Source organism: Comamonas brasiliensis (assembly GCF_018292285.1).
GTDB classification, from domain to species: Bacteria; Pseudomonadota; Gammaproteobacteria; order Burkholderiales; family Burkholderiaceae_C; genus Comamonas; species Comamonas brasiliensis.
The window spans coordinates 1,362,087-1,473,253 of the sequence record NZ_JAANES010000001.1; the positions used below are offsets into that span (position 1 = coordinate 1,362,087).

The 111,167-nt window shown below is 58.2% G+C and carries 109 protein-coding genes (2 of these 109 cut by a window edge); 44 read left to right on the forward strand and 65 right to left on the reverse strand.

Features of this window, described 5'->3' with window-relative positions; genetic code table 11:
* On the reverse strand, window positions 1–237 hold the start of the coding sequence (locus DJFAAGMI_RS06090) for a SprT-like domain-containing protein (protein ID WP_211456343.1). Its footprint begins 570 nt before the window's first position; the window shows 237 of its 807 coding nt (coding positions 1–237); the start codon lies at window positions 235–237; its stop codon lies off the left edge, out of view.
* 84 nt (window positions 238–321) lie between these two features.
* Here DJFAAGMI_RS06090 and DJFAAGMI_RS06095 point away from each other — a divergent pair, with 84 nt between their 5' ends.
* Window positions 322–537 carry a type II toxin-antitoxin system VapB family antitoxin gene (locus tag DJFAAGMI_RS06095; RefSeq protein ID WP_211456344.1) on the forward strand — a complete coding sequence of 72 codons (216 nt, stop codon included), beginning with the start codon at window positions 322–324 and terminating at the stop codon, window positions 535–537.
* Window positions 537–923 (forward strand): type II toxin-antitoxin system VapC family toxin, encoded by a 387-nt coding sequence (locus DJFAAGMI_RS06100; RefSeq protein ID WP_211456345.1) that lies wholly within the window; start codon window positions 537–539, stop codon window positions 921–923. Before DJFAAGMI_RS06095 ends, DJFAAGMI_RS06100 begins: the two co-directional genes overlap by 1 nt.
* 451 nt (window positions 924–1,374) lie before the next feature.
* Here the strand turns inward: DJFAAGMI_RS06100 and DJFAAGMI_RS06105 are convergent, their stop codons facing one another.
* Window positions 1,375–2,364: a site-specific integrase gene (locus DJFAAGMI_RS06105; protein WP_211456754.1), complete on the reverse strand. Its 990-nt coding sequence runs from the start codon at window positions 2,362–2,364 to the stop codon at window positions 1,375–1,377.
* Window positions 2,365–2,717: 353 nt separating this feature from the next.
* Between DJFAAGMI_RS06105 and DJFAAGMI_RS06110 the strand changes: the two genes are divergently transcribed.
* Both DJFAAGMI_RS06110 and DJFAAGMI_RS06115 read left to right on the forward strand, forming a co-directional pair.
* The gene (locus tag DJFAAGMI_RS06110) at window positions 2,718–3,878 is read left to right on the forward strand and encodes a hypothetical protein (RefSeq protein ID WP_211456346.1); all 1,161 of its coding nucleotides are present in this window, start codon (window positions 2,718–2,720) and stop codon (window positions 3,876–3,878) included.
* 341 nt (window positions 3,879–4,219) lie between these two features.
* Window positions 4,220–4,528, forward strand: a complete 309-nt coding sequence (locus DJFAAGMI_RS06115) for an antibiotic biosynthesis monooxygenase family protein (protein WP_211456347.1) — start codon at window positions 4,220–4,222, stop codon at window positions 4,526–4,528.
* 92 nt (window positions 4,529–4,620) lie between these two features.
* On the opposite strand, the gene DJFAAGMI_RS06120 is transcribed toward DJFAAGMI_RS06115, so the two are convergent.
* The 4 genes from DJFAAGMI_RS06120 to DJFAAGMI_RS06135 all read right to left on the reverse strand — a co-directional run bounded on the left by DJFAAGMI_RS06120 (window position 4,621) and on the right by DJFAAGMI_RS06135 (window position 9,624).
* The gene (locus DJFAAGMI_RS06120; protein ID WP_211456348.1) at window positions 4,621–6,738 is read right to left on the reverse strand and encodes an alpha/beta hydrolase domain-containing protein; all 2,118 of its coding nucleotides are present in this window, start codon (window positions 6,736–6,738) and stop codon (window positions 4,621–4,623) included.
* 137 nt (window positions 6,739–6,875) lie between these two features.
* A complete protein-coding gene (locus tag DJFAAGMI_RS06125) occupies window positions 6,876–7,847 on the reverse strand; it encodes a Bug family tripartite tricarboxylate transporter substrate binding protein (RefSeq protein WP_211456755.1) in 972 nt (323 codons plus the stop codon).
* Window positions 7,848–7,878: 31 nt separating this feature from the next.
* A complete protein-coding gene (locus DJFAAGMI_RS06130) occupies window positions 7,879–8,241 on the reverse strand; it encodes an AtuA-related protein (RefSeq protein WP_167002032.1) in 363 nt (120 codons plus the stop codon).
* Between the two features lie 3 nt (window positions 8,242–8,244).
* A complete protein-coding gene (locus DJFAAGMI_RS06135) occupies window positions 8,245–9,624 on the reverse strand; it encodes an acyclic terpene utilization AtuA family protein (protein WP_211456349.1) in 1,380 nt (459 codons plus the stop codon).
* An 80-nt stretch (window positions 9,625–9,704) separates the two neighbouring features.
* Between DJFAAGMI_RS06135 and DJFAAGMI_RS06140 the strand changes: the two genes are divergently transcribed.
* On the forward strand, window positions 9,705–10,595 hold the full coding sequence (locus DJFAAGMI_RS06140) for a LysR family transcriptional regulator (protein WP_211456350.1): 891 nt from the start codon (window positions 9,705–9,707) through the stop codon (window positions 10,593–10,595).
* A gap of 344 nt (window positions 10,596–10,939) precedes the next feature.
* Window positions 10,940–12,508, forward strand: coding sequence for an argininosuccinate lyase (locus DJFAAGMI_RS06145; RefSeq protein ID WP_211456351.1), 1,569 nt, complete (start codon window positions 10,940–10,942; stop codon window positions 12,506–12,508).
* A 161-nt stretch (window positions 12,509–12,669) separates the two neighbouring features.
* On the opposite strand, the gene aspD is transcribed toward DJFAAGMI_RS06145, so the two are convergent.
* The 3 genes from aspD to DJFAAGMI_RS06160 form a co-directional block, all read right to left on the reverse strand.
* A complete protein-coding gene (aspD, locus tag DJFAAGMI_RS06150; protein WP_043004286.1) occupies window positions 12,670–14,271 on the reverse strand; it encodes an aspartate 4-decarboxylase in 1,602 nt (533 codons plus the stop codon).
* A gap of 43 nt (window positions 14,272–14,314) precedes the next feature.
* Window positions 14,315–16,000 carry an aspartate-alanine antiporter gene (aspT, locus tag DJFAAGMI_RS06155; protein WP_211456352.1) on the reverse strand — a complete coding sequence of 562 codons (1,686 nt, stop codon included), beginning with the start codon at window positions 15,998–16,000 and terminating at the stop codon, window positions 14,315–14,317.
* A 377-nt stretch (window positions 16,001–16,377) separates the two neighbouring features.
* Window positions 16,378–17,361 carry a DNA-binding protein gene (locus tag DJFAAGMI_RS06160; RefSeq protein ID WP_211456353.1) on the reverse strand — a complete coding sequence of 328 codons (984 nt, stop codon included), beginning with the start codon at window positions 17,359–17,361 and terminating at the stop codon, window positions 16,378–16,380.
* A gap of 458 nt (window positions 17,362–17,819) precedes the next feature.
* Between DJFAAGMI_RS06160 and DJFAAGMI_RS06165 the strand changes: the two genes are divergently transcribed.
* A complete protein-coding gene (locus tag DJFAAGMI_RS06165) occupies window positions 17,820–18,926 on the forward strand; it encodes a site-specific integrase (RefSeq protein ID WP_211456354.1) in 1,107 nt (368 codons plus the stop codon).
* Here DJFAAGMI_RS06165 and DJFAAGMI_RS06170 read toward each other — a convergent pair.
* Window positions 18,896–19,816, reverse strand: coding sequence for an alpha/beta hydrolase (locus DJFAAGMI_RS06170; RefSeq protein WP_211456355.1), 921 nt, complete (start codon window positions 19,814–19,816; stop codon window positions 18,896–18,898). The genes DJFAAGMI_RS06165 and DJFAAGMI_RS06170 overlap by 31 nt on opposite strands.
* A 288-nt stretch (window positions 19,817–20,104) precedes the next feature.
* On the opposite strand from DJFAAGMI_RS06170, the gene DJFAAGMI_RS06175 reads away from it, so the two are divergent.
* Entirely contained in the window at window positions 20,105–21,103 is a 999-nt protein-coding gene (locus DJFAAGMI_RS06175) for an OmpP1/FadL family transporter (protein WP_249333850.1), read from the forward strand.
* A 53-nt stretch (window positions 21,104–21,156) separates the two neighbouring features.
* Here DJFAAGMI_RS06175 and DJFAAGMI_RS06180 read toward each other — a convergent pair whose 3' ends face one another.
* The 6 genes from DJFAAGMI_RS06180 to scpA all read right to left on the reverse strand — a co-directional run bounded on the left by DJFAAGMI_RS06180 (window position 21,157) and on the right by scpA (window position 29,558).
* Window positions 21,157–21,621 (reverse strand): VOC family protein, encoded by a 465-nt coding sequence (locus DJFAAGMI_RS06180; RefSeq protein ID WP_003054918.1) that lies wholly within the window; start codon window positions 21,619–21,621, stop codon window positions 21,157–21,159.
* A gap of 69 nt (window positions 21,622–21,690) precedes the next feature.
* Window positions 21,691–22,503 carry a YdcF family protein gene (locus DJFAAGMI_RS06185; protein WP_211456356.1) on the reverse strand — a complete coding sequence of 271 codons (813 nt, stop codon included), beginning with the start codon at window positions 22,501–22,503 and terminating at the stop codon, window positions 21,691–21,693.
* Window positions 22,504–22,649: 146 nt separating this feature from the next.
* Window positions 22,650–24,698 carry an acetyl-CoA carboxylase biotin carboxylase subunit gene (locus DJFAAGMI_RS06190; RefSeq protein WP_211456357.1) on the reverse strand — a complete coding sequence of 683 codons (2,049 nt, stop codon included), beginning with the start codon at window positions 24,696–24,698 and terminating at the stop codon, window positions 22,650–22,652.
* Between the two features lie 27 nt (window positions 24,699–24,725).
* Window positions 24,726–26,261: an acyl-CoA carboxylase subunit beta gene (locus DJFAAGMI_RS06195; protein ID WP_050874463.1), complete on the reverse strand. Its 1,536-nt coding sequence runs from the start codon at window positions 26,259–26,261 to the stop codon at window positions 24,726–24,728.
* 80 nt (window positions 26,262–26,341) lie between these two features.
* Entirely contained in the window at window positions 26,342–27,346 is a 1,005-nt protein-coding gene (gene meaB / locus DJFAAGMI_RS06200) for a methylmalonyl Co-A mutase-associated GTPase MeaB (RefSeq protein WP_196250283.1), read from the reverse strand.
* Between the two features lie 37 nt (window positions 27,347–27,383).
* A complete protein-coding gene (scpA, locus tag DJFAAGMI_RS06205; protein ID WP_043004296.1) occupies window positions 27,384–29,558 on the reverse strand; it encodes a methylmalonyl-CoA mutase in 2,175 nt (724 codons plus the stop codon).
* Window positions 29,559–29,680: 122 nt separating this feature from the next.
* Between scpA and DJFAAGMI_RS06210 the strand changes: the two genes are divergently transcribed.
* The 3 genes from DJFAAGMI_RS06210 (at window position 29,681) to DJFAAGMI_RS06220 (ending at window position 34,008) form a co-directional block, all read left to right on the forward strand.
* Complete coding sequence (locus DJFAAGMI_RS06210; RefSeq protein ID WP_043373058.1) at window positions 29,681–30,316, forward strand: GntR family transcriptional regulator; 636 nt, start codon at window positions 29,681–29,683, stop codon at window positions 30,314–30,316.
* Between the two features lie 134 nt (window positions 30,317–30,450).
* The gene (locus DJFAAGMI_RS06215; RefSeq protein WP_211456358.1) at window positions 30,451–31,995 is read left to right on the forward strand and encodes an MHYT domain-containing protein; all 1,545 of its coding nucleotides are present in this window, start codon (window positions 30,451–30,453) and stop codon (window positions 31,993–31,995) included.
* A gap of 66 nt (window positions 31,996–32,061) precedes the next feature.
* Window positions 32,062–34,008, forward strand: coding sequence for an AMP-dependent synthetase/ligase (locus DJFAAGMI_RS06220; protein WP_211456359.1), 1,947 nt, complete (start codon window positions 32,062–32,064; stop codon window positions 34,006–34,008).
* A 612-nt stretch (window positions 34,009–34,620) separates the two neighbouring features.
* Here the strand turns inward: DJFAAGMI_RS06220 and DJFAAGMI_RS06225 are convergent.
* Together DJFAAGMI_RS06225 and DJFAAGMI_RS06230 are read right to left on the reverse strand one after the other, a co-directional pair.
* A complete protein-coding gene (locus DJFAAGMI_RS06225; RefSeq protein WP_349305218.1) occupies window positions 34,621–34,782 on the reverse strand; it encodes a hypothetical protein in 162 nt (53 codons plus the stop codon).
* A gap of 336 nt (window positions 34,783–35,118) precedes the next feature.
* Window positions 35,119–35,391 (reverse strand): hypothetical protein, encoded by a 273-nt coding sequence (locus DJFAAGMI_RS06230; RefSeq protein ID WP_211456360.1) that lies wholly within the window; start codon window positions 35,389–35,391, stop codon window positions 35,119–35,121.
* A gap of 184 nt (window positions 35,392–35,575) precedes the next feature.
* On the opposite strand from DJFAAGMI_RS06230, the gene DJFAAGMI_RS06235 reads away from it, so the two are divergent.
* The 3 genes from DJFAAGMI_RS06235 (at window position 35,576) to DJFAAGMI_RS25240 (ending at window position 36,489) form a co-directional block, all read left to right on the forward strand.
* Window positions 35,576–36,022 carry a universal stress protein gene (locus DJFAAGMI_RS06235; RefSeq protein ID WP_211456361.1) on the forward strand — a complete coding sequence of 149 codons (447 nt, stop codon included), beginning with the start codon at window positions 35,576–35,578 and terminating at the stop codon, window positions 36,020–36,022.
* Between the two features lie 65 nt (window positions 36,023–36,087).
* Entirely contained in the window at window positions 36,088–36,285 is a 198-nt protein-coding gene (locus DJFAAGMI_RS06240) for a methyltransferase domain-containing protein (RefSeq protein ID WP_249334043.1), read from the forward strand.
* A gap of 117 nt (window positions 36,286–36,402) precedes the next feature.
* Window positions 36,403–36,489 carry a hypothetical protein gene (locus DJFAAGMI_RS25240; protein ID WP_419095606.1) on the forward strand — a complete coding sequence of 29 codons (87 nt, stop codon included), beginning with the start codon at window positions 36,403–36,405 and terminating at the stop codon, window positions 36,487–36,489.
* A 102-nt stretch (window positions 36,490–36,591) separates the two neighbouring features.
* On the opposite strand, the gene DJFAAGMI_RS06250 is transcribed toward DJFAAGMI_RS25240, so the two are convergent.
* Entirely contained in the window at window positions 36,592–37,083 is a 492-nt protein-coding gene (locus DJFAAGMI_RS06250) for a DUF2938 family protein (protein ID WP_211456364.1), read from the reverse strand.
* A gap of 79 nt (window positions 37,084–37,162) precedes the next feature.
* Here DJFAAGMI_RS06250 and DJFAAGMI_RS06255 point away from each other — a divergent pair, with 79 nt between their 5' ends.
* On the forward strand, window positions 37,163–37,591 hold the full coding sequence (locus tag DJFAAGMI_RS06255) for a helix-turn-helix domain-containing protein (RefSeq protein WP_211456365.1): 429 nt from the start codon (window positions 37,163–37,165) through the stop codon (window positions 37,589–37,591).
* A gap of 278 nt (window positions 37,592–37,869) precedes the next feature.
* Here the strand turns inward: DJFAAGMI_RS06255 and DJFAAGMI_RS06260 are convergent, their stop codons facing one another.
* Both DJFAAGMI_RS06260 and DJFAAGMI_RS06265 read right to left on the reverse strand, forming a co-directional pair.
* Window positions 37,870–38,868 carry a tripartite tricarboxylate transporter substrate binding protein gene (locus DJFAAGMI_RS06260; protein ID WP_211456366.1) on the reverse strand — a complete coding sequence of 333 codons (999 nt, stop codon included), beginning with the start codon at window positions 38,866–38,868 and terminating at the stop codon, window positions 37,870–37,872.
* A gap of 2 nt (window positions 38,869–38,870) precedes the next feature.
* Window positions 38,871–40,091, reverse strand: a complete 1,221-nt coding sequence (locus DJFAAGMI_RS06265; protein ID WP_211456367.1) for a M20 aminoacylase family protein — start codon at window positions 40,089–40,091, stop codon at window positions 38,871–38,873.
* Window positions 40,092–40,185: 94 nt separating this feature from the next.
* Here DJFAAGMI_RS06265 and DJFAAGMI_RS06270 point away from each other — a divergent pair, with 94 nt between their 5' ends.
* The gene (locus DJFAAGMI_RS06270; RefSeq protein ID WP_211456368.1) at window positions 40,186–41,079 is read left to right on the forward strand and encodes a LysR substrate-binding domain-containing protein; all 894 of its coding nucleotides are present in this window, start codon (window positions 40,186–40,188) and stop codon (window positions 41,077–41,079) included.
* 125 nt (window positions 41,080–41,204) lie between these two features.
* Here DJFAAGMI_RS06270 and DJFAAGMI_RS06275 read toward each other — a convergent pair whose 3' ends face one another.
* Together DJFAAGMI_RS06275 and DJFAAGMI_RS06280 are read right to left on the reverse strand one after the other, a co-directional pair.
* A complete protein-coding gene (locus DJFAAGMI_RS06275) occupies window positions 41,205–42,539 on the reverse strand; it encodes an ATP-binding protein (protein ID WP_211456369.1) in 1,335 nt (444 codons plus the stop codon).
* 95 nt (window positions 42,540–42,634) lie between these two features.
* Window positions 42,635–43,429: a response regulator gene (locus DJFAAGMI_RS06280; RefSeq protein WP_211456370.1), complete on the reverse strand. Its 795-nt coding sequence runs from the start codon at window positions 43,427–43,429 to the stop codon at window positions 42,635–42,637.
* Window positions 43,430–43,535: 106 nt separating this feature from the next.
* On the opposite strand from DJFAAGMI_RS06280, the gene DJFAAGMI_RS06285 reads away from it, so the two are divergent.
* The 5 genes from DJFAAGMI_RS06285 to azu all read left to right on the forward strand — a co-directional run bounded on the left by DJFAAGMI_RS06285 (window position 43,536) and on the right by azu (window position 49,659).
* On the forward strand, window positions 43,536–45,902 hold the full coding sequence (locus tag DJFAAGMI_RS06285; protein ID WP_249333852.1) for a TonB-dependent receptor: 2,367 nt from the start codon (window positions 43,536–43,538) through the stop codon (window positions 45,900–45,902).
* Between the two features lie 124 nt (window positions 45,903–46,026).
* Window positions 46,027–47,223, forward strand: a complete 1,197-nt coding sequence (locus DJFAAGMI_RS06290; RefSeq protein WP_249333855.1) for an ABC transporter substrate-binding protein — start codon at window positions 46,027–46,029, stop codon at window positions 47,221–47,223.
* Between the two features lie 74 nt (window positions 47,224–47,297).
* The gene (locus DJFAAGMI_RS06295; protein WP_211456759.1) at window positions 47,298–48,332 is read left to right on the forward strand and encodes a FecCD family ABC transporter permease; all 1,035 of its coding nucleotides are present in this window, start codon (window positions 47,298–47,300) and stop codon (window positions 48,330–48,332) included.
* Entirely contained in the window at window positions 48,329–49,129 is an 801-nt protein-coding gene (locus DJFAAGMI_RS06300; RefSeq protein WP_211456371.1) for an ABC transporter ATP-binding protein, read from the forward strand. Before DJFAAGMI_RS06295 ends, DJFAAGMI_RS06300 begins: the two co-directional genes overlap by 4 nt.
* A gap of 50 nt (window positions 49,130–49,179) precedes the next feature.
* Window positions 49,180–49,659: an azurin gene (azu, locus tag DJFAAGMI_RS06305; RefSeq protein WP_211456372.1), complete on the forward strand. Its 480-nt coding sequence runs from the start codon at window positions 49,180–49,182 to the stop codon at window positions 49,657–49,659.
* A gap of 140 nt (window positions 49,660–49,799) precedes the next feature.
* Here azu and puuE read toward each other — a convergent pair whose 3' ends face one another.
* Together puuE and DJFAAGMI_RS06315 are read right to left on the reverse strand one after the other, a co-directional pair.
* Window positions 49,800–50,753, reverse strand: a complete 954-nt coding sequence (puuE, locus tag DJFAAGMI_RS06310; RefSeq protein ID WP_211456373.1) for an allantoinase PuuE — start codon at window positions 50,751–50,753, stop codon at window positions 49,800–49,802.
* Window positions 50,750–51,427, reverse strand: coding sequence for a GntR family transcriptional regulator (locus DJFAAGMI_RS06315; protein WP_211456374.1), 678 nt, complete (start codon window positions 51,425–51,427; stop codon window positions 50,750–50,752). The genes puuE and DJFAAGMI_RS06315 overlap by 4 nt, the downstream gene beginning before the upstream one ends.
* 283 nt (window positions 51,428–51,710) lie before the next feature.
* Between DJFAAGMI_RS06315 and DJFAAGMI_RS06320 the strand changes: the two genes are divergently transcribed.
* From DJFAAGMI_RS06320 to DJFAAGMI_RS06335, 4 genes are all read left to right on the forward strand, one after another.
* A complete protein-coding gene (locus tag DJFAAGMI_RS06320; RefSeq protein WP_043373081.1) occupies window positions 51,711–52,412 on the forward strand; it encodes a GntR family transcriptional regulator in 702 nt (233 codons plus the stop codon).
* A gap of 751 nt (window positions 52,413–53,163) precedes the next feature.
* Complete coding sequence (locus DJFAAGMI_RS06325; protein ID WP_211456375.1) at window positions 53,164–53,337, forward strand: hypothetical protein; 174 nt, start codon at window positions 53,164–53,166, stop codon at window positions 53,335–53,337.
* A gap of 47 nt (window positions 53,338–53,384) precedes the next feature.
* A complete protein-coding gene (locus DJFAAGMI_RS06330) occupies window positions 53,385–54,920 on the forward strand; it encodes an NCS1 family nucleobase:cation symporter-1 (protein ID WP_211456376.1) in 1,536 nt (511 codons plus the stop codon).
* Window positions 54,921–54,938: 18 nt separating this feature from the next.
* Complete coding sequence (locus tag DJFAAGMI_RS06335; protein WP_211456377.1) at window positions 54,939–55,733, forward strand: aspartate/glutamate racemase family protein; 795 nt, start codon at window positions 54,939–54,941, stop codon at window positions 55,731–55,733.
* Between the two features lie 387 nt (window positions 55,734–56,120).
* Here the strand turns inward: DJFAAGMI_RS06335 and DJFAAGMI_RS06340 are convergent, their stop codons facing one another.
* Entirely contained in the window at window positions 56,121–56,354 is a 234-nt protein-coding gene (locus DJFAAGMI_RS06340) for a BPTI domain-containing protein (protein WP_043004843.1), read from the reverse strand.
* 167 nt (window positions 56,355–56,521) lie between these two features.
* On the opposite strand from DJFAAGMI_RS06340, the gene DJFAAGMI_RS06345 reads away from it, so the two are divergent.
* The gene (locus DJFAAGMI_RS06345; protein WP_211456760.1) at window positions 56,522–57,913 is read left to right on the forward strand and encodes an aminotransferase-like domain-containing protein; all 1,392 of its coding nucleotides are present in this window, start codon (window positions 56,522–56,524) and stop codon (window positions 57,911–57,913) included.
* Between the two features lie 780 nt (window positions 57,914–58,693).
* Here the strand turns inward: DJFAAGMI_RS06345 and DJFAAGMI_RS06350 are convergent.
* Both DJFAAGMI_RS06350 and DJFAAGMI_RS06355 read right to left on the reverse strand, forming a co-directional pair.
* A complete protein-coding gene (locus tag DJFAAGMI_RS06350; RefSeq protein ID WP_211456378.1) occupies window positions 58,694–59,035 on the reverse strand; it encodes an HU family DNA-binding protein in 342 nt (113 codons plus the stop codon).
* Between the two features lie 562 nt (window positions 59,036–59,597).
* A complete protein-coding gene (locus DJFAAGMI_RS06355; RefSeq protein WP_211456379.1) occupies window positions 59,598–59,795 on the reverse strand; it encodes a hypothetical protein in 198 nt (65 codons plus the stop codon).
* A gap of 564 nt (window positions 59,796–60,359) precedes the next feature.
* Here DJFAAGMI_RS06355 and DJFAAGMI_RS06360 point away from each other — a divergent pair.
* From DJFAAGMI_RS06360 to DJFAAGMI_RS06370, 3 genes are all read left to right on the forward strand, one after another.
* On the forward strand, window positions 60,360–62,519 hold the full coding sequence (locus DJFAAGMI_RS06360; RefSeq protein WP_211456380.1) for a PAS domain-containing hybrid sensor histidine kinase/response regulator: 2,160 nt from the start codon (window positions 60,360–60,362) through the stop codon (window positions 62,517–62,519).
* 63 nt (window positions 62,520–62,582) lie between these two features.
* The gene (locus DJFAAGMI_RS06365; RefSeq protein ID WP_211456381.1) at window positions 62,583–62,837 is read left to right on the forward strand and encodes a hypothetical protein; all 255 of its coding nucleotides are present in this window, start codon (window positions 62,583–62,585) and stop codon (window positions 62,835–62,837) included.
* A 997-nt stretch (window positions 62,838–63,834) separates the two neighbouring features.
* Window positions 63,835–64,626, forward strand: coding sequence for a MipA/OmpV family protein (locus tag DJFAAGMI_RS06370; RefSeq protein WP_211456382.1), 792 nt, complete (start codon window positions 63,835–63,837; stop codon window positions 64,624–64,626).
* A 60-nt stretch (window positions 64,627–64,686) separates the two neighbouring features.
* On the opposite strand, the gene DJFAAGMI_RS06375 is transcribed toward DJFAAGMI_RS06370, so the two are convergent.
* The 10 genes from DJFAAGMI_RS06375 to DJFAAGMI_RS06420 are packed head-to-tail and all read right to left on the reverse strand — an operon-like array spanning window position 64,687 to window position 76,522.
* Window positions 64,687–65,202, reverse strand: coding sequence for a hypothetical protein (locus tag DJFAAGMI_RS06375; protein ID WP_211456383.1), 516 nt, complete (start codon window positions 65,200–65,202; stop codon window positions 64,687–64,689).
* The gene (locus DJFAAGMI_RS06380) at window positions 65,199–65,669 is read right to left on the reverse strand and encodes a lysozyme (protein WP_211456384.1); all 471 of its coding nucleotides are present in this window, start codon (window positions 65,667–65,669) and stop codon (window positions 65,199–65,201) included. The genes DJFAAGMI_RS06375 and DJFAAGMI_RS06380 overlap by 4 nt, the downstream gene beginning before the upstream one ends.
* A complete protein-coding gene (locus DJFAAGMI_RS06385) occupies window positions 65,666–65,983 on the reverse strand; it encodes a hypothetical protein (RefSeq protein WP_211456385.1) in 318 nt (105 codons plus the stop codon). The genes DJFAAGMI_RS06380 and DJFAAGMI_RS06385 overlap by 4 nt, the downstream gene beginning before the upstream one ends.
* 50 nt (window positions 65,984–66,033) lie before the next feature.
* Window positions 66,034–66,711, reverse strand: coding sequence for a hypothetical protein (locus DJFAAGMI_RS06390; protein WP_211456386.1), 678 nt, complete (start codon window positions 66,709–66,711; stop codon window positions 66,034–66,036).
* A complete protein-coding gene (locus DJFAAGMI_RS06395; RefSeq protein WP_211456387.1) occupies window positions 66,711–67,043 on the reverse strand; it encodes a hypothetical protein in 333 nt (110 codons plus the stop codon). The genes DJFAAGMI_RS06390 and DJFAAGMI_RS06395 overlap by 1 nt, the downstream gene beginning before the upstream one ends.
* Window positions 67,043–72,400 (reverse strand): host specificity factor TipJ family phage tail protein, encoded by a 5,358-nt coding sequence (locus tag DJFAAGMI_RS06400; protein ID WP_211456388.1) that lies wholly within the window; start codon window positions 72,398–72,400, stop codon window positions 67,043–67,045. Before DJFAAGMI_RS06400 ends, DJFAAGMI_RS06395 begins: the two co-directional genes overlap by 1 nt.
* On the reverse strand, window positions 72,391–72,795 hold the full coding sequence (locus DJFAAGMI_RS06405) for a hypothetical protein (protein WP_211456389.1): 405 nt from the start codon (window positions 72,793–72,795) through the stop codon (window positions 72,391–72,393). The genes DJFAAGMI_RS06400 and DJFAAGMI_RS06405 overlap by 10 nt, the downstream gene beginning before the upstream one ends.
* Window positions 72,795–73,256: a DUF1833 family protein gene (locus tag DJFAAGMI_RS06410; RefSeq protein WP_211456390.1), complete on the reverse strand. Its 462-nt coding sequence runs from the start codon at window positions 73,254–73,256 to the stop codon at window positions 72,795–72,797. Before DJFAAGMI_RS06410 ends, DJFAAGMI_RS06405 begins: the two co-directional genes overlap by 1 nt.
* Complete coding sequence (locus DJFAAGMI_RS06415; protein WP_249333856.1) at window positions 73,253–73,606, reverse strand: hypothetical protein; 354 nt, start codon at window positions 73,604–73,606, stop codon at window positions 73,253–73,255. The genes DJFAAGMI_RS06410 and DJFAAGMI_RS06415 overlap by 4 nt, the downstream gene beginning before the upstream one ends.
* 39 nt (window positions 73,607–73,645) lie before the next feature.
* Window positions 73,646–76,522: a tape measure protein gene (locus tag DJFAAGMI_RS06420; protein ID WP_249333858.1), complete on the reverse strand. Its 2,877-nt coding sequence runs from the start codon at window positions 76,520–76,522 to the stop codon at window positions 73,646–73,648.
* A gap of 186 nt (window positions 76,523–76,708) precedes the next feature.
* Between DJFAAGMI_RS06420 and DJFAAGMI_RS06425 the strand changes: the two genes are divergently transcribed.
* From DJFAAGMI_RS06425 to DJFAAGMI_RS06435, 3 genes are all read left to right on the forward strand, one after another.
* Window positions 76,709–77,002, forward strand: a complete 294-nt coding sequence (locus DJFAAGMI_RS06425) for a type II toxin-antitoxin system RelE/ParE family toxin (RefSeq protein ID WP_211456391.1) — start codon at window positions 76,709–76,711, stop codon at window positions 77,000–77,002.
* 2 nt (window positions 77,003–77,004) lie between these two features.
* Entirely contained in the window at window positions 77,005–77,352 is a 348-nt protein-coding gene (locus tag DJFAAGMI_RS06430; RefSeq protein WP_211456392.1) for a BrnA antitoxin family protein, read from the forward strand.
* Between the two features lie 339 nt (window positions 77,353–77,691).
* Window positions 77,692–77,877, forward strand: coding sequence for a hypothetical protein (locus DJFAAGMI_RS06435; protein ID WP_211456393.1), 186 nt, complete (start codon window positions 77,692–77,694; stop codon window positions 77,875–77,877).
* Window positions 77,878–77,966: 89 nt separating this feature from the next.
* Here the strand turns inward: DJFAAGMI_RS06435 and DJFAAGMI_RS06440 are convergent, their stop codons facing one another.
* The 20 genes from DJFAAGMI_RS06440 to DJFAAGMI_RS06535 form a co-directional block, all read right to left on the reverse strand.
* Window positions 77,967–78,527, reverse strand: a complete 561-nt coding sequence (locus DJFAAGMI_RS06440) for a DUF6246 family protein (RefSeq protein WP_211456394.1) — start codon at window positions 78,525–78,527, stop codon at window positions 77,967–77,969.
* A complete protein-coding gene (locus tag DJFAAGMI_RS06445) occupies window positions 78,527–78,991 on the reverse strand; it encodes a phage tail tube protein (protein WP_211456395.1) in 465 nt (154 codons plus the stop codon). Before DJFAAGMI_RS06445 ends, DJFAAGMI_RS06440 begins: the two co-directional genes overlap by 1 nt.
* A 12-nt stretch (window positions 78,992–79,003) precedes the next feature.
* Window positions 79,004–79,354 (reverse strand): phage tail termination protein, encoded by a 351-nt coding sequence (locus tag DJFAAGMI_RS06450; RefSeq protein ID WP_211456396.1) that lies wholly within the window; start codon window positions 79,352–79,354, stop codon window positions 79,004–79,006.
* On the reverse strand, window positions 79,351–79,701 hold the full coding sequence (locus DJFAAGMI_RS06455; protein ID WP_211456397.1) for a hypothetical protein: 351 nt from the start codon (window positions 79,699–79,701) through the stop codon (window positions 79,351–79,353). Before DJFAAGMI_RS06455 ends, DJFAAGMI_RS06450 begins: the two co-directional genes overlap by 4 nt.
* Window positions 79,701–80,060 carry a hypothetical protein gene (locus DJFAAGMI_RS06460; RefSeq protein WP_249333860.1) on the reverse strand — a complete coding sequence of 120 codons (360 nt, stop codon included), beginning with the start codon at window positions 80,058–80,060 and terminating at the stop codon, window positions 79,701–79,703. Before DJFAAGMI_RS06460 ends, DJFAAGMI_RS06455 begins: the two co-directional genes overlap by 1 nt.
* A gap of 396 nt (window positions 80,061–80,456) precedes the next feature.
* Window positions 80,457–80,828, reverse strand: a complete 372-nt coding sequence (locus DJFAAGMI_RS06465) for a DUF7370 family protein (protein ID WP_211456399.1) — start codon at window positions 80,826–80,828, stop codon at window positions 80,457–80,459.
* The gene (locus tag DJFAAGMI_RS06470) at window positions 80,825–81,274 is read right to left on the reverse strand and encodes a hypothetical protein (RefSeq protein WP_211456400.1); all 450 of its coding nucleotides are present in this window, start codon (window positions 81,272–81,274) and stop codon (window positions 80,825–80,827) included. The genes DJFAAGMI_RS06465 and DJFAAGMI_RS06470 overlap by 4 nt, the downstream gene beginning before the upstream one ends.
* A 2-nt stretch (window positions 81,275–81,276) precedes the next feature.
* Complete coding sequence (locus DJFAAGMI_RS06475; protein ID WP_211456401.1) at window positions 81,277–82,293, reverse strand: major capsid protein; 1,017 nt, start codon at window positions 82,291–82,293, stop codon at window positions 81,277–81,279.
* Between the two features lie 28 nt (window positions 82,294–82,321).
* Entirely contained in the window at window positions 82,322–82,786 is a 465-nt protein-coding gene (locus tag DJFAAGMI_RS06480) for a hypothetical protein (RefSeq protein WP_211456402.1), read from the reverse strand.
* Between the two features lie 3 nt (window positions 82,787–82,789).
* Entirely contained in the window at window positions 82,790–84,085 is a 1,296-nt protein-coding gene (locus tag DJFAAGMI_RS25010; protein WP_249333863.1) for a hypothetical protein, read from the reverse strand.
* Window positions 84,086–84,132: 47 nt separating this feature from the next.
* The gene (locus tag DJFAAGMI_RS06490; RefSeq protein WP_211456403.1) at window positions 84,133–84,897 is read right to left on the reverse strand and encodes a hypothetical protein; all 765 of its coding nucleotides are present in this window, start codon (window positions 84,895–84,897) and stop codon (window positions 84,133–84,135) included.
* Window positions 84,898–84,929: 32 nt separating this feature from the next.
* Window positions 84,930–86,816, reverse strand: a complete 1,887-nt coding sequence (locus DJFAAGMI_RS06495) for a phage minor head protein (RefSeq protein WP_211456404.1) — start codon at window positions 86,814–86,816, stop codon at window positions 84,930–84,932.
* Entirely contained in the window at window positions 86,797–88,176 is a 1,380-nt protein-coding gene (locus tag DJFAAGMI_RS06500; RefSeq protein ID WP_211456405.1) for an anti-CBASS protein Acb1 family protein, read from the reverse strand. Before DJFAAGMI_RS06500 ends, DJFAAGMI_RS06495 begins: the two co-directional genes overlap by 20 nt.
* A gap of 47 nt (window positions 88,177–88,223) precedes the next feature.
* A complete protein-coding gene (locus tag DJFAAGMI_RS06505) occupies window positions 88,224–88,502 on the reverse strand; it encodes a hypothetical protein (protein ID WP_211456406.1) in 279 nt (92 codons plus the stop codon).
* Between the two features lie 576 nt (window positions 88,503–89,078).
* Window positions 89,079–90,500: a phage terminase large subunit gene (terL, locus tag DJFAAGMI_RS06510; RefSeq protein WP_211456407.1), complete on the reverse strand. Its 1,422-nt coding sequence runs from the start codon at window positions 90,498–90,500 to the stop codon at window positions 89,079–89,081.
* The gene (locus tag DJFAAGMI_RS06515; RefSeq protein WP_211456408.1) at window positions 90,481–91,047 is read right to left on the reverse strand and encodes a helix-turn-helix domain-containing protein; all 567 of its coding nucleotides are present in this window, start codon (window positions 91,045–91,047) and stop codon (window positions 90,481–90,483) included. The genes terL and DJFAAGMI_RS06515 overlap by 20 nt, the downstream gene beginning before the upstream one ends.
* Window positions 91,026–91,430: a hypothetical protein gene (locus DJFAAGMI_RS06520; RefSeq protein WP_211456409.1), complete on the reverse strand. Its 405-nt coding sequence runs from the start codon at window positions 91,428–91,430 to the stop codon at window positions 91,026–91,028. The genes DJFAAGMI_RS06515 and DJFAAGMI_RS06520 overlap by 22 nt, the downstream gene beginning before the upstream one ends.
* Window positions 91,431–91,490: 60 nt before the next feature.
* Window positions 91,491–91,949, reverse strand: coding sequence for a RusA family crossover junction endodeoxyribonuclease (locus DJFAAGMI_RS06525; protein ID WP_211456410.1), 459 nt, complete (start codon window positions 91,947–91,949; stop codon window positions 91,491–91,493).
* A 54-nt stretch (window positions 91,950–92,003) separates the two neighbouring features.
* Window positions 92,004–92,663 (reverse strand): DUF6475 domain-containing protein, encoded by a 660-nt coding sequence (locus DJFAAGMI_RS06530; protein ID WP_211456411.1) that lies wholly within the window; start codon window positions 92,661–92,663, stop codon window positions 92,004–92,006.
* On the reverse strand, window positions 92,650–93,426 hold the full coding sequence (locus tag DJFAAGMI_RS06535) for a YdaU family protein (RefSeq protein ID WP_211456412.1): 777 nt from the start codon (window positions 93,424–93,426) through the stop codon (window positions 92,650–92,652). The genes DJFAAGMI_RS06530 and DJFAAGMI_RS06535 overlap by 14 nt, the downstream gene beginning before the upstream one ends.
* On the opposite strand from DJFAAGMI_RS06535, the gene DJFAAGMI_RS06540 reads away from it, so the two are divergent.
* A complete protein-coding gene (locus DJFAAGMI_RS06540; protein WP_211456413.1) occupies window positions 93,425–93,691 on the forward strand; it encodes a hypothetical protein in 267 nt (88 codons plus the stop codon). The genes DJFAAGMI_RS06535 and DJFAAGMI_RS06540 overlap by 2 nt on opposite strands.
* A gap of 25 nt (window positions 93,692–93,716) precedes the next feature.
* On the opposite strand, the gene DJFAAGMI_RS06545 is transcribed toward DJFAAGMI_RS06540, so the two are convergent.
* Window positions 93,717–93,923 carry a hypothetical protein gene (locus DJFAAGMI_RS06545; RefSeq protein ID WP_211456414.1) on the reverse strand — a complete coding sequence of 69 codons (207 nt, stop codon included), beginning with the start codon at window positions 93,921–93,923 and terminating at the stop codon, window positions 93,717–93,719.
* Between DJFAAGMI_RS06545 and DJFAAGMI_RS06550 the strand changes: the two genes are divergently transcribed.
* Entirely contained in the window at window positions 93,922–94,503 is a 582-nt protein-coding gene (locus DJFAAGMI_RS06550) for a hypothetical protein (protein WP_211456415.1), read from the forward strand. The genes DJFAAGMI_RS06545 and DJFAAGMI_RS06550 overlap by 2 nt on opposite strands.
* 2 nt (window positions 94,504–94,505) lie before the next feature.
* Here the strand turns inward: DJFAAGMI_RS06550 and DJFAAGMI_RS06555 are convergent, their stop codons facing one another.
* Window positions 94,506–94,721 (reverse strand): hypothetical protein, encoded by a 216-nt coding sequence (locus DJFAAGMI_RS06555; RefSeq protein WP_211456416.1) that lies wholly within the window; start codon window positions 94,719–94,721, stop codon window positions 94,506–94,508.
* Between DJFAAGMI_RS06555 and DJFAAGMI_RS06560 the strand changes: the two genes are divergently transcribed.
* Window positions 94,720–95,448 (forward strand): LexA family transcriptional regulator, encoded by a 729-nt coding sequence (locus DJFAAGMI_RS06560; RefSeq protein WP_249333865.1) that lies wholly within the window; start codon window positions 94,720–94,722, stop codon window positions 95,446–95,448. The two genes, DJFAAGMI_RS06555 and DJFAAGMI_RS06560, sit on opposite strands and share 2 nt — an antisense overlap.
* 457 nt (window positions 95,449–95,905) lie before the next feature.
* Here the strand turns inward: DJFAAGMI_RS06560 and DJFAAGMI_RS06565 are convergent, their stop codons facing one another.
* Window positions 95,906–96,391, reverse strand: coding sequence for a low affinity iron permease family protein (locus DJFAAGMI_RS06565; protein ID WP_211456417.1), 486 nt, complete (start codon window positions 96,389–96,391; stop codon window positions 95,906–95,908).
* 89 nt (window positions 96,392–96,480) lie between these two features.
* Entirely contained in the window at window positions 96,481–98,883 is a 2,403-nt protein-coding gene (locus DJFAAGMI_RS06570) for a catalase (protein ID WP_211456418.1), read from the reverse strand.
* Between the two features lie 255 nt (window positions 98,884–99,138).
* Between DJFAAGMI_RS06570 and DJFAAGMI_RS06575 the strand changes: the two genes are divergently transcribed.
* The 3 genes from DJFAAGMI_RS06575 (at window position 99,139) to DJFAAGMI_RS06585 (ending at window position 102,351) form a co-directional block, all read left to right on the forward strand.
* Window positions 99,139–99,744, forward strand: coding sequence for a DUF4142 domain-containing protein (locus DJFAAGMI_RS06575; protein WP_211456419.1), 606 nt, complete (start codon window positions 99,139–99,141; stop codon window positions 99,742–99,744).
* 200 nt (window positions 99,745–99,944) lie between these two features.
* A complete protein-coding gene (locus DJFAAGMI_RS06580; RefSeq protein ID WP_211456420.1) occupies window positions 99,945–100,232 on the forward strand; it encodes a hypothetical protein in 288 nt (95 codons plus the stop codon).
* A 91-nt stretch (window positions 100,233–100,323) separates the two neighbouring features.
* Window positions 100,324–102,351, forward strand: coding sequence for a S9 family peptidase (locus tag DJFAAGMI_RS06585; protein WP_211456421.1), 2,028 nt, complete (start codon window positions 100,324–100,326; stop codon window positions 102,349–102,351).
* A gap of 814 nt (window positions 102,352–103,165) precedes the next feature.
* Here the strand turns inward: DJFAAGMI_RS06585 and DJFAAGMI_RS06590 are convergent.
* Window positions 103,166–105,049: a DUF262 domain-containing protein gene (locus DJFAAGMI_RS06590; RefSeq protein WP_211456422.1), complete on the reverse strand. Its 1,884-nt coding sequence runs from the start codon at window positions 105,047–105,049 to the stop codon at window positions 103,166–103,168.
* A 95-nt stretch (window positions 105,050–105,144) separates the two neighbouring features.
* Window positions 105,145–105,660 carry a hypothetical protein gene (locus tag DJFAAGMI_RS06595; protein ID WP_211456423.1) on the reverse strand — a complete coding sequence of 172 codons (516 nt, stop codon included), beginning with the start codon at window positions 105,658–105,660 and terminating at the stop codon, window positions 105,145–105,147.
* Between the two features lie 68 nt (window positions 105,661–105,728).
* Between DJFAAGMI_RS06595 and DJFAAGMI_RS06600 the strand changes: the two genes are divergently transcribed.
* The 4 genes from DJFAAGMI_RS06600 (at window position 105,729) to DJFAAGMI_RS06615 (ending at window position 108,407) form a co-directional block, all read left to right on the forward strand.
* Window positions 105,729–106,115: a hypothetical protein gene (locus DJFAAGMI_RS06600; RefSeq protein WP_211456424.1), complete on the forward strand. Its 387-nt coding sequence runs from the start codon at window positions 105,729–105,731 to the stop codon at window positions 106,113–106,115.
* A complete protein-coding gene (locus tag DJFAAGMI_RS06605) occupies window positions 106,112–106,369 on the forward strand; it encodes a hypothetical protein (RefSeq protein WP_211456425.1) in 258 nt (85 codons plus the stop codon). Before DJFAAGMI_RS06600 ends, DJFAAGMI_RS06605 begins: the two co-directional genes overlap by 4 nt.
* Window positions 106,370–106,473: 104 nt before the next feature.
* Window positions 106,474–107,283, forward strand: a complete 810-nt coding sequence (locus tag DJFAAGMI_RS06610) for a lambda exonuclease family protein (RefSeq protein WP_211456426.1) — start codon at window positions 106,474–106,476, stop codon at window positions 107,281–107,283.
* Window positions 107,280–108,407 (forward strand): recombinase RecT, encoded by a 1,128-nt coding sequence (locus tag DJFAAGMI_RS06615; protein WP_211456427.1) that lies wholly within the window; start codon window positions 107,280–107,282, stop codon window positions 108,405–108,407. The genes DJFAAGMI_RS06610 and DJFAAGMI_RS06615 overlap by 4 nt, the downstream gene beginning before the upstream one ends.
* A gap of 417 nt (window positions 108,408–108,824) precedes the next feature.
* Here the strand turns inward: DJFAAGMI_RS06615 and DJFAAGMI_RS06620 are convergent, their stop codons facing one another.
* Window positions 108,825–109,253, reverse strand: coding sequence for an Hsp20/alpha crystallin family protein (locus DJFAAGMI_RS06620; RefSeq protein ID WP_211456428.1), 429 nt, complete (start codon window positions 109,251–109,253; stop codon window positions 108,825–108,827).
* Window positions 109,254–109,703: 450 nt separating this feature from the next.
* On the opposite strand from DJFAAGMI_RS06620, the gene DJFAAGMI_RS06625 reads away from it, so the two are divergent.
* Entirely contained in the window at window positions 109,704–110,906 is a 1,203-nt protein-coding gene (locus DJFAAGMI_RS06625; RefSeq protein ID WP_211456765.1) for a GGDEF domain-containing protein, read from the forward strand.
* A 189-nt stretch (window positions 110,907–111,095) separates the two neighbouring features.
* Window positions 111,096–111,167, forward strand: the beginning of a protein-coding gene (locus tag DJFAAGMI_RS06630) for a pyocin activator PrtN family protein (RefSeq protein ID WP_211456429.1). Its footprint extends 180 nt past the window's final position; only the first 72 of its 252 coding nucleotides appear in the window; the start codon lies at window positions 111,096–111,098; its stop codon lies off the right edge, out of view.

A 111,167-nucleotide genomic window follows, 5' to 3' on the forward strand; every position in this document is an offset into this window, starting at 1 on the left:
CGGGTTCAATGCAATCTCGTCGGTCGTTGAGCCGTCTACCGAGGCAAAGCGGGCGGCCGAGAAATACCCCAAAGTCCGCTTTTCCCGCTGCAAGGTGATCAAGCAGCTTGGAAGTTGCCCTTCGAAAAGCCGCTCGTTGAAATGGTCGTAGGCCATCTGCAGCTCGTTGTAGGTTTCCTGGGTTGGGGCCAGGCGACGTGTATGCGCGAGGTCGGGCTCGGTAGACTTAGATTGCATATTTGTATTGTGCAATACAAATTCAATTCACAAACATCAAATTTGATGCGAAAATACATCATATTTGATGTTTAAAGAGTAGCCATGAGATCGACTTTCACGATCGATGACGATGTCGTAAACCGCGCACGTGCCGTCGCTGCGCCCGGTATCGCTGTGCCGGAACTGGTACGACTGGCACTGGAAACCTTCACGCGTGTCGAGGCAGGTAAGCGTTTGGCTGCGCTCGGCGGTGCCGCGCCAAATATGCCCGATGTGCCGCGCGGTGGCAGTGAGGCGGATGCTGAGGGCTCTCGCTAGTGCACGTGTCCGTCCTAGTCGATACATCGGTGTGGGTGAGACATTTTCGTGAGGCAGACACTCACCTGCAGGAATTGCTTATGCAAGACAGCGTGCTGATGCATTCCATGGTGCATGCAGAGCTGGCCTGTGGCACGCCGCCAGCACCGCGTGCCGACACGCTAGCGGCTTTGGCGATGCTGCGGCCGAGCCAGCAGGCATCAATTCCAGAGACTTTGGAATTCCTGGAAAAGAACAGTCTTTTCGGCAAGGACTGCGGCTTGGTAGACCTCTCGTTGCTTGCCTCTACGCTTATCACACCTGGGGCTTTGCTTTGGACGGCGGATCGACGTCTCGCCGAGATGGCCACGAAGTTGAATGTTGCCTATCTACCGCCTTTACATTGATAATCCCCGACGCAACCACTCCACGAAGCCTTCGTAGATCACCACAGTTGCTAGTTTCAGCTGCGCTTCTAGAATGAATCGATCAGCCGCAGGTAAAGCCCTGTCTGCCCATCGGATAAGCAGAGGCCACCAGGCACTGCCTCCTGAACTGGCGCATACAGCACCCAGACCAACAGTGCTGCCCCTCAATCCGCAGCATTGACAAAGCGCCGTCAACATCCAGGTGCAAATCTGCAAAATGGTCGCAGCGGCAGGGCGGAACCGCCGCTAAATTAGGCTCACCTCCACAACAACCTCCACGCATAAGCTTGGCAAGGGCGGAGCAAATATTCGTGATGCCTCTCGCTTTTTAAGCTGAAGGCGAGCGTGTGTACTTGTGCGAGAAAGCCGAGAGGGCACTTTAAAGCTCAGTTTCCTCTTAGACACAGTCCAGCTGCCGCCCTCGCTCACTTCACAATAGGTTTGCTGCCTTGCTGTTGGTTGTCGCCCGAAAGTAGCCCAGCACACTAGAAACGCTACGGTGTCCCGTCAGAGCCATGGTATCTGGCAGCGGAATATTCTGATTTGCAGCCTCCGTCACAAATCCTGAACGCAGTGAATGGGCAGAAAAATCGTCCGAAAGTCCGGCGAGCTGTGCCCGCTGGCGGACGATGTTCCGAACCGAAGTAGGGGAGAGCGACTCTCCGAGGCGGCCGTTTTTGAGGATCCGCCGAAAAATTGCTCCCTCCCGGATCCCCGATTTTTCAAGCCAGTTTTGCAGGGCCTCACTGGCCGGTCCTTGAATGGGCTTGCGATTCTCGGGACGGTCGTTCGCCGCCTGGTTCGATTTGGAGTGCGTCAGGGTATACACAAAGGCGCCGCCCGTGACGCGCTTCAGAAACTTCATGGATGCAGAGGCCACCTCCGAGCGCCGGCGTCCGCCGGTTGACCAGGCAAAAAGGAGGAGGGCGCGGTCGCGCAGGCCGATCAGACTGTCATCGCAGGTCTCGAGCATGGCGAGTAGGGGCTCCTTGGTCAGCGCGTCCTTTTTCTCGGCGATGTCACCCCGTTTGCCGTACGCTCGCCGCGTCCGGGCCACCAACTCCTTGACCTTGCCATCTTGGCAAGGGTTGTCCAGCTCTTGTAGTTGATGCGCTTTCGAAATCACCGCAAGGCGGTGTAGCAAGGTCGTCAACTTCATCGGGCCTGGCTTGCCTTTGATCTTGTGCTGCACCAGGACCTGGTCAATTTCGGCCGGCAACTCATGCCGTAAACCGGCCGCGGTGGTGCGAGCAGCGTGGTCCACCACAAACTGCACCACGACGTTGACAGGCAGCGGCAGTGACAGAGGATGACCAAAGCGCAATTGGTACCAGGCCGCCCAGTACCTCAAAGCCGCTCGATAGCTGGCCAAGGTGTTGGATGATTCGCCTTCGCGAATCAGATCGTCGGCGGCCTGCATGGTGACCGCCGCCAGCAGGTCAGGGTCTAAGCGCTGCACATCTGCGGCATCCAAAGCGACCAACTCAACGCCAGATAAATTATTTGTTTTCAATGGCTTGCAAACTTAGGTTTCGATAATCTTTATTTATCGAAATTAATAAATTGACCCCAAATTGAAGGTCGGATGCGTGAACTGCACTCTCTCTCTTCTTGGTAGAAAATGCAGCATCTCACCGTGCGCTAGGCAGATTTTATGCGACAGCAGTTTCTGCCGATGACTCAAAAAAGTGAGCGAGAAGAAAAACATGGCCAAGTTATAAAACATGGCCATGTTTGCTAGATTTGCATCTTGTTCTACGAAGGAGGGCGGGCGTGCACAACAACTTCAAGCTGAGTCTTCAGAACCGTATCGACTTCATCGGCCCTTTCCTTGAAAAGAAGGGTGTGCAGACAGAAGCCATCAGATCCGCCCCCCACTATGAGGGGTGGAGAGGTGAGTTGCAGCGCTTTTCCTTCCAAGGGGCGCGATTCCTGGCAGTGGTAAAACCTTCGCCCGGTCGGGCCGACAGGCTATTGCCCATCCTGTCTCAAGCCGTGCTCGAGGCCAGCACGTTTGCAGCAAAACGTGCCGATAACGAACGGCCCTTGGCACTTCTGGTGATCGATCAATCGACTAAAGCGCTCTTTACTAACGTCCAGGATTTCGCTGAAAAATTCGTCCCTGATGCGGCAATCGGCGTCGTGTCTCTTGATGGTAGTTGTTTCTTTCGAGGCCTGGGCCTAGATGGGTTGACGTCTGTGCCCGAAGTTCGCCGCGGGGTGGCCAAACCTTCGTCTGCGACATCTGTGAATCTGTTCTCTGATCTCAACCAGTGGCTCCTGAAAGTTCTACTCGCACCACTGTTTCCTGAGCATCTTCTGAGCGCACCTCGAGACAGGTACCTCTCCGGACGCCAACTCGCTGATGCAGCTGGCACCTCGCACATGAGTGCGACTCGATTCCTCCAGCAGCTCAAAACCGAGGGCTACTTAGATGGCACCGCTGAATTCATTACGCTGATACGTCACCCAGAAATATTCCTTCGATGGCGAGCGGCTACGGATACCCCCAAAAAGGAGATACCAGCTCGGTTCTTGCTCTCGGGAGCCGCAGATACACAGTTACGCAAATTGCTGCATGAAGAACCCAGTGCAACATGCCTGGGTCTTTTTGCTGCAGCAGATCTGTTGAGGTTTGGACATGTCTCTGGCGTCACCCCGTACCTCTATGTACCCAACTTGGCCCCGATAGCTTTTGGCCAAGGGCTGTGGCGTGCAGTGACGTTTGCAGCATCGGGTATTCGACCTGATTTCTATCTCCGACAGGCGCCAACGCCCGTCTCGACTTTCAGGGGAGCGGTCAGACGCGAAGGAGTCTCTTGTGCAGATGTCATCCAAGTCTGGCTTGATGTGTCCCACCATCCCTCACGCGGGCAAGAGCAGGCTGACCTGATCTATAACAAGTACCTCCAGCCTGTGTTTCCGAAGTCTTGACATGAGCAGCCCTGAAGCGGTTGAAAAGCTGCTCCAGGTACCGCTACCTTGTTCTGCACCTCACATCATTAACAGCAGTACAAGGATTTACTTCAGATTCGTACAAGAAATTACCTCACCCACCTCACGTTGTTCAGCAGCTTTGTCCTGAGACGAGCAATTATGCGATTTAACATAATATACATCGTATATAGATTATCATCGAGAGCTACGAAAGCCAAAGTTTCTTTAGACATACGGGTTGCGTCTTTATAAGCATCGGCTGGATGCTTGCGCCCTTAGCATCTAAGTGAGATAGGCTCCTCGTGACTATCTTTCGTCGTACCAACAGGAGAAAACTGATGATTGTTGAAATTGCAGACTTCAAGGTGGAGCCAGCCAAGCACAAGGATTTTGGAAGCGCCATTCGTCGGGCCGCAGACGCCGTGCTGAGCAAGGCCACTGGCTATCTCGGCCATACAGTCCTTGCCTGCATCGAGACCGAGGGTCGCTATGTGCTGACCGTATATTGGGAAACTCTGGACGACCACACGATTGGATTCCGCCAGTCCGCCGCTTTTGCCGAGTGGCGCGCCATCATCGGTCCTTATTTTGTGGAGCCACCGCATGTAGAGCACTTCACCGTCGAAGACAGCCGGACTGTCAAGTAACGGAGAAGGCCCAGATTTGTGCCTTAACAGCCGCGGATCTCCATGCATAGAGCAACTGGCGCTCAAGCACCAGTTGCCATATCTGCTCTTCTTTATTCGAAGATTGCTGAGTTTCTTGCTTTCTCGATGATGAGTTCCGCATCACGCTGGAGCAAAAGCCGCTTTTCAACCAGGCCTCGTGCGGCTGCTGAGACCGCTTGCACATATCCGTCCTGGTTGACATACAGCTCTTCGAGAGAGACACGTGTATCACCTGCCGCAATTCTCTGAGCTCGAGTCTTGTGGAACGGTATGTAGCTCCCCGTCAGATTAGACAAATCAACGATCTTGTCGCTCGCCACATAGTTGAACTCAATACTTGTACCGAGCGGCGCAAGTGCTTCTACCGAGCGGATGCCGGCAATCGTGAGACCGGTTCGAGGGTCAACCTGAGGCACCAGTATTGGATACTGCCGACCCGTTTGTCGGGGCGGCAAGATGCTTGCAATGCCTGACTCATCTTCGGGCCGGTATTGCGGTCCGAACTCCAGCAATTCGTAATTGTTATAGCGGGCCAGGTAGTTGAAAGCCGGTATGGCGGATAGGCCCGTGCCGGATTTCCACTGGACTCCCTGCATTGCGGGGAACTGAACTGATCCGGGCTTGACCAATGTGCCGTCGGCCAGCAAAGGGGTCTGGCTTCCCGGAGGCTCCGTGCCTTTGGTCACCCAGTCTTCCAAGGCAAGGAAAAGAGCTCGGAATGTGTCATTGAAATGCACAACCGTTCCGGCAGGGTAAACATTACGATTTGGTGCGTAGCTGATGCTGGATTCGCCACCCGCCCCGCCGTGTTGTGTGCTGGAGTAGTAGTAGATGCGGGCATTGTCCGGTTGTGCAATGTCCCTGCTTCCTTGCGTATTCGTGAGTACGGGCGAACCTTGCAACTGCCAGAACTCCGTGCCTGACAGTCCCAGAAAGAACTTGGGGCAGGTATTGGACTCGCTGCAGCGACGCATGACCCCGCCTTCGCGGCCACTGATGCCATCGACATAGCTCTTGTCAAGACCGCGTGGTGCGGTCTGGCCAAACGCGGTATGGTCGGTGCGCAGCCCCCCTCCCCCTCCCGGAACTGCAAAACGCGTGTTGACATTGGTTTGACGTGCAGCGACATGCGCATACATCCCGTCAAATACGCGTGAGCCGTCAGTTGCCTGGTTGAAGCCCAGATGCAGGAAGGTCTTCATGGCATTTCCCGACTGGGACGTACCTTGGCCAAGCGTGTATTTGATGCGCCCAGCCAACGGATTGGGGCTGCCGTTGCTGTCCTTCTCTGTCGAGCGGAAGAAATGAACAGCATCACGCAATGCAGCAAGCCCGACTCCCATGACTTTGGGGTCCTTGGCAACATAGACCAGTTCATACAGATACAAAGGATCGAAGCCATCCTTCATGCAGACTTTGCCTGCATCTGCGATGCCTGGAAACGGCGCGCTTGAAGTGCAGTCCGCAAACTTCCAATCAGATGCGGGAATCAATTCTCGCTTGTCCGTTTCATTGATGCGCCGAGTTAACGAATAGCCAGGGGCGGTATTGTCTAGGCTGGCTGGCGCGTATGGAAGCATGGTTCCATTGAAGACACCACCAGGCAGGCCCATCGTTGACGTGGCAGTACCTGGAACCAGCTCGGTGCGATATGTGCCGGTGATGCTGCTGCCATCCGTATTGATTGCCACCGGCACTTTTGCCGTCAAACGCTCGGCAGAGGATTTGGGCACATCGCCTTGCCAAGCCGCATACAACATCACGTAGCCCCGTTCCATGTAGACAGCGTCACTTGGTGTGCTGCTGGGATTGGGCATGGTCAGGATGTTGCCTCGATTCGGAGCGTCGTAGCGGAGCACGCCGCTGGCTTTGGACATGTTCTTGGGCTTGAGAAGCATGAAGTCCGTTGAGTACTCCACCATTCCCCTGGCGTTGACCGGAGCAAGCGCCAAGTCTTGAATGATGCGGTTTCTGGCATCTTTCGGGTCGAGTTCCCCAGAGATTGTTCCGCTGACTTTCTCATAGGCTCCAACGCTGCCATAGGTTCCAGGAAAATCCTGAGTGGACGTAATCTGGATAGCCAGCCTGGGCTTGGCAGATTCATTGACGGACTTGCCGCCGTCGCCTCCCCCGCATCCTGCGGCGATTGCCGCTGCCATGGCGGCTATTGTTAGCTTGAACGCATGCATGTTTGTCTCCTTGTTTTTATCGATGAACCAGGTTTCAGAACGGCGCAGTTATCCCTTGGCATCTGGCGGCCAATTTGAAGATGGACTGGATTGAGTGTGAGCGGCCCGGGTGCTGGGCCGCTGCGCGGTCGCCCGCCTTATTCAGGCGTGATGCCTGCCGCCTTGATGACCTGTCCCCACTTGGTGGTTTCTGCGGCCTGGAACTGTGCCAGCTCCGAGGCAGAGGTGGTCCAGGCTTCGGAGCCGGACATATTGAAGAAGGACTTGGCCGCAGCGCTGTTCACCGCCTTGGTCAGCAGTTGATTGAGTCTGGCCGCGACAGGTGCTGGTGTATTGGCAGGCGTGTAGGCTGCAAACCAGTAGCCCATGTCATAGCCTTTGACACCGGCTTCCGCGATGGTTGGAACATCAGGCAACTGTGCGCTGCGCTTTTGGGTGGAGTAACCCAGCGGGCGCAGCTTGCCGGCCTTGATTTGAGGAACGCCCGTCGAGACGTCGGTAATCATCAGGTTTATTTGCCCGCCGAGAAGATCTGTGAGGGCGAGCGGATTGCTCTTGTAGGGAACGTGAAGGATGTCGACTCCGGCGAGTTGCTTCAGCATTTCGCCAGCCACACGGCTTGAAGAGCTGCCGCTGCCAAAACTCAGCTTGCCGGGATTGGCTTTGGCGTAGCCCAGCAGATCGCCTACGGACTGATAAGGCGAAGTCGCAGGAACGACCAGGACCTGTCCACCTTTGCCCAGACCTGTGATGGGGGTGAAGTCCTTGACAGGGTCGTACGACAGCTTTTTGTACAGATGCTCGTTGGCAGCATGCGTCGTATTGGTCGTGATGAGCACGGTGTAGCCATCAGGTGTGGCCTTGGCCACAGCTTGCGCCGCAATCATGCCGCTGGCACCGCCTTTGTTTTCCACCACGACCGGCTGCTTGGTTTGCTCGGAAACGGCTTGTCCCAAGGCGCGTGCAAGCTGGTCTGTCGCACTGCCGGCGGCAAACGGAACAACAAAGGTAATAGGCTTGTTTGGAAATTCGCTCTGTGCAAAGGCCAGCGGGCTGAGCGCCAGGCTTGCGCCGCATGCAAAAACAGTGCGTCGTGTCAGAAATTTCATGGTTTGTCTCCTAGTGGTTGTTGTAGAAAATTCAGGCGCTTGGGCCGACGAGCAGTGGCTCGAGATGGCATGGAACCACGACAGGCATTTCAAGTACCCTGAAGCACAGCGTTTTTCCATGGCTGTCCAGGTTCAGCGAGTCGTTGACCCCCCCATCCAGTACGTTGTCGAGCACCAGATTCATGGCGTGGAGCTTGGGTAGCAGGTATCGCCGAACATGGCTTGGCTTGCGATCTGCAAACAGGTGCATCACGACTTGTTCGGTGACTTGTTCGCATACCACCTCCCACAAATCCGGATGCCATGCAATGACGCTGATGTTGGAGCGGTTGCCTTTGTCACCCGTGCGTCCATGCGCAACTCGGTAAAGGGGAACGGTAAGGGTTGAGTTCATGGCTTACTCCTGATGTGGCTTGGTCCAGTGGAAGCCAGTCGTAATCTGTTGCTGAGGTACCAGGCACGACACCATTCCCAGGCGCTGACGCATATGGGTGCGAACGCCCCCTCCCCCCGCCGGGCCGCAGCAGTACAAGGCGTTGATCTCGCGCGGCAGACGCGCAGCCACCGCATGGTCGGCATGCTGCCAGGCCATGCGAAGCCGGACATCCCGGGATTCGCCGGCAATGCCTTCGTCAGTCAGCCAGTCGCTGCTGTCGTTTCCCCAGACGCTGGTCACGCCGATCAGATCGGTTCTGAGGGGAGCAATATTCGCCAGGCGCCTGGATATGGTCTGGGCCGCCAGACGCGCGCGCTCTTGTGCTCTCGGGCCTGCGTAGGAGATCTCTCCCTCGGCAAACCATCCTGACTCAAAGCAGACATTGACTTTGAGCATCTCCGGCCTCGGATGGCCAATGACACCTTCCAGGCGCACCCGGTCAGGCCCAACCGAAATCACTTCTGCCTGAGTGATGTCGGCAACAACGTCTGGCGTGAGGTAGCAGGCAGGGTCATGGATTTCGTAGAGCAGTTGCTCCTTGACCGTGGCTGCGGTGATGCAGCCCCCGGTAAGAGATGGCTTGAAGATGGTGCTGTTGCCCGCGATGTCGATTTCGGCAATGGGATACCCCAGGCGCTCCATACCGGGTACATCTTTGTACCCCGGGTCTGCGAAATAGCCGCCAGAGACCTGGGTTCCACATTCCAGCAAATGCCCGGTCATCGTGGCTCGTGCCAGGCGATTCCAGTCATCCCAGGCCCATCCGAAGTGGGCCATGGCAGGTCCCACTACAAGCGAGGGGTCGGAGACGCGGCCGCACACCACAATGTCTGCACCTGCCAGCAGTGCCTCGGCAATGGGTCGTGCACCTATATAGGCATTGGCGCTCACCAACTGCTGGTCTGGCATGTCCGAGCCCAGAGCTTTTTCGAGCAGTTGGTAGTGCGCGGGTCCGCTGAGGTCATCCCCATGAACAACCGCTATTTGGGGTAGGCGCGTTCCGAGCTCCCTGGCCAATGCAGCAATGGCCCGGGCTGCACCTTGTGGGTTGGCCGCACCAAAGTTGCTGACGATTCGAATGCCATGCGCCAGGCAGTCGGCGAGCACGGGCCGGAGAAACTCCACCATGAGTGGCTCATAGCCTGCATCGGGATTCTGACGGCGAGCAAGCTGCGCCAGTGCCAGAGTGCGCTCGGCAAGCGTTTCAAAGATCAGAAAGGCAGGTTTGCTTTGTCGAACCAGCTCCTGCACGACGGGTTGCGCCGCATCAATTCGATCGCCGGAAAAGCCTGCCGCACATCCGATGAGCAACGACGTCGTTTCGTTTTGCACTCTTGTCATGAAACCTCCTGTTGCCCACTATAGGAAAACCGCTATAAGCTGTGAAATCGATAATTGAGATTAATTAATCCGCATTTCAAATGAATCTATCGTCGCGTGATGTGCAGGCATTCCTGGTACTGGCCAAGCAAAAGAACTTCACCCAGGCCGCCAGCATGTGCCACCTGTCACAACCGGCTTTCAGCGCACTCATCCGCTCCGTGGAGCAAACGGTAGGTCTCAAACTGTTCGACCGAAGCACAAGACACGTGGTGCTTACCCGTGAAGGCGAACGATTCCTGCAGTCTGCGGAGCGCCTCGCCGCAGAATTCGCTGCCTGCGAGAGAGCGATGCGTGATACAGCACAACTGGCTCAGGGGCACGTATCAGTTGCATTGCTGCCATCCCTTGCCGCGGGCTGGCTTCCTGAAGTGCTGAAGATGTACACCGCGCGGCATCCGGGAGTTCAGCTGGGTGTGTTGGACGTGCTGTCCGAGCCATGCATCGCTGCCGTTGCCAACGGAGATGCGGATTTTGCGCTGGCCGCCATACGCGTGGATACACCCGACCTGAAGGCTGAGCCGTTTTGCAGCGACGGCTTCTATATGGTGTGCCCTGGCGACCATCCACTGGCGGACAAGGTCGAGCTGTCCCTGGAGGATCTGACACCCTGGCCCTTCATCCACCTGGCACGCCACAGCAGTGTTCGCCAGTATCTGGATGCCGCTTTTTTTCCTCGAAAGATGCAGACTTTCGTTGAGGTCGAGCAATTGGCCACCGTGATGGGGCTGGTGCAAGCCGGACTAGGCATCACCGTAGCTCCGGCGCTGAGCCTGTTTCACTTCGACAAGCCCGGATTGGTGGCCCGGCACCTGCTGCTGCCGGGTATGGACCGGCAGATCTATATGGTTCGAAAGCGAGAGCGCAGCCTTTCACTGGTAGCTGAAGCGCTCTATCAATTGATGCAGCAGATGCGTCCTGCAAACGCTTGACCTGGCTGATTGCAATATGCACTTTGCCGATGCTGCCCCATCAGCCACAAGACAGAGCCGGGACAAGCTTAGCTGTGCAAAACACGTATCTCGCCTGGGACAGCCGGTGGCAGGCCGCGAGACTCTAATAGCGCCAATCGGCATACAGGGTGAGCATTAGCTGTGCCCTCTCCTGGCTCCAAGCTTTTTTTGCGTCCAGTTCAGCCGTATAGCAATTTCGCGTCGTGAAGACATGCATCATTCGCCATCAGCTCGCCCTCAGCCATCTGCCGTTACAGAGTTATCGAGTCGGTAATACAAGGCACCCAGCCTTGGTCACCATCCCTAGAGCCCAGGAGACATACATGAAATACAGAACCAACCGCAAGCGCAGTGCCGTCTTGTCAAAATTGCCCTACGGCCTTGCCGGTGGGGCGTTGCGCAAGCTCCTGGTTGCCACGTTTGCGCTGGCATCGCTGGCCAATGGCGCGTTTGCGCAGGAGTCGAAGCGCGACGCCTTCTTCTGGCTGGGGCAAATCAACAAGGCGTCGGCAGTCATCAATACCGATGAGGGCTTGCTCGACAAGTCCATGGCTCCCAAAATTGCGCGAGGTCTCCAGAGCGTCTTGAACGCAGGCGATGCTCCCAATGGTAAACGACCAGGTTTGGTCATCACTTTCGAGCCCCTGCTCATTGATGCAGCAGGCGTGGAAGCCACTCTTCTTCATGCCGGGCGTTCAAGCCAGGATATGTTGGCTACGGTGCGCTCCGCCATACAGCGGGACGATATGCTGCGCCTGAACAAACAGCTGGCACAGACCCGTGCTCATCTGCTGCGGCTGGCCCAGACTTATGCCAACACGGTTGTTCCGAATTACACCAACGGGGTGGCCGCTCAACCTAATAGCTATGGGCACTACCTTCTGGGACACCTTGCCGGTTTTGACCGGGACGCCCAGCGCCTTCACGAGGCATTCGCGCGCATCGACCAGTCGGCAATGGGCACGACGGTTCTCAACGGCACTAGTTGGCCGCTGAATCGCGAGCGAATGGCCAAGTACCTTGGCTACCCGGCCACCGTGGACAATGCCTACGATGCCGCACAAATCCTGGCTGCCGAGATGCCGGTGGAGATCGGCGCAGTTGCGTCGAGCATTTCACTGCACGTCGGAGCCTTTGTCGAGGACGTGATGGTGCAGTACGCGCAGCCCAGGCCATGGATTCTGCTCCGGGAGGGTGGAGGGAACACCTACGTCTCAAGTGCCATGCCTCAGAAGCGAAATCCTGGATTGCTCAACGACACCCGCGCCAACGCTTCGCGCGTGCTGGCTCTGGGGGTGGGGCGCCTCATCAGCCAGCACAATATTCCGCCGGGAATGAGCGATAACAAGTCATCCCATGACTCCTCCGCGCTGATTGCAGCCACGATTTCCACTCTTCAGGGATTTGACAAGGTGCTCAGCGGCCTGGTGATCAATCCCGAACGTGCGCTTGAAGAGCTGAATCTTGACTGGACGGCCTCCCAGGAGGTGGCGGATGTTCTGATGCGCAAGTACAAATTGCCTTTCCGCGTGGGTCACCACTTTGCTTCGGAGGTCGTCAGCTTTGCCAAGGAACGCAATATCACCCCTCGCGACTTCCCTTACGCTGATGCCCAGCGCATCTACGCCGCGACGCTGAAACACGAGATGTCCATCGAGAACGGAAGCCTGCCGATGTCGGAGGACGAATTCCGGGCAGCGCTGGACCCTGTGGCCATCGTGAAGAATCGTGTGACTGCTGGCGGCCCACAGCCTGCGGAGATGACCCGCATGATTGTGCGCTCCAGGCAAATGCTTGCCCAGGAGGAGCAATGGACGGCAGAGCGAAGCAAACGCATCGAGGCGGCCATCAAGGATCTTGATCGCGACTTCTCACGCCTGATGGCTCAGTGAAGAGGAAAACCAGAAAAGAGGCCGAAGCCTCTTTTCAAATGCATTGGCGGCCGGGCAGGCCTTTTGCGAGCGACGGTGCCGCAAGCCTTGATGCACCGCACTGCAGCCTGAATGTGGCCAAGAGGATCACTCATGGCCACATTCAGGCAAGCCCCTCGCCATCAGCGCTTATTGCCTTGCTCGGTGTATTGCGCGTACAGCTCGTCAGCCATTTTGCGCAGCGCACGACCTATGGCCGCGTATTCATACTCGTTGAGATTGGCCAAGGAGGCGCGTCCCGATGGACGGTCCGATCCAAAGCCACGGCCCGGCAGGAGCACGATTCCAGTTTCATCGGCAATCCGGAACAGCATGTCGCCGGTCGAGGACTGCTTGACCGCCCATTGCGAGAATGCTTCGCCATAAAGCTTGGAGGTCACGTCCTGCAGGTCGATCAAGGTGTAGTAATCGACCGCATTTTCGTCTCTTTGCGGAGGCGTGCCCAACTCGCGATACAGCGTTGCTTCACGACGTCGTATCAGTTGCTTGAGCGTGTGCTTGTACTGGTCGCTCTCGTCCATGAGCGCAAACAGCGAGAACAGGGTCATCTGAACCTGCTGGGGCGTGGACAGACCGGCCGTGTGGTTCAAGGCAACCGCGCGGCTGTCGGCAACCAGGCGATCGATGAACTTCAATGAGCGCACATCGGGCAGCAGTGAACGATAGCGATGATCGAGCTCTGTTTTCTCGGACTCAGGCAGCTTGCCCAATGCCAGGTCAAAGATGTTTTCCTTATGTGCAGCCACCACACCCAGACGCCAGCCAGTGGCACCAAAGTATTTGGAGAACGAATAGACCAGCAAGGTGTTGGCCGGGCAAATCGCAAATAGCGACTGAAAGCCATCGGCAAACGTGCCATAAACGTCATCGGTGAGGATCATCAGATCCGGTCGATGTTCGGCCACGATCTTGCGCACACGCTCCAGACTGCGCTCGTCCATCTTTACTGATGGCGGATTGCTGGGGTTCACGCAGAAGAAGATCTTGATGGCCGGATCCTTGAGCTTGTCCAGCTCGGAATCCGGATATTGCCAGTTCAGGGCCGGGTCGGCATTGATGGCCACCTCCTCCAGCGCATACTGGGCCAGCTCTGGAATTTCTATATATGGTGTGAAAACCGGCATGCCGATGGCCACCTTGTCACCGGCTTTGAGCAGGCCGTTGACCTTCATGCTCTCGAAGATATAGGCCATGGCGGCCGTGCCGCCCTCGACGGCAAACAATTCCACGGATTCGCCCGGCATGGAATCGCCTGCCATTTCGCGGATGATGTACTGGCGCACGATTTTTTCGCTGATTTTCAGCATGCGCGGTGGCACCGGGTAATTGCAGCCCAGAATGCCGTCGACCATTTCATGGAGAAACTCGGCGGGGTCCAGACCCAGCTGATCGCGGACATAACTCAGGGATTTACCGAGAAAACGAACGCCTTCCTGATCGCGGTTTTCGGCAATATAGCGCTCGAAGCGCCCTTCTATACCCTCAATCTTTGCCAGGCCTCCGACGCCCACCGTGGTCATATAAGAATACGAAAGCTCAGACTCGGAAGCCGCAAACAAACCCAGACGGAAAAATGCTCTTCTCGGTGTGGTTGCCAGAAAATTGGGATTGCCCCGCCCCGCATTGAGCATGAGGCGGTTTCCGTCGCCCGAGGCGATCTTGATCAACTCATCCTTGAGCTCGAACGGGCTCAAGTTCGCCAGACTCTGATAATCCTTGCTCATATCGCAACTCCTTCCATTCGTCCTAGTGAATCAGTTCAGGGTTTCACGCAAAGGCGATGACCAATGGACCCAACAAAGTCAGGAACACATTGGCCAAGGCATAAGTGATTGCAAACGGGGTGGTGGGGATTGAATTGCCAGCCTTGTCCAGAACCTCGCCAAATGCGGGGTTGGCACTGCGTGCGCCAGACAGCGAACCTGCGAACACGGCCACGTTGTCGTAACGCAGCACGTACTTGCCGAACAAAATGGCAATCAGCAGCGGAATGATGGTGACCAGAACGCCCAGCATGAACAGCGTCAAGCCCTGTTCCATGACCGTGCTGACCGCCTGCTGGCCGGACTGCAGGCCCACCATGGCCACAAAACCGGCCAGCCCCAGGTCGCGCAGCAATGTCGAGGCGCTTGTTGGCATATTGCCCATGGTGTGCTTGCGGCTGCGCCACCAGCCAAACAGCAGGCCGGAAAGCAAGGCACCGCCACCGCTGCCCAAGGTAATGGGAATAGCGCCTATGCGCAGCACGAGCAGGCCGATCAGCAGGCCGACGACAATGCCGAAGCCGTGGAACACCCAGTCGGTCTTGTCGCTGGGAACAATGATTGGGCCGGCGGCCTGGGAAGCCTTCTGAACGTCCTGAGGTGTGCCGAACAAGGTGACCACATCGCCGGGCATCACCATGGTCTGCGCGGTGATGGGAACCGGCGATCCCGCGCGTATCAAGCCCTCGGCATAGACACCGTGCTTGAGATCCTGAGACAGGCTGTCCAGAATGTCCTTGACGCTGCGATTCAGATACTGGGAATTGGAAATGGCCACATCGCGGCGCACCATCACCACGTCCATGCCCTGGGCTCCGGGCAGCTCATCGCCTACCGTCTGGCCCAGAGACACCACGGCGGGGCGGCGTCCGACCAGCAAAACAATGTCGCCGGCCTCCAGTACCAGGCTGGGGTCCACGCCAACCAGAGCATTCTTTCGCTGAATGCGCTCCACCGTCACCCTGCCCTGGGTCCCCCCGGCTTCGAGATCTGCCACGGTTTTGCCCGATTGGGCGACGCGGAAAATACGGCCCACCAGATCGGGTGCCGCTGGCGATTCACCCACGCCATAGACCCGCACGCCTTTGAGCTGCTCCTGCTCGGCCTGAACCGCGTCGTCCCGGATATTGCGTCCGGTAATCCATGGCAGGACATTGACGCACATGATGATGGCCCCGAAGGAGCCGAATATATAGGTCACCGCATAGCCGATGGCAACGTTGGCCTGCATGCGCTGCACCTCCTCGCCCGAGAGCCCGAGTTTCTCAATCGCAGAACCGGCCGTTCCAATGATTGCCGACTGGGTCAGCCCGCCGGCCGCAAGACCTGCAGCCAGTCCTTTGTCCAGACTGAATACCCGGGCAATCACCACCACCGTGATCAAACCGGACAAGGCGACCACGACGGCCATCATGATTTCCTTGACCGAATGGCGCCCCAGAGAATTGAAGAATTGCGGACCGCTTTCAAAGCCTACGGCATATATGAACAAGGCGAAAAGCACGGCCTTGATGCCTGAATCTATCTGAATGCCGATCTGGCTGATCAAGACTGCCGCCAATAAGGAACCTGCCACGCCCCCCAGCTGGAATGAGCCAAAGCGAAACTTGCCGACCCAGTATCCCAGGGCCAGAGACGCAAAAAGTGCCGCCTCCGGTGATTGGTGAAAAATGCTTTTGAGTAAATCCATGGCCACCTCTATTTCCGGATAAAAAGATCAAGCAACAGAAAGTCCGTTCAGGCTTCAATACCAGGCCCTGGAAATGCTTGAACTCAGGAGAAAGCGGTTTGCTACTAGGAAGCGTGCATCGAGATCGCCCGTCTCAAAACTGATGCCGCATCCATTGGCGGGTTAGTTCTTGTCTTCTTCTATTTCCCACCACTATTAAAGACAAAAGCGTACCGAAATGTAGGACGTTACCGATTAATTATTTCGGGATAGTCATGGTTGGGCCGCTGTAGCTCGGCGTTCCCAGAGGATATTGACAAGCCGCAGCAATAAGAGGCAGTCCGTGCGGCTGCATAAAAAACAAGCCGGACGGACCGTGGCGGGTTGCCGGATATTGCCTAGCGAAGGGTTCGCCGGTTGATGGAGCGGCGGGTCGCCGCGAGATTGTTTCGACGCGCCAGAGGTTGAGCCGCATTCGAATCCTGGGCCGTGGCTGCAACCGCAATTCTTTGCTGAGCCTCCAGCAGATTTTTGAGATCGGCTGCACGCTCCTGCGCCAGGGCTGCGGTGTTCTGGGCTGTCTGCAACTGGGCATGCAGATTCAATATCTCCTGCTCCGATTGGTCCAGGCGGCCTTGCATCTCCTGATAGCGCGACTCGGACTTGCGCTCCTGGTCCTGCAGGCTTTTTCTCGCTGTCGTGAGCTCCTGACGTGCACGGTCGACCTCGTTGAGCATATGGCGTTCGTTGCCCGCGTACTGCTCGGCCATGCGCTGGCGTTCCGCTGCGGCGGACTGAATTTCTTCACTGTGCTTTTGCTGCTGCAACTCACGCTGGCGCACGGCATTGCCCAACTCGTCACGCAGCTCTTCCAGGCGCTGATCGCGCTCCTGCAGCGTCTGCTGCATCTCGTCAAGACGACGTGCAAGATCCTGGGCGTGGTTCTGGGCGGTCTGCAGGGCTTGATTCAGCGCATCTTTTTGCGCTTCCATGGTTGCCTCTCGCTGAGCGAGTTGCTCCTGCTGTGCCACAAAGGCCTGCTCCTCGGCTTTCAAAGCCTGCTCGCGAAGGTCCAAGGCCTTGCTGGCTGCGGCTTTCGCCTCTTCCTGTGCCGTATTCCAGAGCTCTTCGGCAAGGCGCTGCACAGGGTCCGGCACCGACTGCAGCACGGATGGATCCTGTTCTCCCGCAACCCCCAAACGACGCCCTAGCGTGGCAAACCAAGTTTCCAGCATGGGACTGACCGTATTCGGAGAGCCGCGCCCTATCTGCTGGCGCACGCGCTCTATGGTCGGGCGCAGACCCTGGGCAATCAAGACATCGGCCGCAGCCCAGACATCGGACTCCTGCACGCCCCTGGACGTGGTTTTGCTTGTATTCATATCTATTCTTCAAATAACTAACGATAAGTGATTGTTATCGTGATCTATCAATTGAATGCGTAATACACAATACATCTTATGTAATAAATATTACGTAAGAAATTTTCATACAGATGACAACGTACATTAACCCGTTTTTATCCCTTTGATTAAGGGTGGAGTCCGTTCTGCGTTCAAGCGAGAGCAATTTCGTTACCCTGTACACACCGGTTGTTCTGCCAGGGCCCGTGATCAGGCCGGCCTGGCGTCGCCAAGTAGTGTCCTGATCGCTGTCATTGATAGGTAAGCGATAGCTGCCATCAGCCGATGGCTTGCGCACTGGGTTGAAGCCACCAGACTTGGCGTGAGTAAAGACAGCCAGAGCAACACAGTCTGCGGTGCTGCACCGTCTTTGCCGACAGCCCCAGAGCGGTACATCGATTTCAGCCGGCATGCAAAGTCCGGGCGAAAATAGCGTCATGGATTCACGCAAGCCCTCGTCCTTCCCTGCTCCAGCGGCCTTTGATGCCAACCGCCTACAGGTGCTGGATATGCCGGCTGGCGCCCTGGCACCCAAAGCGCATGAAGCCATCAAGGAGCTGATGCATGAAGGCGAATCCAGTAATACGCGCAGCAGCTATCAAAGCGCCATGCGTTACTGGGCGGCTTGGCACCTGCTGCGTATGGGCCAGCCCATGCAACTGCCGCTGCAAGTGGCTACGGTACTGCAGTTCATCATCGATCATGCCCAGAGGCAGAGCGGTGCAGGCCTGCTCAATGAAATGCCGCCCGATATCGACGACGCCCTGGTAGCTGCCGGCTACAAGGGGAAAAAAGGGGCACCCTCGCACAGCACGCTGGTGCATCGCATGGCCGTGATGTCCAAGGCACATCAGGTGCATGCCATGTCCAACCCCTGTCAGGATGGGGCCGTCAGGGAGTTGATGTCACGCACGCGCAAGGCCTATGCAAGACGTGGTGATCTACCCCAGAAAAAAGAGGCGCTGACGCGCGATGTGCTGGAGGCACTGCTGGCCAGCTGTGACGACAGCTTGCGCGGCCTGCGCGACCGGGCGCTGCTGCTGTTTGCCTGGGCCAGCGGTGGGCGGCGCCGCTCCGAAGTGGCCGGCGCCGATATGCGTTTTCTACGCGCCGTGGCTGGTGGGGAATTCATCTACACCCTGAGCCATAGCAAGACCAACCAGAGCGGCACCGACGCCCCCGAGAATCACAAGCCCGTCACCGGCCGTGCCGCCATCGCCCTGAGGGCATGGCTGGACGCGGCCGGCATCACCGAAGGTCCTATCTTCAGGCGCATTCGCAAAGGAGGCCATGTGGCAGAACCGCTGACTCCCGCCGCCGTGCGCAATATTGTCAAGGAGCGCTGTGCGCTGGCGGGCGTGGAAGGGGATTTTTCCGCACACTCGCTGCGCTCGGGCTTTGTGACCGAGGCCGGCAGACGCAATCTGCCGCTGGCCGACACCATGGCCTTGACGGGGCACCATAGCGTGAACACCGTTCTCGGCTACTTCCGGGCCGACTCGGCACTCAACAATCAGGCGGCGCGTATGCTGGACGAGGACTGATCAAGCCCCATCAGCTGCAGCGCAGCTCGATGAATGGTGGATTGCGGATTGGCCAGTTGCAGCGGCAAATCAAAGTGGTTGGTCGCCGGCGCTTCCACCCATTGCCCCGGCAGACAGCGAGCCTGCCAGGCAGCCAGATAGTCGCGCGACTGGCGCTTGAATTCATGGCTTTCAAACTCCCCACAGCTCACATGCAACTGGCATTGAGCATGGGTACTCGCATCGGGCAGCAGAAAGCGCGGACTGTTGCGTATGGCGGCAGCGTCGTCGAGCTGCATCCAGTCGTTGATATGGGTTGTCAACAGCGGCTGCAGGTCGAACAGGCCGCTCAAGGTTAGCGCTGACCGGGGCACAGCCTGGGCTGGCAGGTCGTAGTCTTGTTGCCAATCCTTGGCCAGCAGCATGCCCGCCAAATGTCCCCCGGCCGAGCTTCCGCAGACACAGATATTGCGGGCATCACCGCCGTAGATGGCGATATTGCACACCACCCAGGCATAGGCCTGGCGCATCTGATCGACGATATGGTCCAGCGTGACGGACGGGGCCAGATCGTAGTCGGGCACAACGACGATGGCGCCCTCCTGCGTCAGCGCCGGTGCCATGAAAGCCGAATCATCCTTGCCCAAGGCCTTCCAGTAACCGCCATGGATGAAGATGAAAACAGGCGCAGCTTGTGCGGTACCTGCCTGGGCTGAGGGCAGATAGATATCCAGAACATCAGTAGCTCTGGGGCTGTAGCGCTGGTTGCGAACTGCGCCGGACAAGGCAAATGCGGCCTGGCTTTCCTGCGTGTAGCGCGCCAGGTACGCCAGCGGATCCTGCACGCTGGCGCGGGCGTTGTATTGGCGGTCGTAGTAAGCGGTCGTGGAGTCGGTCGAGATGGAAGGCATTTTCTGCGCGTCTTTGGGCTTCGGGCGGCGATCAATCACAGCGCACAGCATAAGCCAGGCGGCAGGCTCTTCATTGCCGCGGCAGCATCAACTACTCAAGCCAGCATCCTCCAATTAGACCTGTTCACCTGTCATGTAGATACATTAAATTACATTCATGCAAATGAAATCAGAGCGTTGGAGCAGGCGTTGAGAAAAGCAAAAGCGGGGGCTGGCTGTGCAGCCATGATGTGGGGGCTCTGCGCCCAGGCCGGCGGCCTTGACAGGACAGGCCAGGACCTTGGGCCTTTGTTTGAAAACGGCCGCTATCTTTCCGTGGAGACCTATACGGTCCGGCCCCGGATCCAGGGCACGGATGCCCTGGGAAAGTCCACTGGGCAAGTCGCCGACGATTACACCCAATGGGGCTTTGCCTACAAGCAGGATGTAAATCCACGCACCTCGGTGCTACTGATGTTGAGCAAGCCTTTTGGCCTTGACATCGCTTACAGCCCACAGCAATCGCCTCTTTTTGGCGGCACGCAGGCCCGCGTGAGCAGCCATGAGCTCATGGGGGCGCTGCGCTACCGCTGGGATGAGCACTGGGCCGTGCATGGCGGTTTGCGTCTGCAGCGCACCGAAGGACATGTCGCCCTGGGGGGCATGGTATTTGGAGGGCTCAATGGATACCGGGTGGATTTCAGGCCCAGTACCGAGCCAGGCTACTTGCTGGGCATGAGCTATGAGCGCCCGGATAGGACTTTGCGCGTCGCTGCGACCTATTACTCGGCCATCAAGCACAAGATCGCGACCCGTGAAAACCTATGGCCGGGCGAAACAAGGACCGCATCGACTGCTCCGCAGAGCTTCAACCTCGATGTTCAGACAGGCATCACGCCAAGTACCCTGCTCTTTGGACAGATCCGCTGGACCAACTGGTCGCAATTCCGACTACACCCGCAGACCTTGGCAGCGATACTCCCAGGGCGCAGCCTGGCAGACATGGAGGACACAACCACCTACACGCTGGGTCTTGGGCAGAGGCTGGCGGCGAACTGGTCCGGCTTTGTCGCCGTGGCTTATGACAAGCGCAGCGACAAGGCCGCGCTGTCGCCATTGCGCCCCACCGATGGCCGCCTTGGCTACACCGTGGGGATGAGCTATCAGCAAGGACAGTTCAAGCTCACGCCCTGGCTGAGCTACCAGCGTCTGGGCTCGGTTGATATCTCCAGCGGCGGCACGACCCTGGCGGCTTTCGATGCCGAGTCCGCCACGGCGTTCGGGATCAAGCTCGGCTATCAGTTCTGAGAGCAGTCGCCGCTTTCACGCTGCAGCAATCTGACAGCCGAGGCCCGAAGCACTCAACCCAGCGCCGCAATCACGTCGGCTGGAGCCTGCACCAGCTCGATCAGCACGCCCTCGCCGGCAATCGGAAACTCGTCATTGCTCTTGGGGTGCAGGAAAGTGATGTCATAGCCTGCCGCTCCCTTGCGGATACCGCCAGGAGCAAATCGCACGCCATTGGCCGTCAGCCATTCCACGGCCTTGGGCAGATCGTCGATCCACAGGCCGATGTGGTTCAGCGGCGTGGCGTGCACGGCGGGCTTTTTCTCGATGTCCATGGGCTGCATGATGTCCACTTCCACCTTCATCGCACCCCGCCCCATGGCCAGAATGTCCTCGTCCACGTTTTCGCGCTCACTCTGAAAGGTGCCGGTCTGCTCCAGACCCAGCATGTCCACCCACAGCTTTTTCATGCGCTGTTTATCGGTGCCACCGATGGCGACTTGCTGAATGCCCAGAACCTTGAAAGGACGATTGCTCATGAATGACTCCTTGATTAATAGCTTAAAGCGCAATACTGGTAAGCGCTAGAGCCGGTTTTTATCGAAATATCAGACCTCGCCCAGCAACCAACTGCTGGCCATGGCAAAGTATTCGCGCAGCCAGGCATTGAAACGCGTGGCCAGAGGGGTTGGAGCCGCCACGGGATACACCTGAGGCAGATCCTGCCGCTTTGCAATGTCCATGGCGCGCATCAGATGAAAGTCGCTGCTGACCATGGCCATGGGTGCATCGGCAGCCACGCCGCGCTCGGCCAGCAAGGGCCGGCTGAGCTTGAGGTTCAGCTCGGTGCTCGTGCTGAGCTTTTCCAGCACCAGCCGCTGCGCAGCAATTCCGTGACGCTGCTGCAGATAGCGGGCCATGACCTCGGCCTCAGACTCTTTTTCACCCCAATCGACACCGCCGCAAACGGCAACCAAGGCCTGGGGCTGCAGCTTGGCCAGTTGTGCCGCCTGATCCAGTCGCGCGGCCAGCACCGGCCTTGGGTGGCCGTCGAGCGTGCCGCTGCCCAGCACGACGATGGATTGCACGGGCGGCACTTGCTGCGGCTCCAGGCCCAGGCCGGACAGGCGGCTCCAGAACCAGAAAAGGCTGATCAGCCACAGCACTAGGCCGGCCCAGGCCAGCGACCAGAGCCTTGCATGCAGAGGCCTGGCTGCACGCCAGTGCTGCACCGCCCGCCATTTCCAGCTCAGCCCCAAGGCCGCAGCGCCCAAGCCGGCGGGCAACACAACTCCTACATTGAAGTGCCCCAGGCACATCAGCACCAATGCGTCGACCAACAGCAGCAAGCCCAGCACAGCCAGCAAGGCACGAGCGAACTTGGCGCGACCGGGAATGGTTGCAGATGCTTTTAATGTCATAGCTACTTACGCTTACTGGATAAGGGATACAGCTATTTTCCATTGAAAACTGGAAAGCCCGCAAAGCCAAAGCCTTGCGGGCTTCCGATCTCAGGGCCTGAGGGCTGCGACGGCATTCCATGCCGGCCGGCCCCGAAAGGCCGGCATCACTCGAATTCCAGAATGATGTCGTCCACCGCCAGCGAATCTCCCTTGGAGGCGCTGATCTTGCTGACCACGCCGTCCTGGGCCGCGAACAGAATGTTCTCCATCTTCATAGCTTCGATGACGGCCAGCTTCTCGCCGGCCTGCACCTTCTGGCCGGGCTGCACCGCCACGTCGACCAGCAGGCCGGGCATAGGCGAGAGCAGGAACTTGGACAGATCGGGCGGCGCCTTGTAGGGCATGAGCTTGTGCATCTCTGCGCCCTTAGGCGAGAGCACCAGCACATCGGCTTGCGTGCCGTTGTGGATGACGCGCAGTGCCAGCGGGTTCTTGCCGTTGCCGCGTTCGATCTGGCAGGTGAAAGCCTTGCCGTTGCAGATGCCGCGCACAACCAGGTCGCGAATGTCGGCATTGCTGCGGAACTCGTAGGCCTTGTCGCCGATGACGACCTTGCAGACGCGCGCCTGGGCATCAAAGTCGGTCACCTCGCCAGTCACATACTGGTTCTTGCCTTCAGCACCCAGAACCACAGCAGTGTATTTCTCGCCCACCTGCACCTGGTGGCCTTGCATCTGGCCGGTGATGGTCGATGCACGCGCACGGTAGCGGCGATTGCGGAACAGGGCCAAAGCCACCAGGAAGTCGGGATCATCATGGGGCACGTCCTCGGCATGGAAGCCTTCGGCATAGTGCTGGGCGATGAAGCCGGTGTTGAACTTGCCCGAGACAAAGTCAGGGTGTGCCAGCAGAGCTGCCTGGAACGGGATGTTGGAGCTGATGCCGCGGATGGCAAAGCCGTTGAGTGCTTCGCGGGCCTTGGCGATGGCGTCGTTGCGATCCTTGCCGTGCACGATGAGCTTGGCGATCATCGAGTCGTAGTACATGGGGATCTCGCCGCCGTCGTAGACGCCGGTATCCACACGCACGCCGTTCAGGTGCTCGGTATCGGACTGCCACATGGTTTGCTCGGGCGGCGCAAAGCGAACCAGGCGGCCGGTCGAAGGCAGGAAGTTGCGGAACGGGTCTTCGGCGTTGATACGGCACTCGATGGCCCAACCGTCGCGTTTCACATCGGCCTGTGCAAAGGACAGTTTTTCGCCGGCAGCCACACGAATCATCTGCTCGACCAGATCGAGTCCGGTGATGCATTCGGTCACCGGGTGCTCGACCTGCAGACGGGTATTCATCTCCAGGAAGTAGAAGTCCTGGTCCTTGCCGACCACGAACTCCACGGTGCCGGCGCTCTGGTACTTGACGGCCTTGGCCAGGGCCACGGCCTGCTCGCCCATGGCCTTGCGGGTGGCGTCGCTGATGAAGGGCGAAGGCGCTTCCTCGATCACCTTCTGGTGACGACGCTGTATCGAGCATTCGCGCTCGTTCAGGTAAACCACGTTGCCGTGGCTGTCGCCCAGAATCTGGATTTCGATGTGGCGGGGCTCCTGGACGAACTTCTCGATGAAGATGCGGTCGTCGCCGAAGCTGTTGCGAGCCTCGTTCTGGCAGGAGGCAAAACCTTCAAAGGCTTCCTTGTCGTTGAAGGCCACGCGCAAACCCTTGCCGCCGCCACCTGCCGACGCCTTGATCATCACGGGGTAGCCAATGCCCTTGGCGATTTCCACCGCCTGCTCGGGGCCGGCGATGGCGTCGTTGTAGCCGGGGATGGTGTTGACCTGGGCTTCGCCAGCCAGCTTCTTGGACGCGATCTTGTCGCCCATGGCAGCAATGGAATACGACTTGGGGCCGATGAAGGCAATGCCCTCTTCTTCGCAGCGCCTGGCAAAGCCCTCGTTCTCCGAGAGAAAACCGTAGCCGGGGTGCACCGCCTGCGCGCCGGTCTGCTTGCAGGCTTCAATGATTTTCTCGCCCAGCAGATAGGACTCACGGCTGGGTGCGGGGCCCAGGCGCACGGCCTCGTCGGCCAGCTTGACATGGCGCGCGTCCTTGTCGGCGTCGGAATAGACCGCCACGGTCTGGATGCCCATCTTGCGGGCGGTGGCGATGACTCGGCAGGCGATCTCGCCGCGGTTGGCAATCAGAATCTTGGTAAACATGGATATATCTCCTGGTTCTTCTTGTTCTTACAGGGGGATGTTCCCGTGCTTGCGCCAGGGGTTGTCCAGCTGCTTGTTCTTGAGCATCTCCAGCGAGCGGCAGATACGCTTGCGTGTTTCGTGCGGCTGGATCACATCGTCGATAAAGCCACGGGCTCCGGCCACGAAGGGGTTGGCAAAGCGCTCCTTGTATTCCGCTTCGCGAGCAGCCAGCTTCACCGGATCGTTCTTGTCCTCACGGAAGATGATCTCCACCGCGCCCTTGGCACCCATCACGGCAATTTCGGCATGGGGCCAGGCCAGGTTCACGTCGCCGCGCAAATGCTTGGAAGCCATCACGTCGTACGCGCCGCCATAGGCCTTGCGGGTGATGACGGTGATCTTCGGCACTGTGGCTTCGGCATACGCATACAGCAGCTTGGCGCCATGCTTGATGATGCCGCCGTATTCCTGAGAGGTACCGGGCATGAAACCAGGCACGTCCACGAAGGTGACCACGGGGATGTTGAAGGCATCGCAAAAGCGCACGAAGCGCGCGGCCTTGATGGAGGACTTGATGTCCAGGCAACCGGCCAGCACCAGGGGCTGATTGGCCACCACACCCACGGTCTGACCGGCCATGCGGGCAAAGCCGATGATGATGTTCTTGGCGTACTCGGGCTGCAGCTCGAAGAAATCGCCATCGTCCACAGTCTTGAGAATCAGCTCCTTCATGTCGTAGGGCTTGTTGGCGTTTTCGGGCACCAGCGTATCCAGCGACAGATCGGCGCGACCCACGGGATCGGTGGTCTCCCGCACAGGAGCCTTTTCCTTGTTGTTCAAGGGCAGGTAGTTATAGAGGCGACGCAGCATCATCAGTGCCTCCACGTCGTTGTCGAATGCCATGTCGGCCACGCCGCTCTTGGTGGTGTGGGTGATGGCCCCGCCCAGCTCTTCGGCCGTGACTTCCTCGTGCGTAACGGTCTTCACGACTTCGGGACCGGTCACGAACATATAGGAGCTGTCCTTGACCATGAAGATGAAGTCGGTCATGGCCGGCGAGTACACGGCGCCGCCGGCGCTGGGGCCCATGATCATGGAGATCTGGGGCACCACGCCCGAGGCCAGCACATTCTTCTGGAACACATCGGCATAGCCTCCCAGAGAGGCAACGCCTTCCTGGATACGCGCACCACCCGAATCGTTGAGGCCGATGACGGGAGCGCCGACCTTCATGGCCTGATCCATCACCTTGCAGATCTTCTCGGCATGGGTTTCGGACAGCGCACCGCCGAACACCGTGAAGTCCTGGCTGAACACAAAGACCAGACGGCCGTTGATCATGCCGTAGCCGGTGACCACGCCGTCTCCAGGGATCTTGGTGTTTTCCATGCCGAAGTCCGTGCAGCGATGCTCCACGAACATGTCCCATTCTTCAAAAGTGCCATCGTCCAGCAGCAGCTCGATACGCTCGCGCGCCGTCAGCTTGCCTTTCTTGTGCTGCGCATCGATGCGCTTTTGTCCCCCACCCAACCGAGCGAGTTCTCGCTTGGCTTCCAGCTGCTTCAGGATATCGTCTTGCATGCTTGTCCTCTAACGTGATTTGGGTTGCTTGTCTCGCAATAGTGATGCTGCGATGCTATGGTAATAAGAGCTACTAGCGCCTACTGCATTTGGGCTAGAAGCAGATTTCTTGCTGCAGTACTGGCAGCGATACGACCCGCTGCCACATCGTCCTGAAGGACGGGGAGCATGGCCTTGACCTGAGGATGCTGGCGAAACGCCTGCTTGAGGCCGAAGTCGATGCGCTCCCACATCCAGGCCAATGCCTGCTTCTCGCGGCGCAGGGCCAGGCGGCCGTTGGCGGTTTGCAGCTCCCTGAAGCTGCTGACTGCAGCCCAGAACCCCTCCACGCCCTGGCCCAGCAAGGCACTGATCTGCAGCACCCGCGGCTGCCAGAGCGCGCCGGTGTTGGCGTGGTCGGGATTGCCGTGCATGCCCAGCAGACGCAGGCTCGATGTGATCTGGGCCTGGGCACGCGTGGCGGCATGGGGGTCGATGTCGGCCTTGTTGATGACCACCAGGTCGGCCAGCTCCATCACGCCCTTCTTGATGGCCTGCAGGTCGTCACCCGCATTGGGCAGCTGCAGCACGCAGAACATGTCCGTCATGCCGTGCACGGCGATCTCGCTCTGGCCCACGCCCACGGTTTCGACGATGACCACGTCATAACCGGCGGCTTCGCAGACCAGCATAGCCTCGCGCGTCTTTTCGGCCACGCCGCCCAGCGTACCGCTGCTGGGACTTGGGCGAATATAGGCTTCCAGCCGCATGGACAGTTGCTCCATGCGGGTCTTGTCGCCGAGGATGGAGCCGCCCGAAACGGTGCTGGACGGATCAATCGCCAGCACGGCCACACGCAGGCCCTTCTCTATCAGGAACAGGCCCAGGGCTTCGATGAAGGTGGATTTGCCGACGCCCGGCACGCCGCTGATGCCAAGGCGAAATGCCTTGCCCGTGTGCGGCAACAGAGCGGTGAGCAGACCGTCAGCCTGTTCACGGTGGTCGGCCCGGGAGGATTCAAGCAAGGTAATGGCCTTGGCCATGGCCCGGCGCTGCACGGCAGGGTTGCCGCGCAGGATGCCGTCTTGCATTTGCTCAGGGGTCACGTTGCGATCGCCTTTGCTATCAATGCTTGCCGGCCGATCAGAGACCGTTGGCCTTCTTGATCTGCTCCAGCACATCCTTGGCGCTGGCGGGAATGGGAGTGCCGGGGCCGTAGACACCCTTCACGCCCGCGTTGTATAGGAAATCATAGTCCTGGGCGGGAATCACGCCGCCCACGAAGACGATGATGTCGTCCGCCCCCTGCTTCTTGAGCTCGGCGATGATTGCCGGCACCAAAGTCTTGTGCCCGGCGGCCAAAGTGGAGACACCCACGGCGTGCACATCGTTCTCGATGGCCTGGCGCGCGCATTCTTCGGGTGTCTGGAACAGCGGCCCCATGTCCACGTCAAAGCCCAGGTCGGCAAAGGCGGTTGCGACGACCTTGGCGCCGCGGTCGTGACCGTCCTGACCCAGCTTGGCGATCATCACGCGGGGGCGTCGGCCCATGGCCTGCGAAGCGGTGTTGATCTCTTCCTTGAGCTTGTCCCAGCCTTCGGCCGAGTCATAAGCGGCAGCATACACACCGGTCACCTTCTGGGTATCGGCGCGATGGCGACCAAACGCCTTTTCCATCGCGTCGGAGACTTCACCTACCGTGGCACGCAGGCGCACGGCCTTGATGGACAGATCCAGCAGATTGCCCTCTCCGGATTCTGCCGCTGCCGTGATGGCAGCAAGTGCAGCTTCCACCTGGGCTGCATCGCGCTTCGCCTTGATATTCTTGAGCCGCGCGATCTGGCTGTCACGCACCTTGACGTTGTCCACTTCCAGGATGTCGACCGGGTCTTCCTTGGCCAGCTTGTACTTGTTGACGCCGACGATGACTTCCTTGCCGGAATCGATACGCGCCTGCTTCTCAGCGGCGGCGGCTTCGATCTTGAGCTTGGCCCAGCCGCTGTCCACAGCGGCGGTCATGCCGCCCATGGCGTCGACTTCCTCAATGATGGCCCAGGCCTTATCGGCCATTTCCTGGGTCAGCTTCTCCATCATGTAGGAGCCAGCCCAGGGGTCGATCACATTGGTGATATGGGTCTCTTCCTGAATGATCAGCTGTGTGTTGCGGGCAATGCGGGCCGAGAACTCCGTAGGCAGGGCAATGGCCTCGTCCAGCGCATTGGTGTGCAGGGATTGGGTGCCACCAAACACGGCTGCCATGGCTTCGATGGTGGTGCGGACCACGTTGTTGTATGGGTCCTGCTCTGTCAGCGACCAACCCGAGGTCTGGCTATGGGTGCGCAGCATCAGACTCTTGGGGTTCTTGGCATCGAAGCCCTTCATGATGCGGCACCACAGCAGGCGCGCGGCACGCATCTTGGCCACTTCCAGGTAGAAGTTCATGCCCACGGCCCAGAAGAAGGACAGACGGCCCGCGAAAGCATCCACGTCCATGCCCTTGGCAATGGCGGTCTTCACATATTCCTTGCCGTCGGCCAGCGTGAAAGCCATCTCCAGCGCCTGGTTGGCGCCGGCTTCCTGCATGTGATAGCCCGAAATCGAGATCGAGTTGAACTTTGGCATGTTCTGGCTCGTGTACTCGATGATGTCGCCAATGATCTTCATCGACGGCTTGGGCGGGTAGATATAGGTGTTGCGCACCATGAACTCTTTCAGAATGTCGTTCTGAATCGTTCCGGCGAGTTGGTCCTGCGGGACGCCCTGCTCTTCGGCTGCCACCACATAGCCTGCCAGCACTGGCAGCACGGCGCCGTTCATGGTCATGGAGACGGAGACCTTGTCCAGGGGGATCTCGTTGAAGAGGATCTTCATGTCCTCGACGGAGTCAATCGCCACGCCTGCCTTGCCCACATCACCCGTCACACGTGGATGATCGGAGTCATAGCCGCGGTGGGTGGCCAGATCGAATGCGACGGAAACACCTTGGCCGCCGGCGGCCAGCGCCTTGCGATAGAAGGCGTTGGATTCCTCGGCGGTGGAAAAGCCCGCGTACTGGCGGATCGTCCAGGGCCGCCCTGCATACATGGTGGCCTGGGGACCGCGGATGTAGGGGGCGAATCCCGGCAGCGTGTTGGTGAATGGCAGATCTTCCGTGTCTTCCGCCGTGTACAGCGGCTTGACGGTGATGCCGTCCGGCGTGACCCAATTCAGGTTGTTGATATCACCGCCAGGAGCCGCCTTGTTGGCGGCCTTGTTCCAGGCTTGCAGATCAGCGGGTGCGAATTCTTGTGGGTCCTGTACCGGATTCTCTTGGCTCATGTTGTCTCTCGTATGCGGTGCGCGCAGTGAAGTTTGGAATTGCGGTGAACTACCTAGATGCGCCTAGTGTACATGATTCATAATTATGAATTCAAAATACTTGCAGCATATAATCACGCGTAATGACAAGCAAAACACTTACTCCTCTTGCGCTATATGAGCAGGTCGCTGAGCAATTGCGCCAGCGCATCTTCCGGCGGGAGCTTGAACCTGGTGCCTGGATCGACGAGCTGAAGATTGCCGAGGAATACGGCATCAGCCGCACGCCCCTGCGCGAGGCACTGAAGGTGCTGGCGGCCGAAGGCCTGGTGACCATGAAGCTGCGCCGAGGCGCCTACGTGACCGAGGTCTCGCGCAAGGACATCTCCGACGTCTATCGCTTGCTGAGCCTGCTGGAAGCGGATGCAGCGGCCGAGGTTGCCGGCAAGGCCACGGACGAACAATTGCAGCGTCTGCAGCAGACCCATGAGGAGCTGAAACAGAACACCGCCGACGCCGAGCGGTTTTTCGCGCTCAACGAAAGTTTTCATATGCAGATTCTCGACATTGCCGATAACCGCTGGCGTAACCAGCTGGTAGCCGATCTGCGCAAGGTCATGAAGCTCAACCGCCACAAGTCGCTGTTCAAGCAAGGCCGTATCGAAGACTCTCTGGCAGAGCACGAAGCCATCATGCAGGCATTGCTGCAGCGCGATCCAAAAATCGCCATGAGCGCAGTGCAGCAGCATTTCGCGAATGGACTTGATGCGGCGATCTAGACGATCCCTCTTTGTCAGCCCATGGGAAATTCGCTTTGGTATTTATCCTACAAATTTGAAATATTGGATTACCCGATTCATGCGATGCTCGCAAAGTAACTGAATGTGCTTTCAGTGTTACAGGATCATGATTCATGCTGGCGCAATTTTTCTGGGGCTCCTCCGCTGACGCTCACTTGATCAAGGGCGAATATGACCCTTTGCTTGTAACCCTGTCGCTGGCAGTTTGCTGGATTGCTTCCGGACAGGCATTGCGCCATGCGTCTTTTGCCCGGTCAGCCACTTCACGACAATTGCGCTACTGGTCTGTTGTGAGCGGATCGCTGGCATTAGGCATAGGCATATGGGCCATGCATTTTATCGGCATGCTCGCTTATTCCCTGCATGCGGCGGTTCAGTATGATTTGACGGTCACGGTCCTTTCCATTATCCCGGGCATTGCGGCGTCTGCAGTGGCTCTCGCCTTGCTTACTCACAATGAGCTCAATATCAGGCAATTGATCCTGGGAGGATTGGCGGTGGGCATTGGCATTGCAGCCATGCATTACTGCGGCATGGCTGCAATGCGCACGCCGGCGACCCACCAGTATTCAGCCACCTGGTTTTTCATCTCCCTGGTTGTCGGCGTGGCACTGGCTACGCTTGCGCTCTGGGTCCGTTTCGGGCTGGCGCGCTTCAAACTCAAACAGGACCATTGGCGCAAGACACTGGCGGCTGTCACCATGGGCGCAGCAATATCCGGCATGCATTACACAGCCATGCTGGCGCTGCGAGTCACGTCCGATCATGAGATTCATGATGCAACAACATCGAACGACCGCCTGATTCTGGCGCTGACGATTGCCCTGATTACGCTTTTATTCGGAGGATTGATTGCACAGGCCAATGCCTTGATCCATTACCGTAGTCGCTGGCAGAAAGTAGATATGAATGAGGCCAGGCTGCAAGCTTTGGTCAATATGGCGGCGGATGGAATTATCTGCATCGACAATCAGGGCCGTGTGACGGATTACAACCCTGCAGCGGAAGTCATATTCGGCTGGAGCCCGGAGGAAGTATTGGGCAAGAACGTGAAAATGCTCATGCCAGCCGCTTTAGTCACCCAGCATGATTACTATCTGGAGCAGCATGAAGCCGGCCAGCGCAATAACGCGCCCCCTCTGCAGAACAAGATTTCAGAGGTTCTGGGCCAGCACAAGGACGGCACGCTGGTTCCAATGCGTCTGGCCTTGAGCCAGGCCGAAGCACGGGGCCAGCGGATGTATGTGGGTCTTCTGACCAACCTCTCGGACCGCAAGCGAACCGAGCGCCAATTGCATATTGCAGCCACAGTATTCGATCATTCCCACGAAGGCATGGTGGTACTGGATGCGAACCGAAAAATCGTGGACATCAATCCGGCTTTTGCGCGTATCAGCGGCTTGAAGCGCCAGGCCGCCAAGAACAAGGAGTTCGCCAGCCTTTTCATCCGTGGCGATGACGATTCGGATGTCCAGTGGTCGCAGATCTGGACGGAAATCGGTAGAAAAGGACACTGGCAAGGCCCGTGCGTCATGCAGCATGACATGAACCGGCACCAGATTTCCCTGACGGCAGTGCGCGACGAGCAACAGCGCCTGCACCATTACATTGCCGTCTGCTACCAAAGCATCGATATCCCGCTCGGAGCGGCATTCTGAGTCCCGAATTTTCATAACGCTATCATTCACGTAGCGGGAAACTGCCTGCTTCTTGAAGGTAAGCGCATGAACCAACAAAGTGAAATCGACGTACTGGGCCTCCAGACAGAGAATCGACATCTGACTATCGAGCAGGTGCAGACCTTGCCGGAGCTCCTGGCCATGCGGGTCAGCGCCACGCCAGCGGCCGAGGCCTACCGGGAGTTCGATGAAGCCACGAATGCCTGGAAAAGCCTGAGCTGGGCCGAAACAGCCGGGCGTGTTTCCCTTTGGAGCCGCGCCTTGTGCGCATCGAATCTTCCTGCCGGCGCAAGGGTGGCAATCCTGCTACCCAATGGCTTTGATGCGATGACCATCGACCAGGCCTGTCTGCGCTGCGGCTATGTGCCTGTGCCTCTTCATGCCATAGACAATGCCGGCAGCATTGCCTATATCCTTGCCGATTCGGCGGCGTCCTTGCTGGTGGTGGCCGATGCCAAGGCCTGGCAAAAAATTTGCGCCACAGGTCAGGAGCTGCCCGAACTTCAGGCCGTGATCCATGCACAGCAAGGCCGCACCAACGAGTCACCGAGCGCCTCTCCCATACCTGCCGAACAAGCAGAGCAGGAGTCCGTCAAGACCCTGCAGCGAAAGCCGCTCATCGTCTTGTCCGCCTGGCTTCAGGCAGGTCAACGGTATACCTCTGCCTTGCCCGGGCCGCCAGACAAAACACAGCTGGCGGGCATTGTCTATACCTCGGGTACGACCGGAAAGCCCAAGGGGGTCATGCTCACCCATGACAACGTGGTCAGCGACTTGCACGCTGTGATGCAACGTGTGAAGGCTTTTCCCGAGGACGTCTTCCTCTCGTTTCTGCCGCTCTCACACACTTTCGAGCGCACTGCTGGCTACTACCTGGCCATTGCCACCGGCTCTTGCGTGGCCTATGCGCGTTCTGTCGCACAACTTGCGCAGGACATGAAGCAGGTCAAGCCGACCGTGCTGATATCCGTGCCTCGCATCTATGAACGTGTTTATGCCAAGGTTCAGGAATCGCTTGCCTCCAGCAGCTTCAAGCGCAAGCTGTTCGAGGCGGCAGTCAACAAGGGCTGGAAGAGTTTTTGCGCTCGTCAAGGCATCCCCTTGAGTGAGCAACTCGATGCCCAAGCAAGCTGGGCTTCTGCCTTGCCAGCCTGGCTGCTACGCAGGCTTGTCGCACAGCCCCTGCTCGCGCAGTTTGGAGGCCGGCTACGCGTGGCCGTGAGCGGCGGAGCCCCTTTGTCTCCGACCATTGCGCGCTGTTTTCTGGGTCTGGGCCTGCCCATGCTGCAAGGTTACGGAATGACCGAAACCGCCCCTGTGGTCAGTGCCAACGGCCTCGACGACAACTGGCCCGATACCGTTGGCCGGGTGCTGCCGGGGATTGAAGTCCGCATTGGCGATGATCAGGAACTGCAGGTCTCTGGCCTTGTGTTGATGCGAGGTTACTGGAACCGTCCGGAAGACACTGCCAAAGCGTTTACTGCCGACGACTGGCTCAGAACCGGGGACCAGGCCGCCATCGAAAACGGTCGCATCCGAATCAAAGGTCGAATCAAGGAAATCATTGTGACGTCGACGGGTGAGAAAGTACCTCCCAATGATGTGGAACAAGCCATCCTCGTCGATCCCCTGTTTGAGCAAGTGTTTGTGGTGGGCGAGGATCGTCCTTTCATCGCCTGTATCGCCGTTGTCAGCCAAGTGGAATGGGAAGTGCTTGCCAGGAGTGTCGGACTGAACCCGGATGACGCTTCCAGCCTGCACCATGCCGCTGCTGAGAGAGAAGCACTTGCCAGAATAGAAAAGCAGACACGCAGCTTTGCCCGTTATGCAGTGCCCAGAGCGATTCATCTGGTCAGGGATAGCTGGAGCATTGACAACGGCTTGATGACCCCTACCCTCAAGCTCAAGCGCAAAAACTTGATGGCTTACTACCAAGATGCCGTCGAGCAGATGTATGGCAAGCCCATCGAAAGCTGGAAAACCCAAGCCTAGAAATGGGCCAATTCAGGGTTTGGGAGCCCTGAATTAATTCATGTAAGTTACATTAAATAAATCATAATATCTCTTGAAGGCTTGGGTGGCATACATGCACGGGCTAAAGAACTGTTGTTGTCCAAAGCCATAGTTACGGCCCAGCAACCCGATGCTCAGGCGGTAAAAAATGCCTGTTCGACTATGCAGCCTCCTGGACCCAGGAAGTGCTCAACACCCTCACCCGGTTATTTGCCAGTGTTGATCCTCACCTCTACCTCATTACGGCAGTGACACCCACGTCAGCCGCTTCGTCGCTTGCACGGCCAGCCTCCTGCTGGCCGCAGTTGCAGCATCGCAAATGCATAGAGCTATCACCCATGCATTCATGCAATGACTGATGGCGCTATATGAGCTGGCTAAGTTTCATTAATACCAGGGACAGTTGCTGATTTCACTGCTCATCCGCAGATATCTGCACGCCATTGCATGCTTTGCTGGCCTGATTGCATCCGCTGCACATAGCTTGCACTGCAATCTCCGGAACATGAAAAGCATTAAGGGACTACTGCACGCGATCGCTCTCAGCGCATCGCCTTTTCCACTGCCCTACCCTCGCAGGCAAGAACCTAGTCAGTCGTCACTGTCAAAGCATTCCACCAGCACGAAGTCGGACTCCATTCCAAGCACCACGGCGTCGATATTGATCTGCTGCGTCATATGGGCCAGGCACATGCCGCCTTCTTTGCAACGCACCGCGACTATCCAGCCTTGCAGGGCCAGTTGATGCGTCACCTTAATCAAACGCGCCTCGGAAACTTCATAAGCCTGCTCCGAGCTCGGGAATCGTGCACAGCCGCAGGGATCAGAGTGAGGCACATCGAAGGATTCCGTTCAAGCGGATTGTCTGGACGTGATCGCTGACTGAGCTGCTGACAGTCCAGCAGGGGGGCCAATCAGCAATGGCACAAAGCGCCACAGGTACAAGGCAAAGGCCAGCCACCTTTATCGGCTGCGCCCAGGCCAAATACCTGCAGCAGCAGACCGTAACTTGCTTCCAGGTTTCGTCAGCATGCAGATTCTGGTGCCTTGTCGATCATTGATGCGAGTCCTTGAGCAGCCGCCAGGGAGTCAAGGCACAGTCGTCACGCCGTCATCAATACGGAACCGACCTTTCTGCAGATAAGGGCCGCCAAGCAGTTGGACCGCACGGTGTTCAGTACGGTGATGCAGCGTGGGCAGCTCAACCGCTATTTGCTGAACCAGAACCACAACAGCAAGGGCCGCCCCACTCTGCCCCACGCCCGGTCGATAGAGCCAAACCAGATGCATGTCAGCTACAACAACCTGCAGCAGCGCATTCCAAGAAGGAGGCGTCAAGAGTACTGTTTTGATAGCTTCCATCGCTTTATGGGTAAGCGATAGAGGCGCTTTTGATTACTTTTCAAAATTTTGATTGTTATCAGGAAATCGTCTGGATACTGACGCTGTGTGTTGCTTTGGCCGGCCCGGAGTGTGAGTATGAATACGGCATTCGATCGAATTCATTGGTCAACAACAGGCGCGCTGACGCGCCAGGAGGCGGGATATGTTCAAGCACATTTTGATTCCTACGGACGGCTCGAAACTCTCCGAGGCCGCGCTACGGGCGGGCATGCAGCTGGCCAAGAAGCAAGGTGCACAGGTAACGGCGCTGTATGTAATGCCGGATTACACCGCCATGATCTATGGTGCCGAGGCAATGATGGCCTACAACTCTGCAGAAATGGCCAAGAGCGCCGAGAAGGAAGCCGACCAAGTGCTCAAGATTGCGACGGACATCGCCGCAGCCGAGGGCGTGGACTGCAAGACAGCACGGGTGACGAATATCTCTATCAACCAGGCCATCATCCACCAGGCGCAAGACAGCCGTTGCGATCTGATCTGCATGGCATCGCACGGCCGCAAGGGTATCGCCGGCATTCTGCTGGGCAGCGAAACCCAGCGCGTGCTGGTCAACAGCAGCATTCCGGTATTGGTGCATCGCCCCGTGTGATTCACCAACACTGCGAGTGAAAGCCTCAGGCGCTCCTCTTGCCTGAGGCTTTCACCTTTGCAGGATTGAGCCAGATCGCAAACATCACCCCCTACGAGCGAATCACCTATCAATGTGCACCGGCGAAACAGCTGCCACTGGCTGATGACTGTGCCAGCCTGATTACCGCGACCCAGGCCGCCCATTGGTTCAACCTGCCTGCGTTCTATCAGCAGGTCAAAAAGGCAGCAGCACCAGGATGCGTGATGGCATTGAGCAGCTAGCGGGGTCTAAATCAAGGAACAAACCTGCATTCAAGGTCTGAATTCCGTTCTGTTGCCGGGCAGAAAACAGCAGCTCCCCATGTGAATGTCAGCCAGGTATTCGCAACCTTCGTTGGCATGAAAGTCAGTGCTGAGATCGAGCTCATCGCCATAAATGGCAGAACCTTGTTGTTCAAGGTCGCGTGCCATGACAAAGCGGCTTGATGGGTGAAGGCATGCACCGGCGTGCAATCCTTTACGCCGCTCGCTTTATGCAGGGTCTTGGCAAGGCGCAGAGCATTCTGCATTTGCTGCGCAAATCGAAACCTAGATCAAGGCAATTGCTTTCGCACAAAGATAGAGACTCCCCCCAAAAACAAGATGCGTAGCCAGTCCCACCGCGCGGTTGCGCCAGGGACGGGGTGTTTTTCCGCTAGCCACCCCAGCTCCTAGCGCTGGCTGCAGAACGAACCAGGGCAGCGCCACGGTTGCTGCGCCAAATACCAGCGCGGGAACGAATGTAGGAGCCTCTGTCCACGAAGGATCCGCAATACTCAAGAACATCATCGCAAACAGGATGCCGATCAGGTAATGCACCGTCCAGCCAATGATTTTTTCGCCATGTGCAGCGGAAGCTTCTCCAATGGACTGGTGGAACCAGGTGCCGCTTCGCCAGTGGAGGCACCAGCGTCCAAGCAGTGCGTAATTCAGGGTGGCAACGCCCATGCGGCGCAGCATTGCAGACCACAGGTCCATCAGCAATGTCGCGCCGATACCGACAGCCAGAGCCGGTGCAAAAATACTCGTCAGACTAATCATTTCCTAGCATCGCTTCTGAGGATTACAGTGATGTAAACCACTGTAGGTGCTCAAGTGCACTTGAGCGCAATAGCTGAATATGGAAATCTCAGAAGTAGTAAAAAGAACCGGGCTACCCCCATCGACACTTCGCTTCTACGAAGAGAGGGGATTGATACATTCCATAGGCCGACAGGGACAGCGACGCCTGTTCGATGCTCAGGTACTGGAGCGACTGTCAGTCATCGCTCTTGGGCGCGCTGCAGGGTTCTCACTAGAAGAAATCCACTCAATGCTGCCCCCTGACGGAAAAGTGCAGGTCAGTCGGGAAATGCTGCTTGCCAAGGCAGATCAGGTGCAGCAGTCCATCAAGCGGCTGAAGGCCGTGCGTGACGGCTTGCGGCACGCGGCCAATTGCCCTGAGAAAAATCATCTGGATTGCGCTACGTTTCAAGGACTGATGCATGCAGCCCTGGCAGGGAAAATCACGCCATTAACAGTCGCAGCCAGCAAAGCCAAAGGGGTTTGAACTCCTGACCTGATGGTTCACCGAGCAAACCACAGCCAACCGCTGTAGGTCCCCCAAGCCTGCACGAATGTCCGCCGAGACCAAACGTTCTGGATCGCCGCATCCCGGCCGTGCCTGCTAGCAGCACCCCGCCGCTCATGTCCTGGCAGAGTCAGTCGCAAAGTTTTGCGGGTTGATTGCGACCTTTTGAGCTTCAGGCAGCCCAGGCTGAACGTCCTGTGCGCGCCGCTGGCCGCCGCACTTGCCAAAACGTCCTGTACGGCGTCAGCCTGTAGTGCTTACTGCGGCTGGAGTTGAATGTTTTTGGCCATGGCGCGAAATTTGACGGTGTCTTCCTTGAGTTTCCGCTCCGCCTCAGCCAGCGTCTGGGGTTGCGGCGCTTCCGATCCGGTGGCCGCAATCTGGTGCCGTACCTCGGGATCACGCAGCACTTCGGTCAGCGCCTTGTTCAGACGTACCACCATGTCCTCGGGAGTTCTACGACTCACCATGAGGCCGGCCCAGGTGGAATGGCTGAAATTCTTCAGAATCTTGCCTTCTCCAAGAGCGGGCACGGAAGGATCCAGCTCGCTGCGTGTGGGAGCCAGCCACCCGATGAGCCTCAGGCGCCCCTGCTCGGACATTCCCTTGAAACTCGTTGCATAGGGCAGGATGGCAAAGTCGATACTGTTGCCTCCGACATCCTGCACCATGGGGGCCATGCCCTTGTAGGGTACATGCGTGACGTGGATCTGGGTCTGCTGCGCCATGCTTTCAGCCAACAGGTGATACATGGAGCCCATGCCGACGCTGCCATAGGACAGACCTTTGTCCTGGGACTTGGCATAGGCAATGAATTCATCGACATTGCGCACGGGCAGTGTGGCACGTGTCAGCAGAACCAGCGGATTCACTGCCACCTGGCCCAGCATGCGAAAGTCTTCGGCTCTCAGCTTCACGGCAGCGTTGATCATGGGCGAGAGAATCACCTCGTTGGGTGAGCCGAGAAAGATCATGTGCCCGTCAGCGGGCGCGTTCAGCACCTTCTGCGCGGCCAGTGAACCGCTTACGCCGCCCAGATTGTCCACGATGACCTGCTGATTCAGGGCCCGACCCAATGCTGTACTTATCGCCCGAGCAATGGAATCCGACAGGCCTCCGGCCGGATACGGAACGAGCAGAGTCACCACACGCTGATCGGCTGCCCGCGCAGCGCCCATTGCGAATGTGCCCACACACAAGGAACCAAGCGACAGGACAAGAGCATGTCGACGGAAGATGGAGTCAGGTTTTTTCATGATCAGCTTCGAGCGTGGGTTGAAAGAAAGGAATGGGCCAGAGCCATCCAGAATGTGGCGCCGGTTTCGAGGTTGCGATCGTTGAAGTCGAAACTGGGGTTGTGCACATTGCAGGGTCCCGAGGCGGTGCCATGTGTGTGACCGTTGTCACCATTGCCTATGAAGAGGTAGCAACCAGGGCGCTCTTCCAGCATGTATGCGAAATCCTCACTCGCGCACAGCGGATCGGCATTGGCTACGACCCGCGCATCGCCGAACAGCGACCGGGCTATACCCATCGCAAACTGGGTTTCAGAGGGAGAGTTGACCAGCACCGGGTAGCCACGCTCATAGGTGATGTGACACTGTGCGCCAAAGCTGTCGGCCTGACCTCGCGCCACCGCCCGAATGCGCTCCTCCAGCAGATCGCGTACCTCGGGCTTCAGGGCTCGGATGCTCAGCTCCAGTTCGGCGGTCTCCGGGATCACGTTGTAGGTTTGCCCGGCCTGAAGGCGTCCCACGGTGATTACTGCCGATGCCAGCGGATCTACATTGCGTGCGACGATGCTTTGCAAGGCCATTACCGTGGACGCTGCAACCACCGTCGGATCGGTCGCCAGGTGCGGCATGGCGCCGTGGCCGCCGCAGCCCTCGAACACCAGAGTTGCCCTATCGGAGGAGGCCATGCATGCCCCTTCACGAAACAGTATCTGGCCCTGCTCCATGCCTGGCATGTTGTGCATGGCAAAGACCGCGTCGCAGGGAAAGCGCGCAAACAGTCCCTCCTTCATCATGCGCTGGGCACCGCCCGCACCGCCCAGTTCCTCCGCAGGCTGGAAGATCAGATGCAGCATGCCATCCATGGCATGCTTGCCTTCGCGATGTAGCTTGGCTAACGCCTGTGCCGCGCCAAGCAGCATGGTTGTGTGACCATCGTGCCCGCAGCCGTGCATTTTTCCGGGCACCTCGCTGGCCCATGGCAGGCCCGTGTCCTCCTGAATGGGCAGTGCGTCCATTTCCGCACGCAGTCCCAGGCGTCTGGAACCAGGGCCAAACTTCAGGGAGCCAACCAATCCTGTTCCCGCAAGCCCGGTGGTGACCTCATAGCCCCACTCGCGCAGGCAACGCTCGACCAGTGCACTGGTCTGGAACTCTTCAAAGCCCAGTTCGGGCTGACGATGGATGGCGTGGCGCCATGCGAGCATGGCATCGGTATCTATGTAGGAGCTGAATTTCGAGTGCATGCAAAAAATGTAGCGTCTCGGTCATCGCACCAAAAGCCGGTATATTTTCCGAGGAGACAACCAAAACGATTCACCCGATGAAAACCCTGCCCTTATGAAAAATCATCAGATTCGGGCTTTCACCCAGGTCGCCGAAAGCGGCTCCATACGCGCTGCTGCCCGTGCACTCTTTCTGAGCCAGAGCGCCCTGACCAAGTCGCTTCGCGAACTGGAGGAGGATGTAGGTGCAGAGCTGCTGGTACGCAGCTACAGGGGCATTGAATTCACCCCGGCTGGCAAAGTGCTGCTATCTCATGCACGCCTGGCGCTATCGATGCTGGACAAGGCGCGCGAAGAGGTACGGCTGATCCGCGGCGGCTCGGGCGCCCGGGTGGCCGTGGCGATGTCACCCCTGGTTTCGATCAAGGCACTGCCCGAAGTCTGGAAAACGTTCGAACAACTGGCACCGGGTGTGCAACTGGCGCTCAGTGAAGGCTTTCTTAGCAGTTTGATTCCGGCTCTGCTCGAGGGACGACTGGACTTCGCACTGGCCATTGCCGACCCCACCGATCTGCCTTATGAACTGGTCTTCAAACCACTGATGGACGTGATTGCCATGCCCGCCGGAAGACAAGGCCATCCGCTGGCCAAGGCGAAAACCTGGGATGAGCTTCGTGACGCGACCTGGGTTTTGAACTACTCAGCGGGCAGCCAGAGCGAGACGCTGGTGAGCTGGCTTCGAGGCCAGGGCTTGGCGGAGCCGCGCAAGATGGTCAACTGCACTTCCTCGACGCTGATGAGCGAGCTGATGAGGCGCACTGACGTACTTGGTTTCTGCCCCGAAATTCTCCTGAACGACAAGATTTATGGAGCAGGACTACAGCGTCTGCAGGTGGAGCCACTGCCGCCACCTATGGCGCTTGGCTTGGTCCAGTTGCGCGGTGTCCCGTTGAGCAGCGCAGCGAAGCCACTGGCGGCGCTGTTCATGAAGTATTTTCGCAAAACTTAGGAAGTGATTCAACATGCTTATATCGGCCCAGCGCTCTGAAAATCATTGCGCAAACTGCTATCCAACCCCGGGGCTGCTTCAGGCTACGAACCCCTGACTCAATGCCACAACTTCAGCCCAGGCCGTCACTGGCGCGGCAACTTCAGCGTTGCCTCCAGGCCTCCGCCCGGTAGATTGCGCAACAGCAACTGGCCTCCATGTGCATGCGCCACGGTCTGCGCAATGGACAGGCCGAGACCCACTCCACCCGAGGAAGCATTGCGCGAATGCTCCACGCGATAGAAGGGCTCCAGCACACGAGAGATCTGATCCGGTGGGATCCCGGGACCACGATCGCGCACGCTGATGCTCAGAAAATCATGGGCGTCGCTGACATGCAGCTGCACCTCATGGGCATAGCGCAGCGCATTCTCGATCAGATTCTGCAGACAGCGGCGCAGGCTTTGCGCATAGCCGATATAAGGACCGCCTGCCTGACCATGGATGGGAATCTCCTGGCTACTGGACTCATGTATGTCCTGTGCCATCCCCTGTATCAAGGCATTGATATCCACTGGCTGACGCGGCCCCTGAGCATCAGCGCCGGTAAGCATGTCCAGCGTGGAAGACACCATATGCTCCATTTCCTGCAGATCATTGCGGAACTTGGCCCGCAAGGCCTCGGTTTCCAGCATTTCGGCACGCAAGCGCAACCGTGTGATGGGAGAACGCAGGTCATGCGACACCGCCGCCAGAAAGCGCGTTCTCTCGGCCACTCCCTCTGAGATCTGCTTTTGCATGGCATTGAAAGCCTGCGCCGCCTGTTGCACCTCGCGCGGTCCATCGGTCTCGAGTGGTGGGCTTTGCAAATCTCGACCCAGAGCTTCTGCGGCCCTGGCCATGCGCTGGAGCGGTCGCATGGCCAAGCGTACTGCCACCAACGCAAACGCCACGATCACGAGACTGCGCAGCAGATAGACGCGCAGCACATAGTCGGCCAAGGCATGCAGCGGCCGTACCGGATAGCCAATTTCGCTTTCCTGTGCACTCACCACCAGCCACTGCTTGTCGGCAAGTTGCATGGCCATGCGTACATGAGCCTCTGGTCTACCCGATGTCAATACATTGGCCGAGTGAGAGCCGTCCACTTGCTCCTCCCCACGCAAGCCCAGCTGCAGCACCCGCACGGGCACAGTGCGCCCCAAACGCTCCTGCAGAACCTGAGCGATCAAGACCTGCGCCTCTGCGATGAAAGGCTTAGTCTCGTCGGCTGTCGGTGGTATCTCATCGAGCAGCTGCAGTGAGTAATGGCTGGTGTTCCATTGCTCCAACAGCATATTTCGCTGTTCGCGCGGCATGGCAGACAACAGCACCGAGGTATCGGCTGCACGAGCTGCCACCAGCCTCAAAGGCACTTCCAGCAGCTGACTTTGCCGCACCTCCCACCAGATGGTTCCGGTCAGCGCCTGCGCAGCCAGCATGCCAATGATGAGGATTGCTGCGATGCGGCCAGACAGCGTCTGCGGCCACAACCTTGTCAACAGGCTACGGAGCCATGCCGATGCAGCGGACGCACTCACTCCAGTGTCTCGACATCGCAAGCCAGCAAATAGCCTGCATTGCGGACTGTTCGCAGTACCTGCGCCTTGCGCGGGTTGGACTCCAGATGATGACGCAGGCGGCTGATGCAAACGTCAATGGCACGATCCAGCGCCATGCGCTCGCGGCCGAAGGCATACTCGGCCAGATAGTCCCGGCTCAGCGTCCGATGCGGGTTCTGAACCAGGGCGCAAAGCACGCGGTAGTCCGACTGGGCCAAGGTTACCAGCACACCATCGGGAGAGTGCAACTCGCGCGTGTGCATGTTCAGCGTCCAGCCGGCAAAGCGCAGTGTGGCAAGCCGCTCGGGTTCATGCAGAGAGGCTGGCACCTGCCGCGTGCGACGCAGCACCACCCCAATGCGCGCCAGTAGTTCGCGGGGATCAAAGGGCTTGGGCAGATAGTCATCAGCCCCCATCTCCAGACCAAGGATGCGGTCCATGAGCGCACCGCGCGCCGTGAGCATCACCACAGGAATGTGGGTCCGCTCACTCAGACTGCGGCATAGCGTCAGCCCGTCCACGCCCGGAAGCATCAGATCCAGCACGATGAGATCTGCGCTGTGGCGCGCCAGCCAGTCCCACATAGCCTCGCCATTCGCAACCGCAGACGGCTGCATGCCGTTGGCCTGCAGATAGTCACACAGCAACTCGCGGATCTCTGGGTCGTCATCCACGACCAGAATGCGAGCCCTGGCGGCGGCATGCGACGACGGTACGGAGCTTTTCGGGGGAAATGTAATGGATTGTGTTGAAGCAGCTAGGGAAAACATTGCATTGCAAATCTGCCCTCGCCTGTCTGTCGGAGGGGCGCTTGCCTCACTAGAGTGACGGCTCATCTATCAATAAGAACGATTTTCATTCTAGTTTATTGCAGTCATGAGCATCTCCGTCCCCTCCATGCCAGCGCGCGATTCGCGTGAATTTTCATCGGCTTCACGTCTGGAGCCCTCATTGTCTCCTGCCTTGGCCAGCCTGATGCTGGTGCTGGGCCCCACGCTGCTGGCGACGAGCAGCCAAGCCCTGGCCGCCGACGATGCGGCCACGATGCCTCTCGTGGAGGTGCACGCCAATCGCGACAAGCCCGACTATCAGGCTCAATCCGTGCAGTCTCCCAAATTCACCCAGCCGCTGCGCGACACACCTCAGAGCATCACGGTGGTGCCGGCTGAAGTACTGCGCCAACAGAATGCGCAAACCCTGCAGGATGTGCTGCAGAACGTGGCCGGCATCACCTTCAGCTCCGGCGAAGGCAATCTGGGTTGGGGTGACTTCTTCACCATTCGCGGTTTCTCCGCTGAGCAAAGCATCACCATCGACGGCGTGCGCGACGCGGGCATGGCCAGCCGCACGGATACGTTCAATCTGGAGCAAGCCGAAGTCTTCAAGGGCACGGGGTCAGTAGAATCGGGAGTGTCGGCCGTCGGCGGCAGCGTGAACCTGGTGAGCAAGGAAGCCAAGCGTGATACGTTCTACAACGCCAGCTTCGGCCTAGGCAGCGATGGCTATGCTCGCGCCACCGCCGACCTGAATCGCCCCATCGGGGAGACCGGTGCGCTGCGCCTGAATCTGATGAAGCACAAGAATGAGGTCGCCGGCCGCAATGTGGTCGACTTCGACCGCTATGGCGTGGCGGCATCCTTCGCCCACGGCCTGGGCACGGACACGCGCGTTGTCGTCAACGTGCTGCATCAGTCCGATGACAACACTCCTGACGGCGGCCTGCCCATACAACGCGGCACACGCGGCAACCTGATGCCCGGCATCGCACGCAATGCCTGGTTTGGCGCTTCCAATCTGTACACACAGCAGGCAAGAACCGACAGCATCACGGCCCGAATTGAGCGAGACCTTGCTGCGGACACAACCATCCGCAACCAGTTCCGTTATGAACGCGTCGACAGCTGGAGCGTGCTTTCCCCCGCGCGATTCAATGCGACCGGTACGCGCAACAGCCTGGGTTATATCGGCAAGGGGCCGCTGGTGACAGCCCCTGGCAATATCGCTTCCTATGGCGACTACGACTTGGTGGACACCACAGGCCAGCCGATCTCGCTACGTCTGGCCGCCATGTCGAGCTCCAAGCGCTACACCATCGCCAACAATCAAACGGATGTGCGCACCCAGTTTGAGACAGCTGGATTGCAGCACCGGCTCACAGCCGGTCTGGAGCTCTACCGAGAAACCTACGGCGATCACGAACGCAGCCTGGACCTGCCAAATGGCACGCTGAGCTTCGACCCCGCCAACCCCAACACGATCTTCGCCGGCACACCCACCATCGTGGGTGCAGGCAGCGCGCGTGCATCGGTACAGAACATGGGTGTGTATGTAAATGACACCATTACCTTTAACGAACGCTGGCAGGCACAGACAGCCCTGCGCTACGACCGCTGGAACGCGAAGAACGTCGACAGAAGCCGCACCGACGGTGCGCTCAGCGGTCGCCTGGGAATCGTCTACAAGCCTGCCAAGCAAGGCTCCATCTACGCGGCCTACAGCCGTGCGGCTCAGCCATCGGCACTGGGCGTGACCACCAACAATGCCATCAATGGCACGGCGGCACAGTTCGACTACCAGCCTGCGCTCTCTCGTACCTGGGAAGCTGGTAGCAAATGGGATGCGCTGGACGGACGCCTCTCCGTCACCGGTGCCGTCTTTCGCACCGAGCTCACCGACTCCTGGGAATACAACCCCGACAACAGCTCTCCCGTACGCTCCCTGCCAGCCAAGCGCGTACAGGGCTTCGAGCTGAGTGCGCAAGGCGAAATCACGCCGCGCTGGTCTGTGATGGCCAGCCTTTCGCACCTCAAGAGTCGTATCACCAAAGGTGTGAATGAGGGCGCCGAAGCCAAGAACGTGCCCGACTGGGCCGGTAGCGTCTGGACTTCCTACCTGCTCACGCCTGCCCTCACGGTGAGCTATGGCGCGCAGTATGTAGGCCAGCGTCGCTATGCCGACAACGTGATAGTCGGTGGTCTGAACAACAACTCAAGCACCGTCTCGGGGCCGAACGGCGCCCACCCGATCTATGTGGTGGACCGCGAAAAAGCCCCAGGCTATGTGGTGCAGAACCTGGCCCTGCGCTGGCGCATCAACCGTCAGATGACGGCCAACTTCAATATCAACAACATCGCCAACCGCTTCTACTGGAGCCGCATAGGTTCGTCCCTGGATGGCTTCCAGCTGTACGGCATCCCCGGTGCCGGCCGTACCTACACGGCCAGCCTCGATATGTCGTTCTGATCTCGGCCAAGTTGCTTCGGACGCTCTCGTAACGCAGCGCTTGCACGGCAGTTGCAGGTCGCGCTGCGAACGGGCGCATGCCAGCACCTGGCAAGCAAGCGTTGACTTTTGAATGCCCTCTATCATGACCTTTCACTTTTCATTCTCCAGACTGCAGCACCTGTTGCAGGCCACAAGTCTGGCCATGCTGACCGCCTGCGTGATCGGCACACCCGCCCATGCACAAGGCACTGCTCCCGCCGCATCACAGCCGGTCGAAGTCTCGGTTGTGGACATCGTGGGCCGCACGGTGCGCATTCCTGTCAAGGTTGATCACATCCTGCTGGGTGAAGGTCGATTTCTCTACGCGCTCGCGCTGATGGAGGGTGCCGACCCGCTCAAGCGCATTGTGGGCTGGCAAGGCGAGCTGGCATTTGCCGATCCGAATGGCTGGGCTGTCTACAAACAGCGCTTCCCGCAAATTGAACGCATCCCGCTGATCGGGCGCACCTCGGAAGACAGTGTGAGCTTCGAAAAATCGGTATCGACCAAGCCCGACATTGCCATCTTTGGCCTTGGTGGCCACGGGCCAGGACGCCAGAGCGGTCTGGTCAAGGAGCTTGAGAAGTCCGGTGTGCCCGTTGTATTCATCGACTTCCGCGCCCAACCAGTGCGCAACACCGCCAGCAGCATCCGCATTCTGGGCAAGGCTGTGCACCGTGAAGCCCAGGCCAACGCCTATGCCAGCTTCTATGAAGAGCATCTGCAGCGTGTGCAGTCGCGTGTGAAGGACATCCCCAGCAACAAACGCCCACGCGTGTTTGCGGAGCTGCTGGCGGGCGTTTGGGATGGCTGCTGCCACACGGCAGGCAAGGGCAACATCGGCGAGTTTATCGACGCAGCAGGCGGCGTAAACATCGCCCAGGGCAAGATTCCCGGTGCTATCGGCGACCTGCACCAGGAGGCATTGATTGCACAGGACCCCGATGTGTACATCGCCACCGGCAGCCGCCCGCAAAGCAGCCGGCCCATGCTCAAGGCGGGCGAAGGAGTAAGCGCTGAACTGCTGGGCACCAGTCTGAAAGAGCTGGCCCTGCGCCCCGGTTTCGAAGTGCTCAGCTCCGTGCGCTCGGGCCGTGCCCATGGTCTCTGGCACAACTTCTACGATGCGCCCACCAACATTCTCGCCATAGAAGCCATGGCCAAGTGGTTCTACCCGGACCTCTTCAAGGACGTCGATCCTCAGGCCACCATGACGGAAATCAATCAGCGCTTCCTCACCGCCCTGCCCATGCAAGGTGCTTACTGGGGTGATATTGCCAGTCGCGGAGCCAGCAAATGACAGCTTCTGCCGCTACGCTCAAGCAAGGCCTGACAGCCAGTGTGCAGGCCCGTCAACCGCTGCAACCGGATCCCATGCAGCTTGCACGGGCCTACAAGCGCCTTTCAGGTTGGCGACTGCTGGTTCTGGCCTTGCTGGGCACCGCCATTCTTGGCGCGCTGCTGACAGACTTCACCACCGGGCCTTCTGGCCTGGAACTGCCGACCTTGCTGCACACCCTGCTCGCGCCCGACTCGGCTGCGCCCGCGCTACGCGTCATTGTCTGGAACATCCGCCTGCCCTACGCACTCATGGCCGTGACCGTCGGTCTGGCCCTGGGCCTTGCCGGTGCAGAAATGCAGACTGTGCTGGCCAATCCGCTGGCAAGCCCGTTCACCCTGGGCCTGTCGTCCGCTGCCGCATTCGGGGCCGCGCTGGCCATCGTGCTGGACTGGAGCCTGCCAGGAATTCCCGCTGCCTGGGCCGTGCCCGCCAACGCCTTTGTCTTTGCCATGGCATCCGCTTTGCTATTGGATCTGGTCGCGCGCTGGGGCGGCATGAGCACGACGGGCGTGGTGCTGTTTGGCATAGCTCTGGTGTTCAGCTTCAACGCCTTGGTGGCCCTGCTGCAGTTCATTGCCACGGCAGAAGCACTGCAGGGCCTGGTGTTCTGGACCATGGGCAGCCTCTCGCGCGCCACCTGGCCCAAGGTGATGGCCCTGGCCATGGCACTGGCTCTGGTGTTGCCGTTTTCCATGCGCAATGCCTGGCGACTCACCGCACTGCGCCTGGGCGAGGATCGAGCCGCAAGCTTTGGCGTGGATGTGCGTCGTCTGCGTCTGGGCGCACTGCTTCGCATCAGCCTGCTGGCCGCTCTTTCGGTGGCCTTTGTGGGCAGCATCGGCTTTATCGGACTGGTTGCGCCGCATATTGCACGTCGTCTGGTGGGGGACGATCATCGTTTCTATCTACCTGCCTCGGCTCTCACAGGGGCCCTCGTTCTCTCGCTCGCCTCTGTAGCCTCCAAATCCCTGGTACCTGATGTGATCGTGCCTGTGGGTATCGTCACCTCGTTGGTAGGTATTCCGTTCTTCCTGGCCATCGTGCTGAAGACCAGGGGACGCGCATGAACACCCAGGGACTGAACATCACGCAACTGAACGTCGCGTATGGACGACGCACCGTCATCCCGTCGCTGAACGTTCTCGATCTGCAGCCTGGCTCCGTCACCGTAGTCCTGGGGCCCAATGGCAGCGGCAAGTCCACCATGCTGCGCGCGCTGGCCGGTCTGGCCAGCGCACGGGGATGCATTGCATTCGAGGGCATGGAACTGGACAAAGCCAGCCTGGCCGAGCGTGCCAAACGCGTTGTATATCTGCCGCAGGCTCTGCCTGCACCCGTCCATCTGCGCGTCATCGAATCGCTGCTGGCCGCGCGCAAGGCATCGCCCCACTCTCCTTGGACAGCCGACAACGAACTGCCCTCCGACGCCGTAGAGCAAGGCGCCATTCTGCTGCAGCGCCTGGGCATAGGCCATCTTGCGATGCGCCATCTGGACGAGCTCTCGGGTGGGCAGGCTCAATTGGCAGGCCTTGCGCAAGCGCTGATTCGCCAGCCACGCGTGCTGCTGCTGGACGAGCCTCTGTCTGCGCTGGACCTGAACCACCAGTTCCATGTGATGTCGCTGGTCCGGGAAGAAACCCAGCGCCATCGCATGATCACGCTGGTGGTGCTGCACGACCTCAGCATTGCACTGCGCCATGCCGACCGAGTGCTGGTGCTCAAGGACGGAGAACTGCTGGCCGACGGCCCGCCACATAAGGCCGTCACCCCCGAACTGCTGGCGCGCGTTTATGGCGTGCTAGCGCGCGTGGAGACCTGTTCACGCGGCACACCACAGGTGATCGTGGACGGACTGATCGCCTGATCCCTCCTATCGACCAGACATTGCATCCTGCTCAGAAACAGAGACCGACCATGAAGCTCTTCACTTCAAGCATCTGCCATCTAACCGCATTGGCTGCACTCTCCCTCTTCGGTGGCCCAGTCCTGGCGCAGCACACGGACCCTGTTTGCCAAGCCCATATCCAGGGCCAGCCCGGCAAGAAATTCGACATGACCGAGCTGCGGGTCAGCAAGCGCTGTGAACAGTTCACCGTGCATCTGGTGCATACCGGCAAGAAGCCCTGGCAGGCAGCAGGCCACAACTGGGTACTCACCCGAAGCAAAGACACGGAAGCCGTGATTCGCGAGGGCCTGCAGTCCGGCCCTGAGCATGCCTGGCTCAGCCATAGCGATGCCCGCATTCTTGCCGCGACACAGATACTCTCCGGCGGCGAGCATGCCTCGGTGACCTTCCCCGTCCAGCGTCTGGTCCATGGCGAGGACTATATTTACTTCTGCTCTTTCCCAACCCACGCCCAGCCAATGCGCGGCAAGTTGGTGGTCATCGACTGAAGACCGGGCCCAGGTGCCCTCGGCCAGCCCTTCTTCAGGCTCCCAGAGTTATCGGGTCGCACAGATTGAAGGCGCGGATTCGCGCCCATCCTTGATGCCTCAGTAACTGCCTAACTAGGTATTGCTGAGTCGAGGCTTGTTCATCGCATAGGGAAACGCTCGGCCCAGTGACGAGCCAAATCAATACGGCGGCACACCCACACGTTGTCGTGCTTCTGGATGTGATCGAGGAAGCGCTGCAGCGCTGTAATCCGGCCGGGGCGGCCCAGCAGTCGGCAGTGCATGCCGATGCTCATCATCTTGGGGGCGTTGTCGCCACTGGCATTGCCCTCGGCGTACAGGACATCGAATGTGTCCTTCATGTACTGGAAGAACGGATCGGCATGCGAGTAGCCCTGGGGCAGCGCAAAGCGCATATCGTTGACGTCCAGCGTGTAGGGAACGATGAGCTGGTTGTACGTCGTGCCGTCGCTCTTGGCGACCTTCATCCAGAAGGGCAGGTCGTCGCCGTAGTAATCGCTGTCGTAGCTGAAGCGTCCGGCATCGGCCACCAGGCGGTGGCTGTTGGGGCTGTCGCGGCCGGTGTACCAGCCCAGGCCGTGGTCACCGCCCGCGCCGTACAGCTCTTCAAAGATGTCCACGCATTGCTGCATGTGGGCGCGCTCGATCTCCTCGGGCACGTTCTGGTAGTGAATCCACTTCAGGCCGTGGCAGGCCACTTCGTGGCCCAGTTCGTCAAAGGCCTGGGCCAGCTCGCGATGCTTTTGCAGCGCCGTGGCCACGCCGAACACAGTCAGCGGCAGACCGCGCTTCTCGAACTCTTTCAGAATGCGCCACACACCGGCGCGCGAGCCGTATTCATAGATGCCGTCCATGCTCATGTGACGGTCCGGGTAGCTGGCGGGATTGAACATCTCCGACAGAAACTGCTCGCTGCCGGGGTCGCCATGCAGGATATGGTTCTCACCGCCTTCTTCGTAGTTCAGCACGAACTGAACGGCCACGCGGGCTTTGCCGGGCCATTCGGGATGGGGCGTGTGGCGGCCGTAGCCAATCAGGTCGCGTGGGTAGGAGGCGGTGGAATCGTAAGTCATAGGGATACGGATGAAAGTGCCATCGACAGATCGCGCGTTGGCAAAATACGGTTGAAGGACATGCCCTCTTCCATGTGATCGAGGTGCTGCAACATCAGCTGCACCGCATGTTCGGCATCGCCCACAGCCAGCGCGGTCACGATGTCGGCATGTTCTTCGTGCGAATGCTCGGCCGCCGATGCAGACTGGTACATCAGGGTGATCAATGCGCAGCGGGAAATCAGCTCGCCCAGCAGCTGTGCCAGCACCTCATTGCCCATGAGCTCGGCCATGCGCACGTGGAAGTCGCCCAGCAGCTCTGTGCATTGGCCCACGTCATTGGCTTCCATGGCCTTCTTCTCGGCCGCCACATGCGCCTTGAGTTCCAACAAGCGGGAAGGTGTCTGCTGCGCAGCAAAATTGCGCACCATCTCGGCCTCGAGCATGCGGCGCACGGCAAACACCTGGCGCGCCTCGTCCACCGAAGGCGTGGCCACAAAGGCACCGCGCGTAGGCTCCAGCTTGATCAGGCGGTTCTGCGACGCCTGAAACAATGCCTGGCGAACCAGAGTGCGGGAAACGCCAAAGTGGTCGGCCAGCTTCTGTTCTGACAGCTTGGTACCCGGCATCAGTCGATGTTCAACAATTGCTTTGGTCAGACTTTCAGCGATAGACCAAGTGAGTGAGGTTTCCATTGCTTCATCATAGATCTTGAACTCAACACTTGTATACAACATCAATAAAGGAAAGCCTAGGTGTTCTCCCTTGATTCATCTTCGCAGTTCACCAAGCAACCGTCAGCGGACGATAAAGAGATAGCCCGCCCGGCCTGTTTGGCCTACTCTCCTCCCTCGGAGACCGAGCATTACATGGCCTTCTGCATGCAACCTTTGCCAGCTGCTATAACGAACACGGGCGAACTCTTCCACGCTGCAGAGCAACCACTTAGGCATGGTACGGTCGCATAAAATCAATTGAATGAGTACTCCAGTCATCACCAAAACCAAGATCGCCGAGCGTCTCATAGAGTCGATCCTCACAGCCAAGCTACGTCCGGGAGAGAAGCTGGGTGAACAGGACATTGCGGACTTGTTTCAGGTCAGTCGAACCTTGGTCCGCGAGGCATTGATGCATCTGCAGACCCGAGGTTTTGTAGAGGTCCGATCCAGGGTTGGCTGGTATGTTGCAGAGCCTTCGTTTGAAGAGGCTCAGGAAACCTATGCGGCGCGGCGCGTTGTTGAGCCAGGCATGCTACGTGACGCTGGTCAGCCCTTGCAGACAACACTGAAACGCCTGCGCAAACACATCGCAGAGGAACGCAAAGCCATTGCATGTGGAGATGCGGAAGCTCGCAGCTGGCTGCTGGCCGACTTTCATATCTGCCTGGCCGAGTGTCTTGGCAATCGTTTTTTGACTTCCATGATGGTCGACCTCTCTGCAAGAACGACTCTGATTTCGGATCTATACCAATCGAAAACCGAGGCCAAGGTTTTCAATGACGACCATGCCGCCATCGTTGATGCGCTGGCGGAAGGCGACAATTTAAAGGCTGAACAACTAATGATTGCTCATATCGATGCCTTGGCATCGCGCCTTGATGAAAGCCTGATCGGTCGTCGCGGAGCCCGCAACCGACTACGCTCCATCCTGGCTCCTGAAGATTCGTCTTCAGCTAAATAAGTGTTTCGACGCCAACAGGCGTCCACGGCTTCAGCCGAATCGAGCAGCTTGGCCGCTTGGCCGCTTCGCTGATCTTGGCCCTCGCTCGCAGCAGTTCCCGGCGAACCAGCATTGAAGCTCGAAGCGCTAGCCCTACCAGGGGCAACACCTGCAGCGATTGATTTCGCTATCTGTGCCAGTGATGACTTACGCGTTCGCTGATTGCGCCGTGGAATGGGCTTCCAGCAAGAATTGCCAATGCCACTGAATGCAACGATGCGCCCGTCTCCGTATTCCCTGCCGAATGGGCTTCCCAGCTATCTCGGCTGCTGCAATGTCTGGTGAGTGCAGCGGCCAAAGTCTTGGCCTTCATTCCAACTGATCTCACCGCCATAGAAAAACCAGCGCCGATTACTCTTTGGCAAGCAATAGTGCTGCGATGCAAGCAGTCCGAATGCCGGCTTTGCAGCCGCTGGGAAATGACTGCGCTGCTCAGCTTCAAGGCTCTCTTCTATGACACAGCAATATGCGCAGCACCCAGCAGTGCCCGGCGGTGGTCGTCGGTGATTCGTAGATAGAGATCCGCGCAAAACAGCCGTGATCAAAGTGTAGGTTCCCGCCTTCGCCTGTGACCGAAATGCCCGCCAGAGCTTGCTAAGCCTGATAGCGACCATTTTTCACCGCCCCCAAAGGATTGCGCCAAACCTGGATTCACTACCCATGGAACAAGGGTTCTTACTAGCGCCTTGAATTCATGTCTTGTATACATTGAATGCATGTCAGCGATGTGTTCAACGCGTCGCTGAACAAACTTGCTGAAACAGGTGTTCATGAGGCAAATTTGATTGACTTCATGAGCTTCGGCAGCAAACACATGGCTGCAGGCTTGCATCGTCTGTGGCCGTTAATAACGGTAGACAAACATGGTCTTGCTCAGCCGAAATGAGGCCATGGCAAAGGGGCTCCACGGTGCACCCTGATGGAAGGCGGCATATGAACAACCTAGTACTGGACACCCATGGTGAGTCATTGACCTCGGGAGCCAACACCACAAGCCATAAGCGTGATAAAGGTCTGCCGGCCGGGGTTTCTCCCGCGCTGTACAACCATGATCTGGCTCCCACCTCGAAACAGGGACGTACCTGGGGCAGCTACAGCCTGTTCACCCTCTGGGCCAACGATGTACACAGCCTTGGCAACTACGCCTTTGCCATCGGTCTTTTCACGCTTGGGCTCGGTGGACATCAGATTCTGATGGCACTGCTGCTGGGTGCCGCATTTCTGTTCGTACTGCTGTCCCTCTCCGGCTTTATGGGGACGCGCACAGGAATCCCTTTTCCGGTGATGAGCCGCATCAGCTTTGGTACACGCGGCGCTCAGATTCCTGCACTGATCCGCGGCGGAGTCGCCATTGCTTGGTTTGGCATTCAAACCTATCTGGCATCCATGGTGCTCGACGTGATGCTGATCACGCTGTTTCCCGGCTTGCAGTCGCTGAAAGAGCAAATCGTGCTGGGCCTGCCACTGCTGGGCTGGATCAGCTTTTCCATTCTGTGGGTTGTGCAGGTGCTCATTGCCTGCTGGGGCATGGAGAGCATACGAAAGTACGAGGCCTTTGCGGGACCGGTGATTCTGCTGACCTTCATTGCCCTGGCAGGATGGATCTTCTACAGCGCCAAATGGACCCTGCATTGGTCTGCCCCGTTTGCAAGCAGCGGCGGAGCCATGTGGCTGCAGATCCTGGGCGCTGCTTCGCTATGGGTGGCGATCTACGGGACCTTCGTGCTGAACTTCTGTGATTTCACACGCGCAGCCACCTCAAGCAGCGCCGTGGTGAAAGGCAATTTCTGGGGCATTCCGATCAATATGCTGATCTTCGGCTTGATCGTGGTCATCCTGACAGGCGGCCAGCTTGCCATCGACGGCACGCTGATTCAAAGCCCGACCGACATCGTCCAGAACATTCCCAATAAGCCGCTGTTGATGTTGGCCAGCCTTTCGCTGCTGATCTTGACCATTGCCGTGAACCTGATGGCCAATTTCGTGGCTCCTGCCCTGGCGCTGGCCAACCTCATGCCCAGGCATCTGAACTTTCGCCGGGCAGCTCTTGTCAGCGCAGTCCTCGGCTTCGTGATCCTGCCCTGGAACCTCTATAACTCTCCGCTGGTCATCGTCTACTTCCTGGGCGGACTGGGTTCGTTTCTGGGTCCGCTGTTCGGCATCGTTATGGCCGACTACTGGCTGATCCGCAAACAGCGTGTGAATGTGCCGGCGCTCTATACACACGACCCTGCTGGCCCCTATCACTACCGCAATGGCATCAATCCCAAGGCAATTCAGGCCCTGATTCCCTCGTCCCTGATCTCGCTGCTCTTTGCGTTCCTGCCGACCTTGCAATCGCTGTCCCAGTTCTCCTGGTTCATCGCAGCCGGACTAGGCGCCCTGTTCTATTGGATGGTTGCACCAAAAGGCCTCACCTACGAAGACCAGGATGGCGAAGCCATTTCCGTAGCCTCCGCCAAGCACTGAGAAAGAAAGTTAAAAATCATGCGCATTTTGATCGTGAACGTGAATACCACCGAGTCAATGACCCATGCCATCGGCATGCAGGCTCAGAAAGTGGCTGCGGCAGGCACGGAGATAGTCGCACTGACTCCGCGCTTTGGGGCCGAGTCGGTTGAGGGGAATTTCGAGAGCTATCTTGCTGCGGTCGGAGTTATGGATGCTGTGATGAGCTACGGCCAACCCTTTGACGCCGTCATTCAAGCTGGCTACGGTGAGCATGGCCGCGAAGGCCTGCAGGAGTTGCTGGACGTTCCGGTGGTGGATATCACCGAGGCAGCGGCCACGGCTGCCATGTTCCTGGGCCACAAATACTCTGTGGTCACGACGCTGGATCGCGCTGTGCCATTGATCGAGGATCGACTCAAGCTCGCTGGCCTGAACGACCGCTGCGCATCGGTTCGCGCCAGTGGCATGGCTGTGCTGGAGCTGGAGACCCAACCCGAGCGTGCGGTCGAAGCGATTGTTCACCAGGCCGGCCTTGCCGTCAGCGAAGACCATGCGGAGGTCATTTGCCTTGGCTGTGGAGGTATGGCCGAGCTGGATGCCAAGATCCGCGAACTCACCGGTGTGCCGGTAGTCGATGGTGTGGCAGCTGCCGTGACCATTGCCGAGTCGCTCGTGCGTCTGGGTTTGAGCACATCCAAGGTGCGAACCTACGCCCCGCCCCGCACCAAGCGTGTGACAGGCTTCCCCTTCACCGGTCACACGCCTGGATTAACTGCCCGGAGTTTTGCGAATGTTTCCAAGTCTCTCGCATCAGTCAAGCAAATGTCTTGATGAACCGTCCTCATTACCTCGAAGAATTCCGGGGTGAAGGGCCGAAACGGCCCTGAAGACAAGACCATGGCATGGTCGATGTCTCAGGTTATTCGACATGACCTAGCCTTACCGTACCAACATACAAAAAAGCGCTTCATTGAAGCGCCTTTTTTGTTCTGTGAGGCTCAAGGGCTCACACAAAGCCGTTGAGAGGCCGCTTCCCGCGGTCAGTCCGAACCCAGCCTCGTGCACTCAGGCAAAAGATGTCCCGAAGCCCGAAATCAAAGGCAGTGTGCCACGGCGACACCAGGCAGATTGCCATTGCCGTCAAGTCACCATTCAAGGTCAGTCCGACAGTTGCAGGGTTGATCGCATTACCAGCTATCAGTTGCCCAGTCTGTCCGGTCAAGGAAGACTCAAGTCCATACCGAGCATCCTGGCGAGGCCAAAGGTAAAGAACAACACACCCAGCAGTGCGAGCAGGAAGATGGCTGCCAGCTTGGCACTCGTGCGTAGTAACGCGCGCCTGTCCACGCCCTTCTTCCCTTGGTCGTAATGCCACTTGATGGCGAAGAACATGCATGTGCCAAAGATGAGCACCTTGAACGTTACGAAGACTACAGGGACCCAATCGATCATTTTGAGAATTTCCAGCCTATGACTGACACTGTCTGTTGCGAGGAACACCACCTCCCGGACGCGAGAGGCAAAAACGTCAGCGATTGCCATACAAGAGTGATGTCGCTGCCGTGTCGAGGCATATTACTTAAAAGCAATTTCCATACATTGAGACAAAATGTATGTATATGAAAGCCATACAAGATGACTGTTTGCCCGCGTGGTTGCCGCGATTGTCCGCGCATGGCGGGCCGCGTTTTCTGCAGATTGCAGATGCCTTGCAGGCAGCCATGGCAGACGGATCCTTGAGTCCGGGCGACCGTCTACCTCCACAGCGCCAACTGGCGGCACAACTGGATATCGACCTGACAACGGTCACGCGCGCGTATGACGAAGCCAGACGCCGCCACCTGCTGGAAGGCCGAGGCGCCCGAGGCACCTACGTCGCAGCGCCGAAAGTCGAACTGTCCACTATCCTCGACCTGGGCATGAATACCCCACCGCCGCCCGACGGTGTGGACTTTGACGATATGTTGAAGCAAGGCCTGTCCCAGGTGCTGATGAGGGCAGATGCCAACCTGCTGATGACTTACCACCTGGGCGGAGGGAGCGACTCCGACCGCAAGGCGGGAGCCAGATGGCTTGAGCCCATGCTTGGACAGCTGGATCCAGAGCAGGTTGTTGTCTGCCCAGGCGCACAAGCAGCAATCGCTGCATTGATTCTTGCTCAGACCAAGCTTGGCGATGTGATCCTGGCAGAACCGATGGCTTATCCGGGCCTGCGCACCGCAGCGACGCAGTTCGGCCGACGCATCGTTGCAGTGGACGCGGATCAGCACGGGATGGTGCCCGAAGCGCTTGAGCAGGCATGCCACGAGCACATGCCTGGGCTGATCTATCTCAATCCGACATTACAGAACCCGACAAGCGTCACCATTCCTGAGCACCGCCGAAGAGAACTCGCCAGCATCGCGAAGCGCTTCAATGTACGCATCGTCGAAGACGACCCCTACTGGCTACTTGCCGATGCCCAGCCGCCGCCTATTGCCTTCTTCGCTCCAGGACAGGTGTGCTTCATCTCGACCCTGTCGAAATGCCTGACTCCGGGTTTGCGCGTGGCCTTCGTTCTCGTCCCTGACATGCACGAACGCGAACGCTTTCTCGCCGCGCTCAGATCATTTGCGCTGATGGTCGCGCCTCTGACGGCCGCACTGGCCACGCAGTGGATCTTCGATGGTTCAGCAGCTGAATTGATGGAAGGAGTGCGCAAGGAGGCCCGTCTGCGCCACTGGATGGCCAGAGACATTCTGGCGGGACGTTACATCGGCGCCGGAGACGGCCTGCATGTATGGCTCGAGTTGCCAAGCTACTGGAGCTCCTCGCAGCTTGCTCGTGCCGCAGACAGCGAAGGCATAGCAGTCACGCCGGCGGAGGCATTCGCCACTGGCAAACGTTCCGTGAACGCCATTCGCATCTCTTTGGGCAGCATCAAGGACCGTGCACGCTTGCAAGCCGGTCTTCACCGGCTGTCTCATCTGCTGGCGCGACAGCCCGATTCGCTGATTCCCGCCGTGGTCTAGCATCAAGCAAGCGGTTTGTTGCGTCGCAGGCATGCGTCCTTACTAGCGATTCCGCAGCCTCCAGCCAGCGGATATCCAAAGTCATCGCGCTTCTGGCTCCGTGACTCCCACAGCCATGTCTTCGCCAAAGCCTTGCTCGTGAAAGTCTGCGCCTCTGTGTGCAAAATACTGCCCTTATCTTTTGGCCGAGTCTGTGCCTTATAGGAAGTAGAGCCACCGGCCTTCTTCTTTGCCGTAATTGACCCCGCTTGCTCCGGTGCTCCATGTTCTTTTTGGAGCGCCGAATGTAGCACTGGAATATGAACGTCGGGACTTCTCGGGCGAGATCGGTGCTACAAAACAGTGCTCCAAGCTCCATGGAATGCGCGATGAACGATCAGATATACAAGCAAAATCAACAAGTTAATTCGATGTGGCGCATGTCAGTGGCCCCTATGATGGATTGGATCGGTAATTGGGTATCTATCTGATTTTCAATAGCTTTTTGCATCACCCATTTTTTATGGTGCAACGTTGGTGCACGTGCTATTGAGCCAACGCAGAGAATTCGCCATATTCGGACGGTTCCTGCACTGCCATCGGCCGCCACTTCACATCATTGGCCTCACGAAATCTTCTCTGTGCTTTTGCCCTCCGCCTAACACAGGGTGGGAGCAACAATATTCATCACAGGACACACGCCCAAGGCCTTGTGACTAGACCTGCGCCAATCGGGCGTTGCTGGTAAAGCGCGTCATGTGCTGCATGGCAGTCTATTCACGAGTGTCTGGCGACAGCACATCAGAAGTACGATGACAAATCATCGTCTGAACTTCCATTCTCTCCTGAAAGCGGCATCGATTCCGAGCGCATCGTTACAAGTTTCTTGAGGATGCTCCCAGTTCTGAACTTGACGATCCGCATTGGCTTCAGCACCAATTTCTTCCCAGTCCTCGGATCCGTTCCAACGCGCCTCTCACGACTTGCCACACTGAAAGTTCCAAAACCAACCAGCCTGACCGATTCTCCTTGCTTCAAGGCATGTCCGATACTTTCAAGTGCAGCGTCTAGGGCTCTACTGGCTTCTGCCTTGGTCAGTCCTGTTCCTTCTGCAATTTTACCAATCAAATCGGACTTATTCATGCTCAAACCCATCCTTCAAAAATCTTAATTCATATCTATCCTGGTCAGACATAGTCTGCAGATAACTTTTTTCTAAATTACCACGATTCATTTTGCATCTCAAATCAAAATTTCAGAATTTATCGACAAAATTAATATAATAGATTAATCACACCAGGATGTGCCTTGCATCAATAAAGTCTGATTTTCTTTGTAAATTCCATGCTTCCTTAAACCATATCACCACAGGAAATGAGATATTTATAGTAGTTCAACTCGACATTACGGATCATTTATGTTCGATAAATTATCCCAATACAATCCTAAGAGCCTACCACCAAACTCGCCTCCACTTTTCCTAATCCAATACGCTCGATTTATAGAGTACTTTGGCTCCATGAGAAAAGCTGATGAATTTGAATTCTATTCAGTAGTATTCTTTGATATAATGAGAGACTTAGGAAAAAGTATAAAAATACCTTTTTATTAATTAAAATATTAGATAAATATTTTCACCAAACAGAAAAGGCTCGAATGTAATAATTCGAGCCCTTTTTATTAGGTGCACTTAATCCGTATGTTTTTATTCGTCAGAGGAACTTTCAGGATCTAATCTTTCATGAGTTGGCGCAGGCAGTACACCTTCAGTAACAGGAACAACTCTTTTTTCTCCATCTATGACAGTTGTCAGTTTAGATGCAATAACTAATAGCAAGGCTGCTATTGCTACGAGAACTGCCATAAATCCTATTGCTCGAAAAATTTGAATGATTACTTTCATACCCACACCATCCTCAATGTTGACAAGCGATGGTATTCGGAGCAAATTCTTGATAAAAGTCAAAATTAACAACTGATACATTCATACATATCTACAGCATTGAAAATTTTCAATACACATTGCTAAAAATAGCCTCTTCTCACAATACGGAAAATCCTGAGACCATTTTGCAACTTAAGATTCAATATGTAACCTGCCGATAGGACTCGGTCCTGCTGGGCAACCTTGAGAGCTACATCTCCCCGAGGGCTCGCACCAGATAGTGGTTTTGCTCACTGGCTCAAATATTTCAAAAATAATGATCGGAGTCCTTGCTGGTCGGTGTCGCACACCGGAGCCCAAAGAAATTCCGTAGGTCACACCAGCAAGATTGGCGAAGTTCCTACGGCGCGGGCCCAAGTGGATGCAGTGAATGTTGTGCCGTAGCCCCCATTTTTTTGTGAGGTAAAGGGACTGAATCGGCCACTTCATTCATCCAAATATCTCTTCGTATCAATAACTTACTCTTTTCGCAAACTGTAATGACGGCTTACATAGTATGGTTCGCCTCCCGGAGGGTTCAATATGACGTCACAAGCCGAGATCGATAAACTGAGGCAACGACTTGCACAAGCTGAGCTGGCCGTCGCCGAGCTTCAGGAAGTCAGGCGAAGCGAGGCGAAGTACCGGGCTCTATTTGAGTCTCTGGATGCGGGCTTCACCATCCTGGAGGCGATCCGGGATGCCCGCGGCACCTTGGTCGATTTGGTTTATCGCGAGATGAACAATGCCTTTGTCCAGCAAACCGGAATTGCCCCTCCTGCTGGCACGCGTGTCAAAGAAGTTGCGCCCGATATCGAAGATCAGTGGTTGAGCTTCTACGACCAAGTCTCGAAGACAGGAGTAGCAGGGACAAAGGAGAGCTTCAACACCGACTTGAAAAAGTGGTTCCGTACCAGCGCTTGTCGGATCGGGTCCGAAGGTAGCAGCTTGCTCGGTATCGTGATTGAGGACGTAACTCAGCGCAACCTGAAAGAGCAGAAGTTGCGCGAAAGCGAAGAGCGTCAAACGCTCTTACTACGATTGAGCGATGCGCTGAAGCCTCTGGACGCACCTTCCGATGTGCAGAAAGTGGCATTGGAGTTGCTCGTGCAGCACTTTGGCCTGGTGCGGGCCGCATACTACGACGTGGATATCGACCAAGACAGCATGTTCCTGGTTGCCAGCGTTGAAACCGATGCGGATAAATGGCCAGAGCAACTGAAGATTTCAGACTACGCGCCCGACATCGCTGAGGCCTACCTTGCAGGTAAAACCTATGTAGTCCACGATTCCGAGTCAGATCCGCGCTTGACACCTGAAGGCCGCACTGCAATTCGCAGTCTTGGCGTTCGGCGCCTTGCAAGTATTCCAGTCTTCAAACGCGGCAAGCTGTTGGCAGTCATCTGCGTACATGGACGCGAGGCGCGGGAATGGTTGGATCAAGAAATTCGATTGCTTGAGGAAGTGGCTGATCGAACCCGCTCTTCTGCGGCGCGCGCCCATGCGGAAGCGGAGTTGCGCAAGGCTCTTGCGGAAAAAGAGAGTGCACGCGCTGCGCTCGAACAGGATCATGAAATCAAAGACCGGTTTCTCGCAGTGCTCTCGCACGAGTTGCGCAATCCCTTAGCATCCATCAGCAACTCAGCTCTGGCGCTAGGATCCGTAAAGCTCGATCCATCCAACCGCTCAAAGGCCATCGACATCATTTGCCGCCAAGCCAAAGCAATGCAGATACTGCTTGACGATTTGCTGGACATCTCCCGGCTGCGTCATGGAAAGCTGGAACTAAATCGCCAGCGCGTTTCGCTCCAGGCATTCATCGATGCGGCTGTGGAGGCCACTCAGCCTCTGATATCGGTGCACAGACACACATGCCAGGTGGTGATTCCGCAGGAGCACGTCTGGGTCGATGGCGATCCTCTCCGACTGAGCCAGGCACTAGCCAATCTTTTGACCAACGCAGCCAAGTACACACCGGCGGGCGGGCATATCACTGTAACGGGTCGAATCTACGACGACTTCATCGATATTGAAGTTGCGGACGACGGCATCGGCATGGAACCGTCAAAAGTCGATGGCATGTTCGAGATGTTCGCCCAAGGCCCGGTCGGCCCAGGCAAAGCCGGAGAATATGGTTTAGGGATCGGTTTGGCATTGGCGCGCGATATCCTGGCGTTGCATAACGGACGGATAGCCGGCTTCAGCGATGGCCCAGGAATGGGAAGTCGTTTTGTGGTTACCCTGCCGCGACTAGTTCAAACGGAAGCCGCGGCCCCCCCAATGAATTTCCCACAGAACGCCGCACGCGGCAATCGTCCACATGTCTTGCTGGTGGACGACAACACCGACATGACCTGGTCCTCGCAGCTCCTGCTTACGGACTGTGAAGTCCAGTGCGCGCAGACGGCGGCAGAAGGGCTGGAGTTGGCGCAACTCCGCCTACCAGAGGTGGCCGTTCTGGATCTAGGCCTTCCCGACAAAAGCGGCCTCGACTTGGCACGAGCCATACGAGCGCTGCCTGGCGGGGACGACGTTCTGATCATCGCGGCCACAGGTTGGGGCCGTGGACTTGACCGCGAACGCACGCATGCGGCAGGCTTCGACGCGCACCTGGTTAAGCCAATCAACATCGAAGTCCTGCGCGGCCTCATCCAAAGCCATGCTCCCAAAAACCGCAAGCCCACCGGTAGCGACTCTGGGTGACCGGAATTGCGCTGCCACGTTCCGGCGCCATGACACAGGGGCCTCCTCTGAGACAATCGCGCTATGACCGATGAATCTCCGATCCATACCGTTCACAAGCGCGTTTGCCATACGTTCCTCAGGCACTGGAAGGCCCATAACAACGCCTATCCCAAGCTCATCAAAATGCCGCCGGAAGAGTTGCGGCAGTTCAACATCGTCAATTCCTTTGGAAAGCCCAATGAGCTGTGGGGCGTCCCAATAGAAATCGACCCCAACACCACGGGCGTGATGATTGCGGTCGACGGGACGGAAATGCCTTTGGTTGAAGGCTACTAATCAAGCTCAAAACGCACCGATACTTTGAGCAGTGTCGGGACGCTTTAGATTCAGCTGCTCAAGTGCACGGCTTCAGCGGCAAGCCCATCAGCGCGTTAGCGGAGACGAAACTCAACAGCCGTCTGCCACTGATCACGACTTAGACCCCGAAAGAGGGCTTATTTTTTCTTTGGCACAGCAGGCTTCAGAGCGGGGTTGTTCCCAGGAGTTTCTTTGTTGTCGCGACGACGCTGATCAGGCTTACCCGTTGATTTGGCGATTGGTTTAGGACCTGGCTTTAGGTTCATAAGTTACCTCCTTTAATGGGTGTAACACATAGTATCCCTGAGCCCACCCAACTGCAACTACTTGTGAGAAATCAAGGCACAACACTTGTGCATCCAGGAATCCAGGAGCAGTCGCGGGTCAGTTTTTTCAGTAGTTTGCGATCAATAACAACCTCACTCCGCCCCTACAACAGCTCTACTTGAGCGACTAGCTTTGCGACCAGTTGGTCAGCTCCAACAACCAATCCGGCTCCTTCTTTGTCTCCAATTCAGCGAGTCGCCAGTGTCGATCCGCGTGATCTCGGTAGGCAACGACGTCACTAGCAAGCTGTGCATTACAGGTCGCGGCGGCGCGGATGCCGCGCTGCGGGCCTGCGTCGCTGCCACCTTTTCGTGGTGGCCTGCAACTGCTGGGCCTGCTCGGCTATGCCGTCTGAGAAGTTTTGTAGAGCTCTCCTCATCTCAGCAACTAAACCAAATGCCCGGAAAACCCAATTGCCGTAGGCCCGAGAGGTTATTCAGGCCAGCGCTTCATCTATCGAATATGCTTACAAATACTAATCAGTCATAAATTGAACTGATCAGTATTCACAATTTGTAAGCAACCCTTCTTACGCCGGCCGGGTCCGCAATCGATGTCGCCATGCGCAGCGTGTTGTCGCCCTCAAAGGCGGCCCCGTATGCCTGGCAGGCGAATCTCACTACTCGGAAGCATTGAAAAGGCTTAAACCATGAACCCCATCGCAGCAGTTGTGATAACAACGGCTCTTGTAGGTGCCAGTGCAGCAGCCCATGCACAGTCAGACTTTTATCGTCGGACCATGCCACCCAATGCTTCAGAAGGCGGCGTTGCAGGCCTAGCGGTGATTTCCGGGCATCGCTATCAAGGCTCCGACGAATCGAGAATCCGCGTCCTGCCGAGCATCGAGTACCAATGGAGCAACGGCTTCTTCGCCGGGGTGATGAGCGGCGTTGGGTACAACGCGTCTCGCAACCCCGATGTGGCTTATGGCGCACGCATTACTGCGGACTTCGGGCGAAAAGAGCGGCGCAGCGCTGCCTTGCGGGGACTTGGGGACATTGATCCCCGGCCGGAAATTGGAGCTTTCTTCAATACCAATCTGACAAGCAGCCTGACACTCAATGCATCTATGCGCTATGGCAGTGGCAACGAGAGAGACGGGCTGCTGGTGGATCTGGGTGCAGGCTGGAACCAACGTATCAGCCCCACCCTACAGGTCGCTGCCACCGTTGCCGCGACTTGGAGCAACAATCGTTACGCCCAGGACTACTTTGGCATTAGCACAGAGCAGGCGCAACGAAGCGGATACGAAGAGTTTTCAGCGAAATCCGGATTCAGAGACGTGCGGCTGGGAACCTCCGTCATTTACAGCATCACTCCCTCGTGGAGATTGGTTGGTTCGCTGACCTATTCGGAACTACTTGGCGACGCGCGCAACAGCCCCATCGTGCGCCGTAAGGGAAGCTTTTCTACCGTGATAGCGTTGGGCTACAACTTCTAGCGCAAGCGTCCGGTGCAAAAAGCATTTGCTTCAACGGCCGCGGATTGAGGTTCCAACACCTTATTGCAGCAGCTCAATCAGTGCTCTGTCCGCTGCCATCTGCCCTTTCAGGGCATTGACTTGAGCATCTCTGCGCTCGACCAGGCCGACAAGCTCTCCAACCAGGCCCGCGCCTTCGCCAGCAAGGGCTGCGAGTCGCTGGTGTCGATCTGCGAGATCTCGGCAGGCAGCGGCGTCACCGGCAAGCTGGGCGTTGCGGGTGGCGGCACTGCGGATGTCGCGCTGCAGGCCTGCAATGCGTGCAGCATCAGCAGCGCGGCCAGCTTCCAGGCGGGCCATTTCTTGCGTGTAGTCATGGGTGTTCTCCTGCTGGGCCGCGCCGTGTGCGAGCACGGCCGCTGCCTTCTTTTGCGTGGCAGCCTGAGACTGCCGGGCCTGCACGGCCATCTGCCGGGACTGTGCAGCCTCGGCGTTGACCAGCCGCTGGGTTTGCACGACCAGCCGCTGCGTCTGTGCGGCCAGCAACAATGCCAGGCCCAAGGCCAACCAGGGCCACAGGCGCGATGCGCTGCTCATACCAGGCCCTCCTCGCACAGTTGGCGCTCCGCCGCACGGCGCCTGACCAGGCCGGGCAGTTGCTTGCCGCCGGCGTAGGTCCAGCGGCTGAGCTCGGCGCAGGCACCTTCCATATCGCCGCTATTGGCCTTGCGCACCAGGGTGCTGCGGCAGAACGCTTCGTCGCCCACGTTGAAGGCAAAGCTCACCAGGGCGGCGCGCTGGCCGTCGGTCAGCGGCACCGTCACGCAGCGCAAGGCATCGGCGTGCCTGGCCAGATCCTGGTAGAGCATTTGCTCGCATTGCTCGCGGGTAAAGCTCTGGCCCATCGTGAGCTCGGGGTCGGTATGGCCCGTGCAGGCCGTGACGATGCCCGCCGGGTCGCGGTAGCTGCGCAGCACCGTGCCTTCGTATTGGGCCACCAGCGGTACGGCCAAGGCGACCGCGCCGGCACCAAGGGCGGCCAGGAGCTTTTCTTTCCAGTTCATCGGTTGGCCCCTCCCCTGAGGTTTGTCCAGAAGGCCATGCAGGCACCGCCGAGCATGACGATGGCGGCCAGCGGCTTGGCCACCTTGCCCACCCAGTTGAGCACCTTGAAGGCGCCTTTCATGGCGGTGAAGAACTCCAGCAGATCGGCCAGCTGATGCTTGAGCTCCTGCAGCTCGCGCCTTTCCTCACGAAGTCCCTGCGCCAGGGCTTTGAGATCGCGTTCGATAACGGCCATGCGCTCGCTGCCCTTGTCGAACCGTTCATTGATCTGCGCGCGCGTGAGCGCCGGCAGTTCATTTCCGTAGTCATCCATGCGCACCTCCTTTTGGCTGGGTGTCGCCCTTCAAGGTCCATCACCTGCTTTCATGGGTGGATCCCACTCACATCCACGACCAGATACCGGCTCTGGACGTACTGCATTCCAAGATTAGGGAAGTCGAGGCCGGAGTTTTGATTGAATGAGCGCAGCCAGCTCCACAGATCGGCCCGACCGATGGTCAGTTGATTGCCGTTGATGGCGATATATCCGTACGTAAACGCAATCAGCCGAAACACGCTCGGAAAGAGTCCTGCCAAGGTATCCGTGGTGATCTTTACCTGGTACACCGGGACCACAGCACACGATGTGCTGGGCAGGGTAAAGCTGCCCTCCCCGTCGATCACATCGACGACTTTCAAGGGGCCATAGGCGGAATCGAACTTCAGCACGCCAGCTCCATCCCATACCTGAAGACCAGCATTGCCCCGCGGCGCATTGGGCTGCGGCTGGAAGATATAGGCGGTCACCGGTGCCGCAGCCCCCGATAGGCGCGCCTGGAGCAGTTGCACCTTGGTGCCGGTGGCGCGCAGCGGGGTCAGCGCCACAGCAGATTGGAAGGCCACAATGCAGTTCGCAGGCACTTCGATCGTGGTCGAATACACATTGCCGAACACTTGCTCGCCGGGCGTCACCGTGACCGCGCTATGAAAGACGTAGTTGGGGTTCGCATCATTGATCTGATACGTCCCGGCGTCATTGAATGATTGGAAACCTGCCGGCATCACCGAACTCCAATCATCAAATGAATCGCAGGGAACCCGAAAGCCTGGTAATACTCATTCGGGTACGCTCTGGACCATGACATGGACTCTGCCGAGAAGGTGATGATCGGCATGCATTCACAGCCGACGGAGTACAGGCCCTCGTAGACGTAGTCTTCGTTATAGAGTGGCACAAAGAAAGGCGTGCCATCCATCAAGCCGGGCACATAAATAGCCCCCGCCAGCAGTCGTCCAGCGGGAATCGTCACGGTTTGCAGGAAGCGCCCCAGGCGAGACGATGTGTCCATCACCAGCGCACCCGACTCGTTCCAGATTTGCAGTCCTGCGGGCATCACCACACCCCCAGTCGGACACGCATCACGCCATTGGCGTCGTAAACGCGGATGCAGCCAGAAGCCCCGGCGGTGGGGCGGATCTCGATATCACCGAATTTGCCAGCCAGTGCCGCAATGCTCGGAGTGGTGATGCCGTCGGGCAGAAGCTGCGTCGAGCCAGAAGGCGTCCAAGGCGACAGCTCGGTCTGGTTAGGTCTGGCCAGGCCAATGAACGGACGAGTGGCGAACAGGTAAGAGGAAGAGCCACTCTGCGTTGCGTATTTACGCAGGATCATCTTCATGCGAGTCATGCCCGCGGGGACGGTGACAAATCCGCCGACACGCTTGTAGCGGCTCAGCATCTTCCATCCGTCTGCTTCGTCAATGCCCACGCCTGGAACGTAAGCCGCTCCCCAGCCACCCGTGGTGTCCTGGAACAGCATGATGATTTCCGCGGTGGAGCGATGCGACGACATATAGGCGCTGACCTCGTAGCGCTCGCCCGGGATAACTGAAACCACCCCCGAGATAACACCCATGTAGCCCGTGCCGCCAATGGCTGCGGAATCTTCAATAAACAGCGTCGGGCTGCCGTTTACGGAGTAGTCGACATTAAGGTTTACACCCCAAGCGCCGGATCTCAGGTGGCTCTCCCGCTCCCAGAACGCCAGTCCTGGCGTAAAAGTGGAGTCGGGACATAGATTGCCGCCAGTCCCCACTGTCAATTTGTCCGCCGTCACAGAGCCCGCCGCGAGTTTGTCGACCGTGATGGCGCCTGCGGCGATCTTGGTGGCCGTGACAGCGTTGGCCGCCAGCTTGTCGGCTGTCACGGCATTGGCCGCAATCTTGACGGCGGCCACCGAGTTGCTGGCCAGGTGGTTTGCCGAGATCGTGCCGGCACCAATGCGCGCAGCATTGAGGGTGCCGGCGTTGATCTTGTCGGCCGACAGATTGCCGATCATCGCGTTGACGATGGCGCCGTCCTGAATCGCGGCGGACCCGACCGCGATGGCATTGGCAGACAGCTTGGTGGCCGTGATGGCTCCGTCAACGATCAGCTCGCCGCGGGCCATCTCCGTCACGCGCAGGCCGCCCCACTGGGACTCCACGACAGGAGCCGCGCCGCTGTAGTTCAGATAGGCCCCGACGATAAAGAAAGCTGCCTTGGGCGGGAATTTGGCAACGCCATTGGGGCCCACGGTCAAGGTGTAGCGTGTCCACTGCTGCGCAGTCACCGTGCCCACGCCCGGAAAATAGTAATTGCCCGATGAGCTGTTGGTACCGGGCCAGCCCGTGGCGGGCGCATCGGTATTGGCCAGCACCGCGCCGTTGACGTCGAAGAAGCGGATGGACGCAAATGCCTTGTTGCTGTGCGCACCGAGGGCCACAAACCAGGTCTCGAACAGGTAGGTGCGGCTGACGTCGATGGGCGTTCTGGTGCCGGTAAAGATATTGGACTGGTTGACGCTCGACGACAGCACATAAGGACCAGGCGAGCCGATGGAGCCTGGTTTGCGGCTCCAGTTCGGCGCCGCCCACAATGCCGCGTCCTCGAAGAACGGGTCCAGGTTGACCGTGTCGGTAGCCGTGACGACCAGCTTCGAGGCGGTCACTGCGTTGGCCGCCAGCTCACGGGTGTTGACCGCACCGGCTGCAATCTTGCCTGCCGTGATGGCGTTGGCCGAGATGGCATTCGCGGTTACGGCGTTCGCGGCGATCTTGGCTGCATTGACCGCGTTGGCTGCCAGCTTGGGCGTGGTGATGGCGCTGTCGGCAATCTGGGTCGCAGCAATCTGCCCGACCATATCGCCCACACGCACCTCTGCCGTGTATTTGCTGCCGTCCCAGCGGTAGAGTTTGCCCTGCCAGGTGATGACCGTGGTGGATTTGACGCTCGGCAGCGTCGCCGCCGAGCTATTGGTCACCGGCTCGATGCCGTTGGCGAACTTGCTCGCTTCCACGGCCTGGGCTGCGAGCTTGGCGGCACTGACGGCGCCGTTGGCCAGATGGCCGGCCCCGACAATCAACGGACCCAGGTCGGTGCTGCCGATCTTGCCGACCGTGACGGTGACAGGGCCCGCGTCTGCCGACTCCACAGCGTCATTGCTCACGTTCACGAACCACAGCCGCCACGAGGTGCCCAGGGCGCGCGCAATGGCACCCACGCTGCCCACGATCTCCGCAGCTACCTCGGCCGAGGTTCGGCCGGGCGCAGGCTGCTCCGCAGTGACCTGGGCCGCATAGACACGGGTGAACTGGTGGCCGTGCCCCGCCAGGTATTCGGGCGCGTCCCAGGCCAGCAGAATATTCGCCAGCGAGACGCTGACCTCCAGCCCGCTGGGCGCTGGCGGCGGAGTGAGGTCGGGCGAGACCACGTTGTCAAACACCGTCTCCAGCACCGCCGCAAAGCGCATCACACCATTGGCCAGCTGGCCGGCCGTGTCGATGGCACGCAGGCCAAACGTCCACTGGCCCGCATCGGGCTGGGTGGTCACGAACTGCGCGGCATAGACATCGTCGGCACTGCCCAGCGGCTGCATGGCCTCCCAGTTGGCCACGCTCAGGGGCACATCACCTGGCACATAGCGGATCTGCACGCCGGCAAAGGCGGCCGGGCGCTCGCCGGCATACTCCCAGGCAAAGCGGCGCAGACCGCCTTCGACCTGTTGGACGGTAAAGCTGCCGGGGTTGCGCGGCGGCAGCTGGGTCATCGTGGTGATGTACAGCAGCGTGGCCGACTGCCCGGCCTGGCCACTGGCATTGAAGGGGCGCACGTCGATCAGCCACTCTCCGGCCCCGTCGATACGGAAGGTGCTGCGCGCTGACTGGGCGTTGCCGTCCACCAGCCGCAGCTCGGAGCCATCGCGGCCGGCCCAAACCTGGGCATGGTCGCAGTCGCCTTCCACATCCCAGACGCAGGAGAGCTCATACCACTGGGTGTTGCCCTGCAGGTTCACCTTCTCGGCCACGCGCAGGTTCTTGACGGCCGGGCGGACCAGCTGGGCAATCGTGCTCTGGCCGGGCGCCGGCACATAGTGGCCGTTGAGCACATAGTCCCAGAACTCGGGCCCTTCGGGCACGGCCGTGACGCGGGCCCCCTTCAGGTCCGATTCGGGATCGATGCCCGTCACGCGCACGCGATAGCCGGGGGTAGCCTTGAAGTCGTAGCACCACAGCGTGTCGTGCGCCAGGTTGTCAGCGCCCTCACCGGGCAAGGCCAGATCCCCGGGCCATTCGCCCGCCAGGGTGATGACGTCCGACTCGGCCTGCAGCGGCTGCACGGCCCAGACGCGGTAGTCGCGCGCACCGGGCACGCGCAGGCCGATATAGGGCGTAGCCAGGGGCGGCACCGGCTCGTCCAGGGTCAGCTGCACCTGGGCGCCGGTGCGCCTGGCCGCCATCACCCGCCCGCCAAAGCCCCATTGGGTCAGGTCGTGCGACACCGACAGCACCGACAGGCGGCGGTAGTCCAGGTGCTCGATATCGGCCGTGAAGTGCACGGTCTTGTACTGGTACAGGCTCTGAGCCAGGTGGTAGCGCGCCATGACAGCGGCGTGCTGCTCGCTGGTGATGCCCTCGCCCGTCACGCGCGCGGGGCTGAGCATGGTGGTCACGCCGGGCGCCATCACGCGCAGCGTCGTCATCTCCCAGGTCTCGCGGCTGAGCCACTGGTATTCGATGCCGTCGGCTGCCTGGCTCAGGGCGTAGTCCACGCTGAAGCCGCCCTTGAGCATATTGGCCATATTGACCACGGCGCCGGTGGGCTGGCCCCGCCCCACAAAGACCGCCGTGGGCCGGCTGCCGTCGGTCCAGGTGAATTCGCCCATGCCTGCCAGCGCGACCTCCTGGCAGAAGGCGCCCAGCGACATACTCGCCGTGACCCACCTGTCATAGGTATAGCCTCGCGCGGCGCAGTGCAGCATGAAGGCCTTGAGGCCCTCGATATCGATTTGCTCGTCGCTCAGGCCAAAGCCGAACTGCAGGACGCGCTGACCTTGGGCGTCTGTCACCCAGACACCGCGCAGGGTCTGCAGCAGGATGGCGCCGGGGTTGGACAGCCCCTCGGCGCGCGTGGCGGCCGTGGCCCACTGCGTGCCCGTCCAGATCGGCAGGGGCCTGGCGCGGTAGGTGACGCGCACGGTATCCAGGCTGCCGCTGATCTGGCCCGAGGCGCGGATCCTGATGCCGATACGCCCCCACTGGCGATAGTCGGTGGTGTCGGCCTGAACACTCTTGAGCGAGACCCAGGTGAACTTGCAGGCATCGGCCGTGCCGCCCTCGTGCCAGCGCGGCACACCCAGCCTGGCGCGCACCTCGTACTGGCCGGGCGCCACATCAAACGAGAAGGTGCGGCGCAGCACATCGGTGCTGGCATGGGTCAGCGTGCTGCGGCTGAGCGTGAGCCAGCCCGCCGAGCCGACCACGCGCGCCTCGATCGTCAGCTCCACCGAGTTGGGCCTGATACGGCCCTTGTTGTCCACGTCGTAGAGCTGGCCCTCGATGTCCAGCTGCAGCGCAGCAGCGCCGGCCGAGCCAGTGCGCGTGATCCAGTCGCCCCCGTTGACGAACTCGGCACCGGCCACGGCATCGACATTGCTGTACAGCGGCACCTCCTGGCTGGGCATGCCGGCAAAGCCGTTGTAGTAGACACTGACATCGGCGTAGCTGGTGATGAGCGTCTCGCCAATGGCCAGATCGGCTGCGCTATGGACATTGATGCCGCCAAGCAAGATGGTGCTCAGGTATTGGTCATCGCCCTCGTACCAGGCGTAGGACTTGCTCGCCAGATCGGGCGTGACGCGCATCTCGCCCCAGAGCACGGGAATCGGCTCATAGGGCCGCGCGGTGTTGCGCTGGTCGCTCAGGCTGTAGATCTGCTTTTGCGCCAGGGTCTGAGCCGCAGCCATCTTGGGCGCCAGGACCTTGTTGACCAGCACCGAGCCGGCCACAAACATGCCCAGCCCGATGGCGCCGGACACACCGGCACCCGCGCCAAAGGTGGTGCCGATCCAGCCGGCGCCACCCCCCAGCGTGAAGTAGCTCAGTGCAGCCAGGGCCACCAGTTGCAGGGCCGCGCGCTGCGGCATGGCCCGGCAGGCGATGAGCTGACCATGCCTGGGGAAGGTCCGCGCCCACATATGCCGGGGCACCTCATGGCCGCTGATGCAGACCGTCCAGGCCCCGGACTCGATGCCGGGCACATGCCGCGCCAGAAAGGCGGCCAGGCTCTCGCCGGGCTGCAGATCCGCCGGCACATTGCGTAGCCCGTCCACGGTCAGGGCATGCGGCGCAACCACCAGCCGCCCCGCCCTGTCCAGCACATCGGCAGGCAACCCATCAACGGCAGCAGCAGACTCGGCGTGGCTTACTTCCATCGGTAGTAGCCCTCCACCGCCAGGCCGTAGCCCGCCAAATCCTGCAAACGGTGCAGCACGGACGCCCCCAGCTTGTGGGAGGCGTGCAGCACCTGCGGCGCGTAATCGGTGAACACATAGATGCCGATATGCCCGGCCTGATCGGTGCCCGCGTCGCGCATCAGCACCGCATCTCCATCCTGCGGCTGCGCCACGGCCAGGCCCAGCTCGGAGCAGTAAGCCGCCATGGCGGCGGCCTGGTCGCCGGGCCCCAGCGGACGGGGCCGCTTGCCGGCCAGCACCACCTCGCGCCCGAACAGCTCGCGCTGCACCAGCAGGGCCAGGTCCGCGCAGTCCATATGGCGCGGGCAGTAGGCAATGCCCACAAAGCGGTCGAGCTGCAGGGCGTCCAGCATCAGAAGATCCCCGCCAGGGTATGGGGATTGGCCATCTGCTGGCAGGCAGCGCGTCGCATCAGCGCGTCCACACTGCACACGGCCTGGGCTGCCGCGCCGTTGATGGTCACGCTGGCGATGGGCAGCCAGTAGACATGCTGGTGCACATCGGGCTGGTCGCGCGCCACGATGATCAGCCTGGCCATGGTGGTCGTGCCGGGCCGCAGGCGTTCGAGCTCGTCGCTGACGCCGCGCCCCACGTTGTCCATGCTCAGGCGCATGCGCGGTGCCTGGCCGGCGATGTCATCGGGCAGCGTGAAGCGAAATGGCAAGCCGATATAGCTTTGGCTCCGGCTCACGAAATCCTGCGCGTCATTGCAGATGCGCATGGTCTCGGAGAAGCCCGGGTTGCTCACCTCCAGCAGCTCGATATGACCGACCTCGTCGGTCAGGCGCTGGTTGCGCGTGCGAAAGTCGGTCATCGCAGGTACTCCAGCGTTGCCGATCGCTGCGCAACGGCAAACCCCTGGGCCAAGGGCACCAGCTCGCCCAAAGCCCCACCCTTGAAGCGGACAGAACGCACCACTGCGCTTCTGGTGTCATACCAATTGAAGAAGCCGATGCGGCGGACCGTGTTGAAGTACCAGACCTCGAAGGCCTCCGTGTCGGCTGCAGACTTGAACTGCAGCATCACCTCCACCTCCTTGATCACGCGTGAGCTGGTGACACGGAGCTTGGCAAGACCGCGCTCCATTTCGGACACGGCTACCGCCGGGTCAAACGACTCCGGGCGGGAAAAATGGACAGTGACATAGGAAGGAAGCGATGCCATATATAGGCATGCTAGGGAGGCGCGTTCAGCAACAGCACTTCAGTCCCTAAGGTCCGGAAAGCGCCCCTTCAGCGCTCGGTATGGCGTTCCAGAGCCGCGCGCAATTCCATCGCCAATGCGATCTTCGAAGTGCTTGAAAATCACCTCGACATCAAAGCTACCGCCGGCCCCCTGCCGCTGTGTCACTTCAGGCTGAGACGGTACGTTGATGAACTTCATGTTGATCACGGGTGCCGCCCATGAGCCACCATCCCCATGCGGGGTCGGCACCTTTGCCACATCCATACCGCCCAACGGGGCCACGCGACCGGACTGTCCTGCCATCATCAGCAACTGCTTGTTGCCAATCGTCAGCAGCTCCGGCATGCCGCGCTCATTGACCTCGTACATCTTGCCGGCGCCCACCTCGCCGCCTGAGGCACGGCCGCCGCTGATGCCCAGAAAGCTGCCGAGCCGGCTCAGGGCAGAGCCCAGCACACCCGAACCTGTCCCCCCAGAGACCAGGCCGCCAAAGAGAAAGCGCGCAATATCGGCCGCAGCCGCCTGACTGGCCATCTTGAGCAGCATCTGACCCCAGGCCTTGCCGATGTCGTTGAAGCTGCCCGTCAGGCTGCGGTAGAGGGTATCGCCGAGCTGGTCCTGCACGTTCTTGGCAAAGCGCACCGAAAACTGATCCATCTGGTTGAGGCTCTCCTGGTACTCCTTGCTGGCTTTGGCGGCTGCCCGGGCGTAGGTCTGCTGCGAAATCACGCCGGAGGCCAGCAGGCTGTCGTGCTTCGCAAGTTCGGCATTCAGGCGCTCCAGCGGCGTCATGACCGACTCGGTCAGGGCATTGCCCAGCTCGTGCGCCTGCCTGGCCAAATCATCCCGGGCTTTCTGGGCTTCTTCCGCCTTCGCAATAAAGGTGCCCAGCATGTCCTCATCCAGCCTGGCCCGCTGGATCGCATACTTCTGCCTGATCAGCATCACGCCCTGCTCATACTCTTCGGTCTTGAGCTTGCGCTCTTTGAGTAGCCTGTCGTGATGGCTCATCGCCTTGCGCTCTTCGGCATCGATCCTGGCCCACTCGTTGACGGCAGCGTCCGCACTCAGTCCCAGCAGGTATCCCTTGCTATCAAACTGCTCTGCCTTCGCCCCCTGCTGAAGTGTCTTGCGCGCTTCGTTGAGTTGGTAGATGGAGGTGGCCAGCTTCTGCGCCTCGGCTCTTTCCTCGGCGGTGGCCTTCGCGCCCAGCCGTTGGATAGCCTGCAAACGCGCGCGTGCCGCCCCCGTCAATCTGGCCAAGGCCTCTTCGTCGCGCATCGCCGCCAGACGCTTTTGGACCTCCGGGTCTTGCTGGCTCACCCTGGCCTTGACCTTCGGCGCATTGGCGCGCTGCTTCTGCGCCTGGGCCAATTGGTAGTCGGCATTGATCATGGCCTGCAGCTCTTTGGTCGCTGCATCAGCATTGGCTCGCGCTTCAATCAGGGTACGGTTGACGTTGTTCAGCCCCTCGGTGTCAATGCCACCGTGCCCTTGCTTGAACTGCTTGTTCAGTGCCGACTGGTCACGCTCCAGCGCCTTGACGGCTGCGTTGGCCTGCTGCGCCTTGCTGGTCAGCGCGCCGATGGCATCGCTTGCCTTGATACGCTGATTGGCAAGCTCACTATCGCTGAGCTTATCGATCGCAGCGGTCAAGGCCTCGACCCTGGGGACAGCGTCGGCGGCCTGGCTGCCAAAGGCAAAAATGCTTGCCGCAGCAATACCGGCGGCAATGGCCAGGCCTGCAGGTCCGGTCAAAAAGGCAATCAAGCCTCGCAAGGCACCGCCCATCGCAGAAGCTGCAGCTGCCTGAGCGGCCTGCGCAGCGGTGAGCCGATGGGTTGCCGCCTCATGGGCCAATGTGGCTGCCGTGACCTGTGCATGCGTCACGCCCACTCCTTGCAACGCGCGGGCCTGCGCCAGAGAAGCCGCAGTTTCAGCCACCTGTGCCTGGGCCAGGGCAACCTCGGCAGCTGCACCACGCACGGCCACTGCCGTCTTGGCTGCGGTAGCGACACTGGCTGCCACCATGCCGCCGACATATCGGGCCAGGCCTGCAGCCACGGCAATCAGGGCGGTGTCGGCCAGTAGATTGAAGTGCTCGCCCAGCGACTCGACGGCAGAAGAGATCGTCGCGGTAATGCCGCTGGCTTCATTCGTGCGCCCCACATATTCATAAAGCGCGTTGGTGACGGACTGAATGGCGTCCTTGACCGTGGTCGGCATCTCCTTGACCTGCTTTGCCACTTTGGCAGACCCGTCCGAGATACCCTGCACCAGCATGTCGATGCCGAGCTTGCCTTCCGCACCCAGGCGACGGATTTCAGCCGCACTCTTGCCGGTGCTCTGGGCAATCAGATCCACCACGGTATCGACGGAGGAGTAGATGCTCATCCAGGCATCGGCATCCACGCGTCCTTTTTGCAGCGACTTGGCCAGGGCCTCCATGGCCCGCTTGGATTTGTCGGCACTGGCCGCATTGACCACCAACAGTCCGCTGAAGGTGTCGATCACATCCACGGACTGACCCAGCGAAAGCCCCATCTCCCGCAACACCGGCGAAAGCTGGATAAAGCTCTCGCGCGTCTCCTTGATGCTGCGAAACGTGGCATTCGCGGAGGCCAGCATGCGCTCTTGCACATAGGCATACTCTTCTGCGCTCCTGGTCGCCATCTTGATACGGCTGGCGTACTGGCCCCAATCGTCGGCCATGTCGATGATCTTCATCACCGCCAGGCCCGACAGAGCCGCTTTCGCTGCGGCAGCGATCGGCGACAAACGCTGCAGGCTGTCGGCGGTCTTTTCCAGGCTGTGCTGAGCGCGGCGCTGATCCCTGATCATCTGCTCCAACTCAAGCGTTACCTCGTAGTAAATCTCGCCGACTTTTTCAGACATGCATGCTCTCCAGGCTTCTGGCGCAGATGCTAGGGAAGCACTGAACCGGGCGAGACGGGCACTTTGACTACCGAGTCATCAAGAGGTTTGCCACTCGTCAAACACCTGTCGGCATTTCTGGCTCACTATTTTTTGTATCTACACAATAACTTGTCTGCATTATTTAATGTAGATACAATTAATCCAATGTTCACGGTCATCGAAACCCAAGCCTTTCAGAAGCAAGTCGCTGACGTCTGGACTGAAGCAGATCGTCTGGAGTTCATTAGCTGGATTGCGGCAAACCCAGAAGCTGGTGATGTGATTCCCGGTGCTGACGGTGCCCGCAAAGTTCGCTGGACTGTGCAAGGCAAGGGCAAGCGCGGCGGTGCGCGGGTGATCTATTTCAATCTGAGCGAGGATGAAATTGTTCTGCTGGTCGCGGTGTATACCAAAGCCGAACGGTCCAACATCCTGCCCAAGGAAATCAAAAGGAGCTAATCATGGTCAAGTCCCTCAAGGCACTTCAGGGCATCAATACTGAAAAGCTGGCGGCAGCCATTGAGGCTGATGCTGGACAGGCAGTGCCCGGCCTTCGCGAATCACTTGCCGACCTGAGGGCTGGCAACTTCGCGGCCATCCATACCCCGGAGCAAATTGCAGCCCGTAAGCCTGGTCGCCCTGTCGGCTCTATCAAGGCCAATGCCAAGGTTCCCACCAATATCCGGCTTGACCCGGACGTGCTGCAAGCCCTCAAGGCCAGCGGCAAGAACTGGCAGAGACGCGTCAATGATCTGTTGAGGGCCGATATTGAAGCTGGTCGTCTCAAGCCCACGGCCGAGACACGTTAGGACAAGGCAACCATAGCCACTGCAGCGACCGGCGATAGGCTAGACCTAACCTATCGCCTCAGTTCTTAAGGCACTACAGACAATGCGATCAGATTTAGCTGCGTGTAGGCTTTCCAGAATGTCAGCCGATGCTTCACCGCCGTAACGATTGCTAAACGAACTCCTGTATTGGTTCATTGCCGCCGCGAATCCATCTTCCAGCAGATCTTTCTGCCAGCGCAAGATTAGAATAATCTCATTCACGCTAAAAATAAATTCTCCTAGAAATGTAATTAGTGGTAACATAAATTACCGATAAAAATTTTCGGTGCCTACTAGTTTTAGACGGAGAGCATTGCAATGAATAAGTACGATGTGAAAATTGCCTACGGTGATCCAGGAAAGCCTAAGAGCAGCACTCAAACGATACGTGTTGAGGCTGAGAGCGACTCTTCTGCAGCCACATTGGCAGTGAGCAAGTTTAAAAATAGTAACTCTGCATACCGTAATAAGGAAGCCGAGGCTATTTCCATAAAAAAATTGTAAATCAGCTCACAAACTAAATCTCACCCATGCGAAAACTTTCTTTTCAGGAAGTTTTTGCATGTAGCCTTTTGTGCCGCCCACTTCCGATTTTAAATAGCCAAATTTTGGCCATCACGTCTTCTCTCGATGGCCTCCATGGCCGCTCGATATTCCTCCCGGGTCGGCACATCCCGCTTTGGCGACTTGCTCTGCGGATACTTCATTTCAAATAACGCCTGAAACTCGCTCATGCTCAAGGCTTCGGCGTCTGCAGTGCTCAAGCCCAGATGAATACGGGCTGCGGCCACATATTCGGCGACATGGAATTGGGTCACAGGGCTTGAGCCGTCTTGCCTGGTGCCGCCGCTGCCCACAAGCCCATGACGCATCAAGTGGGCCGCCAGGCTGATTTGCTCCAGCACGGGCATGTTTCCTTCGTGCTCACCGTCTTCATCCTGCCACCCCAACAGAGCTGTTGCATCGTCCTGATCGCAGAGCACGGCAAGCACATAGCGGGCATTGAATAGCGCGCGAGGCCCGAACAGGCCGCGGAACGCATCAACGATTTCGCCCGGGTGCCCGAGTTGGGCGATCCGGGCGAACGACGGTGTGAATGTGAACTCCAGGCCGTTGGCAGTCACGACTCTGGAATAACCGTGCTCAATCAGCATCAGGGACCCACAGGTGCAGGAGTCAGGGTGACATCGCCATTGCTTTGCGCGCCGATGCTCCAGGTTGCTTCTGCAGAGTGCGGGCTATCGTTGCTCCAGGAAGTCACGATGAACGGCCCGCTGTAATTCTTGCCGCTTGGATAAGTGATCTTGAGCCAGACCTTGGGCTGATGGCCCGTAGATGTTGGCGGGCTAACCACATGGGCTTCCATTTTTTCCTGGTTGAAGACCTCGTCGTCGTAGCTCACGCCATCGCCGGAGAATTCGACATTCTTGAAAGTCACCAAGCTGGTCTTGGTGAAGTCGGCAGACTTGTCTGCCGTGGTATCGGCGGTATCCCAGGTGGTGCTGATGCTCTTGGCGCGCATCATGCCCAGGATTTGGTAGTCAGCCTCCAGCGGTACCGTCGCCTCATCCTTGAGGGCGAATTCGACCTTGACGTCGCGTCCAACATGAGCGCCCATGGCAAGCTCCTTTTAACGGTTGATGATGGTGTGGATGGCGATTTCGGCCACTGGCCGGCCGTCCCCGGTAGCCCAGTAGATGGGCTCACCTGTTTGTGCAAATACTAGGGAGCCGGATTCCGCGAACAGCTTTTGGATCACATCCTCCGCCTTGCGCTCGGCCGCGGAAAGCGGATCCGCTGCCGCACCGATCAGTACCAGGCTGAATGCCGGCTGGCGTACCAAGCCCGCCATGGGCCCGCCCATGGGCCTGAGCACGGCATATCGCACAGCTTTTCCGCCATCGATCCAGCGGCCAAACTGAAAGCGCCAGTCCTTGAGCACGGGCTGCAGAATTTCTCTGAGCGCTTCGCTGGCAGTCATGTCTTGATCGCTCCGCAGATCACGGCGCGAATATGGGGCTCTGCGCGCTCGAAGCCGTTGACCAGGAATTCCTTCTCAGCCGTAGGCCTGCGAAAGCGCTGCTGGTGCTCCGGATCATGGACGGGCTCGGCATAGACCGCTGTGTAGCCGACGCGCCCCACCACCTTGTGTGCCTCGGTCTCGACCCGTCGGTATTGGCTGTTGAGCAGCGTCGAGGTGTCGATCGGCGTCAGCACCGAAGCCTCGGATGCGCCCAGCACCAGGGCCTGGGTCATGCCGCGCACGCCCTTGGCCTGGACCTGCGCTGCGAACTGCGGCAACCGATGGGTAATGCGTGGCTTGGCCATTACGTGAGGATCCTGAAATCGTCCGCCATGCGCTCGAAGGTATCGGCGTCGCGCACCACCGTGCGGACTTCAACCGCTCCGGCAGCCAGCGGGTCCGGCAGCGGGCTCTCGCCAATCAGGACATAGTCGCCTTGCTTGACGGCGCTGTACTCCGTGTAGATGACGTGACGCAACGCCAGCTCCACACCAGTCGCCGGGGACGTCCCTCCTGCCACCGATGATCGCACTGCCTCCGACTTGTAGTCACAGTCAAAGGTGACGGGGGGCGCAAAGGCAAGCTGGCCGCTCCAGTCGTCACGACCCAGGAGCGCCCAATGGGTGGCTTTCGCGGTATAGGACCAGGCAGCTGATGCAGACATGCGCCCCATGCTAGGGAGGGCGCATTTCTGAAATACTGCTTTCCTAAGGGACCTATATGATCAGTCTTACCAATTGGTAACAAGAGGGAGATTGAGATTGGCTGACTACACAATTCGCGTTGTGCTCCATGACAACGCCACTTGGCAAGACTATGACAACCTGAGGAGGAACCTCGCTATCAAAGGTGTTGTCGATTACATCAAAAGCGACGATGGCCGGTGGTACAGACTTCCGCCAGCTGAGTACACATACTCAGGAACAGAGGATATTTCTACGGTAAACAGCGCTGTCAATGATGTGGCTAAAGCCATCAGAAGATGTAGCGTTCTGGTAACTCAATCATCTGGTCGTCGATGGTATGGGTTAGAGCTACTAAACGGCCCGGGCTAACGAGGTCAGCCGTTCACCACAAACATAAAGGCCGATGAAGCCGGATCAGGACCGACGATATCGGCCACCGTGCCGGCTTTATCCAGAGCAGCCAACGAACGGCGCAGCGCGGTCAGGTCACCGTCCCTGTACTTGAAGCCCCGAGCGGCACCGGAGGGCGCGCCTTGACTGGACAGACGCCGAGGGTCGCCCGAAGCCGCTACCAATGCCACGGCCATGCACTGGATCAAAATTTGAGTGTGGCTGTCGTACCCCGCATCCACCATGGCTTGCTCGGCTGTCGCCACGCGCGCCACTGCGGCCTCCAAAAGAAACGCGGGCACGCTGATGCCCAGCGCCGCATCCAGATACTGCTGCGCCTGCGCGCTCGTGATCACCTTTTGCCTTTCGCTTGGGACTTGTCTTCGGGCTTGCCGCCGAGCGCCTGCAGCTGCTCGGAGGCCAATGCGGCATTGTGCTGCTGCGCCTCTGCAAGCGCAGCTTGAAGTGTTGCCTCACGGACCAAAGCAGCCTCCAGGTCAGCCTTGGTCGCGGCAAGCGCCTGCTCAGCAGTCAGCAGGCGCTCCTGCAGTTCTTGACGCGCCTGCTCATCAGTAGCCGACAGCGTGGCGGCAATCCTGGCCGCGTTAGGATCGACCGGGGACAGTGCCACGCCAGTGCCGTCGCCCGAGACTTCCTGCTTGGCAAACACCGTCGCTTGCGCCCCGCCCTCTTCACACTTGCCCGCCGCCCAGCCGGGCAGCACTGCAAACTCGATGACATCGCCAACCTTGGCGCCTGCTGGCCAGGGCGCTTTCAAGTGTTTGATGGTGTAAAGGGACATGGTCAGTCCTTTGTGAAATGGGCGATCTGCGAGCGACCTTCGTAGTCGCTGCGGAACTGAGGCACGGCAGCCGCAAGCACGCCGAAGACATAATCGTCCTCGGGGTTGTGGCGCACCTTGGGACGTGTGACCAGGGGCATGCCGTTGAGGATGGTTCCCCAGTCGCCGTTGCCGATGTTGGCAATGCTGATCAGCTCATTGGCATGCAGACGCGGCACTGGCACGATCTCGGCCAGCTGTGAGACCTCGCGCAGACGCGTGAGAATCGTCTTGGGATAGCCGGGAGTGAACTCGTTAATATCTGCGTAGGTGTAGTCGCCGTAGTTCAAGAAGATGGTGATGCGGCCATAGGCGTTGTCGCCCAGGTGCGCATTTACCAAGGCCTCGATCACGCCAAGCCACTGCGTGCCCGTCGCGCCCTTCAGAGCCAGGCCGTGCCGGTCGCTGGCGCGGTGCGGGAAGTTGCGCAGGCCGTAGATGGTCGAGCCGGCCACATTGATGGAGCCGTAGCCGTTGAGCACCACATCCTCCAGCTTCTCGCTCACCTTGCGCTGGTGGTTGGAAATCGTGGCCGTATCAATGCCCGACGGTCCGCGGCGCATCACTTCCATCTGACGCCAGCCAAAGCGCGCCTGGCTGTCGAAGATCGGCAAGGGCGTGCCTTCGTACTGCACCAGCGCCTGGTCGGCGCGGCCTTCGCTGCGACCGTCCATGGTGACATGCACCTCGCCAGAGTCGGAGACCTTGGGGAAGTAGGACACCAGGTCCGCCATGGCCACGGGGGTTGAGCTGGCCTGCGCCAGGCGGTTGAACATCACCAGGATGTCGCGCTGCAGTTGAACGGCGCGGCCGTCGATACGGCGCCATGCATCCAGGGGAACCTGAGCTGCATTGCCGGTCAGGGCATCGCCGAAGCCGTCGGCAAATGCCGCATTGGTGGCCAGGGCGGTCTGGCGCAGATTGAAGGCCGCGCGTGCGCCGTTGATGGCTGCGCTTTGTTCATCGGTCAAACGAAGCATGTGATTCTCCCTATCGAGTGCTGACCGCTCAGGCCATGGGGTAGAAGTTGGCGATCTCCACATCCAGCAGGTCGCCGGCGGCGGCTCCATGGGCAGCTGCCGACGCGAAAGCCACGACCAGCTTGCCGGCGGCGGCTGCTGTCAGACGCCCGGCGGCGCCAATGGTCAGCGGCTGGCCGAAGCTGTAGTCCCCCGCCGCTACGGCAGCCTGGTATTGCTGTCCGGGCTCCAGGATGTAGGCAACGCCCGTCTCGTTGACCGCATAGGCTGTCTTGAGCGGATCGCTGTCGTTGAACCAGCTGCCCGCAGGCGCGTAGAAGTCGCGATGGGCCAACAAGCGCACCAACGGGCCAGGCGCTGCAGCCTGGGTCAGCGTGGCAGTGCCTTCCGTGACAAAGGTGCCCGGCAACAGCGCGGCGGCCACCGGCTTGTCGGACACCGTACGCGGATGACGGTCGTGGGGGCCGCGGTAAATGAGGTTGGCTTGGGCCATGGCTTACTTGGCTCCTTCTTCAATCAGGCTGTTGATGGAATAGCCCTTGAACTCGTCGCCGGGCTGCTTGTGCACCATGCTGCTGCCTACGATGACGGGCGCTGCCTTGGCCTTGAGCTCCTTCAGGCGTTCAAGCGGCATCAGCTTGAAGTCGTCGACGGTCAGCGAGCTATTGGCTGCCAGCTCGGCAGCCAGGGCATCGCGCTCTGCATTGACCACAGCGGCTTGATCAGCCTCCAGCGCGCTGATGCGTGAGTTGGCTGCAGTCAGCTTTTCTTCCAGGGGCTTGTTCACCAGCGCGTTGTAGGCTGCGAGGACCTGGGTATCGCTCAGCCCCTCGGTCTTGATGCCCGCAGCATTGAGTGCGGCAATGATTTGCTCTTTCACGATGTCGACCTCCTGGTGGTGCGTGATCGGTTCATAGGAAACCTGCCGAACGACTTCAACAGGCTGTCCAAACCATGCTACGGAGCCACTTTCTGAGGTCTGATAGTCCTGGCGCCAGAGCTTTCCTGCCTCGTCCGTCCAAACCGCATGCGTTGAGAACACCTCGCGCACCCAGGCGTTCTCGGGCAGGCCCACGCGCAAGCCTTCATAGATCTGGTCAAAGCTGATTCCACTGTTGGCAAAAAGGCTGCGCAGCCAGCCCATCGCCCCTTCATAGCGCCGGTCCTCAGGGTCCTGACTCACGCGAACGGTCTCGATCTCCTGCTCGCCGCCCTCGCTGTTGAGAAACATGCCTACACCCTGCTCCGGAGTGCCGGCGCCCGCCTCGTCCAGCAAGATGGCCAGATGGTCGTACTGCAGGTTGGTGGCGATGGACTGGTATTTCTTGCCGCGGCTCTCGCCATTGGCCAGAACCTCGATCAGGTTGAGCCCGGTGCTGACGTGAATGGGCTCGGCATTGGTGCCCGCAATGGCGGCGTCCAGCCGCTGCACCAGTTGCCGGCCCTTGTCGGTGGCCTGGGCCATATCGCCGTTGACGATCACATCGGTCACAGACCGTCCGCCCTCATGCCGGGCATTGGTGCAATAGGCGCCAATCCACGCAGAGGCCAAGGCCTCGCCGTGGGCCGCGCTGATGTGCTGGCCCTGGCTGTTCCTGGGGTGGCCCGCCGGTGCCGGCTTGCCTTCCAGGGTCTTGATGCCTGCGGCCAGTTGGTCGGCCGGGTACAGCCGGCGATTCATCACGATATCGTCGACGGCGCCGCAGACATCGCGGATCGTGTAGGTGGTGCCGGATTTGCTGACGTTGGCCGCATTGACGGCACTGATGATGTGGATGCGTTTCTTGGACATGGACTTGCCTCATGTAGATGCAAGCCATGCTAGGTAGACCGAAGACGCTACAGCTTATTTGATGGTTCGCTGCGCAGCTGATGGGAAAGTGCATCGCCCCAACTAGATGCAGCAATATCGATATCATCGCCAACAGTTTTTATACTTAAAATTCCTGTTCTTGCAATTCTAAGATTTATTCGACCTTGGCGTTGCATCGCATCGAGATAAAAAATAGATATCGTCCCAGTCATCTCCGAATTATTAAAAGTCAGATGAAGAATAGGAATTGATTTTCCTGTTTCAAGATATATATTATTGTATTCAATAGTCTTTATGTCTATAGATGTGTGAATTTTTGCAGAAATAAAGGTGCAAGTTGCTCCTGCATTACGCAGAATAATAGTTGTTTCAAGAACGCTACCCGAAATACTTGAATTTTTTGTGTCGATAGTCAAAATAGGCTGCTGAGACTGAATCAATTCTCGTTGTTGCTTTTCGGCAGATAAACGCAAAAATTCATAGTACGCCCGATCTTGCTCTACTTGCTTTTTTATAGCCTCCGCCTGTGCCCTTTGTTCTTCAACCGATTTGTTAAGTTCTCTGGCTTGTGCTTCTAAGGCTGCTCCGTTCGCCTTCAACTCTTCGCCCTGTTGAAGATAACCAAGAACAAGCCAAAGAAATGCTATCGGACCAAAAGCCCCGCCCAGCATATCTCCAAACTCATTTAGGCTAAGCCCACCTGATGGCCAGGATGTAATGGCAAAAATGCAAGAAACTAGTAAATACAACAGAGTTAAAAATATTCCGATAAATGTTCTTTTACTGCTCATAATCCCTCCAATACGCCCAGTGTAACCTCGAGTTACTTTTCGGCGAATTTCTTGGTCTGAGCCCAAACCTCACGCTCTGCCGCCATAGTTTTTTGCAGCCACTCCGTCAGAATCGGCTTCCCACTGATATCAAGCAAACATTCAGTCTGCCCGCAATGGCAGTTACTCATTGCGAAATTGCTCCCTAGCATGAGTCCCGATACCTCTTGGAGATCGAACACATGCCCGTCGAATTCGCCCCAGACTACGTCCACAACCTCATCGAACGCTGCAAGTCCGGCGAGTCGTATAAGAGCATTGCCAACAGCGTCGGGATTTGCGCCCGCACGCTGATGGAGCTCTTCCATCAGCATGGCTTCCGCTGGAATGAATGGTCCCGTCAACGCGGCCTCGCACTGGCCCCTACCCTTCACAAAGCACACGTCGAGGGTGAGTCCGTGTTGTCCATCAGCAAACGCATCGGCGTGGATAGAACCACCATCATGCGATGGTTCACGCTGGCCGGATTGGAGGCCCGCTCGTGTAGTGCGGCACAAGCTGTTCGCATGGCCAAGCTCACCAGTAATGAGCGCAAATCGAACGCCGCAGCCGCCCATGCATCCGTGCGTGGCCGAACCGTTCACATGGATGAACTCACCAAGCGAGCCACTTCCAAGAGTCGGCGCGTCGGCCTTTACGAACGCGAGGTTATCGAGGAGCTTCGCGCGCGCGGCATCCATTGCGAAGGCCAGTACGCGCTCGGACCGTACAACCTCGACGTGTTCATCCATGAATGCCGCATCGCCGTGGAAATCTACTCCACTCACCCCGACAAGCGACGACTCGCCCGCATCCATGAGCGCACCGAATACATCCTCAATTCGGGGAGCAACCAGATCACCATTCAGGTTAACTACCCCAAGCGGGTTTTCCACCTGGGTCCGGTCTGCGACAAGATAATCGCCTTTCTGGACTTCTGCCGCAGGAATCAAGCCACGCTGGGTCACCACGGGGTGATTCGGGGTCACGGATATTTCGCCGCCAGCAGCGCTCACCAGAGTAATGACAGGCCCCTTGTATCTGGCCTTTGAGCCGGCCACAAACCTACCTGCCACGCGTGTACCCGGCAGGAAGCAGTTGTACCGGTTGCCGTCCCGGCCATAGAAGGCACGCACCTCATCAGTGGAATACACCCGGCCATTGCGCGCCGCATGCGTAGCCCGGGTGGTCGGCAACAGCGCCGAGGTCCAAAGCAGCCCGATCTTCAGCCCGTACTGCACCTGCGCGGCTTCTGATTCGGCCCATCGCGCTTGCCTCAAGGTATCGGTGATATCGGTCTGCGCATATTGCGCCGCCTTGGACTTGCTCATGCCCAGACCCTCGACGATCAGCTTGCGAGCGGCCTTCGGATTCAGACCGTCCGCTACGGCTCGGCCAATGATGCCGGCCAGACGGCTCTGCGCCTCGGCACGCAGGCCCGTCCAATGCTCATAGCTTTTCATGCGTGCCAGCGCCACCCGAGTGAGATAAGGCTCGCTGCGGACCACCTGATCGAACGAGCGTGACGCGGCATAAGCCGCAGACAGATGGGCCAGATTGGTCACGCTTTGCAGAGCGCCCAGCTGCGATGCCTGCTCCACAAACGGATTCCACCAGAACAGCTCCTTGGGCTCCTGGCCATTTTGCACCCAGCGATCCAGCGCCGTCTGAATCTCCAGCAGCGCGATATCCAGAATGGCCGGGGTCATGCCATAGACCACGCGAGAGCCCGTCTCGTTCAACGCATAGACCGGAATTTGCTCAAAGGCGGCCAGCACATCCCGGGCCAATCTGCGCCAACGCTCATGGATGGCGGCCAGCGCCTTGCGCAGCAGCTGCGTCGAGCCAGTTCGGTCCCTGCGCGTGCCGGGAATGGCCGGGTTAGGTGTGCGCTGGCGCATGGTCGGCCTGCTCAACAGCGGAATCTTCGTCACCAATGCGCACCGGATCATCCTCTCTCGGCATGCCGTCGTCCTTGCGCTGCTCGAAATCCATCACGGCGCGCAACTCGTTGGCATCGAAAATGGGCTCCGTCAGTCCTGCCTGGAAGGCCTGCTGCATGGCGGCCGTCATCTTGCCAAGCAGTTCGGCTTTGTCTTTTTCGGTCGGTGCATTGACCGGCGGCCATTCAATCTCAAACTCGCCCGCATCGATGATGCCGGCCGCCTGCATCCTGGTGATGAACTCCTCGAGCATGGGCGTGAGCTCAAACTCCTGCCTGCTCGAGCAGCGGTTGGCAAAGTCGGACTTGTCCTCATCGCTTGCCAGGCGTCCGGTCTGCTGACCGAACAGCACAGTGAACGGGATGCGCACCGAGGCCGCAAACTCATTGGCTGCCGTTGTCCAGGGTCCAGTGGGGTCGCTGATCGCCGTCTGCAGGGTTGTCGCATCACCTCCCTGTATGACAACAGCCGCATCCTGGTTTTTGTTCAGGGCTTTGGCCTGCTCTTCGTGGGCTTCACGTACCGACCCTGTCTCTACCCCATCGGGACCTGGCATGGCTTGAGGCATCCCCCCTGTGTCGTACTTGAACACGATGGTGCGGGCACTATTCTTCAGGAAGGATTCGCCCGATCCGCCGGCGATCTTGTCCAGGTCCACCAGACGATTGAAGCCGGCGCGCAGCAGCGGCACGCCATCGTAGAAATCGCCCACGGCGCCCTCGGCCAGGATCTGCACGCGGCTGGGGTGCACATCGGCCCATTCCTCGGGCCGACCTTCCGTATCTGTGCCAGGAGGACTGATTCTCCGGTACTGGAACATGGCCGGTGTGCCGTAGTTTTCGGTGCCAGGATCCGTATGCCACTTGGTGACTTTGATCTGGTTTTCGTAGAGCGGGATCAGGTCGACCAACTTGGTTGCCCGCTCCAGCGGCTCCTCAAGTGCTTTGCTGTCGGCCACGCGGTAGATCACGGCCGCATATCGGCCCACCATATTGCGACGGTCCAGGTCCTTGAGCTTGCTCCAAGCCCTGATGGAGCGCAGTACCCTGCCCGCCTTGACCTCCCAGGGGCTGATCTCGTCGCTGTTGGGCTTTTTGATGCGCGGCAGCTTGAGCCAGCAAGCATCCAACAGCCGATGCACTGCGCCATGACCCGCGCCGCCACGCTCATAGGCGGCATAGAGCATTTCAAAGCTGACCTGCTCGCTGTATCCGTACTGGATCCAGGCTGTGGCCCGCTTGGCGTCAAGGCCCAGCGATCCAAGGAACTCGCGCCGGGCGCGGGAGATTTCAAGGGAGTTGGTAATGATCTCGGGCATGCCTATGCATGCTAGGGAGCATCCGCCTTGTCGTTGATGCCCGCTCCCTAAGGACAACTGACAAGTTCCTTGTCCTTGGTGTAATGACAATACATTTGCAACGCAGCATTCCACTCATACAGCAAATTGGCATCTGGCAGGAGAACGCCATTTTGGACCTCTGCTATAGCCCTTAAGAGATCGCACGAAGGTGCCCCCCTGATCTCATAATCGTCTTTTGTCTTTTCTTCCTCACAGGACTTGATTAAATCTGGAATATCCTCCACAGAAACACAGAATCCGCTTAGAGGCAGCATAAATATGCAGAGCATCGTCCACTTCTTCATAGGAAGATATCTTGCATGAAACACCAAAATATCCTTACACCCTAATCTCAATCACTGCTTGAGGAGATGAAGAATATCCGCAAGAGAGTTCACAACTTGATAGTTGTTTGTCTCCGAACCTTGGTAAATTACCCGATACGAGCCGAAATCAATGACCTTCGAGACCTGATTTCCGTTGATGATTGCCACTGAGTTGTTCGTTCCCGTCACCGTAAAATAGGCCATAATGTTCCCCCCAAGAGCTGCAATAGAAACTATACACAGGTACGAGCATACCCCTCCCAAACAGCCCGCTATGCTCCTGTTCCTATGCCTTGTGATAAAAATCAAAAAATCTCATCCAAGACATTGTCAATCTTTAAACTATCCTAAATAATATAAGATTGATTAAAATCTGCATGATCCATGATTTATGCGATTTATCTTACTTTGAAGGCTCCGCCATGCGGACGCACAGGGTCAGGCGATTCAGCAACGATCACCGACCAAGGTGAGGTAGCAGCGTGCAGTTTTCCATTCTCAGCGCTCCCCCCCGTTATCACTTGGTCCGCGGCCAAGGCATTATGCAGAGGCTCCTTAAGTGAATATCCCCATGGTCGGCTGCAACAACCCATTGAACCCTCTCGCCGCTGAATCCACCTGGTCATCATATTTGCCAAACGGGAAGAGACGGCATTCATCGATGAACGGAGTGTTCCAGGCGCCCTTGTGCAGCAGCACGTTTCCGGCATTGATCTGGCTGGCCAGCGGCGTGGCCCGCGTGACCTTGTCCCCTGATTCAGGGCTGAAGTGCACGTTGTGGCCGGCCAGCAGCTTGGCAAATGCCAGTACCTGGGACTTGCCGGCCTGGCCCGGGTCCTGCGGCAGACTCTGCTTGAGCAAGCGGCCATCGGAAACAGCAGTGTTTTGGATGAGCTGGTCGCGCAGGTTGGTCTCGAACTGCTCGCGCCTCATGTCGGCAATGATGTAGCGGCCATCGGCCAGCCGGCCCACCTTGGCCCCGGCCGTGTAATCACCATCGCCAGAGGCGCCCAAGTCCCAGCCTCTGCACCACTCCACCACGCCTGCAGGGATGGCTTCCACGATGGGCATCAGGTCCGGCTTGATCACACCGCCTTCTGGAGGGGCTGGCAGTTGCCGGTACTGCCCGGCAAACACATAGGGGTTGGCCTTTTCCATGCGCCGCAGCTCGTCGGCGCTGTGTTTTTCGGGCCAGAGCGGTTCCTCATCGTCGCCGACCCAAGCCGACAGGCGCAGCTGCTCCCACACCTCGCCGTTGCCGCCCGCCACCGGCGGCCCGTTGCCATCCTTACCACGGTCGCCCAGCAGCCAGCCGGCCAGGTCGTCCTCGTGCAGGCGCTGCATGATCAGGATGATGGGCGTATCCGGGCTGTTCTTGCGGCTCTCCAGCGTGTTCTGAAACCAGTCGATCACGCCCTTGCGGATGGTGTCTGACTTGGCCTCATCCGCCTTGTGTGGGTCATCGATGATGATGGCCCCGCCGAAGCCCTCACGGTGTTTGCCTGCACCAAAGCCGGTAATCGTGCCGCCCGTGCCCGTGGCATACATCACGCCGCCGGCGGTGGTCTTCCAGTGCGAGCCGGCATCCGTGGCCAGTTGCACCTGCGGAAAGATCTCGGCATAGGCCTCGTGCTGCACCACGCTGCGCACCAGAATGCTGTTGCTGACCGCCAGCGGCGTGCTGTAGCTGCAATGGATGAACTCCGCATCGGGCACCTTGCCCAGGGCCCAGGCAATGAAGTTCACCACCGCTAGTTCGGTTTTTGAGTAGCGCGGCGGCATCATGATGATCAGCCGCCTGCACTCACCCCTGAACACGCGCATCAACGCATTGCAGATCAAGGCGTGATGCCGTGCACGGCGCCAAAGGTAGCCCTTGCGCTGCAAAAACATCCAGCGCGAAAACGAATACAGGTCTTCGCGCGCCCAGCCAATGGCTGCCAGACGCTCTGCCGCGCTAAAACTTGGCCTGGACACTTTGCACCGCGTCCTTGAGCTGCTGTGGAGTCACGTTCGCAGCCATGAGGCCGTGCGAATCTTCGCTGCTCAACTCCTTAATTGCTTCTTTATTGGCCGCCAGCAAATTCAGCGCAATGCTCGCGCTGTCGTTGGCCAATTTGGTGAGCACGGCCACGCCCTTCATGGCATCGACGCTCTCGGGCTTAAGCGGGTCTGCATCATCCACCTTCGCAACTTCGGAGTTGGCCAGGGCACTGAGCCGGTGTGCCGTCTGCGCGCCATACTGCGCCGCGCTGGCCAGGTTGTCGCTGATGGCGCGCAACTTGGACGCTAAGTTAACGGCAATGATTTGTTCGGAAATCGGCAGACTTGCGAGTGACTGCTCCGCTTGAACCACTTGATCTGCCACGCAATGGATGGTTTCTGCGCGTTTCGAAACTCGCATGCTGATCGAGGTTTTGGAGATGCCGTATTCGCGAGACAGATCCGCGGCCCTCTCCCCGGCGACCAGCCTTGCGGTGATCTCGGCCCACTGTTTCTCGGTCAGTTTTGAGGGTCGTCCCATGTCCTGCTATTCCTCATCCTGAAAGTCTGCTTGGGCGCTCGGGGCACGATCTGGCGCGCACGTCGCTGGCGCTCCTTCTCCAGGCCCTCGGCCGTATCGGCAAACCGCACCCGCAGACAACGCACCACCCCGCACTCGCGTGTGACCACCCTCACCTCCCGGCTGCAACCCCTACCTGTGCGCGCCTTGCGCTGCTTGAGCCCCGAGGCAGCCAGGTCAAACACCGATGTAGGCCCCTTGAGCGGCGGCACAGAACAATCCTGCGCACGCACAATGCTATGGACGATGGGCGGGTCCAGCAGCGCTTCAACCGCATCGTCGCGCACCTCCTCCAGGGTGGAAGAGCACTCAACAGGCTCACACAGCAGTTCAACGCGTTCCATGGCTTTCTCCTCTGCCGGGGTGATGCGTGAAATGCTATGGACGTATCACTTTCCCATGCCCTACTGCGCATTGAAAGGTTCCGAGGAAGACGCCGCCTGCAGCGGAGTGATGGACACCACCAGCCGCCCGCCTTCCACCGGCATGCCACGTTCCGCCGTAATGCGGCGCACCCACCTGTCGTCCTCGATGACCACGCCCTTGAGCGCGTCCAGCAGTACCTTCTGGGCGTTATCCAGGTCGATGCACTGCACCGAGTCATCCCAGGCGTCGGGGTCGCCCTGCATGCGGCGCTGCGCGTCCTGCGGGCAATGGGGGTGCAGCGTGTAGGCAATGGCAACGCGCCCCGCTATCGGCTGGCGCACCCCTGCAGCCTTGGCCAGCCAGCCCACATGCTGCTTGAAAGCCTTTGCCTCCGCACTCACATAGGTCATGGCCACCCGGCTGCAGCCCTTGCGGATCACGCGGGTCTTCCAGTACCTGTTGGCACTGATGGGGTACGGAAGGGTCAGCGTGATCATGGGTTCTTAGCTCCTGCGTTGTGCGGATGAATGTGGCTCAGGGCGCTTTCCTTTTCATGCCAATTGCTCCTGCTCGGTGGACGTATGGGCCAGCAGGTACATCGCCTGCTCCGGCAGCGTGGAGATACGCGTCTTGCCTGCAGCGCTACCGTTTGTCAGCACGGCCATGGCACGCTCACGATTGCCCACCAGCGCGGGGCGGGGCAATGCCAGTCCCCGGCTCGCGAACTCGTGATCCGGAGACCGATCGCCGGGCAGGCGGCGCTGGTACTCGAACTGGCCGCTGTCGCTGTAGGCGCGATGTGCGAGCTGAAAGCGGTGCTGCAGGTACGACAGCTCCTTGAGCTCCGTGCGGCACACCTTGGGCCAGCCACCCAGGTCCTCGATCACGGCATGAATCGCCGGGTCGTCAAAGACCACATCGCTGTAGGCCCCCACGGCACTCATGGCCTCGTGCACCTTGCCCCAGGCGATGGCCGCGCGGTCGGTGGTAGTGCCCTGCAGAACCCGGGCGATATCAGCCACCTTCGGCGCAAACTGCCCATGCTCCGGGTCGATGCAGTGGCGCTGCACGGCCTGGCGGATCTGCTCCATCTCGAAACCCTGACAGGCGTTCCACCACAGCTCCAGCACAAAACGGCTGGCATCGAGGCGGTAGTAGGCCAGCACGTCGGTGATGAGCTGTGCGAAAAGGGGGCGGTCAGACAGCTGCATGCCCTGCTCCTTCGGCAGCCCAGGCGTCGGCCACACTGCGATTGCGCCGCTCCAGCGCCTCCTGGCGATTCGGCGTGACGGGTCCGGCGCGAATGCCCGAGCCAGGTGGCGGCAGCGCCGCGGCCAACCACTCCAGCGGCTGCAGCGGCTTGGCCTTGGCGCACTCTCGCAGCTTGTCGATCAAAGCCTCATCGCCATGGGCCTTGCGCAGCCCGCCGAGGAACGAGCGCCCTTGCCGCTCCGACGTTCCGGCGTTGATTAGCAGGGATAACCCGTAGCCAAAAATGATTTCGGCCGGGTCCGGCCGTTTCGGCGGCTCGCCGCCCGTAGCGATAGCTACGGAATTATTTATTGGTGTTGGTGTTGGTGTTGGTAGCTCAACGCCCGTTGAGCGTTCGTTAAGCGTTCGCTCAGCGGGCGTTGAGCTAGTCTTGTTTGCCTTTGCCTGACGCGCTGCAACGGATGCTTCTGCAGAAGCCCTGGCCTTAGCCTGCTTATCCCGCATGCGCAGGATTTCCTGATCGGCACGGGTATTGATCCAGCCATCGCTCGTCTGCGTGAAGAACTCACGCAGTACAGCCTCAACCTCGACCACGTTGGCACGCATGCGAATCAGGCGAGCCACCTCCGCAGGTTCCTTTGGCAATGGACACTCACGCAAGTAGTACTGGTCCAGCATGCGGCGATAGGCGAGATCTTCCAATGGCTCAAGGTGAGCCGTGTGGGCTGCGTAGTCCCCCAGATGAAATGGGAAGTAGTTCATGGCCGCACGCCTTGAACAAATGCGTAACGGGAAAGTGATGAGAGAGTCATCGACGCCTCCGAAATGCAACGATCCGGCCTTGCTGCTTCCTGATGCGATAGCGCTCTGCCAGGGTCTGCTGCGCCAACTGAGTGGCCGCCTGTTGACGGGTAAGTCCATGCGCTTTGGCATAGGCATCGAGTGCAGCAACTTCTCGTTCGGAGAGATCGAGTGGCTGCCCGGTTTGGGGTGGTGCTGGCACTTGAGTTCATTCCGCGTTACGTGAAAGTTGATGACGCGACGCGCCCGCGTCACGGGTGTGGGGCTCGCATTTCGGCAGCCTCAGCCGCAGAATCGGAGCGATGCAAACGCGCCAGTCCCTCCAGGACCAACTCCCGCAAGAACACCGATTTCTGCATGCCGTTGAACTCCGCCATGGCCTCGGCCAGCCTGTTTTCAGCATCATTCAGAGACAGATTCACGCGGTTCTTGCGGATATGGGCGGGGTCGGCATACATGACTCAAGCCTCCTCAATGTGGTTCTTGGCAATCAACGAGAAAAAGACGCCCACCCTTCTCCGGGCTACCATGGGAGCTCCTACACAACCATTTCCGGAGAGGGTGGACAGGAAAATGGACTGGACAGCTATCGGAGGCATCACTGCTTCAATTTCCGCTGCGCGCGACATCGCCAAGGGCATGAGTGCTCTGCGCGACTCGACACTGATCAACGAACGCACTTCTGCGCTGCTCGATCAGCTGCTCAAAGCCCAAGAGGGATTGCTTGCTCACAACACTGCTCTTCTTCAGCTCCAAGGCGAACACTTCGAAGCCTGTGAGAAAGTGCGGAAGCTTGAAGAATCCGCTCGTGAACGGGGTCGCTACTCTCTCGTCGAAGTCACCCCTGGCAACTTGGCGTATCGAGTGAATCTCACTCAAGGTCAAAACGGGGACAGCGAGCCAAGATCTACGGAGCCTCTCCACTATTTGTGTCAACCATGCTTCGACAATGGAAGGAAGGTTGCACTTAATTATCGGAACCTTCACATCCGGGGCGAGGTCTGGGGGTGCAGCGTCTGCGGTGCGGAGATAGATTGACATCACAGAACCTCCCCGGATGCGCGCTTCCGGTCAAGGGCTTGGAAGTAATCGAGCAATGGCTGTACTGTCATGACGCGCGGATTTTCTCTGCTGCCATAAAAGAACTTTCGAATAAAGCTGACCTTCACGCCGGTTTCAGCAGCGAGCTGCTCGAAGCCAGCTGTACCAACCTCAGTCAACTTCTCGAGCAGATAAACAGTAATGGGAGTGCTCATGGGTATCTCCAAAAACCGATTTCAGTACAACTCTAACATACCGATTTCGGTACATCAAGAACAAAAAATGCAGCCTATGCGCAGCTCTATCAATCAAATGTTGGCCAGCAACGTGGCCGTGCTATCAAAAGGAAAGTCCATCGGAGGTCTTCGTCAAGAGATGAAGGCCGCAGGTTTTGACATTGGTCAGGGCACGCTTCAACGGATACTGGCAGGAGAGACCGGCATACGCATGGAGTCCCTTCAGAAGGTCGCGGACTACTTCAGCGTTGACCTGGACACACTACTTCGCGGTCATCTCAATGACGAGCAGGAATTCACGGCTGTATCGCGCTTAAGTGTTAGTGGAGATGCAATCCCAGGACGAACGAACGGAGTCGTTGAGATGGTCAGCTCACTTCAGTTCAGGCGGGATTTCCTGCGCGCTGTTGGCGTCAGTCCCGCGAATGCGGCCGTGGTGACTATGGCTGGAACAAGCATGGAGCCGACTATTCGCGATGGTGCCATCTTGCTATTAAATCGAGCTGAGAAGGAGCCACACAATGGAAGCATCTACGCCTTCTCATGGGCAGGAGAAATGCTGGTGAAACGCTTCCAAAAGGTGAACGATAGATGGCGCGCGGTCTCCGACAACGCAGATAAGGAAGAGCATCCTGACATCGTCATGGAGGCGCAGCCTGACGGCCTAATTCAGGGTCGCGCTATATGGATGGGCGCTAGGCTATAGCGACCTTCTACGAGCTAACGCTGTCATCAGTGCACTTGTGCGAGCCATCGCATTGATAGACATCAAGAAAAATATTCCCACCCATACCGATATCGGTATTGACCGATAGTACCGATATCGGTACATTATCAGCCAACGCAGCAACAAACGCGATAAGACCCAAGGGGTAGCGATCCGTCCCCTGAACTGACTCGATGCAAGAGGAAGGTCCAGCTCTTTATAGAGCGCAGCGGTTGCAGCGCCACCGGCCAGATGGTCAACCGGCGTCGAAAGATGGAAAGGGTTCAGCCACAAGGTGGAATCGGCCACCTGCCCAGGGAGCCATGAAGGGGTCCGCCTGACTCCGCGAAGTAAAGGCAAACCGTTGGAAGCCGGGAAGCCGGGAGTAGCCAACAACCAACCACAGCGCCCTGCTCCAGGACGCTGTGGCTGAGTCAAAAACCAATGCTGATTGTCATCACTGCGATGGGACCGCCTTAGAGTTGGCAGAATGCTGGGCATTTTTGGCAAGCTTGAGATAGTGCGCCGCCATCGACCGCAGTTCTTCTTCATCCAGATCTTCGATGCACATCATCTGATTGTTGGCAGACTTGGTGGCCTTCAACAGTTCATCGAGCTTTAAGTGCAGCGCTACGCTGTCCTTGCTTTGGCTTTGCTGGATGAGGAACACCATCAAAAAAGTGACTACCGAGGTGCCAGTGTTGATGATCAGCTGCCAATTTTCGGAATACTTGAACACCGGCCCCACCAGCGCCCAAATGATGACACCGCCGAGTGCGCTACCAAAAGCTATCGGTGTACCCACCCAACTGGTGACGTGGTTGGCGAAATGATCAAAGTTCGCGAGAAGTCCCGAGTGCTTGGATTTGGAGTCGCTCGTCACTTCTGAGGTGACATCGGGAGTTGCCGATGCCGTGGCGCACGAAGATTTGATGTTTTGCATATTGAACCTTTTCCGCTGATTTCGTTCAGGACGCAGCTTATGAAGGCTGCGCCGGGCCAAGGGTCCAGGACGTATGCCATCCACGACCATCAGATCACTGGCGGGTCGGTCTCACGTTCAACGTGGCGGTGTTTGCCAATGGCTTTGAAGAAGTCCTCGAAGTCCGACTCCGACGAGCCGACCAGCAGTCCCGGATCTGGCTGACCGTCCGGCAGCATCGATGGGATTTGAGCTACCAGCATGAGTGCGGAAGAAGCGGGCATGACAAGGATGGGTTTGCAGTGCCTGTATTGATCTTTGATGAACTCGATCGTGTGGCCGTTGGCAGCCAAGCGCTGCACACCGGCAGTTCCGTCAGGCAAGGCCAAGGCATCAAACAGAAAGCCAGGCTCGTTCTCTAGGGAGGCGTCTGCATTGATTTCAACCCCGTCGTCCGTAAAAACAGGCCCAATATGTGGGGCCACAAATCTCGGAACCGCACCTCTGGCAAAGAGTGCCTCATGAAGTGCTACGGCACTTGCTCCAATGACTCCATCTGCCACAAGAATCGCCACCTTTCTGGCCATTATTTGCACCTCTCCGGGTCGGGCAAACAGTGACAGCCCAGGCGACTGGTCCACTTCAGGTGCTGCAGGAGAGGTAAGAGCCAAGGGCATGGGCTCCGGCATCTCTTGAATCCCGAGGCCTTGCGCGACCTGGAGCGCGAGTTCTTCCGATACATTGCGCAGGGAGGAAACCATGCGCTCGCGGATGGCGGGCACGGTCACCTTGCTCAGCTCAAAACGAAATGCTGCTGAGATGTGTGCTTGCTCGACGGCAGTCTGGCTGTCGAAGAACAGTTTTGCCTGTGTGTAGTGGTCAGCAAACTTTTCAGGTTTCGCTCGAACCTTCCCTTGGGCCTCGTTGGCCTGAATCCGAGCCGGCACCGACACAAAGCCCTGAGCAGCTCCCGCCTGAAACGGGCAGCCTCCGCCCAGAGAATTTGGCTCATAGGCAACCTTGCCCCGATGGATTGCCTGGCGGTGCATGCCGTCGCGCTGATTGTTATGCACTTGTGTCAGGGGCGCATTGATGGGGATCTCGTGGAAGTTTGGACCTCCGAGGCGCGAGATCTGTGTGTCCACGTATGAGTGAATACGACCCGCCAGAAGCGGATCATTCGAGAAATCGATGCCTGGCACCACATGAGCGGTGCAGAAAGCTACCTGCTCGGTCTCTGCAAAGAAGTTGTCGGGATTGCGATTGAGAACCATGCGACCGATGGGGCGTACCGGGACCAATTCCTCAGGAATGATCTTCGTAGAGTCGAGAATGTCGAAGCTGAATCCTTCTGCATCCTCCTCGGAGAAAACCTGCACGCCCAGCTCAAACTCGGGAAAGGCGCCCGATTCGATGCGCTCCCACAAATCACGCCGGTTGTAGTCTGGATCTGCACCCGAGATCTTGACGGCCTCATCCCAGACCAGAGAGTGGGTTCCCGCCTTCGGAGACCAATGAAACTTGACGAAGACGGATTGCCCCTGCGCGTTGACGAAGCGGAACGTATGCACACCAAAACCCTGCATGGTGGCAAAGCTGCGCGGTATGGCGCGATCGGACATCAACCACATCAACATGTGGGTGGATTCGGGCATCAAAGAAACAAAATCCCAGAAGGTGTCATGAGCGCTGGCAGCCTGGGGCATCTGGTGATGAGGCTCCGGCTTCACTGCATGAACCAGATCCGGAAACTTCATGGCATCCTGAATGAAGAACACGGGCATGTTGTTACCAACAAGATCCCAGTTGCCTTCGTCCGTGTAGAACTTCACGGCGAATCCGCGCACATCGCGCGCGGTATCCTTCGATCCTCGCTCGCCCTGCACTGTCGAAAAGCGCACGAAGACTGGAGTGATCTTGCCCGCTGCCTGAAAAGGCGCTGCACGGGTTAATTCGCTCAGAGAGGCATAGCATTCGAAATATCCGTGAGCACCCGAGCCTCGGGCATGGACGATCCGCTCAGGGATGCGCTCATGGTCAAAGTGTGTGATCTTTTCGCGCAGTATGAAATCTTCCAGCAGCACCGGCCCACGCTCTCCATATTTGAGAGAGTTTTGGTTGTCGCCGATGGCCACACCCTGGTTCGTCGTGAGCGTTTGCCCTTCCGAATCGACACGTACATGATCGAGCGTGCCTATGGTGGCGTTGACCCCTGCAAATGCTCCGGTCCCGGTCTTTGACGAAGCTTCCGATTCCGTGAGGGTACTTGCAGAAGGAAGCCGGGAAGTGGGCGCTGTATGTGCACCGGCAGCTGGAAACAAGCCACTGTCAAAACCATGTTCTCCCGCCTTGGTCGGGTTGTAAGGCCTGGCCGCTGCGAGATCCTGAGTCTGCCGAGCCTTCAAGGAATGGAGATCAACCCCTTCAGTACTGGAAGGACCGCTATCGGTATTGCGGGCTGGAGCAGCCTTGGTCGTTTTGAGGGTGGAAGCTGGTTTGTTGGCTTTGGGCATGACACACCTTTGCATCGAGGAGTAAATGGCAATGGACCCGACTGCCAATCCCTGAAGCATCCGCAAGTGCTCAAAGACTCTTTCCCACTCAAGCATGACTCAAGCCGAAAGAAGGGCAGTCGGGCAACGCTTGTGCTGGCAAATTTCGTGCCCGCGATATGCCGCAGCGATGTCGGAAAGGGAAATCTCAAGCCTCGAACAGTGATAGGCATCTAAATTGCCGCAGACGAGTCCCCCATTCATCAGGAGTCTGCAATGAAGGTTACCAACCGACTTCAATGCCGCGGCATTCGTTCGACCAGCTTGGTGCTCGCTGCCGCACTACTGGGTTTACCTCTGGCTGCCAACGCTCAACAGCCCGGCAACAATGCAGCTACCGAAGCGGCACCAAAGAACGAAACTCGCAAGTCCAAGGAGCAGCTATCCGCGCAGGAAGTTGCCTTCATGAAGCAAGCGGCGCAAAACAATCAAGCGGAGATCGAAAGCAGCCAGTTGGCTACGAAAAAGGCATCGCAAGCCCAGGTGAAGGCATTCGCCACGAAGATGGTCGAAGACCATAGCAAGACGGGAAAAGAGTTGGAAAGCTTGGCTGCAGCAAAAGACGTGACGCTACCAAAGCTGCCTTCGGCTGAGCAAACGGACAAGCTCAAGCTTCTCGAAGCTGCTCAAGGAGAAACCTTTGACCGGCTCTACAGCGAGAGCATGGGCGTGCGCGCTCACGTTGAAACTGTTGATCTATTTCGCAAAGCAAGCCAACAGGTTCAGGATCCGCAACTCAAATCCTTTGTCACGTCGACGCTGCCCACACTGGAACATCATCTAAAGATGGCGCGCGACCTCCAGGCAGCAAAGTCTAAGTAACCGGGACGCCAAGGCAATCAGGAAGGCAGTACCGTGAAGCCATCATCGTGCTCAGACGAATGAAAAAGATACGGCAAGAAGCTCCTGATTGCCCCCCATTCCAACGATCTCGGAGGTGCACTCAGTTGGATAGGGCTGGCACGCAGATTGCCTCATGAGCTTGCCGGAGATTTTTTCGGTTCATCTTTAAGGAGTTGATCATGACGCAGCAAAACCAAAACAATGCCAACCAACAAAACCAAAACAATGCGAATCAGCAAAATGCATCCACAGCTCAGGAGGAACAAATGAAGGGCGGCTCTCAGAACCAGCAGAATGCGAACAATCAGCAGAACAACCAGCAAAACCAACAGAACCAGCAAAACAACCAGCAAAACCAGCAGAACAATCAACAGCAACAGCAAGGGGGCCAGGGCTCACAGAATGCTCAGCAAAACCAGGGCAACAAGCAAGGAAATCAAGGGAACGACGCCAGTCAAAAGAAGTGAGCAAGCTTTGAAAAGCTTGCTCAACACTCACTGACATCGATTACGGCTTGGCATTTGCCGAGCCGTTTTTCATGGCCCCAAGGAGAATGGAATGTCTGACTCGTTCGTTCCTGAGGATATCTTTTTAGAAAGCGTCATCTCCGATCTCCATATCTCGCCCAATGACGCGGTGCTTTGCTCAGTAAAAAAAGCTGACCAGGATCGAGATAGCTACTCGTCATGTATATGGTTGCTTTCGACCATGGAACCCGGCACACCCCGACAGCTGACATGGGGAGCATCAATGGACTCAGCCCCGCGCTGGTCCCCGGACGCCAAACAGATCGCTTACCTGTCCGATAAACAAAATCCTGGCGTTGCACAAATCTATCTGCTTGCGTGCAATGGCGGAGAACCTCGCCAGTTGACGCACTTGTCTCGCGGTGCATCCGAGATCCGATGGAGGCCCGACGGTAAAAAGCTGTTGGCAATTGGCACCACCACAGTGGATCCAGATCAGCGCGAGCAAGGTTGTGATCGCCACGATGGTGCTTGTCACAATGCTCCCGACCCGAACGCTCCTCAACTATGCTGGAGGCTTCCCTACAAGCTCGATGGAAGTGGCTACCTGCTCAACAGTCGTAGCCATCTTTTCATCGTTGATAGCGAGGACGGGACGGCGACGCAGTTGACCTCGGGCGATTACAACGTGCAAAGCGCAGCTTGGAGTCCTGATGGGAGCTGTATCTGCATCTCACGCACGCGCCAAAAGGACAAGGAATACCATCGCACGGACATTTGGCTGCTTAAGGTCGAAGATGGGGTACTCAGCTCTTGCGAACAACTGTCGTTCGAGCAAAGCAATAGTTCGTCGCCGAGTTGGTCCCCCGACGGCCGATGGATAGTTTTCATGGGCTCGCACGCTGAAGGCGATGCCCAAATGCGTCTTTGGCTTATCGATGTCCAGACAAAGACGGTCGCGGGCCTGGGGCCCGTTTCCTTGGAGGTTCTGGCAGGCGACCTTTGCTGGTCAAGAGACTCACGCTCCATCGGCTTTATTCGCGTCCACAAGGGACTGCAGTGTGCGGCTCTCATTAGCGTTCCGGATGGGAATCTCACGATGGTCGCCGGCGGAAATCGACACTTAAGCTCCATGGTCCTTGGTGAGGGATTCGTCTATATCGGTGAAAGTGCACATGAACCGCAGGAGATCTACTTCAAGAAATCGGCCGAGGGTGACGAGCAAAAAATCAGCAACTTCAATGATTGGTGGGACGATAAAACGCCCCTGACCAGCAACTTCCGCAGCTTTGATGTTCCGGACGGCAGCGGCAAGAATGAGCGCATTGATGCCTGGGTGTTGACGTCGGCGACGCAACCTGGCTCAGCAAAGAATGGAAAGAAGCCTCTGCTGGTGGACTTCCACGGTGGCCCGGCAAGCTATGCAGATCTCAAATTCTCCACACATCCCTATTGGCAACTGCTCGCTTCCCAGGGGTGGATCGTCATTGCGGCGAACGCCGTCGGCTCAAGCAGCTACGGTAGAGAATTCTCAGACCGCCTGCGCGGGAAGTGGGGCGAACTGGACTGGCCGCAACATCTTGCCATCGTCAACCAACTGCAGAGTGAGGGACTGGCCAGCGAGCATGTGGCCGTGTGTGGCACATCCTACGGCGGCTTCTTGGCGGCCTATTGCATTGCGAGAAATCACCAACTCAGCGCAGCAGTGATATGCGCACCGGTCGCCAACATCGAATCTCACTTCGGCACCTCTGACACGGGCTATTACTCGGATGCCTATGCCATGGATACCAGCCGGAAGGATTTTCGAAGTATCGTCAATAAGCTCTCGCCAGCCTTCACCATCGACAAGGCGAAAACGCCGACATTGTTTTTGCAGGGCGCCAATGACGAGCGCTGCCCGCGAGCCCAGACAGAGGAGCTCTTTGTCAAGCTCGCATATCTGGGGACGGCCAAAACCGAGATGGTTCTCTATCCGGGCGCGGGTCATTCATTTTCCGTTTCGGGCAAACCAAGCCACCGCATTGATGCACTGCAAAGGATCGCCCAATGGCTTGATGCCTCTGTGAACACGGACATACCATCAGAAGCGGATGTACCTCCGGACCCCGATGCTTGAGCCGCAGGCAATGCCAAGCCAAAGCGCTGATATCGAGCACCGGCAGTCGAGGCCCTGAACAGACATCACCCATTTTTGCATTTCCGTGCGTATTGATTGCCTGCTTTTCCTCGGGCAAAATTCGAGCCGCCAACCTGTTTTGCCGGGCCTGGGTATCAAACACTCCTTTCGCTTGCTCACTTTGCCCAGGCATGACCCAATAGGTCGCCGGCTTTTTATTTCAGCCCGCAGCAACTGCTTGCGGGCTTGTTTTTTCGGCCCCCTAGCTTCCATACGCGAGCTGAGTCATACAGAGCTTTGATGATCTAAAGCAAGCAGGTGCTGGCAACTTGGGGGCAAGCTATATCAGCATTGACTGCGTGAACAGCTTTGCGCAGACTTTCACCGCTTACGCCGGGCCTGGGAGCCTCCTCCTTCTCGACCTGACCATTTCCCAGGCATGCCTAGAAAGGCAACCGGCTCTTTTTTCAAGCCCGCAGCCACCGCTCGCGGGCTTTCTTACTTAGAAATCAGGATGCACTCATAGTTGATGGCGGGCATGGATTTGCGAGTGTTGCTTGCGATGCCCTCTCGCTCACGCTGCTTTCCCACTAGTGCGATTGCGCGCTCCGCGAGCTTATTTCCAGCAGTCTCACACGACTGCTTAGAAGTGAAGCCACTAATAGTCGACAAGGACATGTCACGCACCTCTCCAGGTACGCCGCTCAGCAAGTTGAGCGAGAGCATCAAGATCCATTCCATCATTTGTTTCCTCCGGGACTAATGCTGCTCTGGCTCACTATAAGTTCCGCGGTCAGACCTGGACGAAGCATTCTCATACTGGTCCTGGCCAAATTCGTAATGCAGCCTTCAACAAAATTTCTCCGCGAATCGCAATAGCAGACTCATCCCAATTGGTGACGCGTAGCAGTTCACGGTTCAAGTGTAAGTTTGAATGCTCGAACACAGCCTCGCGCTTCGCTTCAAACCCATGGTTTTGAAGTGCACGATTCACGCCGTAATGAACCAATGTGAGGTTTCCAATACGGGGAACTGCATTTTGACGATCCAGAATGGCTTTCGTTTTCTCGTCCACGCCTTCGGTCGCATACCTTAGATGATCAGCTGCCCGAGCCTCATCGACAGATACCTCCGCCCCATCCACTAGCGGCCAATAAGAGTACCAAGACTGCGGAAGGATGTGATCGATATCCAAAGAGTCCAATGCAAGAGGTATAGGCTCTTCGGTCTTCTCAGTACGAAGTTCGGTTTCCAAACGATGGAACATTGCCCTTAGCTTCGGGGCGTCCAAGCGACCAGGATATGCGTCGCCATCGAGCCACTGCCGCCGAAACTCTTCGTCGGTAGGCCAGCGTGAGGCATCTCCAGACAGAGCAGCTAGAGCCATTCTGAGGGAGGCCGCACTGAAGTCGGACTCAATCAATTTTCGAAGCTGCTGCGCAAATACCTTGTTGTAGTTTTTGCGAGATAGTCCACACACAGCGCGTCGTACCAAGTACGACTCAATGACTTCGAAGATTTCTAGCTGCTCAACTGCGGACAACGTCGAAGTAGCGACGCGAAGTGCAAGTGCATGTGCCGGTGATGCATCCCATACTGCAATACGACGTCCAAAAGTGGCGATGGGTGAATTGCCTGAACCCATAACCATCGCTTTGTAGTGCTCCCCGTATCGATTGAGCATCTCCAATTGTGCGCTTGCACCATGAAGACCAGAGGCTCCATCAACAAAGCGCCGATAGCCCGCATACAAACGGCCTACGTCAATCTCCTCACCCGTCTGGGCTTGCACGGCGGTTTGAACAAACCACTCAAGTCGAGGTCGGTTCAGACGCCCTCTTGATTGCGCCTCAGACCAGATTGGCCCCTCAAATTGGCTCCAAAGAGTGCTGTATAGATCGTCAGCATTTGACCCGGCACGCATAAAAATGAAGTTGCGGATCAAGTCAGTCGCATGCAACTCAGCCCCATGGCCATTGAGGGTCTCGAATATCACTTGCGCATCGTCTTCGTCGCCCAGTGAGATACAAACGATGGACAGATCTTTAAGCACCGCCGAAGCCAGCGCCATCGAGCGCTCTGTGACGTTACCCTCAGCAGAGTCGTTCACCCACTCGACCATTTGCTCATGGAAGAAAACGATAGCTTCCAGCGCTGGAGGATGTACGACTCCGATCTTCCGCAAGCTACCACTTTGAGTGAAGCTGTCTGGAAAGCGCAGCCGCAATTCTTCAATAGAGCCAGCCGTCATAGCTTGTTCATACTGGCCTCTGTCTCGAAACGTTGGCCACAACTTGAATCGCTCGACCGCAACTTCCTCCATTGTTTCGGGATTGGCGTTATTGAGGCACGCCTGGATGAGTGGTAGCAGTCTTTCGCCATCGACCGAGCGCAATGCATGGACTAGTGCCGTCAGCACATACTGCAAGGTTGTTAGCCGCTGTTGACCGTCAATGATGTGATGCCTCTCGACACCTAACAAACCAGTTTTTTTCTGGGGCTCGAGAACTACCGCCCCCATGAAATGTGGAAAAATCCTGCCTCCCTGCAGGCGCGCGTCCGCTTTATCTCGAATATCCTCCCATAACCTACCCCACTGGTCCTCACGATTCCACACATAAGGTCGTTGGTAGAACGGAACACGATATTGCCGTCTGTCCTGAAAGATTTGCTCTACGTTGAAATTTCTCGAATCCATTTTGAGGCCTATCTCGACACTTTCTTTATTTCACCGCTGATACAACGGCGTCGACGCAGGACCTGCGCCTGGCAAAAAAGCTTCCGAATTGCGCCCTAGCGACGCCTTCTCGTCACTTTGGGCTTACCGCCAGTGTTGCTAGCTTTTTTGGCATAAGCACTGACGACTTGGGAATGCCAGGCTACAAAAGCACCAAAAAAGAGACCGAAAACCAGCCATGTGATAGCTGCAACCGGAGAAAAAGCTGAAAGCAGGCAGAGAACAGAGATGTAAAGGCATACAAGGGCCAACACAAACATCAACGAGGAAATTAACAGCCATGGAGTTTTCTTCGAGTGCGCTACCCCCTTGACTCTCCAAAAAGCATTGGTATCACTCAACTGCCACAAAGCGAGCCAGATCGGAATAGCTGCGGCAGCAAATCCAGTCGATGCGTGGTGAAGCATCTCTGGATTTCGACCTGCCACTTGAACGGCGACCAGCAACACCGCCAGTGAGGCACCCGCCCCCCCTAAACACAAGGGCTGATTTTCCTCCCAGCTCTTTACATCAATGTGATCAGTGACTGGCGAAAGAGCTTCACCGACATTTTTTGGCAGTTGAGTAGTCATCCACTTAATGTAACCATTAGTTACTCAATCATTGCCCGCAATTGCGGGCTTTTTTATTGGAGGCAGCCATGAACGCACGAGTACCGGTTTATGCAGGCCCGACCTGTAATCCGCACGCCGACGCCGAAGCCTGGGAGGACGAGCAGGAAGCCGCAGCGGCCCTGCACGCAGAGGCCGAGCGACAAGCTCCTCTGATCGTCCTGGCCGCCCTGCAAGGCATTGCCAAGCCCTGCGACTGGTTCAAAGACATCGTGTTTGCGAACCGTGGCTGGTCAGCCGATGAAATCCTGCATGAAGGTGTTGCCAGCGACGACTCCACCGCAGATGCTTATGCGGAGCTGATGGTCTGCCCTGGCCCCAAAAGCATGCTCCAGCTCAAGCAGCGCATGGCCGACTGGTTTGGAGCCCAGCATGCTTTTTCGATCTATGCGGCGCACATGGAATCACTGCAATGAGCCCGCCCATCCAGATCCAGCGCCTTGCACGCCGACGCAAGCCCGCCCTCAAGCGGGCTTTGCTGTTTCTGGGCCTGCTGCTTGTGCTGGCATGTATCGCCATCGGCGGCTGGTGGGCTGTGCGTGGCGGGGCCGGCGTTGCCCTCACTGCGCAAGACATCAAGCGCGCTGCTGTCGGCGCATGGCTGTGCCCTGGCAGGCATGCCGAATGGCTGAGCTCGCAGACCGTGCAGTGCCTGAAGGAAAAGCCATGAACGAAGCCATCGCCCTGCTCTTCATCGCTGCCGCTTTTGCCGCCCTGGCCTGGAAGCCATAAGGCGTTCCCCCTCTGTATCCCCGTCCACCCAAGGAGGTTTTTATGAATTCACGCATCGACCTTCCCCCGTTCATCGTGCACTACAGCTCCCAGGGCACGGATGAATGGAAACGGGCGCGCGCCGGCGTCATCACCGCCAGCATGTTCGCCACCGCTCGCGAGCGCGTGGGCGGGCTGACGCAGCAGCAGACCGAGTTGGTGGCCGCTCTGCGCGCCGGCATGGCAATCGATGCCGCCGCCGCCAAGGCCGGCTACAAGACCAAGCCCAGGCTCACAGAGACCGTTCAGCGTGCCATCGATGGTCTGCCCATTGGCGACTACTCCGAGGCCGCCAAAAACTATGCCTTTCGACTGGCGGTCGAGCGCATCAGCGGCGAGCCCTTGGATGAAGGCTTCGAGACCTGGGCCATGAAGCGCGGTCATGAACTGGAGCCCCTGGCACGCGCCGCGCATGAGCAGCATGCCGGTTTGACGGTCGAGCCCTGCGGCTTTGTGACCACCGCCGACAACGTCTTCGGGGCCAGTGCCGACGGCCTGATCGATGCCGTGGGCGGCGCCGAATACAAATGCCTTGTCGACCCCATGCGCTTGCGCAAGGCCCTGGTCGACAACGACATCGGCGAGTTCATGGACCAGGTCCAGGGCGGCATGTGGATCACGGGCCGGCAGTGGTGGGACTTTTGCATCTACTGCCCGGCCCTGAGCGCCATCGGCCGCGACTTCACGCGCTGGCGCGTGCCCCGGGACGACGACTACATCAACACCATGGAAGCCGAGCTGCTGGAGTTCAAGCAGCTGGTGGACCACAACGAGGCTGCCCTGCGCGGCCAAACTCAGGAGATCGCAGCATGACCACCCAAATTCCACAAGCTGCCGCCGTCAACGGCGCCGCACAGCCCACTCCGAAGGATGCGATTGCCTATCACTTGAAAAAGCGCAGCACTGAAATCGCCAAGATGCTGCCCAAGCACCTGAACGCCGAGCGCCTGCTGAAAGTGGCACAGATCGCGGCCACCTCCACCCCGGGTCTGGTCAAGTGCGATGTCGCCAGTCTGGTAGGAGCCATCGGCCAATGCGCCCAGATGGGGCTGGAGCCCAATACGGTGCTGGGCCATGCCTACCTGGTGCCGTTCAACACCAAGCGCAAGGACGGTAATGGCAACGAGCGCTGGGTCAACAGCGTTCAGGTCATCATTGGCTACAAGGGCCTGATCGATCTGGCGCGGCGAAGCGGCCAGATCGTGAGCATTGCAGCCCACGAGGTCTGCGAGAACGATCACTTCGACTTGGTCTATGGCCTGGATGAAAAGCTCGAACATCGCCCGGCCTTGGGCGAGCGCGGCGAGGTCATTGGCTTCTACGCCGTGGCCAAGCTCAAGGATGGAGGCTACTGCTTCGAATTCATGAGCCGCAAGCAGGTCGAGCAGATCCGCGAGGGCAGCCAGGCGGCCTATAAAGACGAATGGGTGGGCGGTCGCAAGACGGGCAACCGTATTCCGATGTCGGGCCCCTGGTGGGATCACTTTATCGAGATGGGCCGCAAAACGGTCATTCGTCGCTTGGCCAAATACCTGCCGCTGTCCGTGGAGTTCCAGACCGCTGCCGCCCTGGACGGCCTGGCCGAGGCTGGCAAGGACCAGCACCTTGATGCCGGAACCATCATCGACGGCGAGTTCGCCATGGTCCCGGAAGACATGCAGCAAGATGCTGCCGAGCCAACGCCGGACCCGGGCCCGAATGAAGATGGCGTGATCGACGTGCCCGCCAGCAGCCCAGCGCCAGCACCACCGCAAGCTGGTTCCCAAAGCCAGATCAGCTACACGCCGACCCAGGTGCTGGACCTGCTGCTGCGCGCCAGGACGCTGGAAAAGCTGGATGAGGCCGCGGATCTGATCATGCATGTCGATAGCCGCGAAGAGCGCCAAACGCTCTCGGCCAAGTACGACGCCTTGCGCGAGGAAATCGAGCATTCATAGCCGGGGCAGACGACAACAGCCCCCTACCACCCTGAGGGCCTTGGCCAGAGAAGGTAACCACGGTACGACCCGGGCCACGGCGCTCAGCGAGGCTTTGAAGCATCTACAGCAGGATCGCTTTTGGGCAGCGGCGCTTGCATTGCAGGTCCTGGCAGTGGTTGCTGAACACCCTCAACAGCTGAAGGCAATGTGTCCAACTTGGGCTTTGGGGGTTCGTACTTGCAGGCACTCACGGCGCTTACCGCCATCAGCAATCCGACAGCACTTAGAGATTTCATGATCGTACGCGCTTGGACTCAGCCATTGAGCGCTACTTTGCTCACCATGGCTGAGCGGGGGAAAGAAGCCCGCACACGGCGGGCTTCTGCTCTTGCCCAACCGCTCAGAAAGTTGAACACCTCCTGGCGGCTGGATCGGTTACTCAATGAGCAACCTATTTGAAGAGCTATGCGTCATTTTGGGCAAGGTAAGCCTCAGCACTCCATCGGTGTACTTGGCCTTGGCCTGCGCAGAGTCCACTACAGAAGGCAGTGTGAAGCCTCGCGAAACCGCTCCGTAGTAGCGCTCACTGCGAATCAGGCGACCGTTATCGCGCTGCTCGTCTTTTTGCTCGACCTCGGCTCGGATTTGCACCGTTGCCCCCTCCACGGACACGCTGATCTTGTCCTTGGAGACACCAGGCATCTCTGCATGCACCACGAAGTCGGCGTCGTTTTCCTGGACGTCGATCTTGATGTCGGAGGCCGCTGGCAGCGACTCACCATGCAGCGGGCGCACAAAAAAGCCAGACGCTACATCTTTGAAAAGATCATCGAACAAACTTCCACGGGTGATCAGAGAGTTCATTTTTTGCTCCTTTGAAAAAGTACATCCGGTCAAGTTCTCGCGATGTCGACCTTGCCGTACCGAGCACTTATGAGCCGCCACGAACTTTTCAAGAGTCGAAATTGGGCCGAATTCGAGGTCAAAAGTGCTTGTCGACACTAAGTTGATCTATCTCAAATTCTCGGTATTTGAGCTCTGCATGGAAGCACCCGCACTTTCCATGCCTTCCATGTAGGTCCTCCTTTGATTCAGAAATCGGGCAGGACCAGGGGAGCAATGTAGAAGCATTTCCATGCACTTTGGAATTGCCTACCGAGGGACGAATCAAATGACATAGATCAAAAGTCAATCGTCGCAATGACTTGCAACATTCCGTGTCGATCTATATGAACAAGGGTAAGGCCGGATGGCCATGCACTTATGAGCAGTGCAGCGGATTGTTTCGAATTCGATCAGGGAGGCTCTGACCTGATGACTGGAATCAACGAACTACTCCTGGTTCTGGCACCACCTTTAGCAATACTGTTCCTCTCAGCCGTACTGATCGGCGCTTGGCTTGTCCATCGATCTCAGCGCTTTCTGCTGTGGCAAGCATGCGCCTATACGCTCACGGCTCTGGCTCTTGGTGCCCAGACGCTCTTCCCCTTCGAGGTACTCAATCGCTTTGCATTGCTTATCGGCAGTTTTTACCTCCTGAGCGCCTGGTGCCTTGGCAATAGTTGGGCACAGCGATGGCGCATTTCGCCCCAACCCCAACTCGCATCGTGGATCGCCATCGTCGCCTTGATCTCGCTATATCACTTCTGCTGGGTTGACGCGAATGAGTGGGGCCAGTTGAGCTCCATCAGCCTCGGCTGCAGTCTTGTTTTACTGCTGCCCATACTGCGGGCTCGTACCAAGACGAACGCATTTGACTGGCTGGATAAATCACTGCTTTGGCTCAGCATCATCCTCGCCATCTTCACGCTCACTCAACCAGTTTTTATGTGGATGCAGGATTACTCAGATCTCCGATTACCGCTCATGCCTCTGTCTTGGACTCTGACTTTGGTGAGCGCTCACGGTTTCGCGCTTCTCTTCACTTTTGTGATGAGCGCCATTGCCGCGAAGCAAGCATGGGACGAGCTGAGCAAGGAACGCAACGTTGATGGACTGACCCAGTTACCAAATCGGTGCTCGTTTCGACAACAAGCCCACAAACGCATTGAAGACTCAAGGTACTTCCCCCTGGCGATGGTTGTCTGCGCCATAGACCACTTCAAACAAATCAACGATAGCTTGGGACATAAGCGGGGCGATAAAGTGCTGCAGTTCATCTCGGCGACTTTGCAAGAACATGCGCGCGAGCGCGACCTTGTAGCCCGGTTTGACGGTGAAAAGTTTGCGATGCTGCTGACTGAAATCACCCAGAAGGAAGCGAAGCAGATAGCCCATCGAATCCGGCGCGACCTTGCAACCCAAAACACTGTTCTTCCGGCCGGCTATCAGGCAACCATGAGCTTCGGGATTGCAACCTTCGCCAAATCCACCAAGTTCGAGCAAGCAATGACAGAAGCAGAACAACTGCTTTGTCAGGCAAAGAACGCGGGGCGCGATCAGATCCGGGTATCTGGAGCGGACTACCCAGATCCCTCTCGGGATATCAATACGCAGCGCAACAAGCAAGCAACTTAAGAACAACAGCAGCTTTAAGCTCCCTGGCAACAGCAGCAGTTCACTTAGCCAGTACCAGCCCGCCTATGAGCGGGCTTCTTACTTTCCGCAGACCTGTGCAAGCAATCAGCATTTGCGCAGGTGCATACGGCTTTGCCCACTACCAACACAGCACAAGTCGATCAATGATCAAAGAGGAAGGGCCACATCATGAACACGCACTTCGCACTACTCGCCATCTATGGCGATGTGAACATCCCGCTGGAGAAATGCTGCACGGAG

Excerpts from the sequence above, each read along its gene's own strand:
- DJFAAGMI_RS06095 (WP_211456344.1), top strand. The coding sequence starts at position 322 with ATGAGATCGACTTTCACGATCGATGACGATGTCGTAAACCGCGCACGT.
- DJFAAGMI_RS06105 (WP_211456754.1), bottom strand. The coding sequence starts at position 2,364 with ATGCAGGCCGCCGACGATCTGATTCGCGAAGGCGAATCATCCAACACC.
- DJFAAGMI_RS06115 (WP_211456347.1), top strand. The coding sequence starts at position 4,220 with ATGATTGTTGAAATTGCAGACTTCAAGGTGGAGCCAGCCAAGCACAAG.
- DJFAAGMI_RS06120 (WP_211456348.1), bottom strand. The coding sequence starts at position 6,738 with ATGCATGCGTTCAAGCTAACAATAGCCGCCATGGCAGCGGCAATCGCC.
- DJFAAGMI_RS06125 (WP_211456755.1), bottom strand. The coding sequence starts at position 7,847 with ATGAAATTTCTGACACGACGCACTGTTTTTGCATGCGGCGCAAGCCTG.
- DJFAAGMI_RS06130 (WP_167002032.1), bottom strand. The coding sequence starts at position 8,241 with ATGAACTCAACCCTTACCGTTCCCCTTTACCGAGTTGCGCATGGACGC.
- DJFAAGMI_RS06135 (WP_211456349.1), bottom strand. The coding sequence starts at position 9,624 with ATGACAAGAGTGCAAAACGAAACGACGTCGTTGCTCATCGGATGTGCG.
- DJFAAGMI_RS06140 (WP_211456350.1), top strand. The coding sequence starts at position 9,705 with ATGAATCTATCGTCGCGTGATGTGCAGGCATTCCTGGTACTGGCCAAG.
- DJFAAGMI_RS06145 (WP_211456351.1), top strand. The coding sequence starts at position 10,940 with ATGAAATACAGAACCAACCGCAAGCGCAGTGCCGTCTTGTCAAAATTG.
- aspD (WP_043004286.1), bottom strand. The coding sequence starts at position 14,271 with ATGAGCAAGGATTATCAGAGTCTGGCGAACTTGAGCCCGTTCGAGCTC.
- aspT (WP_211456352.1), bottom strand. The coding sequence starts at position 16,000 with ATGGATTTACTCAAAAGCATTTTTCACCAATCACCGGAGGCGGCACTT.
- DJFAAGMI_RS06160 (WP_211456353.1), bottom strand. The coding sequence starts at position 17,361 with ATGAATACAAGCAAAACCACGTCCAGGGGCGTGCAGGAGTCCGATGTC.
- DJFAAGMI_RS06165 (WP_211456354.1), top strand. The coding sequence starts at position 17,820 with ATGGATTCACGCAAGCCCTCGTCCTTCCCTGCTCCAGCGGCCTTTGAT.
- DJFAAGMI_RS06170 (WP_211456355.1), bottom strand. The coding sequence starts at position 19,816 with ATGCCTTCCATCTCGACCGACTCCACGACCGCTTACTACGACCGCCAA.
- DJFAAGMI_RS06180 (WP_003054918.1), bottom strand. The coding sequence starts at position 21,621 with ATGAGCAATCGTCCTTTCAAGGTTCTGGGCATTCAGCAAGTCGCCATC.
- DJFAAGMI_RS06185 (WP_211456356.1), bottom strand. The coding sequence starts at position 22,503 with ATGACATTAAAAGCATCTGCAACCATTCCCGGTCGCGCCAAGTTCGCT.
- DJFAAGMI_RS06190 (WP_211456357.1), bottom strand. The coding sequence starts at position 24,698 with ATGTTTACCAAGATTCTGATTGCCAACCGCGGCGAGATCGCCTGCCGA.
- DJFAAGMI_RS06195 (WP_050874463.1), bottom strand. The coding sequence starts at position 26,261 with ATGCAAGACGATATCCTGAAGCAGCTGGAAGCCAAGCGAGAACTCGCT.
- scpA (WP_043004296.1), bottom strand. The coding sequence starts at position 29,558 with ATGAGCCAAGAGAATCCGGTACAGGACCCACAAGAATTCGCACCCGCT.
- DJFAAGMI_RS06210 (WP_043373058.1), top strand. The coding sequence starts at position 29,681 with ATGACAAGCAAAACACTTACTCCTCTTGCGCTATATGAGCAGGTCGCT.
- DJFAAGMI_RS06215 (WP_211456358.1), top strand. The coding sequence starts at position 30,451 with ATGCTGGCGCAATTTTTCTGGGGCTCCTCCGCTGACGCTCACTTGATC.
- DJFAAGMI_RS06220 (WP_211456359.1), top strand. The coding sequence starts at position 32,062 with ATGAACCAACAAAGTGAAATCGACGTACTGGGCCTCCAGACAGAGAAT.
- DJFAAGMI_RS06230 (WP_211456360.1), bottom strand. The coding sequence starts at position 35,391 with ATGGAAGCTATCAAAACAGTACTCTTGACGCCTCCTTCTTGGAATGCG.
- DJFAAGMI_RS06235 (WP_211456361.1), top strand. The coding sequence starts at position 35,576 with ATGTTCAAGCACATTTTGATTCCTACGGACGGCTCGAAACTCTCCGAG.
- DJFAAGMI_RS25240 (WP_419095606.1), top strand. The coding sequence starts at position 36,403 with ATGAAAGTCAGTGCTGAGATCGAGCTCATCGCCATAAATGGCAGAACC.
- DJFAAGMI_RS06250 (WP_211456364.1), bottom strand. The coding sequence starts at position 37,083 with ATGATTAGTCTGACGAGTATTTTTGCACCGGCTCTGGCTGTCGGTATC.
- DJFAAGMI_RS06255 (WP_211456365.1), top strand. The coding sequence starts at position 37,163 with ATGGAAATCTCAGAAGTAGTAAAAAGAACCGGGCTACCCCCATCGACA.
- DJFAAGMI_RS06260 (WP_211456366.1), bottom strand. The coding sequence starts at position 38,868 with ATGAAAAAACCTGACTCCATCTTCCGTCGACATGCTCTTGTCCTGTCG.
- DJFAAGMI_RS06265 (WP_211456367.1), bottom strand. The coding sequence starts at position 40,091 with ATGCACTCGAAATTCAGCTCCTACATAGATACCGATGCCATGCTCGCA.
- DJFAAGMI_RS06270 (WP_211456368.1), top strand. The coding sequence starts at position 40,186 with ATGAAAAATCATCAGATTCGGGCTTTCACCCAGGTCGCCGAAAGCGGC.
- DJFAAGMI_RS06275 (WP_211456369.1), bottom strand. The coding sequence starts at position 42,539 with ATGCTGGCTGCGCAGGCGCTGACCGGAACCATCTGGTGGGAGGTGCGG.
- DJFAAGMI_RS06280 (WP_211456370.1), bottom strand. The coding sequence starts at position 43,429 with ATGTTTTCCCTAGCTGCTTCAACACAATCCATTACATTTCCCCCGAAA.
- DJFAAGMI_RS06285 (WP_249333852.1), top strand. The coding sequence starts at position 43,536 with ATGAGCATCTCCGTCCCCTCCATGCCAGCGCGCGATTCGCGTGAATTT.
- DJFAAGMI_RS06290 (WP_249333855.1), top strand. The coding sequence starts at position 46,027 with ATGACCTTTCACTTTTCATTCTCCAGACTGCAGCACCTGTTGCAGGCC.
- DJFAAGMI_RS06295 (WP_211456759.1), top strand. The coding sequence starts at position 47,298 with ATGCAGCTTGCACGGGCCTACAAGCGCCTTTCAGGTTGGCGACTGCTG.
- DJFAAGMI_RS06300 (WP_211456371.1), top strand. The coding sequence starts at position 48,329 with ATGAACACCCAGGGACTGAACATCACGCAACTGAACGTCGCGTATGGA.
- azu (WP_211456372.1), top strand. The coding sequence starts at position 49,180 with ATGAAGCTCTTCACTTCAAGCATCTGCCATCTAACCGCATTGGCTGCA.
- puuE (WP_211456373.1), bottom strand. The coding sequence starts at position 50,753 with ATGACTTACGATTCCACCGCCTCCTACCCACGCGACCTGATTGGCTAC.
- DJFAAGMI_RS06315 (WP_211456374.1), bottom strand. The coding sequence starts at position 51,427 with ATGGAAACCTCACTCACTTGGTCTATCGCTGAAAGTCTGACCAAAGCA.
- DJFAAGMI_RS06320 (WP_043373081.1), top strand. The coding sequence starts at position 51,711 with ATGAGTACTCCAGTCATCACCAAAACCAAGATCGCCGAGCGTCTCATA.
- DJFAAGMI_RS06325 (WP_211456375.1), top strand. The coding sequence starts at position 53,164 with ATGCATGTCAGCGATGTGTTCAACGCGTCGCTGAACAAACTTGCTGAA.
- DJFAAGMI_RS06330 (WP_211456376.1), top strand. The coding sequence starts at position 53,385 with ATGAACAACCTAGTACTGGACACCCATGGTGAGTCATTGACCTCGGGA.
- DJFAAGMI_RS06335 (WP_211456377.1), top strand. The coding sequence starts at position 54,939 with ATGCGCATTTTGATCGTGAACGTGAATACCACCGAGTCAATGACCCAT.
- DJFAAGMI_RS06340 (WP_043004843.1), bottom strand. The coding sequence starts at position 56,354 with ATGATCGATTGGGTCCCTGTAGTCTTCGTAACGTTCAAGGTGCTCATC.
- DJFAAGMI_RS06345 (WP_211456760.1), top strand. The coding sequence starts at position 56,522 with ATGAAAGCCATACAAGATGACTGTTTGCCCGCGTGGTTGCCGCGATTG.
- DJFAAGMI_RS06350 (WP_211456378.1), bottom strand. The coding sequence starts at position 59,035 with ATGAATAAGTCCGATTTGATTGGTAAAATTGCAGAAGGAACAGGACTG.
- DJFAAGMI_RS06355 (WP_211456379.1), bottom strand. The coding sequence starts at position 59,795 with ATGAAAGTAATCATTCAAATTTTTCGAGCAATAGGATTTATGGCAGTT.
- DJFAAGMI_RS06360 (WP_211456380.1), top strand. The coding sequence starts at position 60,360 with ATGACGTCACAAGCCGAGATCGATAAACTGAGGCAACGACTTGCACAA.
- DJFAAGMI_RS06365 (WP_211456381.1), top strand. The coding sequence starts at position 62,583 with ATGACCGATGAATCTCCGATCCATACCGTTCACAAGCGCGTTTGCCAT.
- DJFAAGMI_RS06370 (WP_211456382.1), top strand. The coding sequence starts at position 63,835 with ATGAACCCCATCGCAGCAGTTGTGATAACAACGGCTCTTGTAGGTGCC.
- DJFAAGMI_RS06375 (WP_211456383.1), bottom strand. The coding sequence starts at position 65,202 with ATGAGCAGCGCATCGCGCCTGTGGCCCTGGTTGGCCTTGGGCCTGGCA.
- DJFAAGMI_RS06380 (WP_211456384.1), bottom strand. The coding sequence starts at position 65,669 with ATGAACTGGAAAGAAAAGCTCCTGGCCGCCCTTGGTGCCGGCGCGGTC.
- DJFAAGMI_RS06385 (WP_211456385.1), bottom strand. The coding sequence starts at position 65,983 with ATGGATGACTACGGAAATGAACTGCCGGCGCTCACGCGCGCGCAGATC.
- DJFAAGMI_RS06390 (WP_211456386.1), bottom strand. The coding sequence starts at position 66,711 with ATGCCGGCAGGTTTCCAATCATTCAATGACGCCGGGACGTATCAGATC.
- DJFAAGMI_RS06395 (WP_211456387.1), bottom strand. The coding sequence starts at position 67,043 with ATGCCCGCAGGACTGCAAATCTGGAACGAGTCGGGTGCGCTGGTGATG.
- DJFAAGMI_RS06400 (WP_211456388.1), bottom strand. The coding sequence starts at position 72,400 with ATGGAAGTAAGCCACGCCGAGTCTGCTGCTGCCGTTGATGGGTTGCCT.
- DJFAAGMI_RS06405 (WP_211456389.1), bottom strand. The coding sequence starts at position 72,795 with ATGCTGGACGCCCTGCAGCTCGACCGCTTTGTGGGCATTGCCTACTGC.
- DJFAAGMI_RS06410 (WP_211456390.1), bottom strand. The coding sequence starts at position 73,256 with ATGACCGACTTTCGCACGCGCAACCAGCGCCTGACCGACGAGGTCGGT.
- DJFAAGMI_RS06415 (WP_249333856.1), bottom strand. The coding sequence starts at position 73,606 with ATGGCATCGCTTCCTTCCTATGTCACTGTCCATTTTTCCCGCCCGGAG.
- DJFAAGMI_RS06420 (WP_249333858.1), bottom strand. The coding sequence starts at position 76,522 with ATGTCTGAAAAAGTCGGCGAGATTTACTACGAGGTAACGCTTGAGTTG.
- DJFAAGMI_RS06425 (WP_211456391.1), top strand. The coding sequence starts at position 76,709 with ATGTTCACGGTCATCGAAACCCAAGCCTTTCAGAAGCAAGTCGCTGAC.
- DJFAAGMI_RS06430 (WP_211456392.1), top strand. The coding sequence starts at position 77,005 with ATGGTCAAGTCCCTCAAGGCACTTCAGGGCATCAATACTGAAAAGCTG.
- DJFAAGMI_RS06435 (WP_211456393.1), top strand. The coding sequence starts at position 77,692 with ATGAATAAGTACGATGTGAAAATTGCCTACGGTGATCCAGGAAAGCCT.
- DJFAAGMI_RS06440 (WP_211456394.1), bottom strand. The coding sequence starts at position 78,527 with ATGCTGATTGAGCACGGTTATTCCAGAGTCGTGACTGCCAACGGCCTG.
- DJFAAGMI_RS06445 (WP_211456395.1), bottom strand. The coding sequence starts at position 78,991 with ATGGGCGCTCATGTTGGACGCGACGTCAAGGTCGAATTCGCCCTCAAG.
- DJFAAGMI_RS06450 (WP_211456396.1), bottom strand. The coding sequence starts at position 79,354 with ATGACTGCCAGCGAAGCGCTCAGAGAAATTCTGCAGCCCGTGCTCAAG.
- DJFAAGMI_RS06455 (WP_211456397.1), bottom strand. The coding sequence starts at position 79,701 with ATGGCCAAGCCACGCATTACCCATCGGTTGCCGCAGTTCGCAGCGCAG.
- DJFAAGMI_RS06460 (WP_249333860.1), bottom strand. The coding sequence starts at position 80,060 with ATGTCTGCATCAGCTGCCTGGTCCTATACCGCGAAAGCCACCCATTGG.
- DJFAAGMI_RS06470 (WP_211456400.1), bottom strand. The coding sequence starts at position 81,274 with ATGTCCCTTTACACCATCAAACACTTGAAAGCGCCCTGGCCAGCAGGC.
- DJFAAGMI_RS06475 (WP_211456401.1), bottom strand. The coding sequence starts at position 82,293 with ATGCTTCGTTTGACCGATGAACAAAGCGCAGCCATCAACGGCGCACGC.
- DJFAAGMI_RS06480 (WP_211456402.1), bottom strand. The coding sequence starts at position 82,786 with ATGGCCCAAGCCAACCTCATTTACCGCGGCCCCCACGACCGTCATCCG.
- DJFAAGMI_RS25010 (WP_249333863.1), bottom strand. The coding sequence starts at position 84,085 with ATGTCCAAGAAACGCATCCACATCATCAGTGCCGTCAATGCGGCCAAC.
- DJFAAGMI_RS06490 (WP_211456403.1), bottom strand. The coding sequence starts at position 84,897 with ATGAGCAGTAAAAGAACATTTATCGGAATATTTTTAACTCTGTTGTAT.
- DJFAAGMI_RS06495 (WP_211456404.1), bottom strand. The coding sequence starts at position 86,816 with ATGCGCCAGCGCACACCTAACCCGGCCATTCCCGGCACGCGCAGGGAC.
- DJFAAGMI_RS06500 (WP_211456405.1), bottom strand. The coding sequence starts at position 88,176 with ATGCCCGAGATCATTACCAACTCCCTTGAAATCTCCCGCGCCCGGCGC.
- DJFAAGMI_RS06505 (WP_211456406.1), bottom strand. The coding sequence starts at position 88,502 with ATGAAGAAGTGGACGATGCTCTGCATATTTATGCTGCCTCTAAGCGGA.
- DJFAAGMI_RS06515 (WP_211456408.1), bottom strand. The coding sequence starts at position 91,047 with ATGGGACGACCCTCAAAACTGACCGAGAAACAGTGGGCCGAGATCACC.
- DJFAAGMI_RS06520 (WP_211456409.1), bottom strand. The coding sequence starts at position 91,430 with ATGGAACGCGTTGAACTGCTGTGTGAGCCTGTTGAGTGCTCTTCCACC.
- DJFAAGMI_RS06525 (WP_211456410.1), bottom strand. The coding sequence starts at position 91,949 with ATGATCACGCTGACCCTTCCGTACCCCATCAGTGCCAACAGGTACTGG.
- DJFAAGMI_RS06530 (WP_211456411.1), bottom strand. The coding sequence starts at position 92,663 with ATGCAGCTGTCTGACCGCCCCCTTTTCGCACAGCTCATCACCGACGTG.
- DJFAAGMI_RS06540 (WP_211456413.1), top strand. The coding sequence starts at position 93,425 with ATGGCCGCACGCCTTGAACAAATGCGTAACGGGAAAGTGATGAGAGAG.
- DJFAAGMI_RS06535 (WP_211456412.1), bottom strand. The coding sequence starts at position 93,426 with ATGAACTACTTCCCATTTCATCTGGGGGACTACGCAGCCCACACGGCT.
- DJFAAGMI_RS06550 (WP_211456415.1), top strand. The coding sequence starts at position 93,922 with ATGACTCAAGCCTCCTCAATGTGGTTCTTGGCAATCAACGAGAAAAAG.
- DJFAAGMI_RS06545 (WP_211456414.1), bottom strand. The coding sequence starts at position 93,923 with ATGTATGCCGACCCCGCCCATATCCGCAAGAACCGCGTGAATCTGTCT.
- DJFAAGMI_RS06560 (WP_249333865.1), top strand. The coding sequence starts at position 94,720 with ATGGGTATCTCCAAAAACCGATTTCAGTACAACTCTAACATACCGATT.
- DJFAAGMI_RS06555 (WP_211456416.1), bottom strand. The coding sequence starts at position 94,721 with ATGAGCACTCCCATTACTGTTTATCTGCTCGAGAAGTTGACTGAGGTT.
- DJFAAGMI_RS06565 (WP_211456417.1), bottom strand. The coding sequence starts at position 96,391 with ATGCAAAACATCAAATCTTCGTGCGCCACGGCATCGGCAACTCCCGAT.
- DJFAAGMI_RS06570 (WP_211456418.1), bottom strand. The coding sequence starts at position 98,883 with ATGCCCAAAGCCAACAAACCAGCTTCCACCCTCAAAACGACCAAGGCT.
- DJFAAGMI_RS06575 (WP_211456419.1), top strand. The coding sequence starts at position 99,139 with ATGAAGGTTACCAACCGACTTCAATGCCGCGGCATTCGTTCGACCAGC.
- DJFAAGMI_RS06580 (WP_211456420.1), top strand. The coding sequence starts at position 99,945 with ATGACGCAGCAAAACCAAAACAATGCCAACCAACAAAACCAAAACAAT.
- DJFAAGMI_RS06585 (WP_211456421.1), top strand. The coding sequence starts at position 100,324 with ATGTCTGACTCGTTCGTTCCTGAGGATATCTTTTTAGAAAGCGTCATC.
- DJFAAGMI_RS06590 (WP_211456422.1), bottom strand. The coding sequence starts at position 105,049 with ATGGATTCGAGAAATTTCAACGTAGAGCAAATCTTTCAGGACAGACGG.
- DJFAAGMI_RS06595 (WP_211456423.1), bottom strand. The coding sequence starts at position 105,660 with ATGACTACTCAACTGCCAAAAAATGTCGGTGAAGCTCTTTCGCCAGTC.
- DJFAAGMI_RS06600 (WP_211456424.1), top strand. The coding sequence starts at position 105,729 with ATGAACGCACGAGTACCGGTTTATGCAGGCCCGACCTGTAATCCGCAC.
- DJFAAGMI_RS06605 (WP_211456425.1), top strand. The coding sequence starts at position 106,112 with ATGAGCCCGCCCATCCAGATCCAGCGCCTTGCACGCCGACGCAAGCCC.
- DJFAAGMI_RS06610 (WP_211456426.1), top strand. The coding sequence starts at position 106,474 with ATGAATTCACGCATCGACCTTCCCCCGTTCATCGTGCACTACAGCTCC.
- DJFAAGMI_RS06615 (WP_211456427.1), top strand. The coding sequence starts at position 107,280 with ATGACCACCCAAATTCCACAAGCTGCCGCCGTCAACGGCGCCGCACAG.
- DJFAAGMI_RS06620 (WP_211456428.1), bottom strand. The coding sequence starts at position 109,253 with ATGAACTCTCTGATCACCCGTGGAAGTTTGTTCGATGATCTTTTCAAA.
- DJFAAGMI_RS06625 (WP_211456765.1), top strand. The coding sequence starts at position 109,704 with ATGACTGGAATCAACGAACTACTCCTGGTTCTGGCACCACCTTTAGCA.